Origin of the sequence: Shinella sp. HZN7 (genome assembly GCF_001652565.1) — a bacterium.
Taxonomy (GTDB): domain Bacteria; phylum Pseudomonadota; class Alphaproteobacteria; order Rhizobiales; family Rhizobiaceae; genus Shinella; species Shinella granuli.
Map to the genome: position 1 here is coordinate 57,672 of NZ_CP015737.1, position 115,343 is coordinate 173,014.

A 115,343-nucleotide genomic window follows, 5' to 3' on the forward strand; every position below is an offset into this window, starting at 1 on the left:
CTCGACGCCGGAGCGTCCGTTGGGATGGGTGTCGCCAGCGAAGATGGGGTATCGGACAGGGCTTGGAAAGGTGCGGAACGAGAACGCAGCGTTCACCGTTTGGCATGTTTGCACGCTGGCGAAAGGCTATAGCTTGCTCAGCCACGTCACATGCGTCAACGGTCCCGGATGTAAGGAAAAATGGCCTCATCAAAGGCTCGAAAGAAACTCTCTGCGTCCTGTGCGGTTTTGTCGTTTCAATGGGGGAAAACTGCACATCCCTGCAGCCGGCTACAGTGGGACGCCCCTTTTGGTTGCCCTTTGTCATAGAACTCGGAGGCATAGGCCGCGGTCAATCTCCATGCGGCTGCGTGGCGCTACGCATGGCGGCCCGGGCGATTTGATGCACATCTGCGGCAGGCGGATGCGATCGGGCGGCTCAGTGATACTTTTCCCGCTCGCGCACGAGGATCGCCGGTGCGTTCAGCCCGGCGATCGGTTGGTTGACGTCCGCCGGAATGTCGCCGGTCAACTGGAGATCGAGATAGCGCGCGCAGCAGACCCGCAGGAAGGACGTGAAGTTGCCGAGGTCGTGGCCTGCGTCGATCGATTCATGGTGCAGCTTGGTGATCAACTGGGTGACGTTCATGCGATCGCGGCGCGCGATCTCCTCGAGTTTCGACCAGAAGAAATTCTCCAGCCGCACGCTCGTGACCATGCCGTCGATCCGCAGCGAACGCGTGGTGCTCTCCCAGAGCCGCGCATCCGCCTTGATGAACAGTTCGCACATCCCGGCCTCCCTTGTCCGTCTCCTCAGGCGGCGTCCGTTTGTAGCAGAGATGCGGCGTCCAGCACAGCCATGAACTGGCGCAGCCAGGAGGGGTGCGCCGGCCATGCGGGCGCGGTGACCAGATTGCCGTCCGAGACCGCATCATCGATGGCGATATCCGCATAGATGCCGCCGGCAAGCTCCACTTCGGGGCGGCAGGCGGGATAGGCCGAGCAGGTGCGGCCCTTGAGGACGCCGGCCGCCGCGAGAAGCTGCGCGCCGTGGCAGATGGCCGCCACCGGCTTGCCGGCCTCGAAGAAGTGCCGCACGGCCTTGAGGACATCCGGGTTGAGGCGCAGATATTCGGGCGCCCGGCCGCCGGGGATGACAAGCGCGTCGTAATCCTCCGCGCGGATGCTGGAGAAGGTGGCGTTGAGCGTGAAATTGTGGCCGCGCTTTTCGGAATAGGTCTGGTCGCCCTCGAAGTCATGGATGGCGGTCGCGACGGTCTGGCCGGCATTCTTGCCGGGGCAGGCGGCATGCACGGTATAGCCGCAGGCAAGCAGCGTCTGGAACGGGACCATGGTTTCATAGTCCTCGGTGAAGTCGCCGGTGATCATCAGGATTTTCGAAGCTGGCATCTGTTCCTCCCAAAACCAATGGGAGGAGTTTAGCAAGACTGGCGGGCGAGCGGGTACTAAGGGGATACTACAGGGAAAATTCAGGTCAGGCGCCTTCAGACGCCCCTTGCCACCATCGTATAGATCTTGCGGGTCTGCTCGTGGATCGTCCATTCGCCGCGCCAGCCGAGCGGCAGGACGAACATCTCGCCCGGGCCGATCCGACGGCTCGTGCCGTCGCCGTTGTGCAGCGTCACGCGGCCGGAAAGGATATGGCAGATCTCCGCGATCTCGCTGCGGTCGGCGGTGAAGCGGCCGGGCGTGCATTCCCAGATGCCGGTTTCCATCTTGCCGTCCGGGCTCGTCCAGAGGGGCAGGGTGGCCTCCTGCTGATCGCCCTCGATGGAGGTCGGCTTCGGCGCGAAGGCGCCGATATCGCGTTGGAGGAGGTCACCGAAATTTTCGAAGCTGATCATGGTCTGTCCCGTATCTGGCTCAGTGGCCGGTGATGCTGTCGGCGAGCGCCGCGAGTTTGGAGGTGCGCGACAGGCCGGAAAACTCCCGGTCGTCCGCCATGCGGTAGAGCTGGTACATCGAATGCACGCCGAGCCAGCGGAAGGGCTCCGGCTCCCATTTGCGCACCGTGCGGTTGACCCAGGGCAGGCCGGTCAGCTCCGTCTTGCGATCCAGCACCAGGTCGCAGAGCGTGCGGCCGGCAAGGTTCGAGCTGGAGACGCCGAGGCCGACATAGCCGCCGGCCCAGCCGATGCCCGTCGCTCGGTCGAAGCCCGCCGTCGTGCACCAGTCGCGCGGCACGCCGAGCACGCCGCACCAGGCATGGTCGATCTTCAGCGCTTTCGTCTGCGGCAGGAGGCGAGTCAGGATGCCATGGAGCGCGTCGATCGTCGCCTGCTGCGTCCGTCCGTTGACGTCCGTCGCCGAGCCGTAGCGATAGGGCACACCGCGTCCGCCCATGGTGATGCGGCCCTCGCGGGTGCGCTGGGCGTAGCAATAGGCATGCGCCGCATCGCCGAGCAGTTCGTGGCCTTCCCAGCCGATCTCCTTCCACACCGCGTCCGGCACGGGTTCGGTGACGATCTGCGCGCTGTTCAGCGCCAGCCAGGTCCGCTCGAAGCCGGGCAGGCCGGCGGAAAACCCCTCCGTGGCGCGGATGATTTTTGGCGCACGCACTATGCCGCGGTCGGTTGTAACGCGGCCCTGTTCGAAGCGGATGACGGTCGTGCCCTCGTAGATCGACACGCCGAGGCCTTCGACCACCCTGGCGAGGCCGCGCACCAGCTTGGCTGGCTGGACGCGCGCCATGTTGCGGTAGAGCACGGCGCCCTTGAGATCGGCGATGCGGATGCGCTTTGCGGCATCCTCCGCCGAGAGCAGTTGCAGACGCTCCGGCGGAATCTGCCAGTCGAGGCCGAACCGGTATTCCTCGCGCACCCTTTCGAGCTGGGCCGCATTGGTGGCGACGACGAGCTTGTCGACGCGGATGAGGTCCGCGTCGATGCCTTCGGCCCGGGTGACGCGCTCGACCTCGTCGACCGTGCCCGCCATGGCATTCTGCAGATCGACGACCGCGCCGCGGCTGGAGGTCTTCTCGTATTTTTCCCGCGACCAACTGAAGCCGCCGGAAAGCCAGCCACCGTTGCGCCCGGAGGCGCCGAAGCCGGCGAACTCCCGTTCGAGCACGACGATGTTGAGCGAAGGGTCCGCCTTCTTCAGGTAGTAGGCCGTCCACAGGCCGGTATAGCCCGCGCCGATGATGCAGACATCCGCCTCGCGGTCGCCGGGCAGGGGAGGGCGCTTTTGCGGTATGCCGCCGATATCGGCATACCAGAAGGAAATGTCACCGTTGGTCTTGACGTCCATGGGAAAGGCTTTCGGGGTTCAGGTCAGCGTCACGTCGGCGCTGGCATCATCGGGAAGAAGGGTGAGATCGGTGGGCAGGAAGGCGATGTCGGCGGTATCGCCGATCGCAAAATCGGTCGCGCCGAGGGGGCTGCGCACCACGGCGATCGTTCCGTCTGCCAGCCGCACCTCGTATTTCGAGCCGGAGCCGAGATAGATCGCCTCGGTGACCGTGCCGGAAAGGCGGTTTTCGCCCGTCAAGGCGTCCGCGCCGGGGCGCTTCAGCCCCACGCGCTCGGGCCGGAGCAGGATGACCGGGCGGGCCTCGCCGGGAAGGCGGCCCTGGGCGAAGATCCTCTGGCCGCCGATGGTCATCACCGTGCCGTCGCCGGCGGCTTCGGACTTGCCGCGCAGGACGGTGGAATCGCCGATGAAGCGGCCGACGAAGAGGGTCGCGGGATGATCGTAGAGTTCGCGGCCCGTGCCGATCTGCTCGATGCGCCCGCCGTTGAAGACGGCGATGCGGTCGGAGAGGACGAGCGCTTCCTCCTGGTCGTGGGTGACGTAGACGAAGGTGGTGCCGAGCTCGCGGTGGATGCGCTTGATTTCGAGCTGCAGCCATTCGCGCAGCTTCTTGTCGAGTGCGCCGAGCGGCTCGTCCATCAGGAGGAGCGGCGGATCGAAGACGAGGGCGCGGGCGAGCGCCACGCGCTGCTGCTGGCCGCCGGAGAGTTCGTTCGGGTAGCGATGGGCGAAATCCGCCATCTTCACCATGTCGAGGGCGCGTTTCACCCGCTTCTCGCGGTCGTCGCCCTTGATGCCGCGCAGCATCAGGGGATAGGCGACGTTCTTTCCGACCGTCATGTGCGGGAAGAGGGCGTAGTGCTGGAAGACGACGCCGATGTTGCGCTTGTGCGAGGGCAGGCCGGTGACGCTCCTGCCGCCGATCTCGAGCGTGCCGGAGCTGATGTCGGTAAAGCCGGCGATGAGGTTCAGCGTCGTCGTCTTGCCGGAGCCGGAGGGGCCGAGCAGCGTCATGAACTCGCCGGGGCGGATATGGAGGTCGATGTCGTTGAGGGCGGTGAAGGCGCCATAGCGCTTGGAGGCCTTGCGGATTTCGATGGCGGCGCCAGCGGATGCGGTCATGGGTCAGGTCCTTGCGCGGCGCATGCCGAGAAGCAGGCCGGCGATGATGATGAGCGAGGTCGCGAGGAACAGCAGCGTGCCGACGGCGGCGACGGTCGGGTCGGCGTCGCGGGTGATCGAGGTGTAGATCTGCACCGGCAGCGTCTTGAGATAGGGGCTGGTGATGAACAGCGCCACGATGATCTCGTCGAACGAGGTGATGAAGGCGAAGAGCGCGCCGGAGAGGATGCCGGGCAGGATGAGCGGCAGCGTCACGGTGCGGAAGACGGTCAGCCGGCCCGCGCCGAGGCTGGCGGCGGCGGTCTCCAGCCGTCGGTCGAAGACCTCCAGGCTCGCCTGCACGGCGATCAGCACGAAGGGGATGGCGAGCATGGTGTGCGCCAGCACGAAGCCGGTGACCGTGCCCACCAGATGCGTATCGAGATAGACCGCGTAGATGCCGATCGCCAGCACCACGCCGGGCACGACCATCGGCGTGATGAGGAGGGCGCGCAGCAGGCCGCCGGTACGCGCCGCTGCGCGGGAGACGCCGAAGGCGGCGAGCGTGCCGACCACCGTCGCGACGACCGCGACGATGAGCGCGATGACCAGCGAATTGGAAAAGCTCGTCGTCCAGTCGGGATTGCGGAAGAAGTTGTCGTACCATTGCCAGGAGAAGCCCACCGGCGGGAAGGCGAGCGACTTGTTGCCGTTGAACGACATCGGGATGACGACCAGCGTCGGCGCGAGCAAAAGCACCGCGACGAGCAGGCAGAACAGGCCGAGAAGGATGCGGGGGAAGGAGGGCATTTTTACGCCTCCCTGCGGGTCGAGGAATGTTTCTGGCGCATCAGCGGGGCGGCGATGGCGAGAAGCACGAAGGTTGCGACGAGGAGGACGACGCCCATCGCGCCGCCACGGCCCCAGTTGAGCAGGCTCAGCACCTGGTTCTGCACCAGCGAGGAGAGCAGGATGCTGCGCGGACCGCCGAGCAGGGCCGGCGTGATGTAGAAGCCGAGCGACAGGATGAAGACGATGATCGCGCCGGCATAGACGCCGGGCAGCGACAGCGGCACGTAGATCTGCAGGAAGGCTCTCCAGGGTTTTGCGCCGAGGCTGCGGGCGGCCTGGAGAAGGCGTGTGTCGATGCCCTTCATCACGGAATAGATCGGCAGGATCATGAAGGGCAGCAGCACCTGCGTCATGCCGATGACGACGCCGGGGAGCGTGCGGATCAGCTTGACGGGCGGCAGGCCGAGGCCGCGCAGGAAGGAATTGATGACGCCGGAATCCTGCAACAGGATGACCCAGGCGAGCGTGCGCACCACGCCGCTCAGCCAGAAGGGTACGAGCACGCAGAGGATGAGCGCCAGCCGCAGGTTCCTGCCGACGATGGTCATGGCATAGGCGTAAGGATAGGCGCAGATGAGCGAGACGAGCGTCACCCAGGCGGCGACGACGAAGGTGCGTTGCAAGACGGTGCGGTTTACCGCGGACTGGAAGAACCAGACGTAATTGTCGAGGCCGGGGGCGGGATCGGTGAAGCTGCGCACCACGACGATCGCCAGCGGATAGGCAAGCGCGAGGAGCAGCACCAGCACGGCGGGCGCCGCGAGCCACACTGCGCCGCGCGGGCGCCATCGCGTGAGGAGAGCGGGCCTGTCAGGCGTATCGGTCAAGGTCGTCTCCTGTGGCTCGGTTGGGTTTCTGCATCCGGTTCGAAGATTCCTGGGTTCGGCCCCTCATCCGGCTACCGCCACCTTCTCCCCGCAAGCGGGGAGAAGGGTTATGCCGCGCCGTTTTCCTCCGTCCCGAACGTCCGGTCTGGCAGGTCCCCTCTCCCCGCTTGCGGGGAGAGGGTTAGGGTGAGGGGCAAATCCAAAGACGATTCAGCCTCAATTGCCGGAAAGCAGCGCGTTCCACTTCTCGGCTGCGAGGTCGAAGTTCTCCACCCAGAACGGGATGTTCTGCTGATAGCCCTGTGCGATGCGTTCGGGCGTCGAGGTGAGGAACGACGCGGTGATCTCGTCGACCTGCGGCTTGGCGTCCATGTGGATCGGCGTGTAGGAGGTCTTCTCGGTCAGGATCTCCTGCGAACGCTGGCCGAGATAGGCGTTGAGCAGCGCATAGGCCGCATCCGTGTCCTTGACGCCGACCGGGATGGTCATCTGGTCCATGACGACCAGCCAGTCCTGCCAGACGGGGGTATAGGCCGCGCCGTTCTTCGCGGCGGTCATCGCGCGGCCGGTCCACATCATGATCATGTCGGCCTCGCCGGATTCGGCGAGCTGCTGGGATTCGGCGCCGGTCTTCCAGTAGATCGTGTCGGGGCCGAGGTCGCGCAGCTTCTGGATGCCTTTCTCGATGTCGTCAGGCGTTATCGCCTTCGGGTCGCCGCCGGCCGCCTTGAAGGCCTGCTCGATCAGGCCGCCGGTCGGATCGCCGCTGCCGTCGATGGCGCGCGAGCCGGGGAATTTCTCCGTATCGAAGAAGTCCACCCAGTTCTGCGGCGGATTGTCCTTGTAGGTCTCGGTCTTGTACATGAAGATGACGCCATAGTTCATCGCCGGGACCGAGCATTCGCCGACCTGTCCGGGCGGGATCTTCGAGACGTCGAGCTTGGAAAAGTCGAGTTTCTGGAACAGCGTGCCGCAATGGACGTAGGGCGGCAGGTCGGCGGTGTCGACCACGTCCCAGGTGACGTTGCCGGCATCGACCTGCGCCTTCAGCTTGGCGATTTCCGTCGGGCCGTCATTGAGCAGCGTCACGCCGGATTTCTCCACGAATTCCTGGAGGGCAGCCACCTGGCCGTCCTGGTAGATGCCGCCGTAGGAGACGAAGGTCAGCGTCTTGCCCTCAAGGGAGCCTTCCTTTACCGCGCCGGCGACCGGCGTTTCCTGTGCGAATACCGGCAAGGCCAGGGCGCACGTCATCGTCAGGGCCAAAGCCCCCGCAAAATTCCTCATCGTTGATACTCCCAGTAGCGCTCGCGTGCGTTGTTCCTGCCGCGGTTACGAGCCCGCCCGTGGCAGGTATTTGTCGAGGTCGTCGGCGACGCTTGTCGGCGGCGCGATCATCCACAGGACTTCGGCCGGTTCCGCGCCGATATTCACGGTCTTGTGCGGAACCGAGGTCGGATATTCGATGCTGTCGCCGGCCGACAGCACATGGCGCTCCTCGCCGAGCGTGAGTTCCACCTCACCGCGCAGGACGAAGAAGAGTTCGTGCGAATCCCCATGGCTGTAGGGCTTTTCCCCCGTCGAGCCGCCCGGATCGAATTCGCCGATATAGACTTCCATGTCGCGGATCGGTCGTCGCGACAAAAGCATCTTTCGATAGCCCTCGGCCGGCGGCAGCGCCGGGCGTTCATGCTTGCGCAGCACGCGGCCGACGGGCGGGGCCGCTTCCTCGAAGAGGTCCGTCAGGCTGATGCCGAGCGCGCCGGCAATGCGCATCAGCGTGCTGATATTGACGCCGCTGAGCCCCCGTTCCAGCTGGCTCAGGAAGCTCGCGGTCGTGCCGGTGGCCTCGCCCAGCGTGCGCAGGGACATGCGGCGGGCGGTGCGGAAGGCCTTCACCTTCTCGCCGACGGCAGCCTGATTCTTCGTCGCAACCGCGATGTCGTCCATGGCCTCGCTCCTCACTTAACAAGGTATTAAGTGAACGGCATTTTGGCAACCGCTAAAATCGACGGGCGACGATTTTTCTGTGGCCGCGCCGGATCCACCCCCGGCAAGCTGAGGGCGCCCTACAGGGCGGTGCCCACCTTCAGCCCGTCATAGACCGCTTCTTCCGCTGTTCGTGGCGCCAGGCAGTCGCCGATGAGATGGACCTCCGGCACCAGCCCGGCAAGCATCGTCCGCAGCTCGTCCGCCGGCGTATGCCCGAGACAGAGCACGAGCGTATCGATGCCTTCGAAGACGATCGGCTGCTCGCTGACGGTGTGCTGCAGGTAGACGGTGCCGCTGTCGCAGCCGTAGAGCCGGGCATAGGGCGTGATGCCGACACCCTTCCCGTGCAGTTCGGCGGCGATGTTGTCGCGCACGTAGAGCGGCAAAAGCTCGCCGGGATGGGTGCCGTTGACGGCGAGCTCGACGCTGCAGCCGTTGTCGACGAGCAGCTCGGCGATGCCCGGGCCGATCCAGTCGCAGCGCCAGTCGGCGACGACGACGCGGCCGCCGGTCTTGACCTCCCGGCGCAGCACCTGCCAGGCGTCGACCACCTGGACGCTGTCGTCGGCGGGGATTTCGGGCATGTAGGGCGTGGCGCCGGTCGCGAGCACGACGGCATCGGGCTTTTCGCGCTCGACGAGGGCCGCATCGACCCGAACGCCCTTGACCACGCGCACCTGCGCCAGCTCCAGTTCACGCGAAAGATTGGTGATGATGCCGCCGAATTCGGCGCGGCGCGGCAATTGCTGGGCGAGCAGCGCCTGTCCGCCGAGCTGGTTCGCGGCTTCGTAAAGTGTCACCTGATGGCCGCGGGCGGCGGCGGTCGCGGCCGCCTTCATGCCGCCCGGCCCGCCGCCGATCACCATGACCTTCTTCGGTGCGGCCGCCGGCACCAGCGTACCGAAGGCAAGCTCGCGGCCGGTTTCCGGATGCTGGATGCAGGAGATCGGCACGCCGCGGTGAAAATGGCCGATGCAGGCCTGGTTGCAGGCGATGCAGGCGCGGATGTCGTCGGTGCGGCCTTCCTCGGCCTTAGCCGGCATCTCGGGATCGCAGATCAGCGCGCGGGTCATGCCGCAGACATCGGCCGCGCCCGCGGCGATGACCGCCTCGGCCTCGTGCGGCTGGTTGATGCGGCCGGCGACGAAGACCGGCACCTTCAGCGCTTGGCGGAAGCGGGCGGCGTCGCTGGAAAGGTAGGCGTTGCGATAGGCCATGGGCGGCACGATATGCACCGCGCCGCCGAGCGAGGCGGAGGTGCCGGCCGTGACATTGACATAGTCGACCAGCGGTTCGAGCAGGCGGCAACCCTCCAGCGCCTCGTCAGGCGTGAGGCCGTTCTCGTCGCGGTCCCCGGCGCTGATGCGCAGGCCGACGACGAAATCCTCCGATGTCGCCGCACGGATCGCCTTCAGCGCTTCCGCGGCAAAACGCAGCCGGTTCTCCAGCGATCCGCCATAGCCGTCCGTCCGCCGGTTGACGCGCGGGTTCAGGAACTGGGCCGGCAGATAACCGTGGCTCGCCACCAGCTCCACGCCGTCGACACCGGCTTCATGCATGCGCCGGGCCGCCGCGCCGTAGCCGGCGACGATCTCGTCGATCATCGCCTGGTCGAGCGCGCGCGGCATGACGCGAAACCGCTCGTTGGGCGTGACGGAGGGCGCATAGGCGACCGTCAGCAGCCCGTCGCCGCCTTCCATGATCTCTCGGCCCGGATGGAAGAGCTGCGAGAAGAGCGCGCAGCCATGGGCATGGCAGGTTTCCGCCAGCGTGCGGTAGCCGTCGATGCAGCCGTCGTCCGTCGCCATCAGCATGTGCGAGGTATAGCGGGCCGTCTCGTGCACGCCGGCCACCTGGCTGATGATGAGGCCGACGCCGCCCTTCGCCCGCGCCGCGTGATAGGCGACAAGGGCCTCGTTGACGCGCCCGTCCGTCGGCAGCGTCGTGTCGTGGCCGGTCGACATGATGCGGTTCTTCAGCCGCACGCCGCGGATCGTGAGGGGCTGGAACAGGTGCGGGAAGGCGGCGGGCGCGCTCATGCGGCGCTCCCGGTGTTGCGACAGTGGCGCATGGCATGCCTGATCTGCACGATCCCGATCATTCAGTCCTCCCATCCCGAGCGAGCGAAACGAGGTGGTTATATTTTATTCAAAGTAAAAAATCGACGTATTTTTTTACTAAAGGCAAAATCTGTTGCCATGAAGCGCATTCTGGACAACCTTGTGAGCCGATGCGCCAGCGCGGCGCGGGAAGGAAGGCGGCGATGGCGGACGAGAACGTTTCGGGGGCGCATGGCGGCGGGGCCGCGGCCGGTGAGGATCCGGTGCTCGGCGAGCGCATCCGCGGCCTGCGCAAGCGGCGCGGGATGACGCTCGCCCAACTCGCCGAAAGCTGCGACCTCTCGACGGGCTATATCAGCCAGATCGAGCGCAACCTTGCCTATCCGTCCATTCCCGCGCTGGTCGGTATCGCCCGCAGCCTCGGGGTCACCGTGCAGTGGTTCTTCGGCGGCGCGGCGCCGGTGCCGCAGGCCGAGCAGGGCTATGTCATCCGCTACGGCAACCGCCTGCGCATCCAGTACGACGGCGGCATCGTCGACGAGCTGCTGACGCCGAAGATGAGCCTTCAGGTCGAGATGATCCACACCCGCCTGCCGCCGGGCAGCGAGAGCGCGGAGAGCTATAGCCATGCCGGCGACGCCGTGGGGATCGTCATGGCCGGCGAGCTCGAAATATGGGTGGGCGAACGACACTTCCACCTGCGCGAGGGCGACAGCTTCTCCTACTCCGCCGGCGAGCCGCATCGCTATCGCAATCCGGGAAGCCGGGATGCCGTCGTGCTCTGGGCGATCAGCCCGCCCAGCTTCTGACGTCAGCGCACGGTTTCGATTTCCCGGAGCAGCCAGTCGCGGAACCGGGCGAGGGCGGGGTTTGCCTCCATGCTTTCCTTCGGGCAGAGGAACTTGTAGGATTCCTCCGGCTGGAAGGTTTCTTCCGAAAGCACGCACAGGGTGCCGCGCGCAATGTCCGCCTCGACGAAGGCGCGGTGCGAGAAGCCGATGCCATGGCCGGAGCGCGCGGCGGCAAGCAGCGTGTGCTGGTCGTCGAAGAACAGGTTGGCGTTCGTCTGCGTTTCCTGCAGGTTGTTGTGGGTCAGCCAGTTCTTCCAGTCATCGGCATTGCGATAGTGCAGGCGCGCGACGCTGCGGCTGAAGAGCAGGTCGCTGGCCTGCTTCACGCTGGCGAGCAGCGCCGGGCTGCACACCGGGACGAGGCGCTCGCGCAGCACCTCGACGGCGTAGTCTCCCGCCGGCGGATGGATACAGTACTTGATCTGCGCGTCCTCGCGCTCGACCGCGCCGCTGCGCGCCTCCAGATTGCTGAGATGGAGCTGGATGCCGGGGTTCTGTTCGAGGAAGCCGGCCATGCGGGGCACCAGCACCTCCATGGCGAAGAAGGGGCCGGTGCGGATGCGCAGGACCTTCGTCTCCGTCTCCTGGCCGATGAGCGAGAGTACGTTGGCGACATCATCGAAGGCGCGGGCGCAGGCGTCGAGCAGCAGGCTGCCTTCCGCGGTGAGGCTGACGCCGCGCGAATTGCGCTCCAGCAGGCGCCGGCCGAGCCGCTCCTCGAGCTGCTTGATCTGATGACTGACGGCGCCCTGGCTGACGGCGAGCTCGCTCGCCGCCGCCGTGAAGCTCCGGTGGTGGCCCACGGCCTCGAAGGCGCGCAGCGCGCGCAGATTGGCCAAGTGTCGACGATGGTGCCGGTCTGTCATCGAACCATGAAGAAAACTAATGATTGGGAATATATCTTTTGCATTGTTGTGCCGCCGGCTCAACGGTAATCCTACACGGGCAGAACGAAACCGACCGGATGCATCGTTCGCCAAGACCCAGGAAATTCAGGTTGTTTCTTTTGCCTTGGCGTTTTGCGCCGGAGGGAGGGGCTGTGGGCGAGGCAAGCCGGCGACACAACACGATGAGGGAACGATGATGAGAAAAATGGCGCTCCATGCGTGCACGGCGGCCGCGATCGTCCTGTCGGGAGCGGTCTCGGCCGCGGCCGAGACGATCCGCATGGGCGCGGAGGGGGCCTATCCGCCCTTCAACTACGTCGCCGAGGACGGCCAGCTCAAGGGCTTCGACATCGATATCGGCAATGCGATCTGCGCCGAGCTGAAGGCCGAATGCGAATGGAGCACCAACGAGTGGGACGGCATCATACCGGCGCTCCAGGCCGGCAAGTTCGATATCATTGCTTCTTCCATGGCGATCACCAAGACGCGCATGGAGCAGGTGAGCTTTTCCGATCCCTACTATTTCAACGCCATGCGTTTCGTCGCCCTGAAGGAGCTGAACCTTGAGGAGGTCAAGCCCGATGCCGTCAAGGACCTGGTGATCGGCACGCAGTCCGGCTCGATCGCCACCGACATGCTGAAGGACTTCTTCCCCGACAACGAGGTCAAGCTCTATCCGACGCTCGGCGAAGCCTTCCTCGACATGAGGACCAGCCGCCTCGATCTCCTGGTCGAATCGAAGATCGCCATCGCCGACTGGCTGGCCGATGGCGAGGATTGCTGCGTCTTCGTCGGGGAGGAGTTCCTGCAGGATGGCACGCTCGGCGCGGGCCTCGCCTTCCGCAAGGACGACGATGCCCTGCGCGAGCGGGTGAATGCCGCCCTTGCCGAACTGGTGCGCAACGGCACCTATGAGACGATCCGCAAGGCGTATTTCGACTTCGACATCCGCGAGAAGCCGAAGAATGCGAGCGTGCTCTTCGGCGGATAACCGGCTCTGAAAGGACGAGGTCTGCCAGCGGGCCTCGTCCGTCGTCTCGCCTGCCCGGCTCGGGGCATGATCCGCTCTCTCCCGTCTCTTTCATTGCCCGCCCGGCGAGGGCGGGAAGGGTATTCATGTCCTATCGTGTCGCTATCATCGAGTTCATCAACGAATCCAACACCTTCACGCGGAAGCGGACCGGGATCGGCGATTTCCATGCCTCGCATTATTTCAAGGGCGACGAAATCCCGCTGAATTTCGAGGGCACGGGATCGGAAGTGGGCGGGGCAATCGAGGTTGCCCGTGCCAGGGGGTGGACGCCGGTCTATATCGTCGCCGCCCATGCCGAGCCGAACGGCATCATCCTTGAAGCGGCGCGCACCGAGATCACCCGGGAATGCCTGCGCCGGCTGAAGGAAAGCGGACCGTTCGACGGGATCTTCGTGGCGCTGCACGGTGCGATGGTGACGGAGACGGACGAGGACGGCGACTGCCAGTTCCTGCGCGAAATCCGCGCGGTGGTCGGGTATGCGGTGCCGGTCGCCATCACGCTGGACCTGCATGCCAACATCTTCGACGAGCTGGCCGATCTCGCGCAGATCGCCGTCTCCTTCCGCACCTATCCGCATGTCGACATGCGGGAGGTCGGCGTCGAGGCCTGCGACCTGCTGCACCGGGCGATGGCCGGCGAGATCGCGCCGAAGCTCGCCATCCGCCGCCCGCCCATGCTGCTCGGCTGCGACGACGGGCGCACGACGGACAACGGGCCGATGTGCCGCCTCCTGGAAAGGGCCGCGGCGGAAGCGGCCGTGCCGGGCATGCTCGCCGTCTCGATCAATGCCGGTTTCACCGATGCCGATGTCTGGGCCGCCGGGCCGAGCGTCGTCGTCACCTATGACAGCGCGGCCGTGCCGGCCGTGGCGGCGGAGGGCGTCGGCGAAAGGCTCTGCGCGGCCATCTGGTCCTTCCGCAACGAATGGACGCAACCGGTGCCGCTGGCCGAATGCATCGCGGCGCTGAAGGCCGCCGATCCCAGGGACGGCATTGTCGTGGTGGCGGATTTTTCCGACAATCCCGGGTCGGGCGCCTATAGCGACTGCACGGCGCTGATCGCCGCCATGCTGGAAGCGAGGCTGACCCATGCCGCCGCCGGGGCGCTGCTCGATCCCGAGGCGGTGCGTAAGATCGCGGCGGCCGGCGTCGGGGCCGAGGTCACGGTGACGATCGGCGGGCGCACGGATCCGGCGGTCGGCGGCGGTCCCCTGACGGTAACCGGCACGGTGATGGCGGTCACCGACGGCAGGTTCGTCTTCGAGGGGCCGATGTTCACCGGCCTGCCCGGCACCTGCGGCAGGAGCGTTTGCCTGCGCGTCGGCGGGCTCGACGTCATGATCGTTTCCGAGCGCATGCAGATGCTGGACAAGAACATCTTCCGCGCCGTCGGCATCGAGCCGACCGAAAGGGCGATCCTCGCGGTGAAATCCATGCAGCACTTCAAGGGCGCCTTCGGGCCGATCGCCGCGCGCATGATCGTGACGGATGCCGGCGGGCTGAGCTCGCCGGATCTGGCGCGCCGGACCTATACCCATCTTCGCCGCCCGGTTTTTCCGCTGGATCCTGAAGGTTTTGCAGTGACGGGGGCAGCCTGAGGCCCCAGCCATACGTCGGTGGCCCGCGCCTGGAAGGGCGCCGGCGCAGATTGTTTTCCACCGGCAGGAAACAGCGGTGATTGACAATGTTTTAAACTGTGCTAATGTGATTAAACGTTTAATCACATCGATGAGCAGCCGTGAAGCCTTCGCGACCCAACCTTTCGGAACTGGCGCGCCACCTCGGAGTGTCGATCGCGACGGTATCGAATGCGCTGTCGGGCAAGGGGCGCCTGTCGCCGGACCTCGCCAGGCGCATCCGCGATGCGGCGGACACGCTCGGCTATGTGCCGAGCCAGGCGGGCAGGGCGCTGCGCACCGGTCGCAGCGGCGTGCTCGGCCTCGTCCTGCCCGATATCGGCAATCCGCTCTATCCGGAGATCGCGCAGGAGATCGAGCGCGTGGCGACGGGGGCGGGCTACGGCGTGCTGATCGCCAATTCGCGCGACGAGATCGCCGCACAGGACAAGGCGATCTTCCAGCTCATCGAGCGCGGCGTCGACGGCATCGTCATCGTTCCCCGCCGCGGCACGAAGGTGCCGGAAACGCGCTGCCCCATCGCCATCATCGACACGCCGACGACGCCGCGCAACACCGTCTCGGCGGATCATTTCGCCGGCGGCGCCGAGGTCGCCGGCCACCTTGCGGCGCTCGGGCACGGCAGGATCCTTCTGATCGGCGACGATCCGAGCTCGAACGTGCAGAACGCCCGCATCAACGGCATGCGCTCGAAGCTGTCGGGCATCGAGACCGAGACCATCTGGATCGTCGAGCTTGAGGCCCGGCACGGCAAGGGCTGCGCGCTCGGGCTTGCGGACTGGCGCAAGCGGGGCTTTACCGCCTTCGCCTGCGTTTCCGATCCCCACGCGCTACGCGCGCTCACGGAGCTGCAATCGGCCGGCATCGCCATTCCGGCGGAGGCCAGCATTACCGGCTTCGACAATCTGCAATGGTCGTCCTTCATCTCGCCGCCACTGACGACCGTGAAGATGAACATGCCGGAAATCGCGACGCTGGCGCTCGATGCGCTGGTCGAGGCGATCCAGTCCCGCGAGGCCTCGGACGACACGCCGAGCCCGCCCGTCACCGCTCGAAGGGCCGCCGTGCCGATGGAGCTTGTCATCCGCCGTTCCAGTGGTCCCGCGCCATCTGCCGGTTTTTCCCAGGAGGAGTCCCCGCATGCATAAGAAAGTACTGGCCGCCAGCGTCTTCTGGCTCATGAGCGGTGCGCTCGCATCCGCCGAGGAGCAGACGCTGACCATTTCCGTCTATGGCTTCGTCCAGGAGGAATTCACCGAGGCGCTCTACAAGCCCTTCGAGGCGGAATGCGGCTGCAAGCTGGTCGTGGAGACGGGCAACAGCATCGAGCGCCTTGCCAAGCTCGAAGCCAACAAGGATGCCCCGGTCATCGACATGGCCGTCTTCTCGCTCGCCGACGCGCTTTCCGCCGCGCGCAAGGGCCTGACCGACAAGATCGATACGGCGAAGCTCTCCAACTACGACAAGCTCTACGATTTCGCCAAGGACCCGAACGGCGACGGCATGAGCGTCGGCTACACCATCTACAAGACCGGCATCGCCTATCGCACCGACAAGATGACGGTGGAATCCTGGGCGGACCTGCTGAAGGACGAATATGCCGATCACGTCGCCCTGCCGAACATCACCACCAACCAGGGCGGGCCGGTGCTGAACATGATCGGCAAGGCGCTCGGCAAGGAATCGCCGGACCTGAAGGAGGCCATGGCCGCCGTCGGCGAGAAGCGCGACGCGTTCGTCACCTTCTACGTCAAGAGCTCGCAGCTCGTGCAGCTCATGCAGCAGGAAGAGATCTGGGCCGCGCCGATGGGTCACTTCTCCTGGGCCGGCATTTCCAAGCTGGACCTGCCGATCGGCTGGGCCGCCACCAAGGAAGGCGATGCGGGCGACATGAACGCCATGGTGCTCGTCAAGGGCTCGAAGAACCAGGAACTGGCGCTGAAGTTCATGGACTTCTGGCTCTCGACGCCGATGCAGACCAAGATCGCCGAAATGCTGATCGACAGCCCGGCGAACAAGGAAGTCGTGGTCGCGCCGGAAATCGCCGAGAAGCTCACCTACGGCGCCGACGTCGCCAACAAGCTGACCTTCCTGCCGGCCGCGACGACCCTCGACTACCGCGAGAAGTGGCTCGCCGAGTGGAACACGGCGGTCGCGCAGTAAAGGCGTCCTGAACCGAAGGCGATCGCATCAAATTGCCCCTCACCCTAACCCTCTCCCCGCAAGCGGGGAGAGGGGACATGCCCCATGAACCGTTGAGGAACTGGGGAAACCGGTACGGCATATCTCCTTCGCCCCGCCTGCGGGAAGAAAGTGGCCGGCAGGCCGGATGACGGGCAATCTCCACATGCGATCGTTCCTGCGCTTCCCACCACCCCGAACGCTGCCCCCTTTCGGCAGGAGCACGCATGTTTCAAAATCGCGCTGAAGCCCTGGCGCTGGCCTTGCCGGCCGCCGTCTTCGCCACCGTCATCTTCCTGGTGCCGGTCGTCATCGTGCTGGCAGAGGGCTTCCGCAGCCCGGCCGGCTGGACCTTCTCGGCCTACACCAACTTCTTCTCCGAGCCGCTGAACCGGCTCGTGCTGGTGCGCACGTTCAAGCTCGGCATCGCCGTGACGGTGGTGTCCGCCATCATCGGCTATGCCGCGGCCTTCGCCATCGTCAATCTCAGCGCGTCCGGCAAGGGCCGCATGATCGGCCTCATCTCGCTGCCGCTGATGATCTCGCCGGTCGCGCGCACCTATGCCTGGATCGTCATCCTCGGCCGCACCGGCATCGTCAACCAGGCGCTGCAGGCCGTCGGCCTCAGCGACGAGCCGATCCGCCTGCTCTTCACCGAGACGGCGGTCTTCATCGGCCTCCTGCAGCTCTTCCTCCCGCTGATGATCCTGTCGCTGATCAGCGCGCTGGAAAACATGCCCAAGGATGCCATCCTCGCCGCCCGGGTGCTCGGCGCCAACTGGTTCCAGGTGTTCTGGAAGGTCATCCTGCCCTTGACGCGCGAAGGCCTCGTCGTCGGCGGCACCCTGGTCTTCACCGGCTCGCTGACGGCCTATATCACGCCTGCCATACTCGGCGGCTCCAAGGTCCTGATGCTGGAGACGCTGCTCTTCCAGCGCGTCACCGTCGCCAACGATTTCGTCTCTGCAAGCGTCATCGCCTTCATCCTGATCGCCATGTGCTTTGCCGCGAACCTTCTCCTGAAACGGCTCGCCACCGCGAGGAACAAGCGATGAACCGCACGCTTTCCTTCTCCATCCTCACCGCGCTGATCGTCTTCCTGATCGGCCCGTTCCTGATCATCGTCGCCGCCTCGCTTTCGGCCGGCGATACGCTCGCCTTCCCGCCGCAGGGCCTGTCGCTGCGATGGATCGTCAAGGTCTTCACCGTCGAGAGCTTCCGCGACAGCTTCATCATGTCGATGATCCTTGCGGTCGGCGGCACCTTCGTCGCGCTCCTGCTCGGCGTGCCGGCGGCCTACGCGCTGTCGCGCTACAAGCTGCCCTTCGGCGAGGTGGTGAGCACCGTCGTCACCCTGCCGATCATCGTGCCGGGCATCATCGTCGGCCTCGCGCTCCTGCGCTACCTCGTCGTGCCCTTCAGCTTCTCGATCGGGGTAGCGCTGTTCCTTGCCCATACGGCCCTCGTGCTGCCCTATACGGTGCGCGTCGTCTCTTCTTCCTTCAACAACCTGCGCTCCGACATGGAAGAGGCGGCGGTGCTGCTCGGCGCCACCCGTCTCGGCGCGTTCTTCATGGTGGTGCTGCCGAATATCCGGGCGGGCATCCTTGCCGCCTTCATCCTCGGCTTCGTGACGAGCTTCAACCAGGTGCCCGTCTCGCTGTTCCTCTCGGGTCCCGGCGTGCGCACGCTGCCCATCGACATGCTCTCCTACATGGAAACCACCTACGATCCCTCCGTTGCTGCGCTGTCGGCGCTTCTCGCCCTGATGTCGATCGGCATCGTCTTCCTCGCAGAACGCTTCCTTGGATTCTCCCGCTATGTCTGATCGCGCCTTCCTCTCGCTTGAAAACCTGACGCTCTCCTACGGCAACTCGATCGCCGTGGACAAATTCAACCTGGATATCCGCAAGGGCGAGCTCGTCGCCTTCCTCGGCCCCTCCGGCTGCGGCAAGACGACGACCATGCGCTCGATCGCCGGCCTTCTCGCGCCGACCTCCGGCCGCATCACGCTCGACGGCACGGACATCACCCGCGTTTCCGCCAACAAGCGCAATGTCGGGCTGGTCTTCCAGTCCTACGCGCTCTTCCCGCACCTGACGGTCTTCGAGAACGTCGCCTTCGGCCTGCGTTTGAAGCGCATGCCGGCCGCCGATATCGAGGCGCGCGTCACCGCCGGTCTGAAATCCGTCGGCCTTTCCGCCTTCTCCGGCCGCAAGCCTGCCGAACTCTCCGGCGGCCAGCAGCAGCGCGTGGCGCTCGCCCGCTCCATGGTGATGGAGCCGAAGGTACTCTTGCTCGACGAGCCCCTCTCCAACCTCGATGCGCGCCTGCGCGTCGAGATGCGTGCCGAACTGCAGCGTGTGCAGAAGGAGACCGGCGTGACCATGATCTTCGTCACGCACGACCAGGCCGAGGCCCTGTCGCTCGCCGACCGCATCGTGGTCATGCGCGAGGGCCTGATCGAGCAGATCGGCACGCCGGAGGAGATCTACAACAATCCCGTCTCCTCCTTCGTCGCCGATTTCGTCGGCTTCGAGAACGTCTTCGCGCTGTCCGATGGCAAGCTCGCCACCCCCGCCGGCGCGGTCGCCCTCCACGAGACCCTGCCCCGGAACGCCGCCGGCTTTGCCTGGCGTCCCGCCGGCGTGGCGCTGGATACGGGCCCGTTCAAGGGCCGGGTGAAGAGCGTTTCCTTCACCGGGAATCTCCGCGAATACCTGCTCGACACGCCGCTCGGGCCTATCACCGCCGAAGTCAGCGCCGCGCTGCCGGTCCATGAACTCGGCACGGAACTTTCCTTCGACCTGCCGCTGAAGGCGGCCGCGCCGCTCCAGCGCTTCGCGTGACCGCCATGGGCGTCTGGATCGATACGGACATGGGTTTCGACGACATCGCCGCCATCCTCGTGGTGGCGCATGCGAGGGAACCCGTCGACGGCGTTTCGCTGGTCTTCGGCAATTCCGGTTTTGCGCGGGTGCGCCAGAACGCGGCCTCGGCCGCCGCTGCCTTCGGCTGGACCTTTCCCATCCACGACGGCCGCGCCCTGCCGGTCCTGGGCCGTCTCGAAACCGCGGAGAACATCCTCTCCGAAGCCGGCATGCTGACCGCCGGCCGCAGCCTGCCCGCCGCCCCGTTGTTGCCGGAAAGCGATGCCTTCGCCGCCCTCTGCCATTGGCTGGAGACGGCGGAAAGCCCGCGCCGCATCCTCGCCCTCGGACCGCTCACCAACATCGCCGCCCTGGCGCTCGCGCGGCCGGACCTTGCGAAGAAGATCGACGATCTCACCTGGATGGGCGGCGGCGTCACCGCCGGAAACCACACGGCCTCTGCCGAATTCAATGCCTTCGCCGACCCGGAAGCGCTCGCCATCGTGCTCGCCCACGGCCTGCCGTTGCGCATGGTCGATCTCGATCTCTGCCGCAAGGTCATCGCCTATCCGGACGACGCCGCGCCCGTCCGTGCCGCGGGTGGCCGGAATGCCGAGCTGCTGGCCGACCTTCTCGCCGGCTACACCTCCATAGGGACGAGTCGCGGCCGCCCCGGCATGGCGATCTACGACCCTTGCGCCGCTGTCGCCTTCGTGCGGCCGGCGGCCGTGACCTTCACCGCGGCCCGCATCGACGCGGAGCTTTCCGGCGTGCTGACCCGGGGCCGCACCGTGGTGGATCTCCGTGCGCCCGAGGAAAGGCGCAACGCCGCCTTCGCCTCCGATATCGACGTGGACGCTGCCCGTGCCCTCATCCTCGGCGCGCTGATCGCGGAGGCGCGGCGATGACCGGCCGGACCGACGCCCGCGATCTCGACGACGAAACCTTGAGGGAAAACGCCGTCGCGGCCGCCCGCGGCGACCGCGCCTTCGACATCCTCATCCGCGGCGGCATGCTGGTCGACATGGTGACGGGCGAGCGGCGCCCCGCCGATATCGGCCTCGTCGGTCCGCTGATCGCCAGCGTCCACGTGCCGGATGCCAGGCGAGATGCCGCGGAAACGATCGATGCCGCAGGGCTTTTCGTCTCGCCCGGCCTCATCGACACGCATATGCATGTCGAAAGCTCGATGATCACGCCCGCTCGCTATGCCGCGGCGACCCTGCCGCGCGGCGTCACGACGCTCGTCTGGGATCCGCACGAGCTCGGCAATGTGCACGGCGTCGCCGGTATCGACTGGGCGGCGGAGGCGGCGCGCGTGCTGGCGCAGCGCCATGTGCTGCTCGCGCCCTCCTGTGTGCCGTCGGCGCCGGGCCTGGAACTGGCCGGTGCCGATTTTCCGGCCGAAACGATCGCCGCGCTGCTCGCCCGCCCGGAGATCGGAGGTATTGCCGAGGTCATGGACATGCGCGCCGTCATCGAGGGGCGGGCGCGTATGAGCGCCATCCTCGCCGCCGGCCGCCGCGCCGGCAAGCCGATCCACGGCCATGCCCGCAGCCTGGAAGGCGCCGACCTGCAGGCTTTCGTCACGGCGGGCATCAGCTCCGATCACGAGATCGTCTCCGGCGAGGACCTGCTGCAGAAGCTGCGTGCCGGCCTCACCATCGAACTGCGCGGCTCGCACGATCACCTGCTGCCCGAATGCGTCGCCGCCCTCAACGTGCTGCCGCAGTTCCCGCAGACGGTGACGCTGTGCACCGACGACGTCTTCCCGGACGATCTTTTCCATGCCGGCGGCCTCGATGACGTGGTGCGCCGCCTCGTGCGCTACGGAATGAAGCCGGAATGGGCCCTGCAGGCCGCAACGCTGAACGCCGCCCGCCGCATCGGCCGCGCCGATCTCGGCCTCATCGCCCCCGGCCGCCGCGCCGACATCGTGCTTTTCCGGGACCTTGCCGATTTCCACGCGAAGCTGGTCTTTTGCAGCGGCCGTCTCGTCGCCCGCGACGGTGCGCTCATCGAAGCGGCGGAGGAAGTCGATGCGGCGCCGCTCCGCGGTTCCATGCATCTCTCGCCGCTTGCGGAAAATGATTTCCGCATTCCCTGCGCGGGCGGCGAGGCGACCGTCGCCCTCATCGCAAGACCGCGCTTCACCGAATGGGCCGAGGCCGTCGCACGGGTCGAGGACGGTTTCGTCGTCCCTCCCGCCGGCGCGACGCTCATTGCCGTGGTGCACCGGCACGGCAAGGTGGATGCGCGCCCGCGCGTCGGCTTCCTCTCGGGCTGGGGCGAATGGCGCGGCGCGCTTGCCACCACCGTCTCGCATGACAGCCACAACCTTACGGTCTTCGGCGGCAATGCGCGGGACATGGCCGTCGCCGCCAATGCGGTGATCGCGGCTGGCGGCGGCATGGCCGTCGCGGCCGATGGGAAGGTTTTGGCGCTGCTCGCGCTGCCGCTTTCCGGCCTGATCTCGGATGCGCCGCTCGAGGATGTGGCCGGTGCCTTCTCGGCGCTGCGCGCCGCGGCAGACGGTATCGTCGACTGGCAGCCGCCCTATCTCGTGTTCAAGGCCGTCTTCGGCGCGACGCTCGCCTGCAATGCCGGCCCGCACCAGACCGACCGCGGCATCGCCGACGGCACGACCGGCGTGCTGCTCGAAAGCCCGGTCCTGAGCATCCGGGGCCTCTCGTGAGCACGCCTGCCAACGCCACCGTCCCATCGGCCAGCACCGGTCTGCTGCTGCCGGCGGTCTTCGTGCCGCTCTGGTCGAGCGGCTTCGTGCTGGCGCGGCTCGTCGCGCCCCATGCAGAGCCCCTGACCTTCCTTGCCGTGCGCTTCTTCCTCGCCTTCCTGGCGCTTGCTGCCATTGCCCTGTGGAAGGGCGCGGCCTGGCCGCGCGCGGCGCGGGAATGGCGGCAGGCGCTGCTGGCCGGCGTGCTGATCCATGGCCTTTATCTCGGCGGCGTCTTCTGGTCGGTGGCGAACGGCCTGCCGACGGCGATCTCCGCGCTGATGGCGGGCATGCAGCCGCTGCTCGTGACGCTCCTGGCGGGGCGGCTGCTCGGCGAGCGCATGTCGCGGCGCGGTGCCATCGGCATCGCCGTCGGCGCCCTCGGCACGCTGGTCACGCTGGCGCCGAAGCTCGGCGCGACGGATGCCGGCGGCATTCCCCTCGTGCCGCTTCTCGTCTGCCTTGCCGGGGTGCTTGCCATCACCAGCGGCTCCATTCTGGTGAAACGCACGAAGATCACCGCCGATCCGCTGACCAACACGGCCGTGCAATATATCGGCGCGCTGGTTCCGACGGCCGTCCTCGTGCCCTTCGTCGGCGGACCGGGCTTCGATACGGCGGCGGTGCCGCTGTGGATCGGCCTTGCCTGGTCGGTCTTCGGCATGTCGCTCGGGGCGATCCTGCTGCTCCTGCACATGATCCGCCGCGGGGCGCTGTCGAAAGTGTCCTCGCTCTTCTTCCTCGTGCCCGGCGTCTCGGCCCTGATGGCCTGGATCGGTTTCGGCGAAAGCCTGACCATCGTCCAGATCGCCGGGCTTTGCATCGCGACGCTCGGCGTCTCCCTCGCCAGCCGCGGCTAAACCGACAGGAACCACCATGACCCTCGCCGAGATGATCGCCGCCAGCAATGCGCCCGCCGTGCTCGTGCGCCGCGACCTGCATCGCCATCCGGAAACCGCCTTCCTCGAATACCGCACCGCCTCGCGCATCGCGGCCTATCTCGACCATCTCGGCTTTGCCGTGCGCACCGGCCGCGAGGTGATGGACTACGACGCCGTCATCGATCCGCCGCCGGCCGGGCAGGTGGCGGAGGCGAGGCGGGCGGCGCTCGCCGCGGGCGGGGACCCCGCCTGGATGGAGCGCATGCCGGACGGCCTGACGGGCGTTGTTGCCGACTACCGTTTTGGCGAAGGTCCCGTCGTCGCCTTCCGCTTCGACATGGATGCCCTGCCGGTCAGCGAGACCGAGGCGGCGGAGCACCGGCCGAACGCGGAGGATTTCCGCTCCCGCTTTGCCGGGCGCATGCATGCCTGTGGCCATGACGGGCATGTCGGCATCGGCCTTGCCGTTGCCCGCCGGCTCAGCCGGGAAAAGGGGCTTTCCGGCACCCTGCGCCTGATCTTCCAGCCGGCCGAGGAGAGTGCGCGCGGTGCCGCGCCCATGGTGGCGGGCGGCGCGGTCGAAGGGGTCGACCATCTCTTCGTCGGTCATCTCGGCTGCCTGCTGCCCTCCGGCAAGATCGGCGCCAGCGCCGTCGGCTTCCTGGTCTCGAGCCGCTTCGTCGTCACGTTCCGCGGCGCCGTCGCCCATGCGGCGATGGGCCCGCAGGAGGGGCGCAACGCGCTGCTGGCGGGTGCTGCGGCAGCGCTCGGCCTGCACGGCATTTCGCGTTTTGCCGGCGCGCAGACCTTCGTCAATGTCGGCATGCTCACCGCCGGCACGGCCTTCAACATCGTTGCCGATACCTGCCAGATGCTGGTGGAGGTGCGGGCCGACGACCGCGCGGCGCATGACTACATGGTCGGGCGGCTCCGCGCGGTCATCGAGGGCGCCGCCACCATGCAGCAATGCGACGTGGAGATCGTGCGCAAGAGCCATATGCCCGGCAACGAGAACAGCCGGGACGCCGCCGAGCTCATCGCCGCGGTCGCCCGGGGCCTGCCCGGCGTAACCGAGGTGCTGCCGGAATGGTCGATCGGCGGCGGCGACGATGCCTGCCTGATGATCCGCCGCGTGCGGGAGAACGGCGGCTCGGCCGCCTATTGCATCATCGGCAGCGACATTCCTGCCGTGCACCATGCCGCCGATTTCGATATCGACGAGGCGTCACTGGAAACCGGCGTGGCGCTGTTCGCAGGCGTTGCGCAGCGACTGCTGGGGATGCAGGGCGGCCGGTAGCAGGTCGCTGCAGCGTCCGGCAGCCGGCCGGGCGAATAAGGGACCGTGCCCCGCAAGAAGGAGGCACGGCCGTTGGGCTCAGCCCGCCACCAGGAACCAGGAGCGGCGCGCCTGCATCAGCCCCGCGGCATAGATGGAGAAGGCGAGGACCGCGGTCGCCGGCGCCGAGAGCTCCGCATAGGCGCCACCCCAGACATGCAGAGCGATGCCGACAGCTGCGGCGATGAACCAGGCGCTGATGCCGAGCGGGTTGAAGGCCGGCACATGGCTGGAGCGGTATTCGATGGCAGGTCCCACCAGCGTGCTGTAGCGGTCGATCAGGATATGCGCCATGGCGACGGCGACCCAGGCGACGACGAAGATGCCCTGGTAGGCGAGGGCCTGCAGCAGGTAGGCGAAGACGTCGGCCAGCATCAGGAGATAGACGATGACGCCGACCGCGATCGCCCAGCCGACGCGTCCGAAGGGCAGGCGGCCGAAGAGTTGCACCAGCGCTTCGAGGTTGACGGCGGCAAGGTAGTAGTTCGCCGTGTTGATGCGCGTCTGGGTGACCCAGACGAAGGCGAGGCCCCAGATGCCCATGAGCTTCAGGAGCGCCAGCAGCACGCTGACCTCCGAAAGCGCGCCGAGATCCGGCACGGTGCCGATCATGAACATGCCGAAGAGCCCGCTGACCAGGAAGGCGACGGCATAGAAAGGCGTGCCGAAGTTGAACCAGGCGTGATAGCCGGCGTCCTCCTGGCGGCCGAAGCGGGCATAGTCGAAGGTGAACATCATCAGCACCCAGACGCCCATGTAATAGACGAAGCAGGACCACCAGCCGCCGGCCGGCGCGCCGGTTTCGGGGCCGAGGTTCAGCCACTTGTCGCTGTAGCCGTATTCGCCGATGGCGAGCGCGACGGCGACGATCAGGCCGAGGATATAGAAGGGCAGCAGCACGCCGTTGAACTTGTCGAGCCAGGTCTGGATGCTGCCGAAGATCAGAGGCACGCTGTAGAGCACGACGATCAGGGCTGCGAGCGGATAGGAGATCGACGGCAGCACGGTGTTGATGCCGACGGCGATGACCGAGCCCTCGAAGACGGCGTAGTAGATCGCCGTGGCGCAGAAGATCAGCGTCGCCAGCCCCGCCCCGACATTGCCGAAGAGGACGCGCGAGAACAGCGCCACGGAAAGCCCGGTGCGGATGGCGAAGCGGCTCAGCACCGCATTGACGACGCCGTAGGCGACGACAGACAGCACGATGCCGATGATGGCGTTGCGCGTGCCGAAATTCAGCGCCATCGCCGCGCCGACGACGATATAGAAGACGGCGCTGCACACCGCCCACCAGGCCATGGTCAAGGCACCCTTTGGCATGCGGGCATGCGGCGGGACCGCCACGTTGGAAAAATCCGAATTGTCGGCTTCGGTGGCCGATACGTTGCCTGCCATCTTGTTCCCCTCGATTGTTGCAGGTGATGCGGCCCTGCCGGTGGCGGCGGGGCCATTGGCTCAGTTGCGCGTCAGCAGGTAGCTGCCGCTTTCATGCAGCACGCTCGTCCAGCCGGGCTCGATGACGATGGTCGTCGTCACCTCCTCGATGATCGCCGGCCCCGCGATGCGGGCGCCCGCGCCAAGTTTCGCGCCGTCATAGATCGGCGTGGAGATCGCCGTGCCGGACTGGTCGAAGATCGCCTCGCGGTAACCCTTGAGCGCCGCCTTCGCATCGCCGCCTTCGGCGAGTTTCGGCGGACGGACCTTTTCGATGAGGCCGTAGACGGTGGATTCGAGGTTCACCACCTCGACCGCGCTGTGGCGTTCGGCATAGGTGTAGAGTTCCTCGTGGCGGGCGTGGAAGGCGTCCTTGACCTTTTCGATGGTCGTCTCGTCGATCGGGAACGTGCCGATATCGACCGTGCATTCATGCACCTGGCCGACATAGCGCATGTCGATGGAGCGCTTGATGGCGATCGCGTCGTCGGCAAAACCGTCTGCCTTCAGATGCGCGACGCCCTTCTCCTCGATCTCGCGGAACAGGCTGTCGATGCGCTGGTAGGCGCTCGCATTGTCGAGGCGCACCGGGGCGGGAGCCATGTAGTTGTATTTGACGTCGGAGATGATCTGGCCGAAGGCGCAGAGGCCGGAGGCGAGTTTCGGCAGGATGATCGTGTCGATGCCCATCTCGCCCGCCAGCGCCGTGATATGCGCCGCCGTCGCCCCGCCCGCGCCGACCAGCACGAAATCGCGCGGATCGTAGCCGCGCTCGACGGAGACGCGGCGGATGCCGTTGACCATGCTGTTGTTGACGATGGCGAACATGCCGTAGGCCGCCTGCTCGACGGAGATGCCGAGCGGTCCGGCGACGCGCGCCACCGCCGCGCGCGCCTTCTCGGTATCGAGCGGCAGCTTGCCGCCGAGCAGGCCCTCCGGGTTGAGGTAGCCGAGCACGAGATTGGCGTCCGAGGTGGTCGGCTCCGTGCCGCCGCGGCCGTAGCAGGCGGGGCCGGGCTCGGAGCCCGCCGATTGCGGGCCGACCTGCAAGAGGCCGAGCGGATCGATCCAGCCGATGGAGCCGCCGCCGGCGCCCAGCGTCTCGACCTGGATCATCGGCACGCCGATGCGGTAGCGCAGGAAGTCGATGTTCTTGTTGAGGTTGGTCTGGCCGTTGCGGGTCAGCGTGATGTCGAAGGAGGTGCCGCCCATGTCGACGGTGATGACGTTCTTATGGTCGAAGGGCGCGCCGGCATAGAGCCCCGCCTGCGGCGCGGAGGCCGGGCCGGAATTGATGGCGTAGACGGAGCGGTCGGTCATCACCTGGCCGACCGCAAGGCCCCCGTTCGACTGGAAGTAGCGCACCGGCTGCTTGGCGCCGAGCGTGCGGAAATAGGCGTCGACGGCGGCGACGTAGCGGCGCATGACGGGGGCGAGATAAGCGTTGGTGACGGCGGTGGAGGTGCGGGTGTATTCGCGCACCTGCGGGTAAAGCTCGCCGCCGACGGTGAGGATCGCCTCCGGCATCATCTCGCGCACGATTTCCGCCGCGCGCCGCTCATGGCTCGGGTCGAGCACCGACCAGACGAAGGAGATGGCCACGGTCTCGACGCCCTCCTTCAGGAACAGGCGGCAGGCTTCGCGCACGTCCTCCTCGTGCAGCGGCGTGCGCACGGAGCCGTCGGACAGGATACGCTCGCGCACGCCGCGCCGGAGATAGCGCGGCACGAGCATGGTCGCCGCCGGATAGTCCGGGTCGTAGCGGAAACCGTCCTCCTTGTGGCCGTTGCGGATCTCGATGGAATCCTCGTGGCCGGCGGTGCAGATCAGCCCCGTCTTGCCGCCGCGATGGGTGATCAGCGCGTTGAGGCCGACGGTCGTGCCGTTGATGCAGAGGTCGCAGCTCGCGATGATCTCTTCGATCGGCTTCCTGAGATCGGCGGCAATGAGGCCGAGGCCATTCTCGATGGCCTTGGTCGGGTCGGTGGGCGTGGAGAGCGCCTTGAACAGCTTGACCTCCCCGCTGGTGCGGTCGGCGATGACGAAGTCGGTGAAGGTGCCGCCGGCGTCGATGCCGAGACGATAGGAATGCATGGTCATGTCTGGTCTTCCTTTATTCACTGGCGCGCAGCCGCGCGGTCTCGGCGACGTCGACGGCGAGGGTTTCCGGATTGGCGATGGCGACGCCGTAATCGGCGCGCGCGCCTTCGATGGAGACGAGGCGGTTGCGCACGTCCCACACGACCTTCTCCACCGGCCGCTCGAAGGGATTGCCGTAGCCGCCGCCGCCCGGATTGAGGTTGGTGATGGTCTCGCCCGGCCTGATGGTCTCAATGATGTTCTTGCGCTCGACCTCGAGCTTGCCGTCGCGGCGCAGCTCCACGCGGCCGACCTTGGTGTCGACCATCGCCGATTTTGCGCCCGCCGCGCCCATCGCCGGAATGCGCCGGCCCTCGCCGAAACCGATGCACAGCATGTCGCCGTTGAGCGGCTCGACCTCCCAGGCGGTGCCCGAGCCGCCGCGGAATTTCCCCGCGCCGCCGGAATCGGTCATCAGCGAATAGCGGTGGATGACGATGGGGTAGGAATATTCGAGCAGTTCGACGTCGCCGGAGGTGAGCGCGCCGAAGCAGCATTCCGGGCCGACGGCATGCCAGCCGTCCTGCTTGGGCGTCGCGCCGCCGCCGGAGATGATGGTGGCGAGCACCATGGTGACGAATTCCTCGTTGGTGCGGGAATCGCGGCCGGCGATGTTGAGGCCGTTGGCATGGCCCCAGGAGGCGGAGACCTTCGACGGCATGGCCTTCTCGAAGGCGAGGCGCACCGCGTCGGTCAGCGTTTCCATCGGCGTCGTCGTGCAGTTCATGTGCGGGGCGGGTTCCTGCGCATTGCAGAGTGTGCCCTTCGGCCCGAAATCGAGGCTGACGCAGCGATAGAGGCCCTCGTTGTAGGGCGGAGGCAGGGCGGCGAACATCATCAGGCCGAGATAGACGCCGGAATGGGAATTGCCCTCGTAGGAATTGATGAAATAGGGGATCTGCGGCGGGCTGGCGATGGCGATGTGGCAGCTATCGCCCGTGACCGTCACCGTCGCCTTGATTTCGAAATCGCCGAAACCGTGGCCGGCGTCCTCCAGAATGGCGGAGCCCTCGTAGGTGCCGTCGGGCACGGTGGCGATCAGCGCGCGCATATGCCGGTCGGCCATGTCGAGCAAGGTGTCGACGCAGGCGTCCACCTGCTCCTTGCCGTATTTGTCGAGCATGGCGATGAGGTTGCGCTCGCCGACCTGGCAGGCGCCGATCAGCGCCCGGAAATCGCCTTCCTGGTCGCGGCGGGCGCGCATGTTGGTGAGGATCATGTTGAGCACGTCGTTGCGCGGCGTGCCGCGGTCCCAGATCTTGACCGGCGGGATGCGCAGGCACTCGGCGTAGATCTCGGTGGCGTTGGGGTTGTAGCCGGCGGGAACGGGACCGCCGATGTCGGTGAGATGGCCCTTGCAGACGGTCCAGTAGACGAGTTCGCCCTTGTAGAAGACCGGTTTGTACATGCAGGTGTCGATGGCGTGGCTGCCGCCGAAGGCCGGGTCGTTGTGCAGGAACAGGTCGCCCTCGTGGATGTCGTCGCCGAAGAAGGCGGCGACCGCCTTCATGGCGGGGATGAGCGAGCCGAGATGGATCGGAATGTCCTGGCCCTGCAGGATCATCTCCGGACGGGCGTTGAACAGCGCCGTCGAATAGTCGTGCGCCAGGTTGAAGACCGATGAGCGCGCCGTCTTTTCGAGCGCGAGCGTCATTTCGCGCTGGGTGGTCTCGAGCATGCCGCGCACGACCGAAAGGGTGATCGGGTCGACCTTTGAAGTCTGGGTATGGTTCATCGTGTTCACGCTGGTTGAGGGCGAGAACCGACGGCCTGGAAACCGCTGGAAGTGCTGATGTGACTGTTCCCTTGAGCCGCCGGTATCTGTCGCACCGTTGAAGCCGGGGTCAATCTAGGCAGAGTTTTCCGCTCCGGTCTTTGCAGCGCGGGAACGACGAATTGCGCGCGGGCGCACAAGCTGTCATTTTCGTTGCCTGGCGAAAATCATGTGCGTACCTTTGTTCGAAGAGGGGAAGCCGCATGAAGACGAGCATCACCACAAGCGCGACACGCGCGCCGGACCGCAGCCGCCACTGGCACGAGGCCATCGCCTCGGCCTATTTTCCGCTCGACCTGCGCTTTCGCGATGCCGACCGGTTTTCCGGCGACCTGACGACCTGGCAGTTCGGCGACGTGTCGATCTCGCGCCTCACGTCGGACGCCTTGCAGTACCATCGCCTGCCGCATCACTTCCGCGCCGCGCGCGAAGAGGAATTCCTGGTCACGGTGCCGGCCAAGGCGGAAGTGTTCTTTTCCCAGTGCGGCAAGGACATCAAGTGCCCGCCCGGCGGCTTCTTCCTGGAACGCAGCAGCGAGCCCTACCAGTTCAGCCATGCCGAGCCGGCGGACATGTGGGTGCTGAAGGTGGAGGCCGATGCGCTCGCCGGCCGCATGCGCGCGCCCGATCGCTTCTGCACCCTGCAATTCGAGGCGAACAACGGGGCGGGCGGCCTCTTCACCGACATGCTGCATCTCCTGCCCGCCCGGTTCGACGGCATGACGCAGGAGGCGCGCGTGACCGTCGGCCGCCAGCTCGTCGACCTGCTCGTGCTGGCGATCAAGGCGGACGACCGGGTGCTGACCTCGGGCAATTCCACCGTGCGCGGCGCCCATCTCGCCCGCATCGAGGCCTATATGCGCGCCAATCTCCAGGATTTCCGGCTCGATCCGGAGCGCATCGCCCGGGCCTGCGGCATCTCCACCCGATACCTGCACGAACTGTTCCGCGATACGGGCCAGACGGTCCGGAGCTGGATCCGCGACCAGCGGCTGATGGCCTGCCGGGAGGCGCTCGAAGATCCCGGCAATTTCCAGACGGCGGCGGAGATCGCCTATCGCTGGGGTTTCGGCGACCAGACGCAGTTCTCCCGCGTCTTCAAGGCCGAGTTCGGCATGCCGCCGGGCGAATTCCGTGAGAAGGTCCGCGCCGGCCAGCGGGATGGTGCACGGCCTGTGCTGTCATAGAGCGAAACGTGTCGGGTCGAGCTTCCCGAACGATCATTCTATGGAGGGAAGATCTGCCGCCGGCACACCGTCGTGCACGAGCACGCGGCCGCGGCGGATGACGGTGCGCTTTTGCGGTGTCAGCGCCACGGCCTCGGCGAGCGTGCGGGCCGGCACCAGCACGAGATCGCCGAAATCGCCCTCGGCAAAACCGTAGCCGGAAAGGCCGAGGCCTTCCGCGCCGCCGAACGTGCAGATGCGCGCGGTCTCGGCAAGGTCGGCATCGTTGGTCATGCCGTTGCGCTGGGCGAGATATTTCGCCCGCTCCAGCATGTCGCCATTGCCCCAGGGCTCCCAGGTGCCCTGGATGCCGTCCGACCCGGAGGCGACGACAAGGCCGCATTCGCGCATCAGGCGGAGCGGCAGGGCCGGGGCGGCGGGGCTGCCGACCGTCATCACCGAAATGCGCTCCGCCGCCAGCGCCTCGATCAGCGCGCGCTGGCGGGCCGGGTCCAGCATGCCGAGGCAATAGGCGTGGCTGATCATGACGCGGCCCTGCAAGGCGAGGGCACGGGTGCGCTCGACGATCAGTTCGAGGCAGAAGGCGCCGAGATCGCCGAGTTCGTGCAGGTGGATGTCGATGGGCTTGGCGTGGCGGTCGGCGAGCGCGAAGATCGCATCGAGATGGCGCACCGGATCGCGCTCGATCGTGGCGGGATCGATGCCGCCGACGATATCGGCCCCGGCCTTCATCGCCGCATCCATCAGTTCCAGCGTGCCTGCGCGCGGCAGCATGCCGCTCTGGGAAAGGCGACGACCTGCACGTCCACGAGGTCGCGCAGCGCCGCGCGGGTCTCGATCACGCCCTCGATATTGGCAAGGCCGATCTCGGTGTCGACATCGACATGGCTGCGGATGTGCAGCACGCCATGTTTCAGCGTCTGGGCAATCTGGCGGGCGGATTGGCGGCGGGCGTCGATGCCGAGGTCGCGCTTGGCCTTGCGGTCGGCGAGGATGCGTTCGTTGCGGGTCGGGCCGATGCCGTTCTCGAACCAGTCCATGCCGATCAGCGTCTTGTCGAGATGGGTATGCGCCTCGACGAGGCCGGGCAGCGCGATATGGCCCGCCGCATCGATCGCCTCTGCCGGCGGTTCGCCACCCGCTGCACTGAAACGGCCGCCGCGGATGACGAGGTTCACCGGTTCGCCGCCGAAGGGGCGGGCGTTGCGGATGAGAAGGTCCTTGGTCATGGCAATCTCCATTTCGGCATCAGGCGAGGCCGGCGCGGCGCATTGCGAGGCGGAAGGCCTTTTCCGCGCGGTCGAGAATGGCACCCTCTTCGGCATGCACCAGTTTTCGCCCGCGCATCAGCACCCGGCCGCCGACGATGGTCGTGTCCACATCCGCCCCGTTGGCGAAGCGCGCGAGACGCTGTACCGGATCGGCCGGCGGCCACAGATGCGGCTGGCGCATGTCGACGAGCAGGATGTCGGCGCGCTTGCCGACCTCCAGCGAGCCGATCTCCTCTTCCATGCAAAGCGCGCGGGCGCCCGCGATCGTCGCCATTTCGAGAAGCTGGAGCGGCGGCAGCACGGCATCGTCGCAAAAATGCCGGGCATGGTAGCGGTGCGCCTGGAACATGTTGCGGAACATGTCGAAGGAGCGGTCGGGCGCGGCGGCATCCGTGCCGAGCGAGACGGTGACGCCGTCCTTCATCAGTTCCGGTGCGGGGCAGCGCCCATAGACGGACATCAGCGCGCTCGGGTTGTGCGCCACCTTTGCGCCGCTGCGCCTCAGCACGGCGCGATCTTCCGCGGTGAGGTCGATGCAGTGGGCGAGCAGCGAGCGCCCGTCGAACAGGCCAAGCCGGGCGTCGTTGGCGGCGATCGAGCCGTCGCGATGGCCGTCCTGCACCAGGAGCACGCCCTTTTCCCGCGCAAGGTCCCGCGCCCGGCGCGAAAGGGCGAGCACCGTCTCGTCTTCCAGTTCGCCGGTATTGAAGACGGGAAGGGAGAGGGCGAGCTGCAAGCGCTCGTCGCGACCGGCCCATGCGTCGATCAGCGCGGCGCAGACGGCCATTTGTGTATCCGGTGATACGGCTATTTCGTCATACGATCCACCCTGGTGCCTGCGGTACACGCTGTTGGCCGACGGCCGGTTGGGGCCGACCGCGAGCACCTCGCGCAGCCCCATTTCGGCGATGGTGGCAAGATGGGCCTCGGCGGCCTCCGGCGCCTCGGTGCGCATGATATCCGGCCCGCCGCCGAAGAGCAGCGCTGCGGTGGTGGTGCCGCATCTGATGCGTTCGGCGGCCGAAAGCGCGGCTTCCGCCGCCCAGAATTCCGGATCCGTTGCCTCGGCATAGATCCGGCCGGTGATCGTCATCCAGTCTTCCGAATCCCCGCCTAGGCCCTTGGTCAGCGTATGTCCGGCATGGGCATGGGTGTCGATCAGCCCCGGCATGACGACCATGCCGGCGGCGTCGATGCGCAGCGTTTCGGGCGAAGCGCCCGGCGCCTCCGTACCGATGGCGGCGATCCGCCCTTCGTGCACCAGCACCGACGCCCCATCCAGCACCCGCCGGCCGGCATCCATGGTGAGGATCACGCCGTTCTCGATCAGCATTGTCGTGGTCATTCGAACTCTCCCGCAATTATTGGATACAATTTTTGCAGATTGTGTGTGCAAATTCTAGTTCTGGTATCTTGATATTACGTTTTCATTATGTACAGTCATATCCGGAGTGATCGTATGCAAAATTTTCCGACATATGCATACAAATCTGGGAGAGCCCGTGTGAAGACCTATATGAAGACCCTGTTGGCGGGGCTTGCCGTGCTGGCGCCGCTTTCCGCCCCCGCCTTTGCCGAGACGCTGCGCTGGGCCGCGTCCGGCGATGTCATTTCCTACGATCCGAATGCGCAGGTCGACAGTTTTACCCAGAGCGTGCAGCACATCGTGTTCGATCCGCTGGTCCGCCGCAACAAGGAGCTGAAACTGGAGCCGGCGCTCGCCACCTCCTGGGAAATCATCGAGCCGACCCGCTGGCGTTTCAAGCTGCGTGAGGGCGTGACGTTCCATGAGGGTCAGCCCTTCAACGCCGACGACGTGGTCGCGACGATAGAGCGCCAGATCGATCCGGGCGCGCGCAACCGCGAAAACCTCTCCGCCGTCACCGGCGTCGAGAAGGTGGACGACCATACGGTCGACCTCATCCTGCGTGGCCCCTATCCGCTGCTGCTCAACGACCTTGCCGCCATCTACATCCTGAGCAAGCCGTGGATGGAAGAGCACGACGCGCTGAAGCCGGGCAACACCGCAACGGGCGTCGTCACCTATGCGAGCAACCACGCCAATGGCACCGGCGCCTTCAAGCTGAAGAGCTACGAGCCGGATTCCCGTTCGGTCTTCGAAGTGAACAAGGACTGGTGGGACAAGCCCGAGCATAACCTGACGGAAGTGGAGTTCCGCCCCATCGCCTCCGACGCCACGCGCGTGGCGGCGCTGCTGTCGGGCGAAGTCGACATGGTCGTGCCGGTTCCGCTTCAGGATGTCGACCGCATTGCCGCGACCGAAGGGCTGAAGGTGGTGGAGAACCCGTCGCTGCGCACCATCATGCTGGCGCTGAACTTCAAGAAGGAGCTGCACGCCGCGCCCGGCGTCGCCAACCCGATGCTTGACGTCAAGGTGCGCCAGGCGCTCTGGCACGCCATCGACCTCGACACGATCCAGAAGCGCCTGATGCGCGGCAAATCGCGCGTCGCCGCCATGCTCGTCGCCCCCGCCGTCACCGGCCATGACGAGGCGATCGACGTGCCGCTGGACTACGATATCGACAAGGCCAAGGCACTGCTGGCGGAAGCCGGCTATCCCGACGGTTTCAAGACCGGCCTTTCCTGCTCGAACGACCGCTATATCGCCGACGAGCAGATCTGCCTTGCCATCTCCTCCATGTGGGCGAAGATCGGCGTTCAGGTCGACCTCAGCGTCGAGAGCAAGACGACCTATTTCCCGCGCATGGATAATGGCGAACTCGACGTCTACATGCTCGGCTGGGCCTCGCTGCCGCCGATGGACGGTTTCAGCGTGCTCCAGGCGCTGCTCGCCACCAATGACGGCACCTATGGCGGCAGCAACCCGAACGGCCTGTCCGATCCGCGCATCGATGCGCTCGCCCGTTCGGCGGCGATCGAACTCGACGAGGCCAAGCGTGTCGACATGCTGAAGGAAGCCTTCCGCATCACCCATGACGAGGCGCTGTTCATTCCGCTGCACCAGCAGCCGGTCGCCTGGGCCATGAGCGACAAGGTCGATATCCCGCAGTTCCCGGACGAATATGTGCGCCCGTGGTTCGCGCAGGTGAAGAAGTAACGGGTTTCTCCCGAGACGTGGTCCCGGCAGGCTGCGGCCGGCCGGGACCACGCGTAGAATCCGGCCGACTCTCCGCAGCCGACGGCGCAGGGACGATGGAGCGAACGGCCCGGTTTTTTCGCAGGCTCTGTTTGATGCAGTTCCAGCGCAGAGGGCGTGTCCCGCGCGTCTGCCGGAATGGCTCTCGGGCTTGGGCGCTCCCCCCGCAAGGATGATTACGATGCTCAGACTTCTTTCGGTGCGGCTCTTCCAGGCGATCCTGGTGATGGTCGCCGTCACTGCCATCGCCTTCGTCATGTTCCGCTTCGTCGGCGATCCCGTCGCCGCCATGGTGCGCGAAGGCGCGACCCAGGCGGAGAAGGAGGCGCTGCGCATGGCGCTCGGCCTCGACAAGCCGATCCTCACGCAGTTCGTCGATTTCGTCGGCCAGGTGCTGACCGGCGATCTCGGCACGAGTTTCCGCTACCAGCAACCCGTGGTGAGCCTTCTGATGAGCCGCCTGCCGGCGACGCTGGAACTGGTGATCGTCGCGACCGTCCTCGCGCTCGCCGTCGGCATTCCGCTCGGCGTGCTCTGCGCGCTGAAGCCGAATTCCGTGTTCTCCCGGCTCACCCAGGCGACGACGCTGGTCGGCATTTCCATGCCCACCTTCGTCACCGGCCTGCTGCTGATCCTGGTCTTCGCCGTCAACCTGCGCTGGCTGCCGTCCTCCGGCCGCGGCGATCTTGTCGATCTCGGCTTCTGGCAGACGGGGTTCCTCAGTCTTTCCGGATTGAAATCGCTGATCCTGCCGTCGATCACGCTGGCGCTCTTCCAGCTCACGCTGATCATGCGGCTGGTGCGGTCGGAGATGATCGACGTCCTGTCCTCCGACTATATCCGTTTCGCCTTCGCCCGCGGCCTGCCGCGCGCCCATATTTACGGACGCCTGGCGCTGCGCAACGCGCTGATGCCTGTTGTCACCGTCACGGGCCTGCAGATCGGCCAGCTCATCGCCTTTGCCATCGTCACCGAGACGGTGTTCCAGTGGCCGGGCATGGGCCTGCTCTTCACCAATGCCGTCGGTTATCCCGATGTGCCGGTCCTTGCCGCCTACCTGCTCTTCGTCGGCTTCCTCTTCGTCATGATCAACATGGCGGTCGACATTCTCTACACCTTCATCGATCCGCGCCTGAGGACACGATAATGGCCACGCAAACCCTGATGCGCCGGCTGCCGCCGGTTTCCGTGATGATCGCCGGCCTGGTGCTTGCCATCATGCTGGTGCTCGTCCTCTTCGCCCCGCTGATCGCGCCGATGGATCCGCGCGATGTCTCCTCCTATTCGCTGATCGACATGGAAATCCCGCCCGCCTTCATGGACGGCGGCGACCCGCGCTTCCTGCTCGGCACGGACAACCAGGGCCGCGACCTCGTCTCGGTCATCCTGTTCGGGCTGCGCATCTCGGTCGTCATCGGCCTCGGCGCGGTGCTGTTCGCCGCGGCGCTCGGCGTGGTGCTCGGCCTCGTCGCCGGCTTCTTCGGCGGCCTGGTGGACGGCGTCGTCATGCGCATCGCCGACGTGCTGGTGAGTTTCCCGACCATCCTCGTCGCGCTGCTCATCAGCGGCATCGCCCGCGCCCAGCTCAGCGCCGATACGATGCTCGCCTGGGCGCCGCTGGTGCTGATCTTCTCGATCGCCGTCAACGAATGGGTGCAATATGCCCGCACGGTGCGCGCCTCGACCATGGTGGAAGTCGCCCGCGATTACGTGCGTGCCGCCAAGGTCATCGGCCTGCCCGCCGGCCGCATCATGGGCCGGCACATCCTGCCGAACGTCATGAGCTCGGTCATGGTCATCGCCACCATCAACCTTGCCGGGGCGATCCTGACGGAGGCGACGCTCTCCTTCCTTGGCGCCGGCATGCCGCCGACCTATCCCTCGCTCGGCACGCTGATCCGCATCGGCAACCAGTTCCTGTTCTCCGGCCTCTGGTGGATCGCCGTGATGCCGGCGGCGGTTCTCGTCATCCTCGTGCTCGCCGTCAACGTGATCGGCGACTATCTGCGCGACCGCTTCAACCCGAAACTGATGGCCCGCTGAGATGCCCAACGAGACACTTGCCGCGAAAACCCCCGTCCTCGACATCCGCAAGCTGCGCGTCGAATATCCGCTGGCCAATGGCGACACGCTCGTCGCCGTCAAGGACATCGACCTCCTCATCCGCCCCGGCGAGATCCATGCCCTCGTCGGCGAATCCGGCGCGGGCAAAACCACCGTCGGCAATGCGCTGATGGGCCTCCTGCAGGCGCCGGGCAAGATCGTTTCCGGCTCCATCGCTATCGCCGGCAAGCCGATCGACCTGCGCACCGGCCGCACCGAGGGCATCGTGCCCGGCCGCGATGTCGGCGCGATCTTCCAGGACCCGATGACGAGCCTCAATCCGCTCTTCACCGTGGAAAGCCAGCTTTGCGAGGGCATGCTGACGCATCTGAAGCTTTCCCGCGCCGAGGCGAAGGCCCGTGCGCTGGACCTGATGAAGGCGGTCGGCATTCCCGAGCCCGAACGCCGGCTCGGCTCCTATCCGCACCAGCTTTCCGGCGGCCAGCGCCAGCGCGTGGTCATCGCCACGGCGCTTGCCTGCGGCCCTCAGCTCATCGTCGCCGACGAGCCGACGACCGCGCTCGACGTGTCCGTGCAGGCGCAGATCCTGAAACTGATCCGCGACCTCGCGGACCAGCGCGGCGTCGGCGTGCTGCTCGTCACGCACAATATGGGCGTCGTCGCCGAGATCGCCGACCGCGTCACTATCATGCAGAACGGCGCTGTCGTGGAAAGCGGCTCGGCGCGTGCGGTGCTGACCGCGCCGAAGGCGCCCTATGCCCGCACGCTGATCGCCGCCGTGCCGCCGATCGAAGTCCGGCTCGACCGTCTGCCGGTGCCGAGCGAGGAAACGCAGGTGACGCTCGATGCGCGCGCTGCCGTGCGCAGCAAGAGCACGAGGAGCGGGACGGGCAGCCGCGATGACGTGGTGCTGTCCGTGCGCGACCTTGCGGTGGAATATGGCGGCCGTTCGCTGATCCCCGGGCGCAAGGCGAGTGTCTTCAAGGCGGTGAAGGGCGTTTCCTTCGATGTCCGCCGCGGCGAGATCTTCGGGCTCGTCGGCGAATCCGGCTGCGGCAAGACCACCGTCGCCAACACCATTGCCGGGCTAGTCGCCCAAAGCGCCGGCAGCATAGACTTCGAGGGCACGGCGCTGGGCGCGCAACGCGAAAAGTCCGTCCGTAAGTCGCTGCAGATGGTGTTCCAGGATCCCTATTCGGCGCTCAATCCGCGCCTGCGCATCAATTCCGCCATTGCCGAGCCGATCCTGTTCTACAAGCTCGCGTCCAATGCCGAGGAGGCCCGGCAGGATGCAAGGACGCTGCTTGAAGCGGTGGGGCTGCCCGCCGATGCCGGCGGCCGTTTCTCGCATGCCTTTTCCGGCGGCCAGCGCCAGCGCATCGCCATTGCCCGCGCGCTCGGGCCGCGCCCGTCGCTGCTCATCTGCGACGAGCCGACCTCCGCGCTCGACGTCTCCGTCCAGGCGCAGCTCCTCAACCTCCTGAAGGACCTGCGCGACCTTGCCGGCCTGTCCATGCTGTTCATCAGCCACGATCTCGCGGTGATCCGTCAGATGTGCGACCGCATCGCGGTGATGAAGTCGGGCGAGATCGTCGAGCTGGCGGAGACCGAGACGCTGTTCACCGCGCCGAGGCACGACTACACCAGGGAACTGCTGCGCCTGGCGCCCTCGCTCGATCGCATCCTTTCGCGGCAGGCCGCGGAGTGACCTGAAGACAGGAGACCAGCCATGGCCGATATCCTCATCAAGAACGGCGTCGTCATCGCCATCGACCCGGATCGCCGGATCATCCCCGACGGGGCGGTGGCGATCGTCGGCGACCGCATTGTCGCCGTCGGCCCGACGGAGGCGGTGGAAGCCGCCCATCCGGCCCGCGAGGTCATCGATGCGCGCGGCATGGCGATCATGCCGGGCCTCGTCGACGCCCACGCCCATGCCGGCCACGGCCTGATCAAGACGCTCGGCGGCGGCAGGAGCGACCCGTGGTATCAGGCCTGCCGCGGCGCCTATACCGTCGGCTCGACGCCGGACTTCTGGTATGCCGAAGCGCAACTCGCCGCGCTGGAGCGCCTGCGCTTCGGCGTCACGACCGGCGTCTCGCTGCTCGGCGGCGGTGATTCCGTCATGCGCACCGACGAGCCGCAATACGGCGATGCCCATATGGAAGGCGTGCTCGGCATCGGCACGCGCTCGGTGGTGGCCGTGGGCACGACGCGCCCGCCCCATCCCTTGACCTATGCCCGCTGGAACGGCGAGACGCGCACCGACTACCCCGTTTCCTTCGACCAGCAGTTTTCCACCTGCAAGGCGCTCATCGACCGTTGGCACGGCAGCAATGGCGGCCGCCTGCACCTCGCCTTGCTGACGCCGACGCTGCATCAGGGGTATCGGGAGGCTGCCGGGGCACAGGACGCCGTCGCCCAGTCGCGCACCGTCAAGCGCTATGCCGAGGAGCGCGGCCTCGTCTTCACCCAGGACGGCCACACCAGCGGCAGCGTGCGCATCGCCCATGAGATCGGCCTTCTCGGCCCGAGGACGCTGTTGTCGCACGCCACGGGCCTCGATGCGGAGGAGATCGCGATCTGCGCCGAGACCGGTACGACCATCGTGCACAATCCGAGCGCCGTCGCTGCCATCCTGGCGCGTTGCCCGGTGCCGGAACTGCTGGATGCCGGCGTCACCGTCGCCATCGGTTCGGACGCCACGGCGCCGGACCGCTCGGCCGACATGTTCCGCCACATGCAGCAATGCATGCACTACCACCGCACCCATTTTCACGATCCGAGCTGGCTGCCGCCGGGCAAGGCGCTGGAAATGTGCACCATCGACGCGGCCCGCGTGCTCGGCCTCGACGCGGAGATCGGCTCGCTGGAGCCGGGCAAGAAGGCCGATGTCATCCTCGTCGACCTGCGCCGCCCGCACCTCTACCCCGCCCATATGCCGGAATTCCGCGTCACCTGTTTCGCCAATGGCAATGACGTGCACACCGTCCTCGTCGGCGGCAGGGTGCTGCTGCGCGACCGTACGCCCGTCCATGTCGATCAGGATGCCGTGCTCGACGCGGCGCAGCGCGAGGCCGAACGCATGATCGACCGGCTGGGTTTGCGTCATGCGCTGGAAACACCGCGCATGTTCTGGCGGCACAGCCGGGATCTCGACGTGCTCGATTGAGGCATGGCGGGCAGACCGGCCGGCGCCTTCCGGCAAAGGCGGGGCGGATCACGCGTCCATGAGACGATCGATACCCGCCCTGACGCGTGAAACGCCCTCGACGATGTTGGTGCGCGGGATCGAGGAATAGCCCATGCGGAAATAGCGGCACGGCTCGTCGTTCCTCGGGAAGAAGGGCGAGCCGGATTCGACGAGCACGCCGTCCTGGCGAAGCTCGGTGACCAGCCTGTCGGCATCAAGCCCCTGCGGCCCCTCCATCCAGAAGGACGTGCCGCCGAAGGCCGAGGAGCCGGCGACCGTCAGCCCCTCGTGCTGCAGGGCCTCGGCCATGAGGACGTGGCGCTTGTGATACTCCGTGCGCATGCGATGCAGCACCACGTCATAATGGCCGAGTGCCAGGAAATAGGCGGCGGTGCGCTGCAGGTGGCCGGGCGGGTGGCGCAGCATCAGTGAACGCAGCGCGCGCGCCTCGCGGATGAAGGGCGCGGGGGCGACGAGATAGCCGAGGCGAAGGCCGGGAAACAGCGATTTCGAGAAGCTGCCGATATAGAGCACGCGCCCGGTGGAATCGAAGGCCTTCAGCGCCGGGGAAGGCGGTGCGAGATAGCTGATCTCGAATTCGTAGTCGTCTTCGACGATGACGAAATCCTTCTCCGCGGCGGCCTGCAACAGCCGCGTGCGCCGGTCGATCGGCATGGTCGCGCCCGTCGGTGAGTGATGGCTGGGCGTGACAAAGACCGCATCGGTATCGTCGGGCAGGCCGTCGGGCGGCAATCCCTCGCCATCGACGTCGACGGTCGTGACCTTCGCGCCGCTGAGCAGCAGCGAGGCGCTGATATCCGGGTGGCAGGGGTTCTCGCACACCGCGCTGGAGCCCTTTTCCAGGATGAGCCGCGTGACGATCCACAGCGCATTCTGCGCGCCGACCGTGATGAGCACCTCGTCCGGGTTCGCATGGATGCCACGCCGGGGCAGGGTACGCGAACAGATGTAGTTGACGAGCCTGACGTCGTCGGCGGCAGCGAAGTCGCTCGCCATCAGGATGAAATCCTCCCGCGCCAGAGCCCGGCGGGCACAGTCGCGCCAGGCGTTGAGGTCGAACAGCGAGGGGTCCATCTGGCCATAGAGGAACGGATAGGGATAGCGCCGCCAGTCGAGCGGTTTTGGAATCTGGCGCACGACCTCGAAGCGCATCTTCATCTTGCCGGTCCAGTCGACCGGGGTGGCGCCGGCGGCGGGCCGGTCGCCTTCCACGCCCCGGCCGGGCGGATTGCCGGCGATGCGGTAGGAGCTGCGGTTGGCCGCCTCCACATAGCCCTGGGACACCAGCTCCTGATAGGCGAGCGTCACCGTGATGCGGGAAATATTAAGGTATTCCGAGAGCTTGCGTGTCGAGGGCAGGTGCGCGCCGGGCTGCACGCGCCCCGCAAGCACGGCCGAGACCACGGTCTCGCGCAACTGGGCCTGCAAACCCAGCCCGCTCTCCCGGTCGATGAAGAAGATGGTCTCGGAAACATTGGTGCGCATGGATTTCTGGCCGTGTGATCGCAATCTGGATTTATTCAACTTCCAAACTGGATATAACGCAAGCGGGGCACCGCATTTATCACTTTTGTCAAGAAGACCGGGGCAACCGGCTCAAGCACCAATCGATGAGGAGAACGATGATGCTTTTCAAGAATTTCAATCGTCTGGCCACGACTGCGGGCCTTCTGGCAGGCCTTCTTGCGTCAGGCGCCGCTTACGCACAAACCAGCCTGGTCGTCGGCTATCAGCAGATCGTCGGCCCGTTCGTCGCCGCCATCGCCGATGGCCGCTTCGACGCGGCCGCCAAGGAGGCCGGTTATACGATCGACTGGCGCCAGTTCAGTTCGGCCGGCGACATCACGACGGCGCTCGCCTCGGGCGACGTGCCGATCGGCGTGATCGGCTCGACCGGCACGGCGGCTGCCGCGACCCGCGGCGTCGAGCTGCAACTGTTCTGGATCCTCGACAATATCGGCAAGTCCGAGGCGCTGGTCGCCCGTGACGGTTCGGGCATCGAGACACCGGCGGACCTCAAGGGAAAGAAGGTCGCCGTGCCCTTCGTCTCGACCTCGCATTTCCACCTGCTCGTTGGCATGAACAAGGTGTGGAACATCGATCCGCGCGAGGTGGAGATCCTCAACCTGAAGCCACCGCAGATCGTCGCGGCCTGGCAGCGCGGCGATATCGACGCTGCCTATGTCTGGCCGCCGGCCCTGTCGGAAATCCTGAAGACCGGCAAGGTGATCTCCGATTCCGAGGTCATCGGCGCCGCCAGCGTGCCGACCTTCGACGGGCTGGTGGTCGACACGGCCTGGGCCGCGGAGAACCCCAAGCTGATGGAGGCCTTCACCAGGGTTCTCGCCGAATCCTACGCCGACTACAATGCCAACAAGGCCGCCTGGACCGTGGATTCGCCCGAAGTGCAGGGTATCGTCAAGCTCATCGGCGGCGACGGCCCGAGCACGGTGGAGGCGCTGGAACTGCTCTCCTTCCCGAACGCGGACGAGCAGGCCTCCGATACATGGCTCGGCGGCGGGGCGACCCGTGCGCTTACCGAGAGCGCGAAATTCCTCGTCGAGCAGAAGCAGATCGGCAAGTCGCTGGACGACTATGCGCCCTTCGTGAATGCGAGCTTCGCCGAGGCGGCTGCGAAATAGCATATTGTTGCTGCTTACACCGGCCGCCTTTCGCGGCCGGTGCGTCCACCAGACCCGTGACCGAGGTGCAGGGAGGCATTTCTCATGGAAACACTCAGCGTCAGGAACATCAGTCTGACCTATCCGGGCTTGTATTCGGACCAGGCGGTGATCGCCCTGAAAGGCGTCAACCTTACCATCAAGAGCGGTGATTTCGTCGTCGCGCTCGGCGCTTCGGGCTGCGGGAAGACCACGCTGCTCAACCTGATGGCGGGCTTCATGGCCCCCTCGGAAGGCGATATCTCGCTCGGCAACCACCGGGTCAACGGGCCGGGCGCCGAGCGCGGCGTGGTCTTCCAGAAGCATGCGCTCCTGCCCTGGCTCAACGTCATCGAGAACACCGAATTCGGCCTCAAGCTGCGCGGCGTCGACAAGGCGACGCGGCGGGAGATCGCCACGAAGAACCTCGCCCTCGTCGGTCTGCAGGATTTCCACCGCCACATGATCTACCACCTTTCGGGTGGCATGCAGCAGCGCGTCGGCATCGCGCGGGCGCTGACCTGCGACCCCGCCATGCTCCTGATGGACGAGCCGATGGCGGCGCTCGACGCGCTGACGCGCGAAACCATCCAGGAGCTCCTTCTGGAAGTCTGGCAGCTCACCAACAAGATGTTCTTCTTCATCACGCACAGCGTCGAGGAGGCGCTGTTCCTCGGCTCGCGGCTGATCGTCATGTCGCCGCGCCCCGGCCGCATCACCCATACCTACGACCTCGACTTCAACCGCCGCTTCCTTGCCGAAGGCAATGCCCGCGCGATCAAGTCGAGCCCGGAATTCATCCGCATGCGCGAGGAAGTGCTCGGCATCATCTACGGCGACGAACGTGCGTCCGGCAACCCGGAGGTGGCCCATGCTTGACAGAGTGACACGCGCCAAGCCCGCCAAGGCCGGCAAGATCTTCGGGGCTCCCGGTGACGGCAGCAGCGGCCTGATCAGCCTCGTGACGGCGACCGTGCTCGTCGCACTGTGGTTCCTCGTGACGGAATCCGGCTGGGTCAAGCCGCTCTTCCTGCCCTCGCCGCTCTCAGTCTGGGAGAAGTTCTGGCTGGCGATGACGGAAGGGGTCTCGAACTCCACGCTGATGCAGCACACGATGGCCAGCATCGGCCGCGTCTTCGGCGCCTTCCTGCTGGCCCTCGTCACGGCGGTGCCGATCGGCATCCTGATGGGCGTCAACCGCTTCGTGCGCGGCCTCTTCGATCCCATCATCGAGTTCTACCGCCCGCTGCCGCCGCTCGCCTACCTGCCGCTCGTCATCATCTGGCTCGGCATCGGCGAGTTTCCGAAGGTGTTCCTGATCTATCTGGCGATCTTCGCGCCGATGGCGATCGCCGCGAGGGCCGGGGTGCGCTCGGTCTCGACGGAGCAGATCCACGCCGCCTATGCGATGGGCGCCACCCGCGGCCAGGTCATCGGCCAGGTCATCATGAAGGCGGCCCTGCCGGAGATCTTCACCGGCATGCGCATCGGCATCGGCGTCGGCTGGACGACGCTGGTGGCAGCCGAAATGGTCGCCGCGAACCGCGGTCTCGGCTTCATGGTGCTGAACGCCGCCGAAAACCTCGAAAGCGATACGGTGATCATGGGTATCTTCATCATCGGCCTCTTCGCCTTCGCCTTCGATCTCCTGATCCGCTACCTCGAAAAGACGCTGATCCCCTGGAAGGGACGCATCTAACCGGCGGCGGACAGCCCGACACTCCAACGACCCGGCCCCGGCGGCCCTTCAAGACGGCCTTTCCCGTCTCCGGCGGAGCCATGCCTTGCGACAAGCCAGAGGACCCGAACGATGACACTCAGCGCAACCGATCTCAAAACCCTGTTCGACGCCTTCAACCGGCATGACATCGATGGGATCATGCACTTCTTCGCCGAGGACTGCGTGTTCAACGCGGTCGGTGGCCCGGACGTCCACGGCAACCGCATCGAGGGCGCCAGGGCGATCGCCGAGGCCTTCAGCGGCGTCTGGACGGCGATGCCGGATGCCGAATGGGCCGATCACAGCCATTTTACGGCCGGCGACCGGGGTGTCTCCGAATGGACCTTCCGCGGCACGGCGGCCGACGGCAGCCGCATCGAGGCGGAAGGCTGCGACCTCTTCACCTTCGCGAACGGCAAGATCGTCCGCAAGCAGGCGTTCCGGAAGAACCGGCCGGTCCTGCAACCCCGGTACTGAACGCTCGGAGCACGGCCATGCAATTGCGCACCATTCCTCCCAAGACCGGCAGGGCGCCGTTCGATCCCGCCTATGATCCGGAAACGGCTCCGACCCCGGGCACCGGCAAGGACTACGCCCCGACCTACTGGATCGGTACGGCCGGCCCCGAGCCGGAGGACGACGGCCCCGTCATGCGCGACATGGACGTCGACGTCGCGATCATCGGCTCCGGCTATACGGGTCTTTCCTGCGCCATCCATCTCGCCCGCGAGCACGGCATCAAGGCGACGGTGCTGGAGGCCAACGGGGTTGCCTGGGGATGCAGCACCCGCAATGGCGGGCAGGCGCAGATTTCCGCCGGCCGCCTGAAGCGCTCGCAATGGATCGCCCGCTGGGGCGTCGACGTCGCGCGCAGGATGCATGCGGAAATCGCCGAGGGGTTCGACCTGTTCCGGTCGCTGATCCGTGAGCCCGGGATCGACTGTGACCCGCAGGACGGCGGCCATCTCTATATCGCCCATCGCGACAAGGTGCTGCCGGCGCTGGAAAGCGAGGTCCGCGTCCTCAACGAGACCTTCGGCTACCGCGCCCGCATGGTCTCGCGCGGGGAGATCCACAGCGATTTCGTGCGCGATGCGGAGGCGCGCGGCGCCATGTACGAGCCTGATGGTATAGGCATCCACGCCGCAAAGCTGGCCTTCGGCTATCTCCGCCTGGCGCGGCGGCTCGGCGCGAGGGTGCACACGTCGAGCCCGGTGCTCGACTGCACGGCGAAGGGCGGCATGCATTATCTCCGCACGCCCGGCGGCACGGTGCGCGCCCGCGCCGTCTGCATCGCCACGGCCGGCTACACGTCCCCCGGCATGAACGTGCTGACCCGGCGCCGGCTGATGCCGATCCTGTCGAACTCGGTCGTCACCCGGCCGCTGACAGAGAGCGAGCAGCAGGCGCTGAACTTCAGGGCGCGCATTCCGCTCACCGACACGCGCACGCTGCGCCACTACTATCGCATGCTGCCGGATGGCCGGGTGCAGATCGGCAGCCGCAGCGCCATCACCGGGCGCGACGCCGCAAACCCGAAACACCTCGCGCTGCTGCTCGACGGGCTCTATCGCAAGTTCCCGATCCTGCGCGGCATCGAGATCGATTACTCCTGGTGGGGCTGGGTGGATGTCAGCCACGACATGATGCCCCGCATCTTCCAGCCGGATCCGTCCCAGACGCTGTTCTACGCCATGGGCTATGGCGGCAACGGCGTCATGTATTCGGCGCAGGCCGGACGCCGCATGGCGCAAATGGTCGCCGGCAAGGGTGCCGGCCTCGACCTTCCCATCTTCACCTCGCCGCTGCCGAGCCACGGGCTCCTGACGCCGTTCCGCCGGCTCGGCCAGTGGGGCATGTACCGCTGGTACTACCTGCGCGACGAAATCCTCTAACCCATTGAAACCAATTCCGAAGGAAAGGAAGCAGCCATGAAAATGACCACCGAGGAAGCCTTCGTCAAAGTTCTCCAGATGCATGGGCTCGAACATGCCTTCGGCATCATCGGCTCGGCCATGATGCCGGTGTCGGACCTCTTCCCCAAGGCCGGCATCACATTCTGGGACTGCGCGCACGAGACCAATGCCGGCATGATGGCCGACGGCTTCAGCCGCGCGACGGGCACGATGTCGATCGCCATCGGCCAGAACGGCCCGGGCGTCACCGGCTTCATCACGGCGATCAAGACCGCCTACTGGAACCACACGCCGCTCCTGATGGTGACGCCCCAGGCCGCCAACAAGACGATCGGCCAGGGCGGCTTCCAGGAAGTCGACCAGATGGCAATGTTCGAGGAGATGGTCTGCTACCAGGAGGAGGTGCGCGATCCCTCGCGCATTCCCGAAGTGCTGAACCGCGTCATCGAGAAGGCCTGGCGCGGCTGTGCCCCGGCGCAGATCAACATCCCGCGTGACTACTGGACCCAGGTGATCGACGTCGACCTGCCCTCCATCGTGCGTTTCGAACGCCCGGCCGGCGGCCCGCAGGCGATCGCCGAAGCGGCGAAGCTGCTATCGGAGGCGAAGTTCCCGGTCATCCTCAACGGGGCCGGCGTCGTTATCGGCGGGGCGATCGGTGCGTCGATGAAGCTCGCCGAACGGCTCGACGCGCCGGTCTGCTGCGGCTACCAGCACAACGACGCCTTCCCGGGCAGCCATCGCCTCGCGGTCGGCCCGCTCGGCTACAACGGCTCCAAGGCGGCGATGGAGCTGATCTCCAGGGCCGATGTCGTGCTGGCGCTCGGCACACGGCTCAATCCCTTCTCCACCCTGCCGGGCTACGGCATCGACTACTGGCCGAAGGATGCCGCGATCATCCAGGTCGACATCAACGCCGACCGCATCGGTCTCACCAAGAAGGTGACGGTCGGCATCTGCGGCGACGCGAAACAGGTCGCCGGCCAGATCCTCGAACAGCTCTCCCCCTCCGCCGGCGATGCCGGCCGTGAGGAGCGCAAGGCGGCGATCCACCAGACCCGCTCGGCCTGGCAGCAGCAGCTCTCCTCGATGGACCACGAGGACGACGACGTCGGCACCGAATGGAACGAGAGCGCCCGCAACCGCGAGCCGAACCGCATGTCGCCGCGCCAGGCCTGGCGGGCGATCCAGGCCGCGCTGCCGAAGGAGGCGATCATCTCCACCGACATCGGCAACAATTGCGCGATCGGCAATGCCTACCCGACCTTCGAACAGGGCCGGAAGTATCTCGCGCCCGGCATGTTCGGCCCCTGCGGCTACGGTTTCCCGTCGATCGTCGGCGCCAAGATCGGCTGCCCGGACGTGCCGGTCGTCGGCTTTGCCGGCGACGGCGCCTTCGGCATCTCGATGAACGAGATGGGCTCGATCGGCCGCGAGGGCTGGCCGGCGATCACCATGGTGATCTTCCGCAATTACCAGTGGGGTGCGGAAAAGCGCAACACGACGCTGTGGTACGCCAACAATTTCGTCGGCACGGAGCTCAACCCCAATCTCAGCTACGCCAAGGTGGCCGAGGGCTGCGGGCTGAAGGGCGTCGCCGTCGATACGCCGGCCGCGCTTACCGAGGCGCTGTCGAATGCCATCGCCGACCAGAAGAAGGGCGTGACGACCTTCGTCGAGGTCATCCTCAACCAGGAACTCGGCGAACCCTTCCGCCGCGACGCCATGAAGAAGCCGGTGCCGGTCGCCGGCATCGACCGCGCCGACATGCGTCCCCAGCCGCGGGCCTGATCGCCCGATGATCCATGTCCCGCCCGGAAAATCCGGGCGGGCAAGGTTTCCGCAAGCGAACGGAACGACACCATGACCTTCGCCGCCTCCGTCCAAGACCGTTTCCGCGGCATGCCCGCCGGATTTTCCACCTACTGGCCGGGCTTTGCCGTTACCGCCGCCGTGGCCGTGGCCGCGCAGTTCCTGTCCGACCATTACGGCGCACCGGCCATGCTCATGGCGCTCCTGCTCGGCATCGCCTTTCACTTCCTCTCGGAGGAGGGGCGCTGCGTCGCGGGCATCGATTTCTGCGCCAAGCATGTGCTGCGCATCGGCGTCGCGCTGCTCGGCATGCGCATCAGCGTCGATCTCCTGATCGGGCTCGGCGCCGGCACCATCCTGTTGCTCGTCTCGGCGCTCGTCGCCACCATCGGCTTCGGCCTGCTTGCGGCGAAACTGCTCGGCCGCGGCTGGCGGCTGGCGCTGCTGACCAGCGGCTCCGTCGCGATCTGCGGCGCTTCCGCGGCGATGGCGATTGCCGCCGTGCTGCCGAAGAACGAGTTCTCCGAGCGCAATCTGATCTTCACCGTGCTTTCCGTCACCGTGCTCTCGACGCTCGCCATGATCGCCTATCCGATCATCGCCCAGACCATGGGGCTCGATGCGCGGGCGACCGGCATCTTCTTCGGCGGCACCATCCATGACGTGGCGCAGGTCGTCGGCGCCGGCTTTTCCGTCTCGCCGGAAGCGGGGGAGACCGCGACCCTGGTCAAGCTGATCCGCGTCACCATGCTGGCGCCGGTCGTGCTGGTCTATTCGCTCTCGCTGCGCAGCGTGCCGCAGCCGGAGGGCGAGGCTGGAAAACGTCCGCCGCTCTTGCCCGGCTTCGTCGTCGCCTTCCTGGTCTTCGCCGCGCTCAACTCCTTCGGCCTCGTGCCCGAACTGGTCGCGGCGGCCGGCATGGAGACCTCGCGCTGGGCGTTGCTCGCCGGCATCGTGGCGGTCGGCATGCGCACGTCGCTGCGCCGGGTGCTCGATGTCGGCGGCGATGCCGTCGCGCTCATCGTCGCCGAGACCGTCTTCATCGCCCTCTTCATCCTCGTCGGCATTCACTATCTGGGACACGCCTGATGAAACCGCTCGACCGCATTCTCGAAGCCGCGAAAGCCGCGCCGCGCCACATCGTGCTCGCCGAGGGGGAGGATCCGCGCGTCGTCGAGGCGGCCTTGCGGGCCGTGCGTGCGGGTATCGCCACGATCACGCTCGTCGGCAATCGGAAAGCCGTCGAGGAGCGGCTGGCGGCGGCCGGTGCTGCGACGGAGGAGATCCGCATCGAGGACCCGGCGACGTCTCCGCTAAGGCCGCGTCTCGCCGCCGCCTATCATGCGCTTCGCAGGAGCAAGGGCGTCGACGAGGCCGCGGCGGCCGAGGCGGTGTGCACGCCGCTCGTCTTCGCCGCCATGATGGTGCGCGAGGATGAGGCGGACGGCACGGTGGGCGGGGCGGTCGCGACCACCGCCGATACGGTGCGTGCTGCGCTCCAGACCATCGGGCGTGCGCCGGGCGTCAGCCTGGTGTCGAGTTTCTTCCTGATGATGCTGTGCGCCTCGCACCATGTGAAGAAGGGGGCCTTCGTCTTTGCCGATTGCGGCCTCGTGGTCGATCCCGACGCGGCGGGCCTTGCCGATATCGCCGTCACCTCGGCGCGCTCCTTCGAGGCGCTGGCCGGCAAGCCGGCGAAGGTGGCGATGCTTTCCTTCTCGACGGCCGGCAGCGCCGCGCATGAGCGCGTCTCCAAGGTGGTGGAGGCGACGCGGCTCGCGCAGGACGCCGCGCCCGGCCTCGTCATCGACGGCGAGCTGCAGTTCGATACCGCCTTCGTCGAGGCCGTCAGCGCCGCCAAGGCGCCGCAGTCGGCGCTCAACGGCGCGGCCAATGTCTTCGTCTTCCCGAACCTCGATGCCGCCAATATCGGCTACAAGATCGCCCAGCGCATCGGCGGCGCCACCGCCATCGGCCCGATCCTGCAGGGCCTTGCCAAGCCCGCCAACGACCTTTCGCGCGGCTGCAATGCCGACGACGTCTTCCACATGATCGCCGTCACGGTGGTGCAGGCCGGCGCCAATCCGCAAGAGGCCTTGCGGGAGGGGTGACCGCCCGTATTGACCGCGGGGCGGACGCCCTGCCGGTGCCCCGGTGCAGGACTAGCGGCCTGCTCCGATCGCCGGGCCTGTCGCCCTGAAGCAGGCCCGGCGAGAGGGGAAGCGACCTGTCGTGACCGAGGTCCTGACAACCGCATTATCGCGCCGCCGAGGCGTTCAGCCTCGATCTGCGCGGTATCGCCGTACGGCCGCCATAAGGCTCGTTTTCCATGCCCCTTGTGCGTTTTCCAAGAAGCGCTGCACTTACGTCCCGCCGCATACCGGCAGGGCTTGCTGCCGGCGGCGACTCGTGTTCGATACGAAAGCCTGTCATCGTGTGGCCCGGCACCTGCATCGGCGCTGGTTGTTGCGTGGGGAAGGCGGTGCGGCAAGGGTGGCACAAGTTGACACATGTATGATAAGTGATATATCCAATTTTATTGGTGAATGAGCCTGCATAAGACCAGATGGTCGGAGGGGCGAGCGCAGCGAGGAAATCGGCTGTGGAGAGTGCGATGGTGAAGGACAGCCCGCGGAACTGCCGGGTCGGCGTCGATATCGGCGGCACGTTTACCGACATCGCGCTCGACCTCGACGGGGTCTTCCATTCCACGAAGGTGCTGACCGATTATGCGGCGCCCGAGCGGGCGATCCTCAAGGGGGTCGCCGCCGTCGCCGAGCTCGCCGGCATCGCGCTCTCGGAAATCGGCCTGCTGATCCATGGCACGACGCTCGCCACCAATGCGCTGATCGAGCGGCGCGGCGCGAAGACCGCCTTCGTCACCACCGAGGGCTTTCGCGACACGCTGGAAATGCGAACGGAAAACCGCTTCGAGCAGTATGATCTCAACATCACCCTGCCGCCGGCACTGATCGCCCGCGCCGACCGCTTTACCGTGCGCGAGCGCATGAATGCGGCCGGCAAGGTTCTGCTGCCGCTCGACGAGGCCTCGGTCTCCGCCGTCGTCTCGGCCATCGCGGCAGGCGGCTATGAAAGCGTCGCCATCGGCTTCATCCACGCCTATGCCAACGGCGCACACGAGGCCGCGGTGCGCGATGCCATCGTGAAACACCTGCCGCATGTCTCCGTGTCGATCTCCTCGGAGGTCTCGCCGCAGATGCGGGAGTTCGAGCGCTTCAACACGGTCTGCGCCAACGCTTATGTGAAGCCCGCGATCAAATCCTATCTCGACCGCCTCGTCGTCTCGCTGAAGGAAATCGGCGTTTCCTGCCCGGTCTTCATGATCCATTCCGGCGGCGGCATCGTTTCGGTCGAAAGCGCCGCGGAATTCCCCGTCCGCCTCGTCGAATCCGGCCCCGCGGGCGGGGCGATCTTCGCCGCCGACATCGCGCGGCGCCACGGCCTCGACACGGTACTCTCCTTCGACATGGGCGGCACGACGGCAAAAATCTGCCTGATCGAGAACCAGGTGCCGAAGACCGCCAAGACCTTCGAGGTCGCCCGCACCTACCGGTTCCGCAAGGGCTCCGGCATGCCGATCTCCATTCCGGTCGTCGAGATGGTGGAGATCGGCGCCGGCGGCGGCTCCATCGCCTCGGTCGACGGCATGCGCCAGATCCGCGTCGGGCCGCATTCCGCCGCCTCCGAGCCCGGCCCTGCCTGTTACCAGCGCGGCGGCAGGAACCCGACCGTGACGGATGCCGACCTCATCCTCGGCAAGCTCGATCCCGACAATTTCGCCGGCGGCGCCATCCCGCTTTCGCTGGAGGCGAGCCGGAAGGCCATGGCCGACGATATCGGCGCCGTCATCGGCCTCGATCCGGAGGCCGCCGCCTTCGGCACCTGCGAGATGGTGGACGAGAACATGGCCAATGCCGGCCGCGTCCACACGGTCGAAAACGGCAAGAACATCGCCGATTTCACCATGATCACCTTCGGCGGCGCCGGTCCGCTGCATGCCGCGCGGCTCTGCGAGAAGATGGGCATCTCCACCTTCCTGGTGCCGCCGGGCGCCGGCGTCGGCTCCGCCATCGGTTTTTTGCGCGCGCCATTCGGGTATGAATCCGTGCGCAGCGCCGTCTTCAGCCTCGCGGGCTTCGACGTGGCGGAGGCGAACCGGCTGGTGGAATCCATGGAGGTGGAGGCGCTCGGCTTCGTCGAGGGCGGGTTGGACACCGGCGAACCCGTCATCGAACGCACGCTCTTCATGCGCTATGCCGGGCAGGGCTGGGACATTCCCGTGCCGCTTGTCGCCAGCCGCTTCGATGGGGGAAGCGCGCAGAAGATCGCCGCGCTGTTCGAAATGGAATACGAGCGCTTTTTCGGCCGCGCCATCGAGGGGCTGGATATCGAGATCGTGAGTTGGTCGGTCAAGGCAAGCTCTCCGCTGCCGCCGGTCGCGCGCGTCGCCGCCATCGCGGAAGGCGCGGCGGTGACGCCCGTAAAAACCCGCCGACTGTTCGAAGCCGCCCAAGGCGCTTTCCTCGACGCCGGCATCCATGAGCGCGAGAGCCTGAGGCCCGGCGATGTCGTCAAGGGGCCGGCCGTCATCGTCGAGCGCGAGACCTCCACCGTGCTCACCGCCGCATTCAGGGCCGTCGTGCAGAGCGACGGCTGCCTGCTCGTCACCCGGACCTGATCGAGGATCGAAGGCATGAACCAGTCGATGATCGATATTCACATGCAGGTCATGTGGAACCGCCTGATCTCCGTCGTAGAGGAGCAGGCGCAGACGCTGATCCGCACGGCCTTCTCCACCTCGGTACGCGAGGCGGGCGATCTCTCGGCCGGCGTGTTCGACCTCGAAGGCCGCATGCTGGCGCAGGCCGTCACCGGCACGCCGGGCCATGTCAACGCCATGGCCGAATCCGTCGCCCATTTCATCCGCGACATCGGCCCGGAGAACATCTTCGAAGGCGATGTCTACATTACCAACGACCCGTGGAAGGGCACCGGGCACCTGCACGACATCACCGTCGTCACGCCCTCCTTTCATCATGGCGTGCTGGTCGGCTATTTCGCCTCCACCGCCCATGTGGTCGATATCGGCGGGCGCGGCTTCGGGCCGGATGCGCGCGAGGTCTATGAAGAAGGCCTCTTCATCCCGATCATGAAGTTCTTCGAGCGCGGCGAATTGAACCGCACGCTCATCCATATCGTGCGCAACAATGTGCGCGAGAGCGACAAGGTGGTCGGCGATTTCCATGCGCTCGCCGCCTGCAACGAGACCGGCCACCGCCGTCTCGTCGACATGCTGACGGAATTCAACCTGGAAGACCTGTCGCTGATCGGCGGCTTCATCCTCAAGCATAGCCGCGAGGCGACGCTGGAGCGCCTCAAGAACCTGCCGCATGGAAGCTGGTCCTACAGCCTCGATCTCGACGGCTATGACGAGCCGGTGCATCTTGCCGCAACGCTGACCATCGGCCCGGACAACGTGCTGGTCGATTTCGATGGCACCTCGGGCATGAGCCGGTTCGGCATCAACGTGCCGCTGGTCTATGCGAAAGCCTATGCCTGCTACGGCATCAAATGCGTGGTGGCGCCGGAAATCCCGAACAATGCCGCCTCGCTCGCGCCCTTCGACGTCACCGCGCCGGAAGGCTGCATCCTCAATGCCAAACGCCCGGCCCCCGTCGCCGTGCGCCATGTGCTCGGCCATTTCGTGCCGGACCTCGTGCTCGGCGCGCTGCACCAGGCGCTGCCCGGCCAGGTGCCGGCGGAAGGGGCCAGCGCGCTGTGGAACCTGCATATGAGCGTGCGCCCGGTTTCCGACCAGATCGGCGGCAAGGGTGCGGAAATCCTGATGTTCAATTCCGGCGGTTCGGGCGCGCGCGCCAGTCTCGACGGCCTCAATGCCACGGCCTTCCCGAGCGGTGTGCATACCATGCCGATCGAGGCGACGGAAAATGTCGGCCCGGTCATCGTCTGGCGCAAGGAACTGCGCGAGGGGTCCGGTGGTGCCGGTGCGCAGCGCGGCGGCCTCGGCCAGATGATCGAGATCGAAGCGGCCGAAGGCTTTTCCTTCCGCTTCTCCGCCATGTTCGACCGCCTCGGCCATCCCGCCCGTGGTCGTGACGGCGGCCTTGACGGCGCGCCCGGCGGCGTCGCGCTGGACGACGGCACGGTGCTGAAGGGCAAGGGCCTGCAATTCGTGCCGGAGGGGCGCCGCCTCGTGCTCTCGCTGCCGGGTGGCGGCGGTTATGGCGATCCGTCCGGGCGCCCGGCAGAGGCCGTCGCCCATGACGTCAGGCACGGTTACATCACAGAGGAACAGGCCGCGCTCTATGGTGAGGCGGAAGGGAAAGCATGAGACGATGCGTCCCGTAGACAATCGCGGAAGTCCGGTGGCCGGCCGCAAGCGTGCTCTCTCCCTCGTATGGATACGCTCATGCCGGCCATCGGGCGCATCACCTGTGGATCGGCCGGTTTTGCTGAAGGAAAGACCATGTCGCACTTTCAAAGGGTTCTGTTGACGGGCGCGGCCGGGAGCGTCGGCACGGCGCTGCGCCAGTCGGGCACGCGGCTCGGCAAGGTCGTGCGGCTTTCCGACCGCCGGCCCTGCGAAAACCTCGCCTCCCACGAGGAGGATTTCACGCTCGATCTTGCCGATTTCGATGCGGTCTGCGCGGCGGTGAACGGCTGCGATGCCATCGTGCATCTCGGCGGCCAGCCGCTCGAGGCCGAATGGAAGACGATCCTCGACAGCAACATTTCAGGCGGCTACCACATCTACGAGGCCGCACGCCGCCATGGCGTCAAGCGCATCGTCTATGCCAGCTCCGTGCATGCCATCGGCTATTACGAGCGCACGGAAACGATCGACGGCAACGTGCCGACGCGGCCGGACAGCCTCTACGGCGTTTCGAAGACCTTTGTCGAAAATCTCGGCCGCTACTATTTCGACAAGTTCGGCATCGAGAGTGTCAGCATCCGCATCGGCTCCTGCTTCCCGGAGCCGACCGACCGGCGCCATCTCATCACCTGGCTCTCCTACCGCGATTGCCGCCAGCTCGTCGAAAAATGCCTGTCGGCGGAGCGCGTCGGCTTCATGGTCGCCTATGGCATGTCGAACAACAGCCGCGCCTTCTGGGACAACCGCACGGCAGCCTCGCTCGGCTACAGGCCGCAAGACAGCGCCGACGACTATGCGGACAAGATTTTTGCCGCGACCAGGCAGGGTGACCCGAACGATCCGGCGGTGCGCTACCAGGGCGGCAGCTTCTGCGCGGCCGGCCATTTCGAGGACAAATGATGCAGGCTTCGCGGACATCCTATGATGTGGTCATCGTCGGCGGCGCGGTGGTCGGCAGCGCGACGGCCTATTTCCTGGCGACCAATCCGGATTTCACCGGGACCGTGCTGGTGATCGAGAAGGACTGGACCTACCAGCGCTCGGCGACCGCGCTCTCCTCCAGCTCGATCCGCCACCAATTCTCCAACGCGATCAATGTGAAGATCTCGCAGTTCGGAACGGAATTCATCCGCAATTTCAAGGAGAATATCGCGGTCGACGCCGACACGCCGGAGATCGGCTTCCACGAGAACGGCTATCTCTTCCTGGCGGGCGACGAGCGGGGTGCGGACGTGCTTCGCCGCAACCACGAAACACAGGTCGCCTGCGGCGCGGAGGTCTCGCTGCTCGACCCGGACGGTTTGGGCAAGCGCTTTGCCTGGCTGAACACGGAAGGTCTCACCCTCGGCAGCAAGGGCGAGCGCGGCGAGGGCTGGTTCGACAGCGTCGGTCTCCTGCAGGGCTTCCGCAAGAAGGCGCGTTCGCTCGGCGTCGAATATATCGAGGACGAGGTCGTCGCGATCAACCGCGAAGGCGACCGCATCGTCTCGGTGACGACCAGGGGCGGACAGGTGATCGCCTGCGGCATGCTGGTCAACACGTCGGGCACCAACGGCAAGGTCATGGCGCGCATGGCGGGCCTCGACATTCCCGTCGAGCCGCGTCGTCGTTCGATCTTCGTCGTCGATTGCCGCGCGTCGCTCGGCCCCGGCGTCGGCCTCACCATCGACCCGACCGGCGTCTTCTTCCGCCCGGAAGGCAAATTCTACCTGATGGGCACCGCTCCCAGGCATGATCCGGAGGTCGACCCGGCCGATTTTGCCGTCATGCACGACGAATTCGAGACGGAGATCTGGCCGACGCTGGCAAACCGCGTGCCGGCCTTCGAGGCGGTCAAGGTCGTCAATAGCTGGGCGGGACACTATGACTACTGCACGCTCGACCACAACGTCATCCTCGGCCCGCATGCCGAGGTGAGGAATTTCCTCTTCGCCAACGGCTTTTCCGGCCACGGCCTGCAGCAGTCGCCGGCCATGGGGCGCGGGCTTTGCGAACTGATAACCTATGGCGGCTTCCGCACGCTCGACCTCTCGCCCTTCGGCTACGAGCGTATCGCCGCGAACCGGCCCTTCCTGGAGGACGCCGTCATCTGACGATGCGCGCGCCGGCCCCTCAATCGTCCCCTTCGCTGCCCGCCGGCTCGTCCAGGAGGGTGCGGTAGCGGTCGAGGCTTTCCTCCAGATGGGCGGCCAGCGCCTGCTTGGCGGCCTTCGGGTCGCCCTGGGTGATGGCGGCGAGGATGGCGGCGTGCTCGCGGTTGATCTTCTTCAGATAGGTCTTCGAGGCGGGGCCGGACTGGCGGTGCTTGAGAACCAGGTCGAGATTGATCTCGCCCATCACGGCTTCGAGGAAGCGCGGGAAATGCGGGTTGCGCGTCGCCTTGGCGATGGCGAGGTGGAACTCGAAATCGGCGCGCGCCTCGATCTCGGCATTGTTCGTGTCGAGCGTCTCGATATGGTCGAAGGCGCGGGCGATCTCGGCGAGGGCTTCCGGGGTGCGGCGCTGGGCGGCCAGTGCCACCGCCTGCATTTCGACGCCGAGCCGCAGTTCGAGGATCTGCATGGCCGAGCGGATGTCGTCGATGCGGCTGATCTCGAAGTTCAGCGCCCGCGCATCCTTCTCCGTGACATAGACGCCCGCGCCCTGCCGTGCGATGACGCGGCCGGCCACCTTGAGCGAGGCCAGCGCCTCGCGGATGACGGTGCGGGAGACGCCGAATTCCTCGCATAGCTGGGCGCTCGACGGGATCTTCTCACCGGGTGGATAGAGGCCCGAGTCGATCCGCTCGGCGAGCCTGGCGACGACGATCTCCGCGAGGTTGCCGCGCTGCGTGATGATCGACATGCCGATCCAGCCTTTCCCGGGTTTTCATTTATCACATATCATACACAGCCGGCTTCTCCAGAGGAAGGACGCCGGCGGGCGGCCTTCGGGAGGCAGCTTGCTTTTCGGCAAAGTTAGCATATAAGTGATAACATACCAATATGGTGTTGCCGCGAAAATCGCGGAGGAGATGGAGCATGCAGGACCAGTCTGTTGTCATCGTCGGCGGCGCTTCGGGGCTCGGTCTCGTCACGGCCCGGCTGATGGTGGAACGGGGCGCTGCGAAGATCGGCCTTATCGACCGCAACGAAACGCTGCTCGCCTCCTCCGCGGCGGCGCTCTCGGCGATGGGCGCCGAGGTGGCGACCGCCGTTGCCGACATTTCCCGGGCCGAGACGGCCCATGGCGGGTTCGCGACGGTTGCGGAAAAGCTCGGCCGCGTCCATGCCCTCGTCAACAGCGCCGCCATCTATCCGCGCAAGCCGATCCTTGACATCACCGACGAGGACTGGGACCTGGAGAACGCCATCAACATCAAGGGTACCTATCACATGATGGTCGCGGCGGTGCGCCACATGCGCCGTTTCGTGACCCCGCCGGAGGTGACCGGCCGCATCGTCAACGTCACCTCGGTCGATGCCTTCAAGGCGCATCCGCAAAACGCTCACTATGCCGCCACCAAGGCCGCGGTCGTCAGCCTCACCAAGTCCTTCGCCCAGGAATGCGCCAAGGACCAGATCCTCGTGAACTCCGTCGCGCCGGCCGGCTTTGCCACGGACCGTGCCAGGGAACTCGGCTTCCTGCCCGAGCTTGCCAGGGCAAGCGCGCTCGGCCGCGCGGCTGAGCCGGTGGAAATGGCCGAGTGGATCGTCATGATGGCTTCCAGTCGCAACACCTATGCGACGGGCGAGAATGTCGTGGTCAGCGGGGGCTACATCTATGTCTGACGCAAACCGCGTCGCCGTCGTCACGGGGGCGACCAGCGGCATCGGCGAGGCCATCGTGCCGATGCTGCGGGGGCGGGGACTGGCGGTCTACGCCGTCGGCCGCAACGCGGCGGCGCTTGCCGGGTTGGCGGAACGCTGCGGGGCGATCCCCGTCGAGGCGGACGTGCGCGATACGGCGCGCATCGCCGAGGCGCTGGCGGGCGTCGCGGTCGACATCCTCGTCAACAATGCCGGCATCCTGTCGACCCGCGCGGCCTTCCAGGACATAGACCCCGCCGAGATCGACGCGATGATCGACGTCAATCTCAAGGCGCCGATGCATCTGACGCGGGTCTTCCTGCCCGGCATGGTGGCGCGCAAGCGCGGCCATCTCCTCTATGTCGGCTCGAGCGGCGGCCGGGCGCCCTATCCGAACATGGGTGCCTATGGTGCCTCGAAGGCGGGTCTCAGCCTGTTTTGCGACAACCTGCGCTGCGACCTCCTCGGCACCGGCGTGCGGGTGAGCGAGATCGTGCCCGGCCGCGTCCAGACGGCGCTCTACCGCACCTCCCTTCCCGGCGACCAGGCGAATGCCGTGCTCTATGACGGCTACCGCCCCATCCAGCCGGAAAACATCGCGCAGATCGTCCACGACGTGATCGCGCTGCCTGCCCATGTCGATGTCGCCCGCGTCGAGGTCTTCCCGACCGATCAGGCGACCGGCGGCGGCACGATGGTGAAGTTCGAGGCACCCTGAGGGCCTGCGCCCCTCCGGTCACCTTCTTCATCATTTTCCCGCTTGCACAATTAACTTTAGCAATACTAAAGTATCCTGGTCAGGCAGCACAGCGCGGAAAGACGGCATGAGTTTCGATGAACGGGAGGCGCGGGCGGCGGGCGCCGGTTCCCCGACCCAACCGCCCTCCGCGACCTCGCTCGGGCGCGCGCTGCGCCAGCGGCGCAAGGCGATCGGCAAGACGATGAAGGAGGTGGCGCAGGAGGCCGGGCTCAGCGAAGGCTTCATCAGCCAGATCGAGCGCGGGCTCTCCACGCCCTCGCTGATCTCGCTCTACAATGTCGCCAACACGCTCGGCATCAGCGTGGAGGCCTTCCTGCCGCAAGGTCCCCAGCCCGCCCATTCCATGGTCTCCAGGGCCAGCGAGCGGCGCGGCTGCAGCATCGATGCCGAGGAGCGGGTCTACCAGATCCTGCAGCGCGGCTTTCCCGATGCCCGGCTGAATAGCTGCATCACCCACATGCCGCCCGGTTATGTCTCGGAACTGACGCGCCACGAGGGCGAGGACTTCCTCTATCTCATCGAGGGCGAGATGCTCTACGAGGTCGGCGGCCGGGACTATCTGCTGAAGGCGGGCGATACGCTGCATTTTCCCTCGTCCCTGCCGCACCGGGCGCGCAATGTCGGCACCGTCGAGGCGCGGGAGCTCTGGGTCGGCACGACGCGCATCATCCCGGAACGCTGACGGCGGGTGCTTTCGATCGTTTGTCGGAAGCGCCTGCAAAACCGATTGACAAGCGCCCTTCCAGAACTTTAGTATAGCTAAAGTTCTGGAAGGGCGCGGTGGAGGTCGCTCGATCTGGGGCCGCCCTGCCGGTTCCGTGCCCGAGGCGCGCGGACCGGATCATGGGGCGGGAGGCATTTCACGAACGGCAACGCGGGAGCGGCCGGCAGCAGGAGATCCTGCCCGGCCGGAGGAGGAAACATGCGCGTAGAAAGACTGATAGGCGGCGCGATGATCGCGCTGGCGCTGGCATCGACCAGCGTTCTTGCCGAAACGCCGAAGAACACGCTCGTCGTGGCCGACGCCATCGACGATATCATCACGCTGGATCCGGGCGAGGTCTCGGAAGTGGGCGGCGTGCTGGCGGCGAACCAGATCTACCAGCCGCTGGTGAGCGTGGCGCCCGACGATTCCAGCAAGATCATCGGCGTGCTCGCCGAGACCTGGACGGCCTCCGAGGACGGCAAGACCTATACGTTCAAGATGCGCCCGGGGCTGAAATTCGCCTCCGGCAATCCGGTGACGGCGAAGGACGCGGAATATTCGCTGCGCCGCGTCGTCGCGATGAAGTCGCGCTCGGCGTTCATTCTCACCCAGTTCGGCTTCTCGCCGGAAAACGTCGAGGAGCGCATCAGGGCGACCGACGACATGACGCTGATCATCGAAATCGGCGACACCTATGCGCCGTCCTTCCTCTACTACTGCCTCTCCTCCTATGTCGGCGGCATCGTCGATTCCAAGCTGGTGCAGGCGCACGAGGTGAACGGCGACTTCGGCAATGCCTGGCTGAAGGCGGAGAATTCCGCCGGCTCCGGCCCCTATGTGCTGACGCGCTGGGAGCCCAAACAGTCGATCATGCTGACCCGCAACCCCAACTATACCGGCGAGAGCGGCGGCCTGGAGCGCATCTTCCTCCAGCACATCCCCGAAAGCGCTGCCCAGCGCCTGCTGCTGGAAAAGGGTGACATCGACATCGCCAACAAGCTCGGCCCGGACGATTTCGGGGCGCTGGAAGGCAATCCGGATATCGGCTTCGTCGAGGGCGTTTCGGGCACCATCTACTATATGGGCCTCAACGTGCGGAACGAGTACCTCGCCAGGCCGAAGGTCGTCGAGGCGCTGAAATATCTCGTCGACTACCAGGGCATCGCCGATACGATCTCGCGCGGCACGATGGAGGTGCACCAGACGCTGGTGCCGAAGGGCTTCCTCGGGGCGATCGACTACAAGCCCTACAAGCTCGACATCGAGAAGGCCAGGGCGCTGCTCGGCGAGGCCGGCGTCTCCGGCGAATTCACGCTGGATTCCGTCGTCTGGAACACGCCGCCCTATACGGATTTCGCCCAGGCCATCCAGGCGACCATGGCGCAGGCCGGCGTCAAGCTGAACCTGGAAGTGGTCGACGGCCAGCAATGGCTGGAGCGCTACCGTTCGGCGAGCCTCGACATCTGGTTCGGCCTGTGGGGGCCGGATTATCCGGATCCGCATTCCAACGGCAAGGCCTTCGCCGTCAACCAGAAGGACGCGCCGGACGGGTCCACCGGGCTTGCCGACCGCTTCGGCTGGGATGCCGGAAAACTGTCGCAGGACGCGATGGCCGCGGTGCGCGAGCAGGACACGGACAAGCGCCGGGCGATGTACGAGGCCCTGCAGAAGACCCATACCGATACCTCGCCCTTCCTCTACATGTTCCAGCAGGTGCGCAAGGTCGGGGTGAAGAGTTCCGTCAAGGGCCTGGTCCTCGGCCAGACCTTCTCCGACGACCGCTACTGGAACGTCAGCAAGTAGGCGTAAGGTCCAGGTTTCGGCCGCGACGGGGCTTCGGTCCGGTCGCGGCCGAAGGCAGGTCCAGGGCAAGCAAACCGGAGGGGTTCGTGCCGGCAGTTCTTTTCCAGAGGGTCCTCGGCTTTACCGGGCGGATCGTCACCCTGTTCCTGACCGTGGGCATCACGCTCCTCGGCCTCGTCGCGCTCACTTTCTGCATCGGCCGCCTGGTGCCGATCGATCCGGTGCTCTCCGTGGTGGGGCAGAAGGCGAGCGAGGAGGTCTATCAGCGCGTCTTCCTCGAAATGGGACTGGACAAGCCGCTCTGGCAGCAGTTCCTGCTCTATGCCGGCAAGCTGGTGCAGGGCGATTTCGGCACCTCCTTCGTCACCAACCGGCCGGTTCTGTCGGACCTTGCCGGCTTCTTTCCCGCCACGCTGGAACTGGCGACGCTCGGCCTCCTGATCGGCACGCTGGTCGGCGTGCCGGCCGGTGTCGCGGCCGCCTACTGGCATGACCGCTGGCCGGACTATCTCATCCGCTTCATCGGTCTCATCGGTTATTCCGTGCCGATCTTCTGGCTCGGTCTGGTCGGCCTTTTCATCTTCTATTCCCGGCTCGACTGGATCTCCGGCCCGGGCCAGATAGACGTCTTCTTCCAGGGCATCGTCACGCCGGTGACGGGGTCGCTGCTGATCGATTCCTTGGTAGCCGGCGAAGGGGAGGTGTTCGGCAACGCCCTCAGTCATATCGTGCTGCCGGCCGCGCTGCTCGGCTATTACAGCCTTGCCTATATCTCGCGCATGACGCGCTCCATGATGCTCGACCAGCTCTCGCGCGAATATGTGCTGACGGCCCGCCTCAAGGGGGCGACGGAGTACCGGGCAGTGATGCTGCATGCCCTGCGCAATGCCGCGATCCCTCTCGTCACGGTCATCGCGCTGTCCTATGGCGGCCTGCTGGAAGGCTCGGTGCTCGTCGAGACGGTCTTCGCCTGGCCGGGCATCGGCAACTACATCGCCTCCTCGCTCTTCCGGGCCGACATCAATGCCGTGCTCGGCGGCACGGTGCTGGTCGGCGCCGTGTTCATCCTGCTCAACATGGTCTCGGACGTCGTCTACCAGATGCTCGATCCGCGCTCCAACCTTCGCCGCCGGTAGGAGGCCGCCATGACCGTCGCCAACCTCACCCATGCCGAAAGCCGCCGCCAGCTCCGGCGCGCGCGCCTCGGCGAGTTCGGCAGGTTCGCCCGCTGCTTTGCCCGCAACCCGCTCGGCATGATCGGCCTTGCCATTCTCGGCGTGCTGCTGGCGTGCGCGATCCTTGCCCCGCTGCTGGCGCCGCATGATCCCTATCTTCCCGATCTCGTGCGCCGCCTCTCGCCGCCGGGCGCGCAGAACTGGCTCGGCACGGACGAACTCGGCCGCGACATCTTCTCCCGCATCCTCCACGGCGCCCGGCTGACCCTGCTCATCGTCGGGCTGGTCGTGGCGACGTCGGCGCCGATCGGCCTCGTCGTCGGCGCGGTGGCGGGAACGGCGGGTGGCTGGCTCGATGCGGTCTTCATGCGCATCACCGATGTCTTCCTGGCGGTCCCGAAGCTCCTGCTGGCGCTCGCCTTCGTCGCCGCGCTCGGGCCGGGCATCGTCAATGCGGCGCTGGCGATCACGCTCACCGCCTGGCCGCCCTATGCGCGGCTGGCGCGTGCCGAGGCGCTGATCGTGCGCGACAGCGACTATGTCAATGCCGTTCGCCTTGCCGGCGGCTCGGAATTCCGCATCGTCTTCCGCCATATCATGCCCATGTGCCTGTCCTCGGTGATCGTGCGCATGACGCTCGACATGGCCGGCATCATCCTGACGGCTGCTGGCCTCGGCTTCATCGGCCTCGGCGCCCAGCCCCCGCTGCCGGAATGGGGCGCGATGATCTCGACCGGCCGCAAGTTCATCTTCGACCAGTGGTGGGTGGCGACCATGCCCGGCCTTGCGATCTTCATCGTCAGCCTCGGCTTCAACCTTCTGGGCGACGCCATGCGCGACCTGCTCGACCCGCATCTGAGGAGGCGCGCATGAGCGACCCGCTCGTCACCGTGAAGAACCTGCGCATCGCCTTTGCCGGCGAGGGCGGCGCGACGATCGAGGCGGTCAAGGGTGTCTCCTTCGAGATCGGCCGGGAAAAGCTCGGCATCGTCGGCGAAAGCGGCTCGGGCAAGAGCCTTTCCAGCCGCGCGCTGATGGGCGTGCTGCCGGGCCATGCCGACGTCACCGCCGACGCCATGTCCTTCGCCGGCATCGACCTCCTGACGGCATCTCCCCGCCTGCGCCGGCAACTGCGCGGCAACCGCATGGGCATGATCCTGCAGGACCCGAAATTCTCGCTCAACCCCGTCATGCGCGTCGGCGCGCAGATCGCCGAGGCGATCCGGCTCGGCGATCGCTCGCTGCCGAGCGCGAAGGTGCGCCGGAAAGTGTTAGACGTGCTGGAGGCGGTACATATCCGCGTGCCGGAGCGCGTCTACGATCTCTATCCGCACGAACTCTCCGGCGGCATGGGCCAGCGGGTGATGATCGCCATGATGGTGGTGCGCGAGCCGGAACTGCTGATCGCCGACGAACCCACCTCCGCCCTCGACGTCACCGTGCAGGTGCAGGTGCTGGAGATCATGGACGAACTGGTCAAGCGCCGCGGCATGGGCCTCGTCTTCATCAGCCACGACCTCAACCTCGTCTCGCGCTTCTGCGACCGGGTGCTGGTCATGTATGCCGGCCGGATCGTCGAGACGCTGGATGCGCGGCGCATGCACGAGGCGGTGCATCCCTATACGCGGGGCCTGCTCGCCTGCCTGCCCGCCATCGACGGACCGCTGACGCCGCTGCCGACCCTTGCGCGCGAGGCAAGCTGGGGAGAGGCCCGCCCATGATCCGTATCGACAATCTCGGCGTCCGTTTCGGCAACGCCGTCGCCGTGCAGGATGTCAGCCTTGCCGTGGAGAACGGCGAGAGCTTCGGGCTGGTCGGGGAAAGCGGTTCGGGCAAGTCGACGGTGCTGCGCACCGTCATGGGGCTCAACCGCCAGTGGACCGGCGATATCCGCATCGCCGGTATCGACCTGCGCCAGGGGCGGCGGAAGGATCTCGTGCGCGTGGCGCAGATGGTGTTCCAGGATCCCTATGCCTCACTGCATCCGCGCTACACGATCGGCCAGGCCATCGCCGAGCCGATGCTGATCAACCGCATGCCCGACGTGGATGCCCGAACGGTCGAGCTCCTGGAGATGATCGGGCTGACGGCGGCGCATCGCTTCCGCTTTCCGCACGAGCTTTCCGGCGGCCAGCGCCAGCGCGTGGCGATCGCCCGCGCCCTGTCGCTCGCCCCCAGGGTGCTGCTGCTCGACGAGCCGACCTCGGCGCTCGACGTTTCGGTGCAGGCCGAAATCCTCAACCTGCTCAACCGGTTGCGCCAGGAGCTGAAGCTGACCTTCGTCATCGTCAGCCATGACCTTGCGGTCATCTCCTACATGTGCGACCGGCTGATGGTGATGCAGAATGCCCGGGCGGTGGAAACGCTGACGCGTGCGCAGCTTCGCGCCGGCGACATGTGCCACGACTATACCCGCACCCTGTTCCGGGCGAGCCACCACCGGGCGCGGGACGCGCATGCCGAGGCGTGACGATCCATCCGCGACAGGCAGTTGCCGTAAAAATGGAGGTGCCATCTTAACGGTCTGTTGGTCTCGTCTCGAAACGCGCTCTTAGGGCCTCGCGGATAGGGTGCGCGCGATGTGCGGTGCTCGGTGCCGAACGTCCGCGCCGCCTGCTGCGACGACGGTCAATGATCTCCGGATTGGGGGAAGCGCGTTCATGATGGATGCGAAAACCATATTCACGACGGTATCGGTGATGGTGCTGGCCAATGGCGCAATCCTGGCCGTCATCCATCGCGACCTGCCGGCAAGGCTGCGCGGGTCTGCCAGCCAATGGTGCCTTGGAACGCTGCTCATCGCTCTTGGATGCATCGTTTTCGCCTTCGGCCAGCCGCTGCCCCGTCCGATCATGCTGTCCATCGCCAATGCGGGCTTCGCTTTCGGCCTGACGGCCTATTATGTCGCGATCTGCATGTTCCACCGGCTGGAGGTCCGGGCCTGGCATTTCCTCCCCGCGACGGTCGCGACGCTCTGTGTGCTGTGGTTTTCGTCCGTCACGCCGGATTTCCGCGTTCGCATCGTGGCCGTTTCCATCGCGTGGACCTTGCTGATGCTGATGTGCGTGCGGGTGCTCATGGGCAGGCGGCGCGGTGACGCCTCGCTGGCCCGTACGATCCTCGGTGCCATGTTCCTTTTCGTTTCCCTCTACTCGGCCGTTCGTGGTGTGCTCTATCTGGGCACGGACATCCCCGATGATTTCGCCGTCGAGACGGGCGGGAACTGGCTGAATGTCGTGTCCGCCATGCTGATGCCGCTGCTGCCCGTCATGGGTACGACGGCGTTCCTCCTGATGTGTTCCGACCGGCTGCGGCGGGGCCTCGAACGGGCGGCGGCGACGGACTACCTGACGGGCCTTCCCAACCGGCGTAGCCTCGCCGGCCTCGGCGCCACGGCCTTCCTTGCCGCAAGGGCCGACAACAGCGACCTTGCCGTCGCCGTCTTCGACATCGACAAGTTCAAGGCGATCAACGACACCTACGGTCACGATGCCGGCGACCGGGCGCTCGTCCACGTCGCCAAGCGGCTGCGCGAAATCCGCCCGCCCGACACGATCGCCCGCACGGGTGGCGAGGAATTCGTCGTGCTGTTCCCCCATCTCGCCATGGTGGAGGCCTTCGCCATTGCCGAACGGATGCGCGCAGCGGTGGAGCAAAGCGATTTCATCGTCGACGGCGGCAGAATCGGCATCACCATCTCGGCCGGCCTCGCCTCCCTGCACGCGGGTGATGCAGGCTACGACGACATCCTGCGCCGGGCCGACAATGCGCTCTACCGTGCCAAGTCGAACGGCCGCAACCGCGTGGAGATTGCGGGGGATGCGGGGGTGGACAGCGCGGCGAAGGCGCGCATGCTCATACCTTCGCCTCCGGCGATATCGGCCGCCGAATCCGCCATTGCGCATCCGACGACGCATTCGGCGCATCCCTGATCCTCTCGCGCATGGCCTCCCCGGGCAGGGCTTGCCCCTTGAGGAATTGACCCGTCCCCGGGTGATGGGTAGATTCCAGTGCGCGAGGCCGCCGGGCCATGGGCGGTCGGCAGGCATGACCGCTGCCGCGGCAGGACCGGGGTGAAAGCCCTCTTCCCGCAAACAGGAATTGACGCGCGCCTGGGCTTGCGAGCCCACCGCGCCAGGATGGAGTTCGAGTGTGAGCGTTGCCTTCATGAAGGAAGAAAGCGCCGAGACGGCAGCGGAAACCCTGCTGCCCGAACGGGCGATTTCCCCGCACCCCAATCTCGTGACGGAGGCCGGGCTGAAGGCGCTGGAGGCGCAACTCCAGGAGGCCCGCGAGGCCTATGCGGCGGCGAACGCCATCGAGGACGTCAACGAGCGCCGGCGGCAGGCGGCCGGTCCGGGGCGGGACCTGCGCTATCTCGCCGAGCGGGTCCGCACCGCCGAGCTTGTTGCCGCCCCGACCTCCAACGATGTCGTTTCCTTCGGCAGCACGGTTACCTTCAGCCGCGCCGACGGACGGGTGCAGACCTATCGCATCGTCGGCGAGGACGAGGCCGACCCCAAGGCCGGCTCGATCTCCTATGTGGCGCCGGTGGCCCGTATCCTCATGGGCAAGGCCGTCGGTGACCTCGTGACCGTCGGCGCGCAGGAACTCGAAATCATCGCCATCGTCTGAGCGATCACAGGAAGAGATGGACGATGAGCGACGTGAGCACCGCGTTCAACCCCATCGCGATCCCCGAAAACAGGCCTGCGACCGGATCCACGGAATAGGCGCGCGCCGTGCCGATGCCGTGCGAGGCGAGGCCGACGGCAAAGCCGCGGGCGCTGTAGTCCTTGATGCGCATGGCGTTCATCATCGGCGTCACGACGATCGCGCCGCAGATGCCGGTGAGGACGACGACGGCCGCGGTGAGGGCCGGGTCCCCCGCAAGGCCCGACGAAATGGCCATGGCGACCGCCGCAGTCGTGGATTTCGGGGCGAGCGAGGCGACGACCTCGGGCGTGAAGCCGAACAGCCGGCTGAAGAACACCGTCGAGCCGACCGCCGTGAGGCTGCCGACGAAGAGGGCGGCAAGCAGCGGCAGGAGGTTGCTCTTCACCAGCGACAGTTTCTCGTAGAGCGGGATGCCGAGCGCCACGGTCGCCGGGCCCAGCAGGAAGTGGATGAACTGGGCGCCCTCGAAATAGGCGGCGTAGTCGATCCCGGTGACGCAGAGCACCGTCGCGATCGCGGCGATGGAGAAGAGGATCGGGTTGAGCAAAGGATTTCCCGGGCTGAGCCCGGCAAGGCCGGTGGCCGCCAGCCAGACGACCAGCGTGGCGGCGAGCCAGAGCAGGGGCGAGGCGGCGAGATAGACCCAGAGCCCGTCAGTCATTCCCATAGCCTCCGGAAAGCCGCTTCACCAGGATGAAGATCCAGACGGTAACGGCGAGCGTGATGACGGTCGAGAGCAGCACGATGGCGAGCAGCGCCAGGCCGCGGTCGCGGATGAGGTCGAGGTGCTGGATGATGCCGACCCCGGCCGGCACGAAGAGGATGCCGAGATTGGCGAGGATCGCCCTCGACGTATCGAGGGTCTGCCGGTGGGCGGGTTCGAGGACCGGCTTGCCGCCGGTCAGCGTGAGGACCACGGCGATCATCGCCATGCCGATGACCGGCCCCGGCACGAAGCCGCCGAGAAAATAGGCGGTCACTTCGCCGATCAACTGGAAAACAAGCAAGATCGTAATTCCGACGAGCATCTGCGCACTCCCTGGCCTGGCCTCATAGGTTCGTTCTCGATCCGGACGAGCGGCAAGGTCCGGCCGTCGGAAGACACGGCTGCGGGCCGTCGCCTGCGAGGATTAAAGGCCTTTTGCCCTTAAATCCATCGCCGTGGCCGGGCCGCCGCAGTGTCTGTCGCCGGGTCGGACGCCACGCGGCACTTTGCCCGCGGCCTCGCCGATGGACAAAGCCGGGCCGGGCACCTATTTTCGCGTCATGCTGCGGTATCTGGTGCTCATCGTTTCGGCGTGTCTGTTCGCGGTCGTGTCCTTCACGGCCTCGGCGCACGAGACCGGCATGATCGTCTCGACGGAACTGGCCAGCCACACGCAGCCGATGGACCATGGCGCCATGGCAAAGGCGTCCTGTGCCGACGACAGGACCTGCAAGATGGATCCCGGCCTGTGCGATCTCGTCTGCATGGGCGTCGGCGTGTTCCTGCCGGCCGGGCGGATGTCGGCAGGCCTTGCCATGCCGCGTGAAACCTATCGCCGCCATCCCGACGCGGCCCTTGTCTCGACACCGCCGGCCCTTAACGACCGACCTCCCATAGCGCACCGCCTCTGAAGCCGCGGCAGGCCGCGCCTGCCGTATTTCCCAGGTTTTTGAGCGGGACGTCCGTCCCGAGGTGATGCCATGACATGCTTTTCCCGACGCGGCTTCCTGGCCGCCGGCGCAGCGACGCTCGCTGCAACCCAGTTCCCGATCCGCGCCTTCGGCCAGGCGGCCGCGCCGCTGCGGCTTGCCGCCACGCGCCGCACGCTCGATATCGACGGCCGCGCCGCCACCGTCTTCGGCCTTGCCGGTCCCGGCGGGCAAGGCCTTGTCCTCGATCCCGGCCAGCGCTTCCGGGTCGACCTCGACAACGACCTGCCCGTCCCGGCCATCGTGCACTGGCACGGCCAGATCCCGCCGAATGCGCAGGACGGCGTGCCCGACATGCCGCAGCCGCTGCTTGCGCCCGGCGAGACGCGCAGCTTCGATTTCGCCCCGCTTTCCGGCACGCACTGGATGCACAGCCACGTTCCCATCCAGGAAATGCAGTTGCTTGCCGCCCCGCTGGTCGTGCGCCGGCCGGAGGACGTCGCCGCCGACCGGCAGGAGGTGGTGCTCTTCCTGCATGATTTCTCCTTCAAGGCGCCGGAAGAGGTGCTGGCGGAGATCACCGGCGGACACGGCACCGCGGCCTCCGGCGCGATGCAGGGCATGGGCCACGGCGGCATGCATGGCGGTGCCGGAACCGCGGGATCGATGGCGATGCCGATGGAAATGGGCACCATGGGCGGCATGGCCATGGACCTCAACGACTACGACTGGGATGCCTATCTCGCCAACGACCGCACGCTTTCCGATCCCGAGGTCGTATCGGTCGAGCGCGGTGGGCGGGTTCGGCTGCGTGTCATCAATGCCGCCGCCGCAACGGTCTTCTGGATCGACACCGGCACGGTGGAAGGGCAGCTCGTCGCGGTGGACGGTCACCCGGTGCGCCCGCTTGCGGGTTCCCGTTTCGGCGTCGCCATGGGGCAGCGCCTCGACATCGAGATCGACCTGCCGAACGAGGGCGGCGCCTGGCCGGTGCTCGCCCTTCGCGAGGGTGCCCGCGAGCGGACCGGCATCGTCCTTGCCACGCCCGGCGCGACGATCGCCAGGCTCGACGCCCTCGCCGAAAGGGTGGCGCCGGCCTTCGATACCGACCTTGCGCAGGAGGCGAGCCTTGTCGGCATCGACGCCCTGCCCGAAAGGCCGGTCGGGCGCCGCCACATGATCATGCTGGGCGGCGCGATGCAGCCCTATGCCTGGACCATCGACGGGGCGGTCTCGGGCCAGCATCGCCCCATCGCCGCAAAAAGCGGCGAGCGGGTGGAACTCGCCTTCCACAACATGTCGATGATGGGCCATCCGATGCACCTGCACGGCCATGCCTTCCAGGTGGTCGGGATCAATGCCCGCCGCTTTGCCGGCGCGCGGCGCGACACGGTCTACGTGCCGCCGATGTCGATGGTCACGGTGGCGCTGGATGCGGGGGAGACCGCGCGCTGGATGCTGCATTGCCACCACATGCCGCACCTTGCGACCGGCATGATGACCGAGTTCCGGGTCGAGGCGTGAAGGCGGCGTGCATTGCCGGCGGGGCGGCCCCGGTGGCCGATCGGCCTGCCCGTCAGGAAACAGCTCTTTGCCGGGCGGCGATTGCCGCGACCGGCTTCCTATCAGGACAGGAACCATGACACGAAACGATCAACAGCGCGGACATTCGAAAATTGCGCCCGGCGCACCGGAAAAGCGGGCTTCGGCCGGCGGGATGAACAAGGGGAAGATTGCCGTCATCGCCATCCTTGCGGTGGGTATTGCCGCCGCCGCCATCTGGACGCGCCGGGACGGGGAGGCGCCGGCGACCGAAGCAGCGACCGGCAAAGGCGTGATGGTCGCGGTCACCCTTCCCGCCACTCTCTCGGAGGCGGCGAAGATGGGGGAGAAGGCGTTCAACGCCGTCTGTGCCGCCTGCCACGGCGCCAATGCCGCGGGAACCGAGGCCGGGCCGCCGCTGGTGCATGAGATCTACGAGCCCTCGCACCACGGCGACCAGGCCTTCGCGGTGGCCGTCGTCAACGGCGTGCGGGCGCATCACTGGACGTTCGGCGACATGCCGCCCCAGCCGGCGATGACGCGGGCCGACCTCCGGAACGTCATCGCCTATGTGCGCGAGATGCAGCGGGCCAACGGCATCGACTGACCGGCGCATGCCCTGCCGGCCAGATTTGCCGAGTTGCGAAGCCGCCGCGGATGGCAACAATGGCCGCCGGTGAGATTCGCAGCAATCCCCCGCAGGACAAGCGCCGGGCGGGGCAAGGATGGAAGGCAGGCAGGGCATGATCGACGGCAAACGGCTCGAAGCGGAGATGGATGCGCTTGCTGTGCGGTTTCCGGGGCCGGGCGGCGTCGCCGGCGTGGTCAGCGAAGGGCGGGTCGTCGCCCTTCGTGCCTGGGGTTTCTCCGATCTCGACACGCGTCGGGCCATGACGGCGGGGACGCGGCTGCCGATCTGCTCGGTCTCCAAGCAGTTCACCTGCGCGGCCATGCTCGCCGCCTGTGGTGCGCCGGAAGCACTCGATGGCCGGCTTGCCGTGCACCTGCCGAATTTCGAAGGCCCGCTGCCGCGCGTGCGCGATCTCTGCAACAACCAGTCGGGCCTGCGCGACTACTGGGCGCTGACCGTGCTGCACGGCGCCAGGGCCGAGCAGGCCTTTTCGCGCGACGACGCGGCATCGGTGTTCCAGCGCATGCGCAGTGGGCACTTTGCGCCCGGCACGCGCTATTCCTACAGCAACGGCAATTTCCGCCTTGTCTCCGATCTTCTGGAGGCGTTCTCCGCCGAAACGCTGGAGGCGCTCTATGCGCGGTACATCTGGGAGCCGGCCGGCATGGCCGGCGCGGTGCTGACCGCCGATACCCGCCAGCCGGAAGACGGCGTGGTCGGCTACGAGGGCAATGACGCCACCGGCTACCTTCCGGCGGACAACGGCATCTACTGGCGGGGCGATGCCGGCATCTCCGCCTCGCTCGACGACATGATCGCCTATGAATGCTGGATCGATGCCACGCGTGGGGATCCGGACAGCCTCTACCGGATCGCGGTGCCGCAGACCTTCCGCGACGGTACGGCCGCGGCCTATGGTTTCGGCCTGCAGCATTCGCGCGTCGGCGATGTCGCCTTTACCGGCCATAGCGGCGCCCTGCGCGGCTTCCGGGCCTACCGGGCCTATTCGGCCGAAGCGCGGCTCTCGGTCGTGGTGATGTTCAACCATCACGGCGATGCGCATGGTGCGGCACACCGGCTGCTGCGCACCGCGCTCGGCCTGCCGCACCCCGCCCCGCAGCCGCTCGGCGAGCGCTGGGGCGGGCAGTGGATGAGCCGCGAGACCGGACTTCTCGCGCGGCTGGAGCCCGGCCTCGATGCGGCGATCCTGCGCTTCGGCACGTCGCCGGAAAGCCTTTCGCAGATGGAGGATGGCGGCCTTGCCTCCTCGTCCGTCACGGTATCCCGCGCGGGCGAAGACCTCCTGATGCAGCGCGCGCAGGAAAATTACGCCGAGAGGCTGGCGCCGGTCGCACCGTCGCCGGCGGCCGGCGATAGGCGCCTTGCGGGCCGCTACCGCTCCGCCGAGCTGGAGGCGGATATCGTCATCGAATGCCGCGACGGCGGGACCTATCTCTGGGCCGAGGGTTTCCTCGGCACGGGCCGGCCCGAGATCGTCCAGCCGGCCGGGCCCGACATCTGGATCGTCGTGACGCGCCGCTCGATGGACGCGCCGGCGCCGGGGGACTGGACGCTGGTGGCCGAGCGCGATGCGGCTGGACATATCACCGGCCTGACGCTCGGCTGCTGGCTGGCCCGTGGGATCCGCTATGCCCGGTGCGATGACAACACCTAAATCATTGCAAAACAAAGCCTCAGGCGATTTTTGCATAGGATTCTGCCCAAATTGAATTGGTCAGCCGCGGCAAGTCGCACCAATGTTCGGCGCGAGGAGCCACAGGCGCAGCAAGGGGAACAGATGGGCAGGATCGTCTACGTCCACGGTCAATTCGTGCCGGAGGAGGAGGCCAGGATCGGGTTGTTCGATCGCGGCTTCCTGTTCGGCGATGCCGTCTACGAGGTGACGGCGGTGATCGCCGGGCGGATGATCGACAACGACCTGCATCTCGCCCGGCTCGAACGTTCGCTGAAGGAGCTGGACATCCCCCTGGCGCTCGGCCGGCCGGAAATCGTGGCCGTCCAGACGGAACTGATCGCCCGCAACGCCCTGCAGGACGGCACCGTCTATCTGCAGGTCTCGCGCGGCGAGGCGGACCGCGACTTCTTCTATCCCGCCACGCTGGCGCCGCGGCTCGTCGGCTTCACGCAGGCCAAGTCCCTCACCGGCACCAAGGCGCAGCAGAACGGCATTGCGGTCGACCTTGCCGCCGATCCGCGCTGGCAGCGGCGCGACATCAAGACCGCCATGCTGCTTGGCCAGGTGATGGCCAAGCAGGCGGCGCGCGCCCGCGGTTTCGACGATGTCTGGCTGGTGGAGGGCGGGCTGGTGACGGAGGGGGCCTCCTCGACCGCGCACCTCATCACCGCTGACGGCCGCATCCTCACCCGCGCCGCCTCGCAGGCCACGCTGCCGGGCTGTACCCAGCGCGCCCTTGCGCGGCTCTGCGCCGCCGAGGGCCTGCACATCGAGGAGCGCGCCTTCACGCCCACCGAAGCACAGGATGCGGCGGAGGCCTTCCAGACTTCCGCCTCCAGCCTGGTCACGCCCGTCGTGCGCATCGGCGACCGGGTGATCGGCGATGGAAAACCCGGGCCCCGGACGCGGGCGCTGCAGGCGCTCTATCTGGAAGCGGCCGGCGTTTCGGTCTAGAGCATTTCCAGCCAAAGCGAAGTCGCTTCGGCGTCGGATAATGCGGTAAAAGCAAGAATCCAGAGCATTTCCGGCGAGGCGGCTCGCTCGGAAAAGGTCATCTTTTCAAGGATTGGAATGCCGGAAGGGGCGGATATGAAGACGGCGCGTGAACTGGGCCTGATCCCTGAGGGGCGGCTGGAGCCGGGGCCGGGCAATGCCATCACCGATGTTGCCGGGGTCGCCGTCGGCCATCGCTCGCTGCGCGGCGAAGGCCTCTTCACCGGCGTGACGGCCATCGTGCCGCATCCCGGCGATCTCTTCCGCGTCAAGCCGCGGGCGGCGGTCGAAGTCGTCAACGGCTTCGGCAAGTCGGCCGGGCTGATGCAGGTGGCCGAGCTCGGCACGATCGAGACGCCCATCCTCCTCACCAACACCTTTGGCGTCGCCGCCTGCACCGAGGCCCTGATCCGCCGCGCCATCGCCGCCAATCCGGCGATCGGACGGAAGACCTCGACGGTCAATGCGCTGGTCTTCGAGTGCAACGACGGCAGCATCAACGATATCCAGGCGCTCGGCGTGACGCCCGCGGATGCCGAGGCGGCCCTCGATGCCGCGCATCCGGGACCGGTCGAGCAGGGCGCGGTCGGTGCCGGATCCGGCATGACCGCCTTCGGCTTCAAGGCCGGCATCGGCACCGCCTCGCGGCTGATGCGCATCGGCAAGCGCGATTATACGCTCGGCACGCTGGTGCTCGCCAATTTCGGCGCGGCGGGCGATCTCGTCCTGCCGGACGGCCGCCGGCCCGATCCGCGGGGGCCGGCAAGCCCCGAGCGCGGCTCGGTCATCGTCGTCATGGCGACGGACCTGCCGCTGGGCGACCGGCAATTGCAGCGCGTGGCCCGGCGCGGCGGTGCGGGGCTTGCCCGGCTCGGCGCCTTCTGGGGCCATGGCAGCGGCGACGTCGTCCTTTGTTTCACAACGGCCGATCCGGTCGAGCACGATCCGCCTGCGCCCGTCGCCACGCAGCAGCGGCTGTCCGACAGCTATATCGACATCGCCTTCCGCGCGGCCGCCGAGACCACACAGGAGGCGGTGCTGAACGCGCTCTGCGCGGCCCCCGCCACGCCGGCGCGCAGCGGCCGCATCTATCCCGCCCTCACGGACTGGCTGAAGGAGAGCCCCATCCCATGAAAGTCTTCATCTCCGCCGACATCGAAGGCACGGCCGGCATCGCCCATTGGAACGAGGCCGAGCGCACCCACCCGGACTGGGCCGAGTTCCGCGCGCTGATGACGGGCGAGGTGGTCGCCGCCTGCGAGGGCGCGCGCGCCGCCGGCGCCACGGAAGTGGTGATCAAGGATGCCCATGACAGCGGCCGCAATCTCATCCTCGACCGTATGCCCGATTATGCCCGCATCGTGCGCGGCTGGTCCGGCCATCCGGACGAGATGATGTTCGGCATCGATGCCGGCTTTGCCGCCGCGATCTATACGGGCTACCATTCCAAGGCCGGCACGGAGGGCAATCCGCTGGCACACACCTCCAACCTGCGCATCTCGCGGCTCCTGCTGAATGGCGAGGTGGCGTCCGAGTTCACCTTCAACGCGCTCTGCGCGGCCGGCTATGGCGTGCCGTCGGTCTTCCTCGCCGGGGACGTGGGCATCTGCGCGGAGGCGCGGGTGATGGTGCCCGGCCTTGCGACGGTGGAAACGCTGGATGGCAGGGGCCGCGCCTCGACATCCATCTCGCCCGCCTGGTCGCGCCGTCTCATCCGCGAAGGCGTGGCGGCGGCGCTGTCGGGCGACTTCGCGCAGGCGCTTCCTGCAAAGGCGGATCACTACGAGGTGGTGATCGAGTTCAGCACGCCGACCGAGGCCTACCGGGCCGCGTGGTATCCCGGTGCGAAGGCGCATGGTCCCCGCGCCGTCGCCTTCGAGCACAGGGATTTCTCCGAGATCCTCAGGGCGCTGCTCTTCCTGAAAGTCTGATACCAGGCGGTGCGCGTTCGAGAAGCTGCCGCGCCGTGCGCCAGAAATCCTCGACCTTGCCGGTCCGGCTCGCCGCATGGCGGTAGAGGCGGACTTCGAGGTCGAGGTTCCAGCCCTCGTCCACGGAGGCCGGCACGAGGCGCCCCGCCTCCATTTCTTCGCGCGCAAGGCTCTCCGGCAGCCAGCAGACGCCCGCGCCCGTCACCGCCATGTTCATCAGCCCGGCGCTGATGGTGTTTTCATGGGTCGTGCGCCGGCGAAAGGGCGGGCGGCGCAGGAGGAGGCGCGACAGCGCGACGCCGAAGAACGAATTGAAGCCGTAGCTGAGATAGGGAATGGCAAGCCGCGGCTGCGCGACGGCGCGGTCGAGAAGATTGCGCCCGGGCTGCAACTGGCCCGAAACCGCGATCTCCGCCGACACAAGCGGGACCAGCCGGTCGTGCCCGACCGTCAACGAGGCGAATTGCCCGCGATCGAGATGGAACGGTACCTCCGGATGGGCATAGGTGAGGAAGAAATCCGCCTCGTCGCCGACAAGGGCGTCGAGATTGGCCTCGATGCCGCCGCGGTCGGGAATGAGCGAGGTGCTGAAGGCGCCGCCCGCGCCTTCCAGCGTCTTCAGCCAGCGCGGGAAGAAGGTGACCGTCAGCGTGTGCAGGGCGGCAAAGCGGATGAGGCCAGGCTCATGCGCGGGGCGCAACGCTTCCCGCGCCGCATAGAAGGTGCGGATCGCCTCCTGCGCGACGGGCAGGAAATTGCGCCCTGCGGGCGTGAGTTCGGCCGGCATGGTGGCGCGGCTGATCAGCGTGGCGCCGAGCCAACCTTCGAGCTGCTTGATCCGGCGGCTGAAAGCCGGCTGGGTGACATTGCGCAATTCGGCGGCGCGCGAAAAGCTGGACGTGTCGGCCAGCGTCACGAAATCCTCCAGCCACTTGATCTCCATTTGCGCGTCCCTCCGGTGCCTTCTGCGCGGCGAAGGCGATCATAAGTCATTCAATCGAAATGGGTATGCCGATTTCGCATAGGGTCGTGCCAAAACCGAATTGGCCAAGCCCGCCGCAACCTTTCACGTTGCGGGTGGAGAAAAAGGGCGCCGGTTGGCCGGTGCCGACAGGGGGGAGCCGTGCATGGCATTCGGAATTGAAGCCGATCTTATCCTGACCAATGGCCGCATCTGGCGGGGTCGGGAGGAGGACATCAGCGAGGCCCTGGCCGTCTGGCAGGGCAAGGTGCTGGCGACCGGCAGCACGGCCGACATGCTGAGCCTGAAGGGGCCGGCGACCGAGGTGATCGATCTTGCGGGGCGTTTTGCGACGCCAGGCCTCATCGACAACCACCTGCATCTCATCGCTACCGGCATCGCCATGGGCTTCGTCGATGCGACGCCCGCAGCCGCGCCGACGCTGGCTGCCCTGATGAAGGGCATTGCCGAGCGCGCGGCTTCGACGCCGAAGGGCGGCTGGGTGCGCGCCCGCGGCTACGACCAGGTCAAGCTCGACACCGGCCGGCATCCGACGCGGGACGATCTCGACCGCGCTGCGCCCGACCACCCCGTCCTGCTGACGCGCGCCTGCGGCCATGTCTCCATCGCCAATTCCCGCGCGCTGGAACTTGCCGGCATCAGCGAGGCGACGCCGGTGCCCGATGGCGGCGTGATCGGCGTCACCGACGGGAAGCTCAACGGTTTTCTCGCGGAGAACGCCCAGAACCTCGTCAAGGCCGTCATGCCGCCGGCGACCACCGAGGAGCTGATCGACGGCATCGAGCGGGCCGGGCGGCATCTGCTTTCCTTCGGCATTACGAGCTGCATGGATGCGGCGGTCGGCCATGTCGCCGGGTTCTCCGAGATCCAGGCCTATGAGATGGCAAAACTGTCCGGCCGCCTGCCGGTGCGCGTCTGGCTGACGCTGCTCGGCGATCCCGGCGTGTCCATCGTCGAGGATGCCTGGCGGGCAGGGCTGCTGTCGGGTGCCGGCGACGACATGCTGCGCGTCGGCGGCGTGAAGGTCTTCCTCGACGGTTCGGCCGGCGGGCGCACCGCCTGGATGACGAAGCCCTATGAGGGCGAACCCGACAATATCGGCGTGCAGATGCTGCCGGACGAGACGGTCGAGGCGGTCGTTCGCGATTGCCACGATCGCGGCTACCAGATGGTCTGCCATGCCATCGGCGACGGGGCGATCGAACAGCTCATCACGGCTTACGAAAAGGCGCTCGCCGCCAACCCGGATCCCGACCGCCGCCACCGCATCGAGCATTGCGGCTTTTCCACGCCCGCACAGCATGCGCGCATGCAGGCCGCCGGCATCCTGCCCGCGCCGCAGATGGCCTTCATCCACGATTTCGGCGACAGCTACATTTCCGTGCTCGGGGAGTCGCGCGGCAAGCCGTCCTACCCGATCGGCACCTGGATGCGCATGGGCCTCAACCCCTCGACCGGTTCGGATTCGCCGGTCTGCTCGCCCGATCCCTTCCCGAATCTCTACGCGATGATCACGCGCCAGACCGGCAAGGGCACGGTGATGGACGCGTCCGAACGGCTGAGCCCGGAAGAGGCGCTGCAGGCCTATACGGAATACGGCGCCTATTCCCAGAAGGCCGAGGGCGTGAAGGGGCGGCTCGTGCCCGGCCAATGGGCCGATATCGCGGTCTTCGACAACGATCTTCTTACGGCGGAGCCGAAAACCATTCTCTCAGGCACGCGCTGCCTGCTGACCCTGCTTGCAGGCCGTGTCGTGCATGATGCGCGGTAAACGCCTGCCGGACTGAACTGAAACGATGCCGAAAACGGCACGAGAGGGAGAACGACATGCTCAAGACACTGACACTGGCCGCAATGCTCAGCCTCGGCGTGGCTTCCGGGGCGCTCGCCGCGGGTGAACGCCAGGGCGGAACGCTCGTCTTCACCGCACCCTACGGATCGAGCTTCGCCACGCTCGACGTGCAGGCGAGCCCCAACACGCAGGAAGAGTTCATCACCCAGGCGATCCACCGCGCGCTCTATAGCTGGGACTCGATCCAGAACAAGCCGGTGCTGGAACTGGCGGATTCCGAGGATGTTTCCGAGGACGGCACGGTCCATACCTATCACCTGCGCAAGAATGCCGTTTTCCACAACGGCAAGCCGCTGACGGCCGACGACTTCATCTACAGCTACAAGCGCATCGCCAATCCGAAGAACGCTTTCCCGGGCGCAAGCTTCATCGCCAACATCAAGGGCGCGGACGACTATATCGCCGGCAAGGCCGAGGAGATTTCCGGCCTTAAGAAGATCGACGACAACACGCTGGAGATCACCTATACCGGCCCGATCAATCCCGGCTTCCCGCTGATGCAGAACACGACGGTCATCTATCCGTCGAATGTCGAGGATGAATCGAGCTTCGGCAAGTCCCCCGTCGGCCTCGGCGCCTTCACCTTCAAGGAGCATGTGCCGGGCTCGCAGGTCGTCGTCGAGAAGTTCGACAAGTATTACGAGGAGGGCAAGCCCTATCTCGACCGCATCAACATCGTGCTGATGGCCGAGGACGCCGCGCGCGACGTCGCCTTCCGCAACAAGGAGATCGACGTCTCGATCCTCGGCCCGACGCAGTACCAGGCCTATCAGGGCGAGGACGCGCTGAAGGATCACCTGCTGGAAGTCGCCGAGGTCTATACCCGCAATATCGGCTTCAATCCGGCCTTCGAGCCCTTCAAGGACAAAAGGGTGCGCCAGGCGATCAACCATGCCATCAACGCGCCGCTGATCATCGAACGCCTCGTCAAGAACAAGGCCTATCCGGCCTCCGGCTGGCTGCCGATCTCCTCGCCGGCCTTCGACAAGGACAAGCCGGCCTATGCCTTCGATCCGGAAAAGGCCAAGGCCCTGCTGGCGGAGGCCGGCTATGCCGACGGCTTCGAGTTCGAGGTGACGGCGAGCCCGAACGAGAGCTGGGGCGTGCCGATCGTCGAGGCCATCCTGCCGATGCTGCAGAAGGTCGGCATTACCGTGAAGCCGAAGCCGGTGGAAAGCTCGGCGCTCGGCGAGGCGGTGACGACCAACAACTTCCAGGCCTTCATCTGGTCGAACCTCTCCGGTCCCGACCCGCTGAACGCGCTGCGCTGCTACCATTCCAAGACGGCGCAATCGGCCTGCAACTATACGAGCTATGCGAGCGCGGACTTCGACAAGCTCTACGACGCGGCCCAGCAGGAGCGTGATCCCGCCAAGCAGAACGACCTCCTGCGCCAGGCCAACAACATCGTGCAGGACGACGCGCCCGTCTGGTTCTTCAACTATAACAAGGCGGTCATGGCCTACCAGCCGTGGATCCACGGCCTCGTTCCCAACGCGACGGAACTGGCGGTCCAGCCCTATGACGAGATTTGGATCGACGAGACCGCGCCGGACTCGCGCAAGTAAAGCCTTGAGGGGTTCGGGGGCGGCGTCAAAGCCGCCCCCGCATCGATTGTCGCGCCCGTCCGGGCGGCCAACACGGAACCGCTTATGCTTCGTTTCACCCTGCGCCGCATCTTCCAGATCATTCCGACGGTCGTCGTGGTGGCGCTGCTGATCTTCGTCATCTTCTCCGTCGTGCCCGGCACCTTCGCCGCCAGCCTCTTTGCCGATGGCAAGCGCGCCGCCGATCCGCAGATGATCGCCCGCCTCAACGAGGAGTTCGGCCTCAACAAGCCGCTGCTGGAACGCTTCGTGGCCTATGTCACGGACCTCGCGCAGTTCGATCTCGGCACCAGTTTCCGCACCCGCCAGCCGGTGATCGACCTCATCAACGACCGCATGGGGGCCTCGCTGCAACTCGCCATCGCCGCCATGGTCTTCGCACTCGTCGTCGGCGTGCCGCTCGGCTTCCTGGCGGCGCTCCGGCCCGGCTCCGTGCTCGATACGGTGACGATGATCGGTGCGGTCTCGGGCCTGTCCATGCCGCAGTTCTGGCTGGGCCTGTTGATGATGTATCTCTTCGCCCTGCAACTGAACTGGCTGCCCAGCTTCGGCTATGGCGACGGCTCGTTCCGCAATCTCATCCTGCCCGCCGTCACGCTCGGCGTCACGCCGCTGGCGCTCCTCGCACGCACCACGCGGGCGGGCGTGCTCGACGTGCTCAATGCCGATTTCATTCGCACCGCCCATTCCAAGGGCATGAGCGAGGCGAAGGTGGTGCGCTGGCATGTGGCGCGCAACGCGCTGGTGCTGATCGTCACCACGGTCGGCCTGCAATTCGGCTCGCTGATCGGCCAGGCCGTCGTCATCGAGAAGCTGTTCGCCTGGCCCGGCATCGGCTCGCTGCTGGTCGACAGCGTCGCCATCCGCGACATTCCTGTGGTGCAGGGCACGATCCTCGTCATCGTGCTGTGGTTCCTCGTCATCAACACGGCCGTCGATCTGATCTATGCCGCGATCGATCCGCGCATCAAGCAGGAGTGACGGGAATGCGCCTCGGCTTCAACTTCTGGCTCGGCGCCAGCCTGACGGCGCTGGTCATCCTCGCCGGCGTGCTGGCGCCGTGGATCGCGCCCTTCGACCCGGTGCTCGACGCGGACCTGATGAGTTCCGAACTGCCGCCCGACGCCACCTTCTGGTTCGGCACGGACGGGCAGGGCCGCGACGTCTATACCCGCATCCTCTACGGCGCGCAGATCTCGCTGACGGTCGGCATCGTCTCGCAGGTCATCAATTCGGTCATCGGCATCACGCTCGGCATGACCGCCGGCTACTGGGGCGGCTGGTGGGACGATCTCGTCAACGGCCTCACCAACGTCATGCTCGCCATCCCCTCGCTGATCTTCGCGCTCGCCGTCATGGCCGTGCTCGGCCCCGGCCTGCCGTCGCTCCTCGTCGCGCTCGGCCTCACCAACTGGAGCTGGACCTGCCGCATCGCCCGCTCCTCGACGCTCTCCTTGAAATCGCAGGGCTATGTGCAGGCGGCGCAGACGCTCGGCTACGGGGACCTGCGCATCATGTTCACGCAGATCCTGCCCAACATGATGGGACCGATCCTCGTCATGGCGACGCTCGGCATGGGCTCGGCCGTCCTCTCCGAGGCCGCGCTCTCCTTCCTCGGCCTCGGCATCCAGCCGCCGTTCCCGAGCTGGGGCTCGATGCTGACGGATGCGCGCCAGCTCATCCAGCTCGCGCCCTGGGTGGCGATCTTCCCGGGCCTTGCCATCTTCCTCTCCGTGCTCGGCTTCAACCTTCTGGGGGACGGCCTGCGCGACAGCCTCGACCCGCATATGAGGACGCGCAAGCCATGACCGCGCCGCTTCTCGACATCCGGAACCTTCGCCTCGGCGTCGCGCTCGGCCGCTCCGCCCACCATCCGCTTCTGAAGGACGTCACCTTCCAGATCATGCCGGGCGAGGCCTATGGGCTCGTCGGCGAATCCGGTTCCGGCAAGTCGATAACCTCGCTCGCCGTCATGGGGCTTTTGAAGAAACCGCTTGCCGTCACCAGTGGCGAGATCCTGTTCAAGGGCCAGAACCTGCTGTCCCTGCCGAAGCGCGAGATACGGCGCCTGCGCGGCAACCGCATCGCCATGATCTTCCAGGAGCCGATGACGGCGCTGAACCCGCTCTCGACGGTCGGCCGGCAGATCGCCGAAATGTTCGTGCTGCATCAGGGCAAGAGCTGGGGCGAGGCGGAAAGGCTGGCCGTCGAGGCGCTCGGCAATGTGCGCGTGCCCAATCCCGACCGCCGTGCGAAAAACTATCCGCACCAGATGTCCGGCGGCCTGCGCCAGCGCGTGATGATCGCCATGGCGCTCGCCTGCAACCCGGATCTCCTGATCGCCGACGAGCCGACCACGGCGCTCGACGTCACCGTGCAGGCCGAGGTGCTGCGGCTGATCAAGGAGCTTTGCGCCGCGCGCGGCACGGCCGTGCTCTTCATCAGCCACGATCTCGGCGTCATCGCCAGCATCTGCCAGCGCGTCGGCGTCATGTATGCCGGCTGCCTCGTGGAAGAGAACGAGACGCGGGCGCTTTTCGAGAATCCCCGCCACGCCTATACGCGCGGCCTGCTCGGCGCCCTGCCGCGCCTCGGCAGCCGCCGCGCGCACGGTCGCCAGCGCCTCGTCGATATCGACAGCATCATCGCCGACCGCTCGACGCTGACGGAAACCCGCTTCATCGCGCCGCGCGGGCCGGAAGGGGGCCAGCCATGACAGCACCCCTGTTGCAGGTGGACGACCTCCACGTCCGCTTCCCGATTTCCGGCGGCGGCCTGTTCGGCACGGGGCGGCGCATGCTGCACGCCGTCAACGGCATCAGCTTCGACCTCGCCAAGGGCGAGTGCCTGTCGATCGTCGGCGAATCGGGCTGCGGCAAGTCCACGACGGCGCTCTCCATCCTCGGCCTCCAGGAGCCGACGGAAGGCACGATCCGTTATCGCGGCCAGCCGCTCGCCGGTCCCGGCGCGCCGGGGCGCATGCAGCGCGCCAAGGCGGTGCAGATGGTCTTCCAGGATCCCTATGCCTCGCTGAATCCGCGCCAGTGCGTGCGCACTTCGCTCGCCGCGCCGCTGAAGCTGCACGGCATCACCGCCGCGTCGGAAATCGAGGGCCGGATCGAGGCCATGCTGAAGAATGTCGGCCTGACGCCCGAGCAGGCGCGCCGCTATCCGCACGAGTTCTCCGGCGGACAACGCCAGCGCATCGGCATCGCCCGCGCACTGATCCTGGAGCCGGAGATCGTCGTGCTCGACGAGCCGGTCTCTGCCCTCGACGTCTCGATCCGCGCCCAGATCATCAACCTGCTGCTCGATCTCCAGGAAAAGCTCGGCCTTTCCTATATCATGATCAGTCACGACCTCAGCGTCGTCGAGCACATGAGCGACCGGGTGCTGGTGATGTTCTTCGGCGAGGTGGTGGAGGAGGGCGGCTGGCGGCAGATCTTCGAGACGCCGACCCATCCCTATACCCGCCGGCTGATCGCTGCCATTCCCGATCCGGATGCGGCGCTGAACCCGGTCGCGGCCGCTTTCGCGCCGGATGCGACCCTGCCCGATGGGCGCCGCTTCGTGTCCGATGGCAGCGCGGCGCCGGATGTCTTCACGCCGCCGGTGCCCTCCGCGCTGGTCGAGATCGCCCCCGGCCATCGCGTGCGGCTGGCATCGACGGTTTGACCGCCCGCGGGCGCCTTTCGCATCCGACCTATGGGCGATTGTCCCGCGGCGGCTCCTGTGCGACCATGCGGGTGGGAGGATGTCTTATGGTGTCGACGCTGTCGCACATACGGGAGATCGAACGCGTCGGCATGGGCGCCGTCAGCCCGCGCGATGCGCCCGTCGTCAAATCCTGGCTGCGCTGCCTCAACGACTACAAGCTCGACCCGACCATCGCGCAGGAAGCCTATATCGTTCCCGAACTGAAGCTGCGCGAGCATCGCGAGCAGGCGGAGGAACTGATCCGCATCGGCCGCTCCGGCCTCGAAGGCTTGTTCAACCAAGTCGCCGGGCAGAACTATGTGCTGCTGCTGTCCGATGCGCGCGGCGTCACCGTCGATTTCATGGGCGATCCGACCTTCGACAACCAGCTTCGCAAGGCGGGGCTCTATCTCGGCTCGGAATGGTCGGAAAAACGCGCGGGCACCTGCGCCGTCGGTGCCTGCATCGTCTCCGGCGAGCCGGTCATCATCCACCAGGACGATCATTTCGACGCCAGCCATATCGGGCTGACCTGCACGGCCGCGCCGGTCTTCGACACGCTGGGCGACCTCACCGCGGTGCTCGACATTTCCCAGCTCCGCTCGCCGACCGCCAAGGCCAGCCAGCAGCTGGCGCTGCACCTCGTCGCCTCCACCGCGCGGCGCATCGAGCTTGCCAACCTCATGACCCGCACCCGCAACGACTGGGTGCTGCGCCTTGCCCGTTCGCCGGAGTTCCTGGACGTCGATCCGGACGCCGCCATCGCGCTCGACGGGTCCGGCCGCATCACCGGCATGACCCATGGCGGTTTCGGCGCGCTCGCCCGCTCGATGAACATGCGTGGCCTGGCGACGCGCGATTTCCTTGGCCTGCGGATATCCGAGGTCTTCGACATGGATGTGGACGACCTGCCGCGTTTCATGCGCGGCCGGCCGAATGGCGAACGCCTGCTGCGCGCGAAAAACGGCCTCGTGCTCTTCGCCAGCGCCATCGCGCCCGCCGTCAGCCTGCGCGCGCCGAACATGCCGGCGCCGCGCCTGCCGCGGGCGTTGCGCGACCTCAGCCAGGGCGACGCGGCGATGCAGCGGGTGCAGGCGCGGGCGGCGAAGCTTGCGGCGCGCGACATCCCGATCCTCATCCAGGGCGAGACCGGCAGCGGCAAGGAATTCCTCGCCCGCGCGATTCATGATAGCTGCGGCGGCAGCGGCAATTTCGTCGCCGTCAATTGCGCGGCGATCCCCGAACACCTCATCGAATCCGAACTGTTCGGCTACACGCCCGGTGCCTTCACCGGCGCCAGCCAGAAGGGCAAGCGCGGCCTGATCGAGGAGGCGAATGGCGGAACGCTCTTCCTCGACGAGATCGGCGACATGCCGCTTACGCTGCAAAGCCGGCTGCTGCGCGTGCTTTCGGAAAACGAGGTGCAGCCGGTCGGCGCGCTGAAGGCGCGCCCGGTGCGCCTGCGCGTGCTCTCCGCCTCGCACCGCGACCTTGCCGACCTGGTGAAGGAGGGTCGCTTCCGGCAGGACCTCTATTATCGCCTGAACGCGGCGACGCTCAGCCTGCCGGCCCTGCGCGAGCGGGAGGACCTCGGCTGGCTGATCGACCAGCTTCTCGCCCGCATCGAAAAGGAGAACGGCGAGACCTACCGCATCGATAAGGCGGCGCAGGCCGCCCTGTTCGCCCATGCCTGGCCGGGCAATCTGCGTGAGCTTTCCAATGCGCTGCGCGTCGCCGCGGCGCTCTCCGAGGGCGGCGTCATCGATGTCGACTGCCTGCCGGACCATCTCTTCGCCGGGCCTGTGGCCGCCCCGCCCGACGATGACGGCGAACTGCGCCAGGCGCTCAGCGATTGCGGTAACAATGTCTCTGCGCTTGCCCGCAAACTCGGCGTCAACCGCTCCACCATCCACCGCCGGCTGAAGCGCCTCAACTGATGCGGCGCCTGCAACACCTGTTGCACGCCACCTGTTGCATTTCGCCCGGCGGCGAAATCCCCTTCCTCGCAATCATTTGAAAAGACAGTGAAATCATGCGCTCTGCCATTCTGGCACGGCGCTTGCTGACCTTCCTGTGCAAGAACAACAGGAGGAAACACAATGAAAGCTCTGCGCTTTCACGCCGCCAAGGATCTGCGCATCGAGGAGGTCGATGCCCCGCCGTCGCCCGGCCCGGGCGAGGTGCTGGTCGAGAACCGCTTCTGCGGCATCTGCGGCACGGACCTGCATGAATATGCCTATGGCCCGATCTTCGTGCCGAAGGAGCCGCATCCCTTCACCGGCGCGCACGGGCCGCAGATCCTCGGCCACGAATTCGGCGGCGTCGTCAAGGCGGTCGGCGCAGGCGTCGCACATGTGAAGCCCGGAGACCGGGTGTCGATCCAGCCGCTCATCATGCCCCGCCAGGGCGACTACTATGCCGATCGCGGCCTCTTTCATCTCAGCGGCAACCTCGCGCTTGCCGGCTTGTCCTGGCATTCCGGCGGCATGGCCGAGGCCGCCCTTCTCAACGACTACAATGTCCAGCCCATTCCGGATGCCCTGAGCGATGAGGAGGCCGCGCTCATCGAGCCGACGGCGGTCGCCGTCTATGCCTGCGATCGCGGCGGCGTGACGGCCGGCAACAGCGTGCTCGTCACCGGCGCCGGGCCGATCGGCATTCTCGTCGCCATGGCGGCGCGTGCCGCGGGCGCCTCGCAGCTCTTTCTCTCCGATCTCAACGACACGCGGCTGGCGCTGGCGCGCGAGGCGCTGGGCACGGTGCGCACCATCAATCCGAAGACGGAAAAGGTGGGCGACGTCATCCGCGCCGAGACGGAGGGCGGCGTCGGCTGCGATGTCGCCATCGAATGCGTCGGCAACGAGCATGCGCTGAAGAACTGCGCCGATGCGGTGCACAAGCAGGGCGTCGTCGTGCAGACCGGGCTTCACCCCGGCGAGAACCCGCTGAACTGGTTCGACGTCACCTTCAAGGACATCGATATCCGCGGCTCCTGGGCCTATCCGACCCACTACTGGCCGCGCGTCGCCCGGCTGGTCGCCAGCGGCCAGATCCCGGCAAGCCGCATCGTCACGAAATATGTCTCGCTCCGCGAGGCCGTTTCGGAAGGGTTCGACCAGTTGCTCGACCCGGCCGGCAAGCACCTGAAAATCCTGATCGACCTTTCCCGTTAGGCCGGTCCGTCTTGCGGGTCGGTTGAGGAGCCGTCCCGTCTTTCACCTGAGCAGGAGGAGAAACATATGCTCGACAAAACCCCCACCACCCGCGTCCAGACGCTTCTCGACACGTTCGGCGCGGCCCTTGAAGCTGGCCGGATCGACGATGCCGTCGCCCTCTTCGCCGAGGAATGCTACTGGCGCGACCTCGTCGCCTTCACCTGGAACCTCAAGACCGTCGAGGGGCGCGATCAGGTGCGCGACATGCTGCAATCCCAGCTCTCCACCGCCAAGCCTTCCAACTGGCGCGTCGCCGACGGCGAGGCGGCGACGGAGGCGGATGGCGTTCTGGAAAGCTGGATCTCGTTCGAGACGGCGGTCGGGCGCGGTTATGGCCTCGTACGCTTCAAGAACGGCCTCATCTGGACGCTGCTGACGGTGCTGTCCGAACTGAAGGGCCACGAGGAGAAATCCGGCTTCACCCGCCCGCTCGGCGCCAGGCATGGCCAGAATGTCGGCGCCAAGACCTGGAAGGAGGAGCGCGAGGAGGAGGAACGCACGCTCGGCTATGAGAAGCAGCCCTATACCGTCATCATCGGCGGCGGGCAGGGCGGCATCGCGCTCGGCGCGCGGCTGCGCCAGCTCGGCGTGCCGACGATCATCCTGGAAAAGAACGACCGGCCCGGCGATAGCTGGCGCAAGCGCTACAAGTCGCTCTGCCTGCACGATCCCGTCTGGTACGACCACCTGCCCTATATCGATTTCCCGAAGAACTGGCCGGTCTTCGCGCCGAAGGACAAGATCGGCGACTGGCTGGAATTCTACACCAAGGTCATGGAGCTGAACTACTGGACACGCTCCGCCGCCAAATCGGCGAAATGGGACGAGGCCGCCAGGGAATGGACCGTCGTCGTCGACCGCGACGGCGAGGAGGTGGTGCTGCGGCCGAAGCAGCTTGTCTTTGCGACCGGCATGTCCGGCAAGGCGAACATCCCGGATTTCAAGGGCCGCGAGCGGTTCAAGGGCGAGCAGCACCATTCCTCGCAGCATCCGGGTCCGGACGGTTACAAGGGCAGGAAGGTCGTGGTCATCGGCTCGAACAATTCGGCGCATGACATCTGCGCCGCGCTCTACGAGGCCGGCGTCGACGCCACCATGATCCAGCGCTCGACGACCCATATCGTGCGCTCCGACACGCTGATGGATATCGGCCTCGGTTCGCTCTATTCGGAGCAGGCGCTGGCGAACGGCGTGACGACGGCGAAAGCCGATCTCATCTTCGCCTCGCTGCCCTACCGGATCATGCACGAGTTCCAGATCCCGCTCTACGACAAGATGCGCGAGCGCGACGCCGATTTCTACGCGGCGCTGGAAAAGGCCGGGTTCCAGCTCGACTGGGGTGCGGACGGTTCAGGCCTCTTCATGAAGTACCTGCGCCGCGGCTCCGGCTACTATATCGACATCGGCGCCTCGCAACTGATCATCGACGGCAAGGTGAAGCTTGCCGCGGGGCAGGTGGAGGAGATCACGGAAAACGCCATCAGGCTTTCCGATGGCAAGGAAATCCCTGCCGACGTCATCGTCTATGCGACGGGCTACGGCTCGATGAACGGCTGGGTCGCCGATCTCATCGACCAGGAGACCGCCGACAAGGTCGGCAAGGTCTGGGGTCTCGGTTCGGATACGCCGAAGGATCCGGGTCCCTGGGAGGGTGAGCAGCGCAACATGTGGAAGCCGACGCAGCAGGAGGCGCTGTGGTTCCACGGCGGCAACCTGCACCAGTCGCGCCACTATTCGCAATATCTCGCCCTGCAGCTCAAGGCGCGCATGGAAGGCATCCCGACGCCGGTCTACGCCCTCCAACCGGTGCATCATCGGAAGTAGGCCGGCGCGCCGAGGGCGGGCGGCGTTGCGCCACCCGCCCTCGATGGGTTCGTGCCGATATGGATTGCCGGCCGGCTCAGCTGAGAACCGCCTTCACCGCATCGGCCGTCGCCTTCACGACGATGTCCGCTTCTTCCCTCGTCAGGCACAGCGGCGGGGCGAAGCCCAGAATATCGCCCTGCGGCATGGCACGGCCGATGACGCCGCGTTCCAGGAGGGCGGCGGAGACCTGCGGGCCGATCTTCCTGCCCGGATCGAAGAAGGCGCGGTCGTCCTTGTCCTCGACGAATTCGACCGCCGCCATCAGGCCGTCGCCGCGCACCTCGCCGACATGCTTGTGGTCGCCGACGGCCTTGGCGAGTTCGCTGCGGAAATAGGCGCCGGTGGAGCCGGCATTTTCCACGAGGCCGAGCTCGTCGATGAGTTCCAGATTGGCGACGCCGGCGGCGGCGCAGATCGGGTGCGAGGAATAGGTCCAGCCGTGGCCGATGGGGCCGAGTTCATCCGAGCCCTTCACCAGCACCTCCCAGACCTTGTCCGAGACGATGGTGCCTGACAGAGGCGCATAGGCGGAGGTGAGGCCCTTGGCGATGGTGATGAGGGCGGGCTTCATGCCGTAGTGGTCGGAGCCGAACATCGTGCCGAGGCGGCCGAAGCCGGTGACGACCTCGTCGGCGATCAGCAGGATGTCGTACTTGTCGAGCACGGCCTGGATCTTCTGCCAGTAACCCTTCGGCGGCGGCACGATGCCGCCGGTGCCGAGGATCGGCTCGCCGATGAAGGCGGCGACGGTGTCCGGGCCTTCGGCAAGGATCATCTCCTCCAGCTTGTCGGCGCAATATTGCGAGAACTGTTCCTCGTCCATCGACCGGTCCGGACGACGGAAGAAGTAGGGGGCCTCCGTGTGCAGGATCGGCGCGCGCGGCAGGTCGAAGGCATTGTGGAAGAGGTGAAGGCCGGTCAGCGAGCCGGTCATGACGCCGGAGCCGTGATAGCCGCGCCAGCGCGAGATGATCTTCTTCTTCTCCGGCCGGCCGAGGATGTTGTTGTAATACCAGACGAGCTTGATGTTCGTCTCGTTGGCATCCGAGCCGGAAAGCCCGAAATAGACGCGGCTCATGCCCTCGGGTGCGCGGTCGATGATCATCTTGGAAAGCGTGATCGAGGCTTCCGTGCCGTGGCCGACATAGGCGTGGTAGTAGGCGAGGTTCTTCGCCTGCTCTGCAATCGCGTCGGCGATCTTCGTGCGGCCGTAGCCGACATTGACGCAATAGAGGCCGGCAAAGGCGTCGAGGCTCGTCTTGCCGTTCGTATCGGTGATGTAGACGCCCTCGCCGCCGCCGATCACGCGCGTCGGCGTCTCGCCGCGGGCGTGCATGCCCATATGGGTGGAGGGGTGGAAGAAGTGGTCGCGGTCCCAGGCGGTGAGTTCGTTGCGTCGGTCGAGCATGGTCTTTTCCTTTCGAAGTCGGTTGTTCTTAGAGTTCTGGGGCACGGTTGTCCGATATTTTCACCGTCATTCCCTTTTTCCCATCGTCATCCTCACTCTCCCTCCGTCATCCTCGGGCTTGACCCGAGGATCCACAATCTCGGTGGCACATGGATCCTCGGGTCAAGCCCGAGGATGACGATCGAGAGGTTGGGCACCCCGGGGTCGGGCGCCCGGAGCAGGTGCCCGGAACCAAGCCGGTGGAGGCGCGCCCGGGATCAAGCAGCCGTGTCGATGCAGAGATATTTCAGTTCCGTGAAGGCCTCCATGCCGTGGCGCGAGCCCTCGCGGCCGAGGCCGGATTGTTTCCAGCCGCCGAAGGGGATCGGCCCGCCGGTGATCTTCACGCGGTTGACCGCCACCATGCCGTATTCCAGCGCGCGGGCAAGCCGCATCTGGCGTGCGCCGTTTTCGGTGACGACATAGGCGACGAGGCCGTATTCGGTGTCGTTGGCGCGGGCGATCACCTCCGCCTCGCTGTCGAAGGCCGTAACGGCGGCGACGGGGCCGAAGGTCTCCTCGCGCATGATCAGCGCATCGTCGGAAACCTCGGTCAGAAGCGTCGGTTCGTAGAACAGCGGGCCGGCCTTGTGGCGCCTGCCGCCGGTGAGGACCTTCGCGCCGTGTTTGACGGCGTCGGCCACCTGCTCCTCCGCCTTGGCGATGGCGCGCTCGTGCATCAGCGGCCCGATCTCGACATCCGCGTCCAGCCCGGCACCGACTTTCAGCGCCGCGATGCGGGCCATGAAGGCCTTGGTGAAGGCGGCAAGGACGGGGCGCTCGACATAGATGCGGTTGGCGGCAAGGCAATCCTGCCCCGATGTGGCGAACTTGGCGTTGACGGCGATGTCGGCCGCCTTCTCGATATCGGCGTCGGCAAAGACGATCAGGGGCGCATGGCCGCCGAGCTCCATGACGAGGCGCTTCATGGTCGGCGCGCACTGGCCGGCGATCAGCCTGCCGATCTCCGTCGAGCCGGTGAAGCTCATGGCGCGCACGCGGGCGTCGGCGTTCATACAGCCGACGATGGTGGCGGCATCGCCCGTCACGACGTTGAAGACGCCTGCCGGGAGGCCGGCCCGCTCGCCGAGCTCGGCAAGTGCGAGGGCGGAAAGCGGCGTTTCGCTGGAGGGATGGGCGACCACGGTGCAGCCGGCGGCAAGCGCGGCGGCGGCCTTGCGGGTAATCATGGCGGAGGGGAAGTTCCACGGCGTCACGATGCCGACGACGCCGAGCGCCTCACGGCGCACGATCATCTCGGCGCCGGGCAGGTGGCTCGTCACGCTCTCGGCATTGAGGCGCTTGCCCTCCTCGGCATACCACTCGATGAAGGAGGCGGCATAGTCGATCTCGCCGCGGGATTCGGCGAGTGGCTTTCCCTGTTCCAGCGTCATCAGCAGCGCGAGATCCTCGCGCGCTTCGAGGATCAGCCCGTGCCATTTGCGCAGGATCGCGGCGCGCTGCTGCGGCAGCAGGTCCCGCCAGACGGGAAAGGCCTGCGCGGCGGCCGAGACCGCCTCCGTCGTCTGGCCGGCATCGAGGGCGGCGACCCAGGCGAGCGTCGCGCCGGAGGCGGGGTCCGTCACGGCGAAGCTGTCACCGTTGTGGCCGGCCACCCAGCGGCCGCCGACATAGGAGAGTTCGCGCAGCAGGTGAGGATCGCTCAGGCGGGCGAGCGCTTCGTGAAAAACGGTCCGGGCGAATAGGGCGGTCATGTCGGCCTCCTCTGGCTGTGTCGACGGTGAGTCTGCCAGAGGCGCGGCGACAGATTGTCTATTGCCGGGCTCGGCCGCAGAGACTTTGGCCAAACCGGCCGTCGGCCATAGACAATCTCTCTACGTCGATATCAGTCCGGGGCCGGCAGCAGCGTCGTCAGCGGCAGCGCGGTCTCCTCCTTCACCGTCTTGGTGACAATGTAGGTGAAGTAGCGGTCGATGCCGAGTTCGCGGTCGAGCAGGTCGTCCACCAGCCGCTGGTAGGCGTCGATGTCGGGGGCCATGATCTTCAGGATGTAATCGACGCCGCCGCCGACCGACCAGCAGGCGACGATCTCCGGCGTTGCCGCCACCGCACGCTCGAAGCGGTCGAAATCGGCCTGCCGGTGGTTGGCGAGTGTCACCTCCATCATGACGCTGGCGACCGGGGCCAGGCGCCGCACCGCGACGCGCGCATGATAGCCCGTCACGATGCCCGCCTTTTCCAGCTTGCGCAGGCGCAGCCAGCAGGGCGTCGGGGAAAGGCCCGCCTTTTCCGCCAGCGCCAGCTTGGTGATGCGCCCGTTCTCCTGGATCGCCTCCAGGATGCGCAGGTCGATGGCGTCGAGTTTCATGCGGTCGCCCTCCGGGCGGATATCATGTCAAAGCCGAGAAAAAGACCATGGAAAGGCATTTTGGCGTTGTCAATTGAACTGAATTTGAGCACTGTTGAAATCATGACAAATTGGCGACCCGATATATCCCAATTGCGCCGGCCGGCCTACCTTTCTCTCGCCGAGCAGATCGCCCGCGCCATCCAGGAAGGACTGCTGCCCAACGGTACACGCCTTCTGCCACACCGCAAGCTTGCCGACGACCTGAAACTTTCCGTGCAGACCGTCAGCCGCGCCTATGACGAACTGATCCGCCGCGGCCTGATTTCCGGCGAGATCGGCCGTGGTTCCTTCGTGCAGACGCGGCCGAAGGAGCCGGAGCCGCCCTATCTGCCCGAGCGGCTCGGCGAGCTGGTCGACCTGTCGATCCTGAAACCCGTCTGCGAGCAGATCCACCTGGAGCGCATGCGCGAGGCCTTCGGGTGGCTTGCGGAAAACCTGCCGTCGAGCTCGGCTCTGTCCTTCCGCCCCAACATGGTTTTCCCGCGCCACCGGGCCGTCGCGGCCGAATGGCTGGCGCGCTGCGGGCTCGACATTTCGCCGCTCAACATCAGCCTCACCAATGGCGCGACGTCGGGCATGACGGTGGCGCTGATGAGCGTCGCCCCGCCCGGCGCGACCGTCGCCACGGAGGCGATCAGCCACCACACGCTGGTGCCGCTCTCCACCTATCTTGGCCTCCATCTCGAAGGCCTGCCGATCGACCGCGACGGCATGATCCCCGAGGCGCTGGACGAAGCCTGCCGCAAGGGCGTCATCCGTGCCGTGTTCCTGCAGCCCTCCGTCATCAACCCGACCGCGACGCTGATGAGCGGAGAGCGCCGGCAGGCGCTGGCCGAGGTGGCGCGGCGCCACGACATCGCGATCATCGAGAACGACATTCTGGGGCCGCTCGTCGAGGAGAGGGCGCCGCCGCTCGCCGCCTATGCGCCGGAGCGCACGCTCTACGTGACGAGTTTCACCAAGATCACGGTGCCGGGCCTGCGCATCGGCTATCTCGCCGCGCCCGACCGCTATGTCGCGGCCGTCGCCAACAGGCATCTCGTCTCGAGCTGGATGGCGACGCCCTCGATCGCCGAGATCGCCACGCGCTGGGTCGGCGACGGCACGGCGATGGAGCTCGTCACCTGGCAGCGCCGAGCGCTGGCGGCACGCCACGCCATCGCGGAGGAGATCTTCGCGGGCCTGCCCTATCGCTCGCATCCGCAGAGCCTGCATGTCTGGCTGCCGCTGCCGGAAGGGCACACCGAGGAGGGCTTCGTCTCGCAGGCCCGCCTGCGCGGCGTCGCCATCGCGCCCGGCTCCTCCTTCCGCACCGCCGACCAGGGCTGGCAGCCGGCGGTGCGCATCTCCCTCGGCTCGACGACGGAGCAGGAACTTCGCACGGGCCTCGGCATTCTGGCTTCGCTGGCCAGCGGGAACCCGGAGGCGCTGCTGCTCGCGATTTGAGTGCGGATGCCTGCCAAATGGGCGTCGAAACAATAATTGTCATGAGATTATTATCTACATTGACATGATTTAGATCGCCGCGCATCGTTAGGTCATCACGGTCTCGACAGGGAGAGACATGCATGGCCGCACCCATCATCCGCATCGACAATATCGTGAAGCGCTACGGTCCCTTGACCGTGCTCGACGGGTTGTCGATGGAGGTGCTGCCGGGCGAGAAGCTCGCCCTCATCGGCCCCTCCGGCTCCGGCAAGACGACGATCCTGCGCATCCTGATGACGCTGGAGACGATCAGCGACGGCCATATCGAGGTCGATGGCGACCAGCTCTACCATATGCCGAAGAACGGCGGCCTCGTGCCGGCGGACGATCGCCACCTGCACAGGATGCGCGAGAAGATCGGCATGGTCTTCCAGCACTTCAATCTCTTCCCGCACAAATGCGTGCTCGACAATGTCACGCTGGCGCCGATGCTGACCAAGGGCGTGGCGAAGGCCGCGGCCGAGAAGCGGGCGATGGAGCTTCTCGACATGGTGGGCCTTGCCGACAAGGCGAGGAACATGCCCGCCCAGCTGTCCGGCGGACAGAAGCAGCGTGTCGCCATCGCCCGCGCCCTCGCGCTCTCGCCGAAGATCATGCTGTTCGACGAGGTGACCTCGGCGCTCGACCCGGAACTGGTCGAGGAGGTGCTGAACGTCATGCGCAAGCTCGCCTCCGAGACCGACATGACCATGCTGCTCGTCACGCACGAGATGGGCTTCGCCCACGATTTCGCCGACCGCATCCTCTTCTTCGATCGCGGCAAGATCGTCGAGGAGGGCAAGCCGGACGAGATTTTCCGCAATCCCAGGCAGGAACGCACGCAGACCTTCCTGCGCAAGATCATCGCGGCAGGGCACCGCGTCTGAGGGTTTTTCCTCGGAGACATGCCCCAAGCAACAACCAAGGACAGCCAGAGGAGTTCGGAACGATGAAGATCAGGACGTTTTTGACCATGGCCGCCGGCGCAAGCGCGCTGATGGCAATCGCCGCCGCCATGCCGGCCCAGGCCGACGACGGCAAGCTGGAGGAACTGAAGGGGCAGGGCTTTGCCCGCGTCGCCATCGCCAACGAGCCGCCGTTCACGGCGGTTGCCGCCGACGGCAAGGTTTCGGGCGCCGCGCCCGATGTCGCCCGCGAGGTCTTCAAGCACCTCGGCGTCGATGACATCGTCGCCTCGATCTCGGAATATGGCGCGATGATCCCCGGCCTGCAGGCCGGCCGCCACGACGTCATCACCGCCGGCCTCTTCATGAAGCCGGAGCGGTGCGCCGCCGTCGCCTATTCCGAGCCGATCCTGTGCGATGCCGAGGCCTTCGCGCTGAAGAAGGGCAATCCGCTCGGCCTCAAGAGCTACAAGGACATCGCCGACAATCCGGATGCCAAGATCGGCGCGCCGGGCGGCGGCACGGAAGAGAAGCTGGCGCTTGAAGCCGGCGTGCCGCGTGACCGCGTCATCGTCGTGCCGGACGGCCAGAGCGGCCTGAAGATGCTGCAGGACGGCCGTATCGACGTCTATTCGCTGCCGGTCCTGTCGATCAACGACCTCGTCTCCAAGGCGAACGACCCGAACATCGAGGTCGTCGCGCCGGTCGAGGGCGCCCCGGTCTATTGCGACGGCGCGGCCTTCCGCAAGGGCGACGAGGCGCTGCGCGATGCCTTCGACGTCGAGCTCGCCAAGCTGAAGGAATCCGGTGAATTCGCCAAGATCATCGAGCCCTACGGCTTCTCTGCCGCCGCGGCCATGTCGACGACGCGCGAAAAGCTCTGCGCGGCGCAGTAGGAATGGTGAATCTGCCCCTCATCCCGCTGCCGCGACCTTCTCCCCGTAAACGGGGAGAAGGGGCTGGTGGCCAGGCTTTCCCGTCATCGCGTGCTTTGATGGACGGGAAGCCGGTTCCTGTTCCCCCTTCTCCCCGCTTGCGGGGAGAAGGTGCCGGCAGGCGGATGAGGGGCGCCGCTCCGTTGACGTTAACGTGGAACACACCATGACCGATTGGTCCGGCTATATAGGCTTGATCCTGCAAGGCGCGCTGGTGACGCTTCAGCTCACCGTGATGGGCTCGGCGCTCGCCCTCGTCATGGCGTTCGTCGCCGGGCTCGGGCGCGTCAGCCGTTTCATGACGGTCCGGGCGCTTGCCACCACCTATATCGAGTTCTTCCGCGGCACCTCGATCTTCGTGCAGCTCTTCTGGGTCTATTTCGTGCTGCCCTTTGCCGGCGTGACGCTCTCGCCGCTGCAGGCGGGCGTCCTGGCGCTGGGCCTCAATGTCGGGGCCTACGGGGCGGAGGTGGTGCGCGGCGCGGTCAAGGCGATCGGCCGGGAGCAGCGCGAGGCCTGCATCGCGCTCAACCTGACGCGCGGCCAGGCGATGCGCCACGTCATCCTGCCGCAGGCGCTGCCGCTCATGCTGCCGACCTTCTGCAACAATGCGATCGAGCTTCTGAAGGGCACGGCCGTCGTCTCGCTGATCTCGCTCACCGACATGACCTTCCAGGCCCAGGTGGTGCGCGCGCAGACCGGCAACACGCTGATCCCCTTCGCCGTCATCCTCGTTCTCTACTTCCTGATGGCGCTCGCCATCTCCACCACCATGCGCTGGCTGGAACGGCGCGTCACCCGCGGCCTTGATGGTGTGAGGACCTGACGATGGAATGGGACTGGAATTTCGTCTGGGAGATCATGCCGACCCTGCTCCAGGGCCTGAAGATCACCTTGCTGGCGACCGTGCTCGGCGCCGCCGTCGCCGCCGTCATCGGCCTCGTCTTCGCGATCCTGCGCATGACGGCGCCGAAGCCGATCGCCAGGGCCACGGGTTTCGTCGTGGAGTTCATCCGCGGCACGCCGCTGCTCGTGCAGCTCTATTTCATCTTCTACGTGCTGCCGGATATCGGCATCCGCCTGCCGGCGCTGCTCGCCGGCGTCATCGGCCTTGGCCTGCACTATGGCACCTACGCGGCGGAGGTCTATCGCGCCGGTATCGAGAACGTGCCGCGCGGGCAGTGGGAGGCAGCGAAGGCGACGAACCTCACCGGTCGCCAGACCTGGATCCACGTCATCCTGCCGCAGGCGATCCCGCCGATGATCCCGGCGCTCGCCAACTACCTGATCGCCATGTTCAAGGAGACGCCGCTGCTGTCAGCCATCACGGTGCTTGAACTGATGAACCAGGCGAAGAGCGTCGCCAACAGCAGCTATCGCTATATCGAGCCGATGACGCTGGTCGGCGTGTTCTTCCTGATCATGAGCCTGATCTCCGTCGTCTTCCTGCGCTGGCTGGAAGAGCGCTACGCCCGGGTGGAGGAACGCTGATGCGGACGCTCGACCTTTGCCTTGCCTCCCGCGCGCCGAAACTGGACGACCGCCCGCTGGAAAAGCGCGTCGGCCTGATCATCCTGGCGACCGACCACACGACGGAAGTCGATTTCCAGCGCATGGTGGCGAACGCGCGGATCGGCGTCTACGCCACCCGCATCCCCTATGCCAATCCGGTGACGCCGGAGAACCTCGCCGCCATGCAGCCCTCGCTGACGGCGGGCGCGGCGCTCATCCTGCCGGACGAGCCGCTGGATGTCGTGATGTATTCCTGCACCTCGGCCTCCGTCGTCATCGGCGACGCGGCGGTGACGGCTGCGGTCAAGGCGGCAAAGCCGGGCGCTGCCGTGGTGACGCCCACCGCCGCCGCGGTTTCCGGCCTGAAGGCGCTCGGCGCGAAGCGGATTTCCGTCCTGACGCCCTATACGCTCGAAATCAGCCGGCCGATGGCCGACTATTTCCTGGCGCTCGGCTTCGACATCGCCCGATTCACCTGCCTCGGTCTTTCCGATGATCGGGAGATGGCGCGGATTTCCCCGGAAGAGATCGTCGCCTTCGCGAAGGAGGCGACGGCGCCGGATTGCGATGCGCTCTTCATCTCCTGCACCGCCGTGCGCGCGGCGGGCGTGGCGGCGCAGATCGAGGCGGCCATCGGCAGGCCGGTCGTCACCAGCAACCTCGCCACCGCCTGGGCGTGCCTGCGCCTTTGCGGCGACGAAGCGGCTCGGCCGGCGCTCGGCCGGCTGATGACGCGCGCCTACCCGGGACGGTGACACATGACGAAGACAAACCTTCCCGTGACATTGGCGGATATCGAACAGGCTGCCCGACGCATCGACGGCCGTGTGCTGCGCACGCCCTTCGTCCTGTCGGCTTCGCTGACCGAACGCTGCGGCGTGCCGGTCGGCCTGAAGCTCGAACACCACCAGACGACGGGCAGCTTCAAACTGCGCGGTGCGACGAATGCCGTGCTGTCGCTTTCGACGGACCAGCGGGCGCGCGGCGTCGTGGCGGCCTCGACGGGCAATCATGGCCGGGCGCTTGCCTATGCCGCGAAGGCCGAGGGATCGGTCGCGACGATCTGCATGTCGCGGCTCGTGCCTGAGAACAAGGTCGCGGAGATCCGCCGGCTCGGTGCGGACGTGCGCATTGTCGGCCGGTCGCAGGACGAGGCGCAGGTCGAGGTGGACCGGCTGGTCACCGAGGCCGGCCTGGTCATGGTCCCGCCCTTCGACAATGCGGCGGTCGTGGCGGGGCAGGGCACGCTCGGCCTTGAGATCGTCGAAACGATGCCGGATGTCGCGACCATTCTCGTGCCGCTGTCGGGCGGCGGGCTGGCGGCAGGCGTTGCCGCGGCGGTGAAGGGACGCGTGCCGAAGGCGCGCGTCATCGGCCTCACCATGGAGCGCGGCGCGGCGATGAAGGCGAGCCTCGATGCGGGGCGGCCGGTCGCGGTCGAGGAGGTGGCGAGCCTTGCCGATTCGCTCGGCGGCGGCATCGGCCTCGACAATGCCGTGACCTTTCAAATGTGCCGCGCGCTGCTCGACGAGGTGATCCTCCTGTCGGAAGCGGAGATCGCGGCCGGCATGCGCCATGCCTATGGCGAGGAGCGCGAGGTGATCGAAGGGGCGGCGGCGGTCGGCATCGCGGCGCTGCTTTCCGGCCGGCTTGACCGGCTGGATGGCCCGGTGGCCGTCATCCTTTCCGGCCGGAACGTGGACATGGGCCTGCACAAGCGGGTCCTTGACGGCGTGGCCGATCCCCTTGCGGAGGACAGGACGTGACGCGGATGAAGATACTGACGGAAGCGGAGCTGCGGCGCATCGTACCGCTCGACCTTGAAGCCATCGCCTGCGTGGAGGAGGCCTTCCATGCGCTGGCGACCAGGGCCGTCGCCATGCCGCCGATCCTTCGGCTCGACATTCCCGAGCACCGCGGCGAGGTGGACGTGAAGACCGCCTATGTGCCCGGCCTCTCCGGGTTCGCCATCAAGATCAGCCCGGGCTTCTTCGACAATCCGAAGATCGGCCTGCCGAGCACCAACGGCCTGATGGTGCTGTTCTCGGCGACGACCGGCCTCGTCGAGGCGGTGCTGCTCGACAACGGCTACCTGACGGATGTGCGTACCGCCGCCGCCGGTGCCGTCGCCGCCCGGCATCTCTCAAGGCCGGACGCCGCGGTCGCCGCCATCTTCGGCGCCGGCATGCAGGCGAAGCTGCAACTGGAGGCCTTGTGCCTCGTCCGGCCGATCCGTGAAGCCCGCCTCTGGGCGCGCGACGGAAAGAAAGCGGAGGCGGCTGCCCTGGAGCTGACGGCAAAGCTCGGCTTGCCCGTCCGCGCCGAGGCCGATGGCCGGGCGGCGGTCGATGGTGCGGATATCATCGTCACCACCACGCCATCCGAAACGCCGGTCCTCAGGGCCGAATGGCTCCAGCCGGGCCAGCACGTCACCGCGATGGGCTCGGATGCCGAGCACAAGAACGAAATCGAGCCGGCCGTCATCACGGGCGCGGGTCTCTATGTTGCCGACAGCCTGAAACAGACCCGCCGGCTCGGCGAACTGCACCACGCCATCGCGGCGGGGCTCGTGACGGAGGGCACGGGCTTCCCCGAACTCGGCGAGATCATCGCCGGGCGCAAACCGGGCCGCAGCGGCCCCGAAGAGATCACCGTGGCGGACCTGACCGGCACGGGCATTCAGGATACGGCCATCGCCACGCTTGCTGCCGCCCGCGCGGCAGCGACGGGCGCCGGCACGGCCTTCGAGAGTTGAGACCGGCTTTTCGCCGGGTATAGAGGAAAAACCGATGAAACAAGCGAACCTGAAGTTCTCACTTCCGGAGTATGAGGCGCGCCTTGAGAAAACGCGCAGGGCCATGGAAGCCAAGGGCATCGATGTCCTGATCTGCAGCGATCCCTCCAACATGAACTGGCTGACGGGCTATGACGGCTGGTCCTTCTACGTGCACCAGTGCGTCGTCGTGCCGCCGACGGGCGAGCCGATCTGGTACGGCCGCGGGCAGGATGCCAACGGGGCGAAGTTCACCGCCTATCTCAGCCACGAGAACATCATCGGCTATCCCGACAACTACGTGCAGTCCACCGAGCGCCACCCGATGGACTATCTCTCGGCCAAGCTTGCCGAGCGCGGCCTCGACAGGCTGACCATCGGCGTCGAGATGGACAATTACTGGTTTTCCGCCGCGGCCTTCGCCTCGCTGCAGAAGCACCTGCCGAATGCCCGCTTCGTCGACGCCACGGCGCTCGTCAACTGGCAGCGCGCGGTGAAGAGCGAGACGGAAATCAAATACATGCGCAATGCCGCGCGCATCGTGGAAAAGATGCACCAGCGCATCTTCGACAGGATCGAGGTCGGCATGCGCAAATGCGATCTCGTGGCCGAAATCTACGACGCCGGCATCCGCGGCACGGATGGCATCGGCGGCGATTATCCGGCCATCGTGCCGCTGCTGCCCTCGGGCGTCGAGGCCTCCGCGCCGCACCTCACCTGGGACGACCGGCCGATGAAATCGGGCGAGGGTACCTTCTTCGAGATCGCCGGCTGCTACAACCGCTATCACCTGCCGCTGTCGCGTACCGTCTTCCTCGGCAAGCCGACACAGGCCTTCATCGATGCGGAGAAGGCGACGCTGGAGGGCATGGAGGCCGGCCTTGCCGTGGCGAAGCCCGGCAATACCTGCGAGGATATCGCCAATGCCTTCTTCGGCGTCCTCAAGAAATACGGCATCGTCAAGGACAACCGCACGGGCTATCCGATCGGCGTTTCCTATCCGCCGGACTGGGGCGAGCGCACGATGAGCCTTCGCCCCGGCGACAGGACGGAGCTGCAGCCGGGCATGACCTTCCACTTCATGACCGGTCTCTGGTTGGAGGATATGGGCTTCGAGACGACGGAGAGCATCCTCATCACCGAGAGCGGCGTCGAGTGCCTCGCCGATGTGCCGCGCAAGCTTCTCGTGAAGGACTGAGCCCATGGCGGACCGCACGCTCCGTCCGTCGCCGATCAGCCCCACGGTCGATTTCTCGGCCGAGGGCGTGCAGCACGGTTTCCTGCGCCTGCCCTACAGCCGGGACGATTCCGCCTGGGGCTCGGTGATGATCCCGGTGACGGTCGTCAAGAACGGGGAGGGCCCGACGGCGCTCCTTACCGGCGGCAACCACGGCGACGAATATGAGGGCCCGATCGCGCTCTTCGATCTCGCCCGCTCGCTGAGGGCGGAGGATGTTTCGGGGCGCGTCATCATCGTTCCCGCGATGAACTATCCGGCCTTCCTTGCCGGCACGCGCACCTCGCCGATCGACAAGGGCAACATGAACCGCAGCTTTCCGGGCGCGCCGGACGGCACGGTCACGCCGAAGATCGCGGATTACTTCCAGCGCACGCTGCTGCCGCTCGCCGACATCGTGCTCGACTTCCATTCCGGCGGCAAGACGCTCGACTTCCTGCCCTTCTGCGCCGCCCATATCCTGCCCGACAAGGTGCAGGAGGCGAAGGCGTTCGAACTCGTGCGGGCCTTCGGCGCGCCCTGGTCGATGAAGATGCTGGAGATCGACGCGGTCGGCATGTACGACACGGCGGCCGAGGAAATGGGCAAGGTCTTCATCACCACGGAACTCGGCGGCGGCGGCACGGCGACGGCGAGAAGCGCCGGCATCGCGAAGCGGGGTGTAGCGAACGTGCTGAAGGCGGCGGGCATCCTGAAAGGCGCGGTCGAGGCGTCCGACACGACCTGGCTCGACATGCCCGACGGCAACTGCTTCTCCTTCGCCGAGGACGGCGGGCTCATCGAGCCGCTTCATGACCTCGGCGACGAGGTCAGGGCCGGGGCCGTCGTCGCCCGCATCCATCCCGTCGGCCGCACCGGCGTGGCGCCGCTGGAGGTGAAGGCGAAGATGGACGGCATCCTCGCCGCCCGCCACTTCCCCGGCCTCGTCAAATCCGGCGACTGTGTCAGCGTGCTTGCGGCCATCGTCGATTGAAACCCGATATCGCCGCCGCAAATCATCTGCGGCGGCGCCCGGTTGGCGTGAAACGCATGTTTCCGTCGAGAAATCACCTGATGAAAAGCCGCGTCCTGATCTTGCAGGCTTGAAATACCGGATCTCTTGAAATTGCGCACCGATGGCGAAGTTTTGATATAAGCTGTCGACTGGTCAGGACGTTGCCGAAGTCCGTGACGCTATCTTGCTCCACACAAGGAGGAGCAAGAGCATGGCTGCGGATAGTATGTCTTTGGACGGTCACGTCCATTTCTTCACGGCCTCCGACCTCGCGGCCGTGGCAGGGCAGCTTCCCTATGCGCTGCCGGCTCCTCACTCGCTTTCCGACTATCTCGCAGAGCTGTCGAAAGCCGGGACGGTCCCAAGGCTCCTCAACAACGTCCATCTGAGCATTCTTCCCGATTCCTCCAACGTCTTCGCTTCCTTCGAGGAGATGGAGGCGCTCCGGGCTCAATGGCCTGAACGCTACGGCGATATCCGGCTGGTCGGAACGATCAAGGCCGATCCCGCCTATGCCACGGCCGAACGGCTGTCCCATCCCCAGGTCGTGGGCATCCGGATCGTCCTTCACGACGCTCCACCGGAAAGCATCCCGGATCAGGCCTATCGCGGCGATGCCTGGGCCGCCCTCCTTGCAAGGCTGCGGGCCGACCAGCATGTCCACGTCTATGTCAAGGAGGCGGAGACGAATCTGAGGGTGTTGCGTCAGCTTCCGGACCATGTGCGCGTCGTCATCGATCATCTTGGAACATGCCATGTCGAGCGCGGCGCTGCCGAGCCGAGCTATCGCGCTTTGCTCGACGAAGCCGGGCGCAGAGGAAACGTATGGTTCAAGGGGCCTGGATATCGAACCTCGACGACCGTCGGCGACGTCGTGCCCTTCGTGGCGGCCATCGTCGCGGCAGTGGGAGCCGACCGGGTGCTTCTGTCGGCCAGCGATGCTCCCCATGTGGGCGGCGATAGCCAGGGCCTCGGCTTTGCAAGCCACTTCAATACCATGTCGGCGTTCGCGTTCTGCGAGGCGGTCGCCTCGGCCGCAGGCGCCGTCACCGGCATCCCCGCCCGCCGGCTGCTGAGCGCGGCCGCGGACGATCTTTTCCCTGTCCAGCAGAAAGCGAAGCCATGACGGACATCATCATCGAAGACATCACCTTTCCTGTCGCCTACGGTGACGCGACGCTCGACCTTGCCGGCAGGGTGTTTCGCCCGGCCTCTCCGGACAAGGCCCTCCCGCCGGTGGTCTTCAATTCCGGTTTCACGGGCGGCGTTTCCATGTACGGCCAACTGTTCGGCCGGGCGCTGGCGGGGCGCGGCTACCGCGTGATGACCTACGACGTCGCCGGCTTCTTCACCAACAAGGATGTGCGCAACACCGCACAGAAGGATGGCGTCACTGTCACCAATGTCAGCCTCGTGGACCAGACGGACGAAGTGCTTGCCGCGGTTCGCTGGGCGAAGGAACGTTTCGGCACGATGCCTGCCGTGGCCTCCTGGGCCATGGGGTCGCTTGCCAGTCTCGCCGCCATCGTTGCGCTGGCGCGCCAGGGCAAGGAGCAGATCGCGTTCTGGATTCCGATGAGCTATACCCGCATCGCCACCCTTCAGGACCTGCGTGCCGACAAGACGGGCGCGGACGCCGCGATCAAGGCGCTGGCGGATGATGCGGCGATCCCGCCGTTCGACACCGGAACCGAGGCGACCAGGCTCGGCTACTATCCGCTCGATCCGGATACGCAGGACTATGTCGACCGCCAGCTCGGCGGCTACACGGAGGTCGGCGGCGTCGACCGCTGGCCCGGCTGCAGCCATGTGACCGCGAAATCCTACAAGGAATATGTGGACTTCGATCCCGAGAAGGATATTGCGGGCGCAGACGGCTTCCCGCCGGCTCTCATCGTGCACGGCGCCGACAACACGCTGCACATGCCCGCGGAGTCGATCCGCCTGCACAAGGCCTATCCGGGCCGCGCAGGTGACAAGCCGCTCATCATCGAGGGCATGATGCACGGCCAGCAGAACCAGGTCGAAAGCCCGATCTTCCATCATCTGATCGAGCAGATCGATCGGGCGATCCGTACCGCCTGATGCAGACGGTCCCGTCCGGCCGGCCGTACGGGACCGAATTATCGCCATGATCCCGAGCCTCGCTTCCCCGCCCGATCCATTGCCGCTTTACGCCGCTTTCTTCGCTGAGCTTCAGGCCAGGGGGTTTGCCGGAGACCTGACGACGAGCGCCGCCGACCGGACGGTGCTCGCCACGGACAATTCGATCTATCAGGTGATGCCCGAGGCCGTCGCTTTTCCGCGGGATCGCGACGATCTGGTGCGGATCGCCAAGGTCCTTCGCGATCCGCGCTTTGCCGACGTGGTCGTCTCGCCGCGCGGCGGCGGCACCGGGACGAATGGCCAGTCGCTGGGTTCCGGGGTCGTCGTCGACCTTTCCCGCCACATGAACCATATTCTTGAGATCGATCCGGTCAAACGCACTGCGCGGGTGCAGACGGGCGTGGTCAAGGATCAACTGAACGCGGCGCTGAAGCCCTACGGCCTGTTCTTCGCACCGGAGTTGTCGACGTCGAACCGCGCCACCATTGGCGGCATGATTTCCACCGACGCCTGCGGCCAGGGGTCGTGCCTCTATGGTAAAACGCGCGATCATGTCCTGGAGCTCACGACGGTTCTTTGCGATGGCTCCGTCTGGCGCTCTGCCCCGCTGGATGAAGCCGCGCTGGAACGCGTCGTTGTGCAGGACGATCTTGCCGGCACGATCCATCGGCGGGTCTTGCAGTTGCACCGCGATAACGCGGAGGAGATCGCCGCCCGCTTCCCGAAGCTGAACCGCAGCCTGACCGGCTACGACCTTGCCCATATCCGGCGGGACGACGGCGCGTTCGACCTGAATTCGGTTCTGTGCGGATCGGAGGGAACGCTCGGCTTCCTGGCAGAAGCGGTTCTCAATCTCATGCCGATTCCGACGCATGAGGCCCTGGTGGTGCAACGCTATGACAGCTTCGATGCGGCGTTGCGGGATGCGCAAGCGCTGATGGGGTTTGCTCCCGCGTCGATCGAGACCATCGATTCGAAGGTGCTGGCACTCGCGCAAGGCGATCCGGTCTGGGACGACGTGAAGGCGTTTTTCCCGGACGCGGGGCCGGATCCCGTTCGCGGCGTCAACCTGATCGAATTCGTCGGGATGCGCGGTGAAGACGTCGAGGCGGCGCTGGCGCTTCTGACCGCCGAGCTCGATCGTGAGCCGGGCCGGATGGGACGGCGCGGCTATACCCTCGCCCGTGGAGCGCCGCAGGTCCACAGACTATGGGATATGCGCAAGAAGGCCGTCGGCCTTCTGGGCAACATGAAGGGCGACAGCCGCCCGATCGCCTTTGTCGAGGATACGGCCGTGCCGCCCGAAAACCTCGCCGACTACATCGCTGAATTCCGTGCGGTGCTGGATCGTCACGGTCTGGAATACGGCATGTTTGGACATGTGGATGCCGGCGTGCTGCATGTCCGCCCTGCCATCGACATGAAGTCGGACGGGGCCGGGCATCTGATCCGGGAAATCACCGAGGAGGTCGTGGCGCTGACGCTCCGCTTCGGCGGGCTGCTCTGGGGCGAACATGGCAAGGGCATGCGGTCGGAATTCTCCCCCGGGTCTTCGGCCCCCTTTACCCGCTGCTCCAGGAGGTGAAGACGATCTTCGATCCGGGAAACCAGTTCAATCCCGGCAAGATCGCCGCGCCGCCCGGCCAGCCGCTCGTGCGGATCGACGGTCCGCCTACGAAGGGCGCGCACGACCGCCAGATCCCGCCCGTGATCCGCGCCGGTTTCGACGAGGCGCTGCATTGCAACGGGAACGGCGCGTGTTTCTCCTGGAACCCGGATGAGGCCATGTGCCCGTCCTGGAAGGGGACGAGGCAGCGGCGTCACTCGCCGAAAGGACGCGCGCAGCTCATGCGGGAATGGCTCCGCCGGCTGGCCGCGCAGGGCGTCGATCCGCTCGACGAGGCGAGACGGCTGCGGGAGGCGCCGCCCTGGCGCGGTTTTGCAGCCCGTCTGCTGGCGACGCTTCGGCGGGATCCGCAGGATTTTTCGCATCAGGTCCACGAGGCGATGTCCGGCTGTCTCGCCTGCAAGTCCTGCTCCGGCCAGTGCCCGATCAAGGTCGACGTGCCGACCTTCCGGGCCAAGTTCCTCGAACTCTACCATGGGCGCTACCTGCGCCCGCTCCGCCATCATGTGATGGCGAGCCTCGAAGCGATGTTGCCCTTCCTCGCCCGGTTTCCCGGGATCGTCAATGCGGCGTCGGGATCCGGCCTGCTGCGGGCCATCGGCCTCGTCCACACGCCCCGATTGCCGCGCCTGCGGCTTGCCAAGGCGCTAAAGGCGCGTGCCGTGGCGACCGCGACGCCCGCGGCCCTGTCCGCTCTCGGCAAGGACGAGCGCGCTTCAAGCGTCGTCATCGTGCCGGACGCCTTCATCGCATATTACGATCCGCAGGTGCTGCTGGCCCTGGTCGATTTTCTCAAGCTCATCGGCATGCGTCCCTGGCTTGCGCCTTTCCGGCAGAATGGCAAGCCTCTGCATGTCCACGGTTTCCTGGGGCGGTTTGCGCGTGTCGCGCAGCGGAATGCGGACCTGCTTCTGGCGCTTGAGGATACGGGCGTGGCGTTGATCGGCGTCGATCCGTCGATGACGCTCACCTATCGCTCGGAATATCGGGCGGCACTGCCCGGGCAGAGGCTGCCGAAGGTCCGGTTGATCCAGGAATGGCTGAACGTGCGCGCCGACCTTCTTCCGCAGCGGGCCGGCGGGCGCACGTACCGCTTCATTCCCCATTGCACGGAGCGGAGCACCGCCGCGGCGGCCGTCTCGGCGTGGCGGTCGGTCTTCGCGTCGTGCGGGCTCGACCTGACGGTCGAGGCGACCGGATGCTGCGGCATGGCGGGCACCTTCGGGCACGAGGCCGAGCATCGGGAACTGTCCGAACGCATCTATTCCCAGAGCTGGGCACTTCAGGTGGCGCGGCGTGATGCGGCGCCCCTGCTTGCCGACGGTTTCTCGTGCCGGGCGCAGGCCGCGAGCATCGACGGCGTGAGGCTGAAGCACCCGATCGAGGCGCTGCTGGCCGAGTTCGGCGCGCCGGAGGCCGCCGCCGGCCGGACGGTCCCGCCCTCCTGAAATCCCGATTCCTTTTTGAGCGACCGTCGGATACTTTCCGGCCCATATGTTCCAGGATCGAAGGGGCCGCGGCCGACAGGAATGATGCAGCAACGGATCGAAGAGGGGCGTCCGATCAGCGTCGGGTTGCTGCTCCTTCCGCAGTTTTCGATGATGGCGCTGGCCTCCGCGAGCGAGCCCCTGCGCGCGGCCAACAGGCTTTCCGGCCGCAAGCTCTACGATTGGTGCCTCCTTTCGCAGGAGGGCGGCGAGATCAGCTCCAGCAGCGGCTTTGAGACGCGCACGGTTTCGATAGACGATGCTCCCCATCTCGATCGGCTGTTCGTCGTCGCCAGCCTCGATATCGAGAGCAAGCGGCCCAAGCCGATCCTTCAGTTCCTTCGCAGGCAGGCGGTGAGCGGAAAGCCTGTCGGTGCCTTGAGCACCGGGACATTCCTGCTCGCCCGTGCGGGACTGCTTGCGGGCAAGCGGTGCACGCTGCATTGGGAATCGCTTCCCCAGTTTGCCGAGGAATTCCCTGAAATCGAGGTCACGCGCGAACTGTATGTCCGGGATGACAATCGATGGACCTGCGCCGGTGGCACCGCCGCCATCGATCTGATGCTCGCCCAGATTTCCGGCGATTACGGCGCCAAGCTCGCCGCCGACACGGCAGAGCAATTTCTGCATACCCGCATTCGGGGCCTGAAGAACATCAGCGGATGGCGATCCAGTGGCGCTATGGCATCCACGACGCCAGACTTGCCGCGGCGATCGCCATCATGGAGCAGAATCTCGAATACGTCGTTCCGATCGATGAGGTTGCCAAGAGAAGCGGCCTTTCCATCCGCCAACTGGAACGCCTCTGGCATCAGCATTTCGAGATGACCCCACAGCGGTTCTACCTCAATGTGCGGTTGAACGAGGCGCGCCGGCTGGCGAAGGAGAGTTCCGAAACCATTGCCGCCATCGCGCTTCGCTGCGGATTCGTTTCGGCGTCCCATCTCGGCAGCGCCTATCGGCGCCGATATGGCAACAGTCCCAGTGACGAGCGTCGAAGATCCGACAGCGTCTGATCCAGAATGGTCATTATTGTGCTTCGCCCGTGCCTTATCAAATGAGCGTCTTCCGCATGGCGGATTTTTGATACTTCCCGTCGGACATTCGGTTCGAACTTTCCTCTTCATTCCCTAGGATCGGGACATCCTCTAGCGAGGTAGGGGGAGGATAAAATGGGAACATTTCAATTCATCGGCGAGAATCTGCCGCTGATCTGGACGCGGACGCTGGAACACATCTGGCTGGTCGGCATCTCGATCGTCATCGCGATTTGCACGGGCGTTCCGATCGGCATCCTGATCACGCGAAGCCGTGCGCTTGCCGACCGGGTACTCTACGTTGCGGCGGCCGTCATGACGATCCCGTCCATCGCGCTGTTCGGCCTGCTCATTCCGGTCCTGTCCAAGATCGGCCAGGGCATCGGATTTCTCCCGGCCGTGATCGCGCTGGTGATCTACGCCCAACTGCCCATCATCCGGAACACCTATACCGCGATCATGAATGTCGATCCGTCCCTGCGCGAGGCAGCGGTCGGCATGGGCATGACCTTCCTCCAGCGTCTGCGCCATGTCGAGCTGCCGATCGCCCTTCCCGTGATCATCAACGGGGTACGGAATGCCGTCGTCCTCAACATCGCCGTCGCCGCCATCGCGACCTATATCGGCGCCGGCGGTCTGGGCACGTTCATATCCCGCGGGATCAGCCAGACCGACCCGCGCCAGCTGCTGACGGGCGCGATAGCCGTAAGCGTCCTTGCCATTGTCGCAGACTTCTCCCTTCTCGCCCTGAGACGGTATCTGACATCTCCAGGCCTTCGGACAAATCCATGATTAGACTTGATCGCCTCACCAAAGCTTTTGGTTCCGTAACCGCCGTCGACGGCGTCACCATGGACGTGCCGTCGGGCGCGGTCTGTGTTCTCCTCGGCCCGTCGGGCTGCGGCAAGACGACAACGATGAAAATGATCAACCGGTTGATCACGCCGACGTCCGGCAAGATCTTCATCGACGGGCGCGACACCTCCACGCTCGACGCCGTGACCTTGCGGCGCTCCATCGGCTACGTCATCCAGCAGATCGGCCTTTTCCCGAACAAGACCATCGAAGACAATATCTGCGTGGTCCCCGACCTGCTCGGATGGGACCGCAAGAAATCGCGCAAGCGCGCGGCCGAACTTCTGGAACTGGTGAACCTCGACCCGTCGGTCTTCCTGCGGCGCTATCCCAAGGAGTTGTCGGGTGGCCAGCAGCAGCGCGTCGGCGTGGTGCGGGCGCTTGCCGCCGATCCGCCGGTCCTGCTCATGGACGAACCTTTCGGCGCGATCGACCCGATCAACCGCGAGGTCATCCAGGACGAGTTCATGAAGCTCCAGGCGGAGCTGAAGAAAACCGTCGTCTTCGTCAGCCACGATATCGACGAGGCGGTCAAGATGGCCAGCCACATCGCCATTTTCCGCGACGGCAAGCTGATCCAGTTCGACAAGCCCGATCATATCCTGGCGAACCCGATCGACAATTTCGTTGCGGATTTCGTCGGCGGCGACCGGACGCTGAAGCGGCTGCGGCTGGTAAAGGTGGCCGATGCCATGCAGGTCGCGCCGGTCAGCGTCGTGGCAGGCGACAGTCTGGAAACGGCCGTGGCGCGGATGGAGGCGAACAACCATACGACCATCGTCATGGTCGGCCCCCGCGGCCGGGCCCGCGGCTTCCTTCACCTCAACGACATCCGTGGCAAGGGAGGTGTCGTCGGCGATCATGTGGAGACCTTGCCGGGGCTGATCAACGTCAACGACGACCTCAGAAACGCGGTTTCCGCGATGTTTTCCCATGGCGTGACCTGGCTTGCCTGCGTCGATGATGAAGGCTTTTACAAAGGCTACGTGACGCAGCGCGGAATAAGCCAGCTCCTTGGTGCGAGTTACCGCGAATGACGACGTCCTCTTCCCCAGCCTCATCCTACACCAGCATCGTGTCTTCGCTCGCGCTGGTCGCGCTCGGAGCGTGGGCCGCGTCATCCGGTCTTCTCGGCACGATCCTGGGCTATCGCGAGGACATCCTCTATCTGGCCGGCCAGCATCTGATGCTGGTCGCCTATTCCAGCGCCTTGGCGCTTGCCATCGGCCTGCCGCTCGGGATCGCTCTGACGCGCAAGCCCCTGCGCTATCACGCGGACGCGATAACGCAGGTCATCAATCTCGGCACCACGATCCCGACGCTCGCCGTTCTCGCGCTTGCCATGTCCTTTCTCGGCATCGGCGCGCCTTCGGCGATCTTCGGCCTCACCGTGCTGACGCTTCTGCCCATCGTGCTGAATACGATCGCGGGCCTGAGCATGGTGCCCCGCTACCTTGTGGAAGCGGCTACGGGAATGGGGATGACGGACCGGCAGATCCTGTTCCGGGTCGAGTTGCCGAATGCGCTTTTCGTCATCCTCGCCGGCGTTCGGACGGCCATTGCGATCAATGTCGGCACGGCGCCGCTGGCGTTCCTCGTCGGCGGCGGCGGCCTGGGAGAGCTGATTTTCACCGGCATCGACCTGATGGACACATCGATGCTTCTGGCGGGTGCGATCCCCACGGCCATGCTGGCCATCGTGGCGGATTTTGCAATCGGCCAGTGCCAGTACTGGCTGATCCCCAGAGGGGTCAACCCGCTTCGTTAACCAACCAATCGAGCAAAAGGGGAGTGAGACTATGAAGAAACCTGGATTGAAGGGCCTCGTCGCCGGCATCGCCATTGCGCTTGCGGCCGGTGCGGCTGCGGCAAAAGACATCGTCGTCGGCGGCAAGAATTTCACCGAGCAGCAGATCATCGCGGAGATGACCGGCCAGTTGCTGCAGGCAAAGGGGTTCACGGTCGACAAGCGCAGCGGACTTGGAACCGCGCCCCTGCGTCAGGCCCAGGAAGCAGGACAGATCGACGTCTACTGGGAATATACCGGCACGTCGCTGATCACGTTCAACAAGATCACCGAGAAGCTCGATCCGGCGGCCACCTACGCCAGAATCAAGGAACTCGATGCGGCCAAGGGCCTCGTCTGGCTGGATCCGTCCCGGGCGAACAACACCTACGGCATCGCCATGCGGAAGGACGATGCGGCGGCCAAGGGGATTTCGACGCTCTCCGATCTGGCGGCGAAAATCGGCGCGGGCGAAACGCTCTCCTTCGGATGCAATGCGGAATTCTATGCGCGCGTCGACGGCCTCAAGCCGCTCGAACAGGCCTATGGCTTCGAATTCGGCCGCGAGAATGTCAAGCGCATGGACACCGGTCTCGTCTACCAGGCCCTGCGGGATTCCCAGATCGACACGGGTCTCGTGTTCGCGACCGACGGCCGCATTCCCGCATTCGATTTCGTCGTCCTCAAGGATGACAAGGGCTATTTCCCGGACTACGCGCTGACGCCGGTCATCCGCAAGGAGGTCCTCGACGCTTCTCCGGAGCTTGCCGATATCCTGAATGGCCTTTCCGCCAAGCTTGACGACACGATCATGGCCAAGCTCAACGCCTCCGTCGATGTCGACAAGCGTTCCGTCGAGGAGGTCGCAACGGGCTTCCTGACCTCCGAGGGTTTCCTCCAGTAACGCAAAGCAGGCTGTGCGTTCCGGCCCCGGCCGGAACGCACCTTCAGGAACAGGTTGGACACGATGCCATTCCTCACGGTTGCCGCCGCTCAGATCCGATGCGTTGCGGGCGATATTCAAGCCAATCTGGCGCTCCATCTCGAAGCGATTAAGGAGGCGCGCAACCGCGGTGCCGATCTGGTCGTGTTTCCCGAGCTCTCCCTGACGGACTATCTCTCCTCGCCGGACGTGCAGGAACTCGCCCGCATGGTTGACGCGAAGGAGATAGCGGAAATCGCCGCGGCCTCCCGGGGGATCGCCGTATCCTTTGGCTTTATCGAACGCGGGACGGATGGCCTTGTCTACAATACGCAGGCCCTGTTTTCGGAGGGCGAGTTGCGGCACGCCCACCGCAAGATAAACATTCCGAACTACGGGCGGCTTCAGGAAGGCAAATTCTATCGCAAGGGCGGTGCACTGACCTTGGCCGAATTGTCCGGGAACTGGAAAGCCGCAACGCTTATCTGCGCCGATAGCTGGTCGCCCGCCTTGCCTTGGCTCGCCGCCCTCCACGGCGCCGATCTCCTGATCCAGCCCATCGGTTCGGCAAGGGGCGTGGTGGACGGAGGGTTCGACAATCCGACGGGATGGGATATCAATCTGCGCCACACGGCCATGACATACAGCCTGCCCACGATCATGGTGAACCACTGCGGAAAGCGGGGAGGCCTGGATTTCTGGGGCGGCTCCCGTATCCTGGACCAGAATGGCCGCGAACTTGCCCGCGCCGGCGAACAGCCGGAACTCGTGCTTGCAAGGCTCGACATAACGAATGTCATCGATGCGCGTCGAAACCTGCCCACCTTGCGGGATTCCGACCCGGCGTTCGTGCGCAAGGAGCTCGGCCGGTTCCTGCCTTCCTCACCCGGGTCGTCCCGGCATGAGGCAAGCTAAACCGCACCGTGATCCTTCAGTTCCGTTCCCAGCGCGCAAGCGCGAAAACTCCCGCAGGCGGATTGCAATCCACCTGCGGGAGCCACCGGCCTTGCTTGGATATGGCGGCGACGCGTGCCATCTCCCGGGCATTGTCATCCCTTATCTGCACCTGCCGCTCGATTTGATGGGCTGAAGTGGCGGGCAGCGTACGCTGCCCTTTTCGCCTTTCACCCGAACAGTTGGCCGGGAGGCCGTGGGAGGATTAGCGCGCAAGTCCGAACGCGCTGAAATCGACGCCGAGCGGGCCGGCCAGGTCTTCCGTCGAATCGTGGAGCAGTTCCAGCGCATAGTGCGGGTTATGCACGTGGATGCCCTTGTCGGAGCCGACGAATTTCCAGTTATAGGCGGCCTTCAGCAGGCGCGGCGTCCAGGCGTTGTAGGGCACCGCCTTGCCGTCGGCCTGGTCCGCCACGCCGTCGCCGTTGGCGTCGGTGAAGAAATAGGGATGGTGGCTGCCGTCGTAGAGCATCGGTACGCCCGCCACCTTGCTTGCATAATCCTCCAGCATGCCCTTCAGCCGCCGGGCGTTTTCCGCAATGTCGTGGCGGATGCCCTTCTTCAGGTCGCCGGTGCCGTCGAAGCTGATGCGCGAGATGCGGATATCGGCGGCCGTGCCTGACGTATGACAGGTCAGGCAGGTCTCTTCCGCCACCTGAAGGCTGTGCGGATCATGGCAGGAGACGCAGGTCTCCACGGGCCTGGCATGCAGGAAGCGGCCGGAATAGGTCTTGCCGGCATAGTGGTAGCCGCTGCCGCCGTAGCCGCCGAGCAGGGCCGCCGCGGCCGTGGCATAGTGCGGGTTGATGAAGGTGAGCGCGGGATCGGGCGTGTCGTCGGGCTTGCCCTCGATGGCCTTGCCGACGGTCGCACCGGCCGAGCGTCCCTGATGACAGGTCATGCACGGCACCTCGCCGGCATTGACGGGATGCCTGATGCCGCTCGGCAGGGCGATCTCGGCGATCGATGCCAGGCCCGTATTGTGGCAGGTCTCGCAGTCGACCACGCCGCCGACCGGCACGGGGTGCGCAGGCAGGCCGGGCTCGCTGCCGTCGAGGCCGTGGAACGAGCGGAACCCCGCGCCGGAATGACAGACGGAACAGACCGGGGGAATGACGCCGGCCTCGTTCCAGTAGGAAAACGAGACCGATGCGG

General features: G+C 66.3%; 99 protein-coding genes and 2 pseudogenes (1 of these 101 only partly in view). 76 read left to right on the forward strand and 25 right to left on the reverse strand.

Annotation, left to right across the window (positions count from 1 at the left end):
* Positions 1–418: 418 nt before the first annotated feature.
* The 10 genes from shn_RS22690 to shn_RS22735 form a co-directional block, all read right to left on the reverse strand.
* Positions 419–769, reverse strand: coding sequence for a ribbon-helix-helix domain-containing protein (locus shn_RS22690; protein ID WP_064332798.1), 351 nt, complete (start codon positions 767–769; stop codon positions 419–421).
* A 23-nt stretch (positions 770–792) separates the two neighbouring features.
* Positions 793–1,389, reverse strand: a complete 597-nt coding sequence (locus shn_RS22695) for a DJ-1/PfpI family protein (RefSeq protein ID WP_064332799.1) — start codon at positions 1,387–1,389, stop codon at positions 793–795.
* Between the two features lie 95 nt (positions 1,390–1,484).
* Positions 1,485–1,844, reverse strand: coding sequence for a cupin domain-containing protein (locus tag shn_RS22700; RefSeq protein WP_064332800.1), 360 nt, complete (start codon positions 1,842–1,844; stop codon positions 1,485–1,487).
* 19 nt (positions 1,845–1,863) lie between these two features.
* Positions 1,864–3,249 carry an FAD-binding oxidoreductase gene (locus shn_RS22705; protein WP_064332801.1) on the reverse strand — a complete coding sequence of 462 codons (1,386 nt, stop codon included), beginning with the start codon at positions 3,247–3,249 and terminating at the stop codon, positions 1,864–1,866.
* A gap of 18 nt (positions 3,250–3,267) precedes the next feature.
* Positions 3,268–4,374 carry an ABC transporter ATP-binding protein gene (locus tag shn_RS22710; RefSeq protein ID WP_064332802.1) on the reverse strand — a complete coding sequence of 369 codons (1,107 nt, stop codon included), beginning with the start codon at positions 4,372–4,374 and terminating at the stop codon, positions 3,268–3,270.
* A gap of 3 nt (positions 4,375–4,377) precedes the next feature.
* On the reverse strand, positions 4,378–5,163 hold the full coding sequence (locus shn_RS22715) for an ABC transporter permease (protein ID WP_064332803.1): 786 nt from the start codon (positions 5,161–5,163) through the stop codon (positions 4,378–4,380).
* A 2-nt stretch (positions 5,164–5,165) separates the two neighbouring features.
* Complete coding sequence (locus shn_RS22720; protein WP_064332804.1) at positions 5,166–6,032, reverse strand: ABC transporter permease; 867 nt, start codon at positions 6,030–6,032, stop codon at positions 5,166–5,168.
* Between the two features lie 216 nt (positions 6,033–6,248).
* Positions 6,249–7,286, reverse strand: a complete 1,038-nt coding sequence (locus shn_RS22725) for an extracellular solute-binding protein (protein ID WP_245337445.1) — start codon at positions 7,284–7,286, stop codon at positions 6,249–6,251.
* Positions 7,287–7,364: 78 nt separating this feature from the next.
* Complete coding sequence (locus shn_RS22730) at positions 7,365–7,982, reverse strand: helix-turn-helix domain-containing protein (RefSeq protein WP_064332806.1); 618 nt, start codon at positions 7,980–7,982, stop codon at positions 7,365–7,367.
* Positions 7,983–8,101: 119 nt separating this feature from the next.
* On the reverse strand, positions 8,102–10,063 hold the full coding sequence (locus tag shn_RS22735; protein ID WP_064332807.1) for an FAD-dependent oxidoreductase: 1,962 nt from the start codon (positions 10,061–10,063) through the stop codon (positions 8,102–8,104).
* Between the two features lie 224 nt (positions 10,064–10,287).
* Between shn_RS22735 and shn_RS22740 the strand changes: the two genes are divergently transcribed.
* On the forward strand, positions 10,288–10,893 hold the full coding sequence (locus shn_RS22740; RefSeq protein WP_084438386.1) for a helix-turn-helix domain-containing protein: 606 nt from the start codon (positions 10,288–10,290) through the stop codon (positions 10,891–10,893).
* A gap of 2 nt (positions 10,894–10,895) precedes the next feature.
* Here shn_RS22740 and shn_RS22745 read toward each other — a convergent pair whose 3' ends face one another.
* Positions 10,896–11,774 carry a LysR family transcriptional regulator gene (locus shn_RS22745; RefSeq protein WP_245337446.1) on the reverse strand — a complete coding sequence of 293 codons (879 nt, stop codon included), beginning with the start codon at positions 11,772–11,774 and terminating at the stop codon, positions 10,896–10,898.
* A 253-nt stretch (positions 11,775–12,027) separates the two neighbouring features.
* Here shn_RS22745 and shn_RS22750 point away from each other — a divergent pair, with 253 nt between their 5' ends.
* From shn_RS22750 to shn_RS22800, 11 genes are all read left to right on the forward strand, one after another.
* The gene (locus shn_RS22750) at positions 12,028–12,813 is read left to right on the forward strand and encodes a transporter substrate-binding domain-containing protein (protein ID WP_245337447.1); all 786 of its coding nucleotides are present in this window, start codon (positions 12,028–12,030) and stop codon (positions 12,811–12,813) included.
* Between the two features lie 125 nt (positions 12,814–12,938).
* Complete coding sequence (locus shn_RS22755) at positions 12,939–14,453, forward strand: M81 family metallopeptidase (protein ID WP_064332810.1); 1,515 nt, start codon at positions 12,939–12,941, stop codon at positions 14,451–14,453.
* 140 nt (positions 14,454–14,593) lie between these two features.
* Positions 14,594–15,640 carry a LacI family DNA-binding transcriptional regulator gene (locus tag shn_RS22760; protein WP_064332811.1) on the forward strand — a complete coding sequence of 349 codons (1,047 nt, stop codon included), beginning with the start codon at positions 14,594–14,596 and terminating at the stop codon, positions 15,638–15,640.
* Entirely contained in the window at positions 15,633–16,655 is a 1,023-nt protein-coding gene (locus tag shn_RS22765; RefSeq protein ID WP_064332812.1) for an ABC transporter substrate-binding protein, read from the forward strand. The genes shn_RS22760 and shn_RS22765 overlap by 8 nt, the downstream gene beginning before the upstream one ends.
* A 245-nt stretch (positions 16,656–16,900) precedes the next feature.
* Positions 16,901–17,728, forward strand: a complete 828-nt coding sequence (locus shn_RS22770; RefSeq protein ID WP_064332813.1) for an ABC transporter permease — start codon at positions 16,901–16,903, stop codon at positions 17,726–17,728.
* The gene (locus tag shn_RS22775; protein ID WP_064332814.1) at positions 17,725–18,501 is read left to right on the forward strand and encodes an ABC transporter permease; all 777 of its coding nucleotides are present in this window, start codon (positions 17,725–17,727) and stop codon (positions 18,499–18,501) included. The genes shn_RS22770 and shn_RS22775 overlap by 4 nt, the downstream gene beginning before the upstream one ends.
* A complete protein-coding gene (locus tag shn_RS22780) occupies positions 18,494–19,522 on the forward strand; it encodes an ABC transporter ATP-binding protein (protein WP_064332815.1) in 1,029 nt (342 codons plus the stop codon). The genes shn_RS22775 and shn_RS22780 overlap by 8 nt, the downstream gene beginning before the upstream one ends.
* Positions 19,523–19,527: 5 nt before the next feature.
* A complete protein-coding gene (locus shn_RS22785) occupies positions 19,528–20,451 on the forward strand; it encodes a nucleoside hydrolase (RefSeq protein WP_064332816.1) in 924 nt (307 codons plus the stop codon).
* Positions 20,448–22,238 (forward strand): adenine deaminase, encoded by a 1,791-nt coding sequence (locus tag shn_RS22790; RefSeq protein WP_064332817.1) that lies wholly within the window; start codon positions 20,448–20,450, stop codon positions 22,236–22,238. Before shn_RS22785 ends, shn_RS22790 begins: the two co-directional genes overlap by 4 nt.
* Positions 22,235–23,137: a DMT family transporter gene (locus shn_RS22795; RefSeq protein WP_064332818.1), complete on the forward strand. Its 903-nt coding sequence runs from the start codon at positions 22,235–22,237 to the stop codon at positions 23,135–23,137. The genes shn_RS22790 and shn_RS22795 overlap by 4 nt, the downstream gene beginning before the upstream one ends.
* Before the next feature lie 16 nt (positions 23,138–23,153).
* Positions 23,154–24,455, forward strand: coding sequence for an amidohydrolase (locus shn_RS22800; protein ID WP_206362237.1), 1,302 nt, complete (start codon positions 23,154–23,156; stop codon positions 24,453–24,455).
* A 78-nt stretch (positions 24,456–24,533) separates the two neighbouring features.
* Here shn_RS22800 and shn_RS22805 read toward each other — a convergent pair whose 3' ends face one another.
* The 3 genes from shn_RS22805 to shn_RS22815 are packed head-to-tail and all read right to left on the reverse strand — an operon-like array spanning position 24,534 to position 29,802.
* A complete protein-coding gene (locus shn_RS22805) occupies positions 24,534–25,889 on the reverse strand; it encodes a cytosine permease (protein ID WP_064332819.1) in 1,356 nt (451 codons plus the stop codon).
* A gap of 60 nt (positions 25,890–25,949) precedes the next feature.
* Positions 25,950–28,028: a hydantoinase/oxoprolinase family protein gene (locus shn_RS22810; RefSeq protein ID WP_064332820.1), complete on the reverse strand. Its 2,079-nt coding sequence runs from the start codon at positions 28,026–28,028 to the stop codon at positions 25,950–25,952.
* A gap of 13 nt (positions 28,029–28,041) precedes the next feature.
* Positions 28,042–29,802, reverse strand: a complete 1,761-nt coding sequence (locus shn_RS22815; protein WP_064332821.1) for a hydantoinase B/oxoprolinase family protein — start codon at positions 29,800–29,802, stop codon at positions 28,042–28,044.
* A gap of 242 nt (positions 29,803–30,044) precedes the next feature.
* Between shn_RS22815 and shn_RS22820 the strand changes: the two genes are divergently transcribed.
* On the forward strand, positions 30,045–31,028 hold the full coding sequence (locus shn_RS22820) for an AraC family transcriptional regulator (protein ID WP_064332822.1): 984 nt from the start codon (positions 30,045–30,047) through the stop codon (positions 31,026–31,028).
* Between the two features lie 33 nt (positions 31,029–31,061).
* On the opposite strand, the pseudogene shn_RS22825 reads toward shn_RS22820, so the two are convergent.
* Positions 31,062–32,257, reverse strand: a pseudogene (locus tag shn_RS22825) (amidohydrolase).
* Between the two features lie 19 nt (positions 32,258–32,276).
* Positions 32,277–33,644: an amidohydrolase family protein gene (locus tag shn_RS22830; RefSeq protein ID WP_064332823.1), complete on the reverse strand. Its 1,368-nt coding sequence runs from the start codon at positions 33,642–33,644 to the stop codon at positions 32,277–32,279.
* Positions 33,645–33,803: 159 nt separating this feature from the next.
* Here shn_RS22830 and shn_RS22835 point away from each other — a divergent pair, with 159 nt between their 5' ends.
* The 5 genes from shn_RS22835 (at position 33,804) to shn_RS22855 (ending at position 40,653) form a co-directional block, all read left to right on the forward strand.
* Positions 33,804–35,378, forward strand: a complete 1,575-nt coding sequence (locus shn_RS22835) for an ABC transporter substrate-binding protein (protein WP_084438388.1) — start codon at positions 33,804–33,806, stop codon at positions 35,376–35,378.
* 220 nt (positions 35,379–35,598) lie between these two features.
* Entirely contained in the window at positions 35,599–36,564 is a 966-nt protein-coding gene (locus shn_RS22840; RefSeq protein WP_064332824.1) for an ABC transporter permease, read from the forward strand.
* A complete protein-coding gene (locus tag shn_RS22845; RefSeq protein WP_064332825.1) occupies positions 36,564–37,460 on the forward strand; it encodes an ABC transporter permease in 897 nt (298 codons plus the stop codon). Before shn_RS22840 ends, shn_RS22845 begins: the two co-directional genes overlap by 1 nt.
* A gap of 1 nt (position 37,461) precedes the next feature.
* Positions 37,462–39,189: an ABC transporter ATP-binding protein gene (locus shn_RS22850; RefSeq protein WP_064332826.1), complete on the forward strand. Its 1,728-nt coding sequence runs from the start codon at positions 37,462–37,464 to the stop codon at positions 39,187–39,189.
* A gap of 21 nt (positions 39,190–39,210) precedes the next feature.
* Positions 39,211–40,653 (forward strand): amidohydrolase family protein, encoded by a 1,443-nt coding sequence (locus shn_RS22855; protein ID WP_064332827.1) that lies wholly within the window; start codon positions 39,211–39,213, stop codon positions 40,651–40,653.
* A 48-nt stretch (positions 40,654–40,701) separates the two neighbouring features.
* Here shn_RS22855 and shn_RS22860 read toward each other — a convergent pair whose 3' ends face one another.
* A complete protein-coding gene (locus tag shn_RS22860; RefSeq protein ID WP_064332828.1) occupies positions 40,702–42,180 on the reverse strand; it encodes a PLP-dependent aminotransferase family protein in 1,479 nt (492 codons plus the stop codon).
* Between the two features lie 137 nt (positions 42,181–42,317).
* On the opposite strand from shn_RS22860, the gene tauA reads away from it, so the two are divergent.
* The 12 genes from tauA (at position 42,318) to shn_RS22920 (ending at position 57,311) form a co-directional block, all read left to right on the forward strand.
* Positions 42,318–43,337, forward strand: a complete 1,020-nt coding sequence (tauA, locus tag shn_RS22865; RefSeq protein WP_064332829.1) for a taurine ABC transporter substrate-binding protein — start codon at positions 42,318–42,320, stop codon at positions 43,335–43,337.
* A gap of 84 nt (positions 43,338–43,421) precedes the next feature.
* Positions 43,422–44,234, forward strand: a complete 813-nt coding sequence (locus shn_RS22870; RefSeq protein WP_064332830.1) for a taurine ABC transporter ATP-binding protein — start codon at positions 43,422–43,424, stop codon at positions 44,232–44,234.
* Positions 44,227–45,054, forward strand: a complete 828-nt coding sequence (locus shn_RS22875) for an ABC transporter permease subunit (RefSeq protein ID WP_064332831.1) — start codon at positions 44,227–44,229, stop codon at positions 45,052–45,054. Before shn_RS22870 ends, shn_RS22875 begins: the two co-directional genes overlap by 8 nt.
* Before the next feature lie 111 nt (positions 45,055–45,165).
* Entirely contained in the window at positions 45,166–45,552 is a 387-nt protein-coding gene (locus shn_RS22880; RefSeq protein ID WP_064332832.1) for a nuclear transport factor 2 family protein, read from the forward strand.
* Positions 45,553–45,569: 17 nt separating this feature from the next.
* Positions 45,570–46,970, forward strand: coding sequence for an FAD-binding oxidoreductase (locus tag shn_RS22885; RefSeq protein WP_064332833.1), 1,401 nt, complete (start codon positions 45,570–45,572; stop codon positions 46,968–46,970).
* Positions 46,971–47,006: 36 nt separating this feature from the next.
* Positions 47,007–48,782 carry a sulfoacetaldehyde acetyltransferase gene (xsc, locus tag shn_RS22890; RefSeq protein ID WP_064332834.1) on the forward strand — a complete coding sequence of 592 codons (1,776 nt, stop codon included), beginning with the start codon at positions 47,007–47,009 and terminating at the stop codon, positions 48,780–48,782.
* A gap of 72 nt (positions 48,783–48,854) precedes the next feature.
* Positions 48,855–49,892, forward strand: coding sequence for a YeiH family protein (locus shn_RS22895; protein WP_064332835.1), 1,038 nt, complete (start codon positions 48,855–48,857; stop codon positions 49,890–49,892).
* The gene (gene pta / locus shn_RS22900; protein ID WP_064332836.1) at positions 49,892–50,914 is read left to right on the forward strand and encodes a phosphate acetyltransferase; all 1,023 of its coding nucleotides are present in this window, start codon (positions 49,892–49,894) and stop codon (positions 50,912–50,914) included. Before shn_RS22895 ends, pta begins: the two co-directional genes overlap by 1 nt.
* 503 nt (positions 50,915–51,417) lie before the next feature.
* Positions 51,418–53,502: a hydantoinase/oxoprolinase family protein gene (locus shn_RS22905; RefSeq protein WP_064332837.1), complete on the forward strand. Its 2,085-nt coding sequence runs from the start codon at positions 51,418–51,420 to the stop codon at positions 53,500–53,502.
* A 15-nt stretch (positions 53,503–53,517) separates the two neighbouring features.
* Positions 53,518–55,176, forward strand: a complete 1,659-nt coding sequence (locus shn_RS22910) for a hydantoinase B/oxoprolinase family protein (protein WP_064332838.1) — start codon at positions 53,518–53,520, stop codon at positions 55,174–55,176.
* A gap of 135 nt (positions 55,177–55,311) precedes the next feature.
* On the forward strand, positions 55,312–56,118 hold the full coding sequence (locus tag shn_RS22915) for an NAD(P)-dependent oxidoreductase (RefSeq protein WP_064333258.1): 807 nt from the start codon (positions 55,312–55,314) through the stop codon (positions 56,116–56,118).
* On the forward strand, positions 56,118–57,311 hold the full coding sequence (locus shn_RS22920) for an FAD-binding oxidoreductase (protein WP_064333259.1): 1,194 nt from the start codon (positions 56,118–56,120) through the stop codon (positions 57,309–57,311). The genes shn_RS22915 and shn_RS22920 overlap by 1 nt, the downstream gene beginning before the upstream one ends.
* Before the next feature lie 19 nt (positions 57,312–57,330).
* Here the strand turns inward: shn_RS22920 and shn_RS22925 are convergent, their stop codons facing one another.
* On the reverse strand, positions 57,331–58,062 hold the full coding sequence (locus shn_RS22925; RefSeq protein ID WP_064332839.1) for a FadR/GntR family transcriptional regulator: 732 nt from the start codon (positions 58,060–58,062) through the stop codon (positions 57,331–57,333).
* Positions 58,063–58,238: 176 nt separating this feature from the next.
* Here shn_RS22925 and shn_RS22930 point away from each other — a divergent pair, with 176 nt between their 5' ends.
* The 10 genes from shn_RS22930 to greA all read left to right on the forward strand — a co-directional run bounded on the left by shn_RS22930 (position 58,239) and on the right by greA (position 68,085).
* Positions 58,239–58,988, forward strand: coding sequence for an SDR family NAD(P)-dependent oxidoreductase (locus shn_RS22930; protein WP_064332840.1), 750 nt, complete (start codon positions 58,239–58,241; stop codon positions 58,986–58,988).
* The gene (locus shn_RS22935) at positions 58,981–59,724 is read left to right on the forward strand and encodes an SDR family oxidoreductase (protein ID WP_064332841.1); all 744 of its coding nucleotides are present in this window, start codon (positions 58,981–58,983) and stop codon (positions 59,722–59,724) included. Before shn_RS22930 ends, shn_RS22935 begins: the two co-directional genes overlap by 8 nt.
* A gap of 106 nt (positions 59,725–59,830) precedes the next feature.
* Positions 59,831–60,448 carry a cupin domain-containing protein gene (locus shn_RS22940; protein ID WP_064332842.1) on the forward strand — a complete coding sequence of 206 codons (618 nt, stop codon included), beginning with the start codon at positions 59,831–59,833 and terminating at the stop codon, positions 60,446–60,448.
* A gap of 240 nt (positions 60,449–60,688) precedes the next feature.
* Positions 60,689–62,275: an ABC transporter substrate-binding protein gene (locus shn_RS37120; protein WP_064332843.1), complete on the forward strand. Its 1,587-nt coding sequence runs from the start codon at positions 60,689–60,691 to the stop codon at positions 62,273–62,275.
* 86 nt (positions 62,276–62,361) lie between these two features.
* Positions 62,362–63,411 carry an ABC transporter permease gene (locus shn_RS22950; protein WP_064332844.1) on the forward strand — a complete coding sequence of 350 codons (1,050 nt, stop codon included), beginning with the start codon at positions 62,362–62,364 and terminating at the stop codon, positions 63,409–63,411.
* A 9-nt stretch (positions 63,412–63,420) separates the two neighbouring features.
* Positions 63,421–64,323 (forward strand): nickel transporter permease, encoded by a 903-nt coding sequence (nikC, locus tag shn_RS22955; RefSeq protein ID WP_064332845.1) that lies wholly within the window; start codon positions 63,421–63,423, stop codon positions 64,321–64,323.
* Positions 64,320–65,171 (forward strand): ABC transporter ATP-binding protein, encoded by an 852-nt coding sequence (locus tag shn_RS22960; RefSeq protein ID WP_064332846.1) that lies wholly within the window; start codon positions 64,320–64,322, stop codon positions 65,169–65,171. The genes nikC and shn_RS22960 overlap by 4 nt, the downstream gene beginning before the upstream one ends.
* Complete coding sequence (locus tag shn_RS22965; RefSeq protein WP_064332847.1) at positions 65,168–65,920, forward strand: ABC transporter ATP-binding protein; 753 nt, start codon at positions 65,168–65,170, stop codon at positions 65,918–65,920. Before shn_RS22960 ends, shn_RS22965 begins: the two co-directional genes overlap by 4 nt.
* A 190-nt stretch (positions 65,921–66,110) precedes the next feature.
* Complete coding sequence (locus shn_RS22970; RefSeq protein WP_064332848.1) at positions 66,111–67,382, forward strand: diguanylate cyclase; 1,272 nt, start codon at positions 66,111–66,113, stop codon at positions 67,380–67,382.
* 220 nt (positions 67,383–67,602) lie between these two features.
* Positions 67,603–68,085, forward strand: a complete 483-nt coding sequence (greA, locus tag shn_RS22975; protein ID WP_064332849.1) for a transcription elongation factor GreA — start codon at positions 67,603–67,605, stop codon at positions 68,083–68,085.
* Positions 68,086–68,089: 4 nt separating this feature from the next.
* On the opposite strand, the gene shn_RS22980 is transcribed toward greA, so the two are convergent.
* Both shn_RS22980 and shn_RS22985 read right to left on the reverse strand, forming a co-directional pair.
* Entirely contained in the window at positions 68,090–68,788 is a 699-nt protein-coding gene (locus shn_RS22980) for an LrgB family protein (protein ID WP_145926035.1), read from the reverse strand.
* Complete coding sequence (locus tag shn_RS22985) at positions 68,781–69,155, reverse strand: CidA/LrgA family protein (RefSeq protein WP_064332851.1); 375 nt, start codon at positions 69,153–69,155, stop codon at positions 68,781–68,783. The genes shn_RS22980 and shn_RS22985 overlap by 8 nt, the downstream gene beginning before the upstream one ends.
* A 202-nt stretch (positions 69,156–69,357) precedes the next feature.
* On the opposite strand from shn_RS22985, the gene shn_RS22990 reads away from it, so the two are divergent.
* From shn_RS22990 to shn_RS23020, 7 genes are all read left to right on the forward strand, one after another.
* Complete coding sequence (locus shn_RS22990; RefSeq protein ID WP_064332852.1) at positions 69,358–69,744, forward strand: hypothetical protein; 387 nt, start codon at positions 69,358–69,360, stop codon at positions 69,742–69,744.
* A 69-nt stretch (positions 69,745–69,813) separates the two neighbouring features.
* Positions 69,814–71,286, forward strand: a complete 1,473-nt coding sequence (locus tag shn_RS22995) for a multicopper oxidase family protein (protein WP_064332853.1) — start codon at positions 69,814–69,816, stop codon at positions 71,284–71,286.
* Between the two features lie 115 nt (positions 71,287–71,401).
* On the forward strand, positions 71,402–71,911 hold the full coding sequence (locus shn_RS23000; protein ID WP_371328616.1) for a cytochrome c: 510 nt from the start codon (positions 71,402–71,404) through the stop codon (positions 71,909–71,911).
* Between the two features lie 118 nt (positions 71,912–72,029).
* Entirely contained in the window at positions 72,030–73,610 is a 1,581-nt protein-coding gene (locus tag shn_RS23005) for a D-aminopeptidase (protein WP_245337448.1), read from the forward strand.
* Positions 73,611–73,733: 123 nt separating this feature from the next.
* A complete protein-coding gene (locus tag shn_RS23010) occupies positions 73,734–74,585 on the forward strand; it encodes a D-amino-acid transaminase (RefSeq protein ID WP_064332855.1) in 852 nt (283 codons plus the stop codon).
* Positions 74,586–74,720: 135 nt separating this feature from the next.
* Entirely contained in the window at positions 74,721–75,758 is a 1,038-nt protein-coding gene (locus shn_RS23015) for a P1 family peptidase (RefSeq protein WP_064333261.1), read from the forward strand.
* Positions 75,755–76,555, forward strand: a complete 801-nt coding sequence (locus shn_RS23020; protein ID WP_064332856.1) for a M55 family metallopeptidase — start codon at positions 75,755–75,757, stop codon at positions 76,553–76,555. Before shn_RS23015 ends, shn_RS23020 begins: the two co-directional genes overlap by 4 nt.
* Here the strand turns inward: shn_RS23020 and shn_RS23025 are convergent.
* Positions 76,527–77,498 (reverse strand): LysR family transcriptional regulator, encoded by a 972-nt coding sequence (locus shn_RS23025; RefSeq protein WP_064332857.1) that lies wholly within the window; start codon positions 77,496–77,498, stop codon positions 76,527–76,529. The genes shn_RS23020 and shn_RS23025 overlap by 29 nt on opposite strands.
* Positions 77,499–77,682: 184 nt before the next feature.
* On the opposite strand from shn_RS23025, the gene shn_RS23030 reads away from it, so the two are divergent.
* From shn_RS23030 to shn_RS23070, 9 genes are all read left to right on the forward strand, one after another.
* The gene (locus shn_RS23030) at positions 77,683–79,308 is read left to right on the forward strand and encodes an amidohydrolase (RefSeq protein ID WP_064332858.1); all 1,626 of its coding nucleotides are present in this window, start codon (positions 77,683–77,685) and stop codon (positions 79,306–79,308) included.
* Positions 79,309–79,364: 56 nt separating this feature from the next.
* The gene (locus tag shn_RS23035) at positions 79,365–80,957 is read left to right on the forward strand and encodes an ABC transporter substrate-binding protein (RefSeq protein ID WP_064332859.1); all 1,593 of its coding nucleotides are present in this window, start codon (positions 79,365–79,367) and stop codon (positions 80,955–80,957) included.
* Between the two features lie 84 nt (positions 80,958–81,041).
* Positions 81,042–81,977 carry an ABC transporter permease gene (locus shn_RS23040; protein ID WP_064332860.1) on the forward strand — a complete coding sequence of 312 codons (936 nt, stop codon included), beginning with the start codon at positions 81,042–81,044 and terminating at the stop codon, positions 81,975–81,977.
* Between the two features lie 5 nt (positions 81,978–81,982).
* Positions 81,983–82,804 carry an ABC transporter permease gene (locus shn_RS23045; RefSeq protein WP_064332861.1) on the forward strand — a complete coding sequence of 274 codons (822 nt, stop codon included), beginning with the start codon at positions 81,983–81,985 and terminating at the stop codon, positions 82,802–82,804.
* Positions 82,801–83,712: an ABC transporter ATP-binding protein gene (locus shn_RS23050; RefSeq protein WP_064332862.1), complete on the forward strand. Its 912-nt coding sequence runs from the start codon at positions 82,801–82,803 to the stop codon at positions 83,710–83,712. The genes shn_RS23045 and shn_RS23050 overlap by 4 nt, the downstream gene beginning before the upstream one ends.
* Positions 83,709–84,671 carry an ABC transporter ATP-binding protein gene (locus shn_RS23055; RefSeq protein ID WP_064332863.1) on the forward strand — a complete coding sequence of 321 codons (963 nt, stop codon included), beginning with the start codon at positions 83,709–83,711 and terminating at the stop codon, positions 84,669–84,671. Before shn_RS23050 ends, shn_RS23055 begins: the two co-directional genes overlap by 4 nt.
* 86 nt (positions 84,672–84,757) lie before the next feature.
* Entirely contained in the window at positions 84,758–86,629 is a 1,872-nt protein-coding gene (locus shn_RS23060; RefSeq protein WP_064332864.1) for a sigma-54-dependent Fis family transcriptional regulator, read from the forward strand.
* Positions 86,630–86,791: 162 nt separating this feature from the next.
* Positions 86,792–87,865, forward strand: coding sequence for a 2,3-butanediol dehydrogenase (locus shn_RS23065; RefSeq protein ID WP_064332865.1), 1,074 nt, complete (start codon positions 86,792–86,794; stop codon positions 87,863–87,865).
* Between the two features lie 66 nt (positions 87,866–87,931).
* Positions 87,932–89,731: an NAD(P)/FAD-dependent oxidoreductase gene (locus shn_RS23070; protein ID WP_064332866.1), complete on the forward strand. Its 1,800-nt coding sequence runs from the start codon at positions 87,932–87,934 to the stop codon at positions 89,729–89,731.
* A gap of 76 nt (positions 89,732–89,807) precedes the next feature.
* Here the strand turns inward: shn_RS23070 and shn_RS23075 are convergent, their stop codons facing one another.
* From shn_RS23075 to shn_RS23085, 3 genes are all read right to left on the reverse strand, one after another.
* On the reverse strand, positions 89,808–91,181 hold the full coding sequence (locus shn_RS23075; RefSeq protein WP_064332867.1) for an aspartate aminotransferase family protein: 1,374 nt from the start codon (positions 91,179–91,181) through the stop codon (positions 89,808–89,810).
* A gap of 257 nt (positions 91,182–91,438) precedes the next feature.
* Positions 91,439–92,935, reverse strand: coding sequence for an NAD-dependent succinate-semialdehyde dehydrogenase (locus shn_RS23080; RefSeq protein WP_064332868.1), 1,497 nt, complete (start codon positions 92,933–92,935; stop codon positions 91,439–91,441).
* 131 nt (positions 92,936–93,066) lie between these two features.
* Positions 93,067–93,549: an Lrp/AsnC family transcriptional regulator gene (locus tag shn_RS23085; RefSeq protein ID WP_064332869.1), complete on the reverse strand. Its 483-nt coding sequence runs from the start codon at positions 93,547–93,549 to the stop codon at positions 93,067–93,069.
* A 66-nt stretch (positions 93,550–93,615) separates the two neighbouring features.
* Here shn_RS23085 and shn_RS23090 point away from each other — a divergent pair, with 66 nt between their 5' ends.
* The 20 genes and pseudogenes from shn_RS23090 (at position 93,616) to shn_RS23180 (ending at position 114,149) form a co-directional block, all read left to right on the forward strand.
* Complete coding sequence (locus tag shn_RS23090; protein ID WP_245337460.1) at positions 93,616–95,037, forward strand: PLP-dependent aminotransferase family protein; 1,422 nt, start codon at positions 93,616–93,618, stop codon at positions 95,035–95,037.
* A 122-nt stretch (positions 95,038–95,159) separates the two neighbouring features.
* Complete coding sequence (ehuA, locus tag shn_RS23095) at positions 95,160–95,945, forward strand: ectoine/hydroxyectoine ABC transporter ATP-binding protein EhuA (protein ID WP_064332871.1); 786 nt, start codon at positions 95,160–95,162, stop codon at positions 95,943–95,945.
* A 62-nt stretch (positions 95,946–96,007) separates the two neighbouring features.
* Positions 96,008–96,859, forward strand: coding sequence for an ectoine/hydroxyectoine ABC transporter substrate-binding protein EhuB (gene ehuB, locus shn_RS23100; RefSeq protein ID WP_064332872.1), 852 nt, complete (start codon positions 96,008–96,010; stop codon positions 96,857–96,859).
* Positions 96,860–97,064: 205 nt separating this feature from the next.
* A complete protein-coding gene (ehuC, locus tag shn_RS23105; RefSeq protein ID WP_064332873.1) occupies positions 97,065–97,724 on the forward strand; it encodes an ectoine/hydroxyectoine ABC transporter permease subunit EhuC in 660 nt (219 codons plus the stop codon).
* A 2-nt stretch (positions 97,725–97,726) separates the two neighbouring features.
* The gene (gene ehuD / locus shn_RS23110) at positions 97,727–98,389 is read left to right on the forward strand and encodes an ectoine/hydroxyectoine ABC transporter permease subunit EhuD (RefSeq protein WP_064332874.1); all 663 of its coding nucleotides are present in this window, start codon (positions 97,727–97,729) and stop codon (positions 98,387–98,389) included.
* Positions 98,389–99,165, forward strand: coding sequence for an ectoine utilization protein EutA (gene eutA, locus shn_RS23115; RefSeq protein WP_064332875.1), 777 nt, complete (start codon positions 98,389–98,391; stop codon positions 99,163–99,165). The genes ehuD and eutA overlap by 1 nt, the downstream gene beginning before the upstream one ends.
* 3 nt (positions 99,166–99,168) lie before the next feature.
* Positions 99,169–100,176, forward strand: coding sequence for a hydroxyectoine utilization dehydratase EutB (gene eutB, locus shn_RS23120; RefSeq protein ID WP_064332876.1), 1,008 nt, complete (start codon positions 99,169–99,171; stop codon positions 100,174–100,176).
* The gene (gene eutC / locus shn_RS23125; protein ID WP_064332877.1) at positions 100,173–101,165 is read left to right on the forward strand and encodes an ectoine utilization protein EutC; all 993 of its coding nucleotides are present in this window, start codon (positions 100,173–100,175) and stop codon (positions 101,163–101,165) included. Before eutB ends, eutC begins: the two co-directional genes overlap by 4 nt.
* 34 nt (positions 101,166–101,199) lie before the next feature.
* Positions 101,200–102,381: an ectoine hydrolase DoeA gene (gene doeA, locus shn_RS23130; RefSeq protein WP_064332878.1), complete on the forward strand. Its 1,182-nt coding sequence runs from the start codon at positions 101,200–101,202 to the stop codon at positions 102,379–102,381.
* A gap of 4 nt (positions 102,382–102,385) precedes the next feature.
* Complete coding sequence (doeB, locus tag shn_RS23135; RefSeq protein WP_064332879.1) at positions 102,386–103,393, forward strand: N(2)-acetyl-L-2,4-diaminobutanoate deacetylase DoeB; 1,008 nt, start codon at positions 102,386–102,388, stop codon at positions 103,391–103,393.
* 232 nt (positions 103,394–103,625) lie between these two features.
* Entirely contained in the window at positions 103,626–104,540 is a 915-nt protein-coding gene (locus tag shn_RS23140) for an amidohydrolase family protein (protein WP_064332880.1), read from the forward strand.
* Complete coding sequence (locus tag shn_RS23145; RefSeq protein WP_064332881.1) at positions 104,537–105,499, forward strand: S9 family peptidase; 963 nt, start codon at positions 104,537–104,539, stop codon at positions 105,497–105,499. The genes shn_RS23140 and shn_RS23145 overlap by 4 nt, the downstream gene beginning before the upstream one ends.
* A gap of 46 nt (positions 105,500–105,545) precedes the next feature.
* Positions 105,546–108,595: pseudogene (locus shn_RS23150) on the forward strand (FAD-binding and (Fe-S)-binding domain-containing protein).
* Between the two features lie 81 nt (positions 108,596–108,676).
* A complete protein-coding gene (locus tag shn_RS23155; RefSeq protein ID WP_245337449.1) occupies positions 108,677–109,462 on the forward strand; it encodes an AraC family transcriptional regulator in 786 nt (261 codons plus the stop codon).
* Positions 109,459–109,650, forward strand: coding sequence for a helix-turn-helix domain-containing protein (locus tag shn_RS37125; RefSeq protein ID WP_371328617.1), 192 nt, complete (start codon positions 109,459–109,461; stop codon positions 109,648–109,650). The genes shn_RS23155 and shn_RS37125 overlap by 4 nt, the downstream gene beginning before the upstream one ends.
* Before the next feature lie 156 nt (positions 109,651–109,806).
* The gene (locus shn_RS23160) at positions 109,807–110,463 is read left to right on the forward strand and encodes an ABC transporter permease (protein WP_064332882.1); all 657 of its coding nucleotides are present in this window, start codon (positions 109,807–109,809) and stop codon (positions 110,461–110,463) included.
* Entirely contained in the window at positions 110,460–111,563 is a 1,104-nt protein-coding gene (locus shn_RS23165; RefSeq protein WP_064332883.1) for an ABC transporter ATP-binding protein, read from the forward strand. Before shn_RS23160 ends, shn_RS23165 begins: the two co-directional genes overlap by 4 nt.
* Positions 111,560–112,294, forward strand: a complete 735-nt coding sequence (locus shn_RS23170; RefSeq protein ID WP_064332884.1) for an ABC transporter permease — start codon at positions 111,560–111,562, stop codon at positions 112,292–112,294. Before shn_RS23165 ends, shn_RS23170 begins: the two co-directional genes overlap by 4 nt.
* Positions 112,295–112,325: 31 nt before the next feature.
* Positions 112,326–113,216: a glycine betaine ABC transporter substrate-binding protein gene (locus shn_RS23175; RefSeq protein WP_064332885.1), complete on the forward strand. Its 891-nt coding sequence runs from the start codon at positions 112,326–112,328 to the stop codon at positions 113,214–113,216.
* A 63-nt stretch (positions 113,217–113,279) separates the two neighbouring features.
* A complete protein-coding gene (locus shn_RS23180) occupies positions 113,280–114,149 on the forward strand; it encodes a nitrilase-related carbon-nitrogen hydrolase (RefSeq protein WP_064332886.1) in 870 nt (289 codons plus the stop codon).
* A 244-nt stretch (positions 114,150–114,393) separates the two neighbouring features.
* On the opposite strand, the gene shn_RS23185 is transcribed toward shn_RS23180, so the two are convergent.
* A protein-coding gene (locus shn_RS23185) for a cytochrome C (RefSeq protein ID WP_245337451.1) crosses the window boundary here: on the reverse strand, positions 114,394–115,343 show its 3' portion. Its footprint extends 223 nt past the window's final position; the window shows 950 of its 1,173 coding nt (coding positions 224–1,173); its start codon lies off the right edge, out of view; the stop codon is at positions 114,394–114,396.

Coding starts and splice junctions, on each gene's coding strand:
- shn_RS22775 (WP_064332814.1), top strand. CDS start 17,725: ATGAACCGCACGCTTTCCTTCTCCATCCTCACCGCGCTGATCGTCTTC.
- ehuC (WP_064332873.1), top strand. CDS start 97,065: ATGACCGATTGGTCCGGCTATATAGGCTTGATCCTGCAAGGCGCGCTG.
- shn_RS22875 (WP_064332831.1), top strand. CDS start 44,227: ATGCTTGACAGAGTGACACGCGCCAAGCCCGCCAAGGCCGGCAAGATC.
- eutB (WP_064332876.1), top strand. CDS start 99,169: ATGACGAAGACAAACCTTCCCGTGACATTGGCGGATATCGAACAGGCT.
- doeA (WP_064332878.1), top strand. CDS start 101,200: ATGAAACAAGCGAACCTGAAGTTCTCACTTCCGGAGTATGAGGCGCGC.
- shn_RS23060 (WP_064332864.1), top strand. CDS start 84,758: ATGGTGTCGACGCTGTCGCACATACGGGAGATCGAACGCGTCGGCATG.
- shn_RS22800 (WP_206362237.1), top strand. CDS start 23,154: ATGACCCTCGCCGAGATGATCGCCGCCAGCAATGCGCCCGCCGTGCTC.
- shn_RS22870 (WP_064332830.1), top strand. CDS start 43,422: ATGGAAACACTCAGCGTCAGGAACATCAGTCTGACCTATCCGGGCTTG.
- shn_RS23035 (WP_064332859.1), top strand. CDS start 79,365: ATGCTCAAGACACTGACACTGGCCGCAATGCTCAGCCTCGGCGTGGCT.
- shn_RS23080 (WP_064332868.1), bottom strand. CDS start 92,935: ATGACCGCCCTATTCGCCCGGACCGTTTTTCACGAAGCGCTCGCCCGC.
- ehuD (WP_064332874.1), top strand. CDS start 97,727: ATGGAATGGGACTGGAATTTCGTCTGGGAGATCATGCCGACCCTGCTC.
- shn_RS22780 (WP_064332815.1), top strand. CDS start 18,494: ATGTCTGATCGCGCCTTCCTCTCGCTTGAAAACCTGACGCTCTCCTAC.
- shn_RS23040 (WP_064332860.1), top strand. CDS start 81,042: ATGCTTCGTTTCACCCTGCGCCGCATCTTCCAGATCATTCCGACGGTC.
- shn_RS22885 (WP_064332833.1), top strand. CDS start 45,570: ATGCAATTGCGCACCATTCCTCCCAAGACCGGCAGGGCGCCGTTCGAT.
- shn_RS22915 (WP_064333258.1), top strand. CDS start 55,312: ATGTCGCACTTTCAAAGGGTTCTGTTGACGGGCGCGGCCGGGAGCGTC.
- nikC (WP_064332845.1), top strand. CDS start 63,421: ATGACCGTCGCCAACCTCACCCATGCCGAAAGCCGCCGCCAGCTCCGG.
- shn_RS22805 (WP_064332819.1), bottom strand. CDS start 25,889: ATGGCAGGCAACGTATCGGCCACCGAAGCCGACAATTCGGATTTTTCC.
- shn_RS23055 (WP_064332863.1), top strand. CDS start 83,709: ATGACAGCACCCCTGTTGCAGGTGGACGACCTCCACGTCCGCTTCCCG.
- shn_RS22985 (WP_064332851.1), bottom strand. CDS start 69,155: ATGCTCGTCGGAATTACGATCTTGCTTGTTTTCCAGTTGATCGGCGAA.
- shn_RS22700 (WP_064332800.1), bottom strand. CDS start 1,844: ATGATCAGCTTCGAAAATTTCGGTGACCTCCTCCAACGCGATATCGGC.
- shn_RS22740 (WP_084438386.1), top strand. CDS start 10,288: ATGGCGGACGAGAACGTTTCGGGGGCGCATGGCGGCGGGGCCGCGGCC.
- shn_RS23025 (WP_064332857.1), bottom strand. CDS start 77,498: ATGGAGATCAAGTGGCTGGAGGATTTCGTGACGCTGGCCGACACGTCC.
- shn_RS22960 (WP_064332846.1), top strand. CDS start 64,320: ATGAGCGACCCGCTCGTCACCGTGAAGAACCTGCGCATCGCCTTTGCC.
- shn_RS22755 (WP_064332810.1), top strand. CDS start 12,939: ATGTCCTATCGTGTCGCTATCATCGAGTTCATCAACGAATCCAACACC.
- shn_RS37120 (WP_064332843.1), top strand. CDS start 60,689: ATGCGCGTAGAAAGACTGATAGGCGGCGCGATGATCGCGCTGGCGCTG.
- shn_RS22925 (WP_064332839.1), bottom strand. CDS start 58,062: ATGTCGATCATCACGCAGCGCGGCAACCTCGCGGAGATCGTCGTCGCC.
- shn_RS22715 (WP_064332803.1), bottom strand. CDS start 5,163: ATGCCCTCCTTCCCCCGCATCCTTCTCGGCCTGTTCTGCCTGCTCGTC.
- shn_RS22920 (WP_064333259.1), top strand. CDS start 56,118: ATGCAGGCTTCGCGGACATCCTATGATGTGGTCATCGTCGGCGGCGCG.
- ehuB (WP_064332872.1), top strand. CDS start 96,008: ATGAAGATCAGGACGTTTTTGACCATGGCCGCCGGCGCAAGCGCGCTG.
- shn_RS23005 (WP_245337448.1), top strand. CDS start 72,030: ATGGAAGGCAGGCAGGGCATGATCGACGGCAAACGGCTCGAAGCGGAG.
- shn_RS22965 (WP_064332847.1), top strand. CDS start 65,168: ATGATCCGTATCGACAATCTCGGCGTCCGTTTCGGCAACGCCGTCGCC.
- shn_RS22895 (WP_064332835.1), top strand. CDS start 48,855: ATGACCTTCGCCGCCTCCGTCCAAGACCGTTTCCGCGGCATGCCCGCC.
- shn_RS22935 (WP_064332841.1), top strand. CDS start 58,981: ATGTCTGACGCAAACCGCGTCGCCGTCGTCACGGGGGCGACCAGCGGC.
- shn_RS22750 (WP_245337447.1), top strand. CDS start 12,028: ATGGCGCTCCATGCGTGCACGGCGGCCGCGATCGTCCTGTCGGGAGCG.
- shn_RS23140 (WP_064332880.1), top strand. CDS start 103,626: ATGGCTGCGGATAGTATGTCTTTGGACGGTCACGTCCATTTCTTCACG.
- shn_RS22710 (WP_064332802.1), bottom strand. CDS start 4,374: ATGACCGCATCCGCTGGCGCCGCCATCGAAATCCGCAAGGCCTCCAAG.
- doeB (WP_064332879.1), top strand. CDS start 102,386: ATGGCGGACCGCACGCTCCGTCCGTCGCCGATCAGCCCCACGGTCGAT.
- shn_RS22695 (WP_064332799.1), bottom strand. CDS start 1,389: ATGCCAGCTTCGAAAATCCTGATGATCACCGGCGACTTCACCGAGGAC.
- pta (WP_064332836.1), top strand. CDS start 49,892: ATGAAACCGCTCGACCGCATTCTCGAAGCCGCGAAAGCCGCGCCGCGC.
- shn_RS23045 (WP_064332861.1), top strand. CDS start 81,983: ATGCGCCTCGGCTTCAACTTCTGGCTCGGCGCCAGCCTGACGGCGCTG.
- shn_RS23075 (WP_064332867.1), bottom strand. CDS start 91,181: ATGCTCGACCGACGCAACGAACTCACCGCCTGGGACCGCGACCACTTC.
- shn_RS22855 (WP_064332827.1), top strand. CDS start 39,211: ATGGCCGATATCCTCATCAAGAACGGCGTCGTCATCGCCATCGACCCG.
- shn_RS23085 (WP_064332869.1), bottom strand. CDS start 93,549: ATGAAACTCGACGCCATCGACCTGCGCATCCTGGAGGCGATCCAGGAG.
- shn_RS22845 (WP_064332825.1), top strand. CDS start 36,564: ATGGCCACGCAAACCCTGATGCGCCGGCTGCCGCCGGTTTCCGTGATG.
- shn_RS22770 (WP_064332813.1), top strand. CDS start 16,901: ATGTTTCAAAATCGCGCTGAAGCCCTGGCGCTGGCCTTGCCGGCCGCC.
- shn_RS22860 (WP_064332828.1), bottom strand. CDS start 42,180: ATGCGCACCAATGTTTCCGAGACCATCTTCTTCATCGACCGGGAGAGC.
- shn_RS22810 (WP_064332820.1), bottom strand. CDS start 28,028: ATGACCATGCATTCCTATCGTCTCGGCATCGACGCCGGCGGCACCTTC.
- shn_RS22840 (WP_064332824.1), top strand. CDS start 35,599: ATGCTCAGACTTCTTTCGGTGCGGCTCTTCCAGGCGATCCTGGTGATG.
- shn_RS22730 (WP_064332806.1), bottom strand. CDS start 7,982: ATGGACGACATCGCGGTTGCGACGAAGAATCAGGCTGCCGTCGGCGAG.
- tauA (WP_064332829.1), top strand. CDS start 42,318: ATGATGCTTTTCAAGAATTTCAATCGTCTGGCCACGACTGCGGGCCTT.
- shn_RS22990 (WP_064332852.1), top strand. CDS start 69,358: ATGGACAAAGCCGGGCCGGGCACCTATTTTCGCGTCATGCTGCGGTAT.
- shn_RS22980 (WP_145926035.1), bottom strand. CDS start 68,788: ATGACTGACGGGCTCTGGGTCTATCTCGCCGCCTCGCCCCTGCTCTGG.
- shn_RS22970 (WP_064332848.1), top strand. CDS start 66,111: ATGATGGATGCGAAAACCATATTCACGACGGTATCGGTGATGGTGCTG.
- shn_RS22905 (WP_064332837.1), top strand. CDS start 51,418: ATGGTGAAGGACAGCCCGCGGAACTGCCGGGTCGGCGTCGATATCGGC.
- shn_RS23050 (WP_064332862.1), top strand. CDS start 82,801: ATGACCGCGCCGCTTCTCGACATCCGGAACCTTCGCCTCGGCGTCGCG.
- shn_RS23160 (WP_064332882.1), top strand. CDS start 109,807: ATGGGAACATTTCAATTCATCGGCGAGAATCTGCCGCTGATCTGGACG.
- shn_RS23015 (WP_064333261.1), top strand. CDS start 74,721: ATGAAGACGGCGCGTGAACTGGGCCTGATCCCTGAGGGGCGGCTGGAG.
- shn_RS23020 (WP_064332856.1), top strand. CDS start 75,755: ATGAAAGTCTTCATCTCCGCCGACATCGAAGGCACGGCCGGCATCGCC.
- shn_RS22815 (WP_064332821.1), bottom strand. CDS start 29,802: ATGAACCATACCCAGACTTCAAAGGTCGACCCGATCACCCTTTCGGTC.
- shn_RS22880 (WP_064332832.1), top strand. CDS start 45,166: ATGACACTCAGCGCAACCGATCTCAAAACCCTGTTCGACGCCTTCAAC.
- shn_RS22785 (WP_064332816.1), top strand. CDS start 19,528: ATGGGCGTCTGGATCGATACGGACATGGGTTTCGACGACATCGCCGCC.
- shn_RS22735 (WP_064332807.1), bottom strand. CDS start 10,063: ATGAGCGCGCCCGCCGCCTTCCCGCACCTGTTCCAGCCCCTCACGATC.
- shn_RS23170 (WP_064332884.1), top strand. CDS start 111,560: ATGACGACGTCCTCTTCCCCAGCCTCATCCTACACCAGCATCGTGTCT.
- shn_RS22725 (WP_245337445.1), bottom strand. CDS start 7,286: ATGACGTGCGCCCTGGCCTTGCCGGTATTCGCACAGGAAACGCCGGTC.
- shn_RS22765 (WP_064332812.1), top strand. CDS start 15,633: ATGCATAAGAAAGTACTGGCCGCCAGCGTCTTCTGGCTCATGAGCGGT.
- shn_RS22910 (WP_064332838.1), top strand. CDS start 53,518: ATGAACCAGTCGATGATCGATATTCACATGCAGGTCATGTGGAACCGC.
- shn_RS37125 (WP_371328617.1), top strand. CDS start 109,459: ATGACCCCACAGCGGTTCTACCTCAATGTGCGGTTGAACGAGGCGCGC.
- shn_RS23000 (WP_371328616.1), top strand. CDS start 71,402: ATGACACGAAACGATCAACAGCGCGGACATTCGAAAATTGCGCCCGGC.
- shn_RS22995 (WP_064332853.1), top strand. CDS start 69,814: ATGACATGCTTTTCCCGACGCGGCTTCCTGGCCGCCGGCGCAGCGACG.
- shn_RS22790 (WP_064332817.1), top strand. CDS start 20,448: ATGACCGGCCGGACCGACGCCCGCGATCTCGACGACGAAACCTTGAGG.
- shn_RS23070 (WP_064332866.1), top strand. CDS start 87,932: ATGCTCGACAAAACCCCCACCACCCGCGTCCAGACGCTTCTCGACACG.
- shn_RS22850 (WP_064332826.1), top strand. CDS start 37,462: ATGCCCAACGAGACACTTGCCGCGAAAACCCCCGTCCTCGACATCCGC.
- ehuA (WP_064332871.1), top strand. CDS start 95,160: ATGGCCGCACCCATCATCCGCATCGACAATATCGTGAAGCGCTACGGT.
- shn_RS22690 (WP_064332798.1), bottom strand. CDS start 769: ATGTGCGAACTGTTCATCAAGGCGGATGCGCGGCTCTGGGAGAGCACC.
- shn_RS23180 (WP_064332886.1), top strand. CDS start 113,280: ATGCCATTCCTCACGGTTGCCGCCGCTCAGATCCGATGCGTTGCGGGC.
- shn_RS23145 (WP_064332881.1), top strand. CDS start 104,537: ATGACGGACATCATCATCGAAGACATCACCTTTCCTGTCGCCTACGGT.
- shn_RS23010 (WP_064332855.1), top strand. CDS start 73,734: ATGGGCAGGATCGTCTACGTCCACGGTCAATTCGTGCCGGAGGAGGAG.
- shn_RS23165 (WP_064332883.1), top strand. CDS start 110,460: ATGATTAGACTTGATCGCCTCACCAAAGCTTTTGGTTCCGTAACCGCC.
- shn_RS23065 (WP_064332865.1), top strand. CDS start 86,792: ATGAAAGCTCTGCGCTTTCACGCCGCCAAGGATCTGCGCATCGAGGAG.
- shn_RS23155 (WP_245337449.1), top strand. CDS start 108,677: ATGATGCAGCAACGGATCGAAGAGGGGCGTCCGATCAGCGTCGGGTTG.
- shn_RS22705 (WP_064332801.1), bottom strand. CDS start 3,249: ATGGACGTCAAGACCAACGGTGACATTTCCTTCTGGTATGCCGATATC.
- xsc (WP_064332834.1), top strand. CDS start 47,007: ATGAAAATGACCACCGAGGAAGCCTTCGTCAAAGTTCTCCAGATGCAT.
- shn_RS22940 (WP_064332842.1), top strand. CDS start 59,831: ATGAGTTTCGATGAACGGGAGGCGCGGGCGGCGGGCGCCGGTTCCCCG.
- shn_RS22820 (WP_064332822.1), top strand. CDS start 30,045: ATGAAGACGAGCATCACCACAAGCGCGACACGCGCGCCGGACCGCAGC.
- shn_RS22930 (WP_064332840.1), top strand. CDS start 58,239: ATGCAGGACCAGTCTGTTGTCATCGTCGGCGGCGCTTCGGGGCTCGGT.
- shn_RS22830 (WP_064332823.1), bottom strand. CDS start 33,644: ATGACCACGACAATGCTGATCGAGAACGGCGTGATCCTCACCATGGAT.
- eutA (WP_064332875.1), top strand. CDS start 98,389: ATGCGGACGCTCGACCTTTGCCTTGCCTCCCGCGCGCCGAAACTGGAC.
- shn_RS23030 (WP_064332858.1), top strand. CDS start 77,683: ATGGCATTCGGAATTGAAGCCGATCTTATCCTGACCAATGGCCGCATC.
- shn_RS23175 (WP_064332885.1), top strand. CDS start 112,326: ATGAAGAAACCTGGATTGAAGGGCCTCGTCGCCGGCATCGCCATTGCG.